Raw genomic sequence first — 112,860 nt, forward strand, 5'->3', positions numbered from 1 at the left:
TTTTAACGAGTGAAAGGTTCTTCTCATGAAATCCCTGATCCTCCTTTGCGCGGCGCTTGCCCTGACGGCTTGCGGACCAAGCGGCAAGAACCACCCGGTCTACAAGGAACTCAAGGCCAATCCGCCCACGTCGATCCCCGCGCGGCACCTGCCGAAGCTGCGCAGGGGCGTTGTCTCGTGCGATGTCTATAACGAAGGGCGGGCCGATCAGTACATGACCTGCTGGTGGCCGTCGTACTCCATCCCACCCGTTGCATATCTTTCGTTTTATGGCGGCGGACTGCTCCCTGCCCATCCGTCCCACATCATGTCACGCGGTGGTGAACCCGTAACCGACTATATGCCGTTCAACTGAGGGAGAGCGAAACCATGACCGTTACAAACCCGATCCTTCTTGGAGCCTATGCCACGATTGCCGTGGCGGGGGTGTCGCCGCAGGGCGTGCGGCCATGCTGAGGAGAACAGGGGTCGTTGTCGTGGTCCTTGCCCTGACGGCTTGCGGCCCCAGACCTGAGAACGACCCGATCTATCAGGCGCTCTTGGCCGATCCGCCCACGTCGATCCCCGCACGGCATATGCCAAAGCTGCGCAGGGGGAGTGTCGCCTGCGATGTTTATAACGAAGGCCGCCGCGATCGGTACATGACGTGCTGGTGGCCGGGGGGCAGGCCAACTCAGGTCGTGTCACTTACCTACTATCCACCCAATTCAATTCGCCCACCTGAACCATCGCAAATCTCCGTGCCGGGTGGACACGGTGTTACGTACTTTCGGCTGTGAAAGGAAATCGCATGACTGTTACAAGTGCCGCGAAACTCAATGCTTATGCAACCATTGCGAAGCAGACGTATTATGACTTTGCGCCGTACGATATCGAACCGACGCCAACTGTCGCCGGTTTGAATGGCAGCCTTTATACGGAAATCACTCAGATCGTGAATGGCCCGCTCGGCTTTCAGGCGCGGGCGTTCTTCAACGAGACCACGAATGAACTGGTCATCGCCTTTACCGGGACCGAAGGGGCGGACGATCTCGATGTCAAGGCGTGGCGATGCGCCACTTGATCGGGGTGGGGTGATCGGGGAAACTATCGTATAGGTTGTGTTTCCGGTGATTGCCGGTTGTTGTTTTAACGAGTGAAGGTTCTTCTCATGAAATCCCTGATCCTCCTTTGTGCGGCGCTTGCCCTGACGGCTTGCGGCCCCAGACCTGAGAACGACCCGATCTATCAGGCGCTCTTGGCCGATCCGCCCACGTTGATCCCCGCACGGCATATGCCAAAGCTGCGCGGCGGGCATGTCGCCTGCGATGTCTATAACGAAGGCCGCAGCGATCAGTACATGACGTGCTGGTGGCCGCAGGATGGGTTGAAACCTGTGCAATCGGCATACCTGACGTATTATCGACCAAGCGTGATCAGACCACCGACCCCTTCAATGATTTCTGTTCCCGGCGGAGCACCCGTAGTTGGGCGCGTACCAGTAAAATAGAGGTGAATAATGACCACTACAAATCCCGAAACCCTAAGTGCGCTGGCCACTATTGCGCAACTCACCTACTCAAGATTTTCAACGACAGGCCCCGTCGCGGGTGCGAATGGCAGCCTCTACACGGAAATCACTCAGATCGTGAATGGCCCGCTCGGCTTTCAGGCGCGGGCGTTTTTCAACGAGACCACGAATGAACTGGTCATCGCCTTTACCGGGACCGAAGGGGCGGACGATCTCGACGTCAAGGCGTGGCGATGTGCCGCTTGACGTGAGGCGGTTGCCCGGGCGATGATCCCGCATAGGTTGTGTTGCCGGTGATTGCCGGTTGTTGTTTTAACGAGTGAAGGTTCCTCTCATGAAATCCCTGATCCTCCTTTGCGCGGCGCTTGCCCTGACGGCTTGCGGACCTGGCCGCAAGAACCATCCGGTCTACAAGGAACTCAAGGCCAATCCTCCAACGTCGATCCCCGCGCGGCACCTGCCGAAACTGCGCAGGGGCGTTGTCTCGTGCGATGTCTATAACGAAGGGCGCGCGGATCAGTACATGACGTGCTGGTGGCCAGCACGTCTTTCAGTCCAGCCTCTCGCATATCTTTCGTTTTATGGCGGCGGGCTGCGCCCTCCCCATCCGTCCAACATCATGTCACGCGGTGGTGAACCCGTAACCGACTATATGCCGTTCAACTGAGGGAGAGCGAAACCATGACCGTTACAAACCCGATCCTTCTTGGAGCCTATGCCACGATTGCCGATTACGCCTATGACGAAACGGCTACAATTGCCGATGTGTCCGCCGGGTCCTTCGGGACCTACACCGAACTCGTCGCAGCGGATAAGGGGCTGGACCTCAAGGTTCCGTGGATGGACGATCCGACAGGCTTTCAGGCGCGGGCGTTCTTCAACGAGACCACGAATGAACTGGTCATCGCCTTCACCGGGACCGAAGGGGCGGACGATCTCGATGCATCGGAATTCCTGCCCGACTTCCTCGCCGATTTCTCGCTGGCCGTGGCGGGGGTGTCGCCGCAGGGCGTGCGGCCATGCTGAGGAGAACAGGGGTCGTTGTCGTGGTCCTTGCCCTGACGGCTTGCGGCCCCAGACCTGAGAACGACCCGATCTATCAGGCGCTCTTGGCCGATCCGCCCACGTCGATCCCCGCACGGCATATGCCAAAGCTGCGCGGCAGGCATGTCGCCTGCGATGTTTATAACGAAGGCCGCAGCGATCAGTACATGACCTGCTGGTGGCCGTCAGGGAAGCCTGTGAGCAGCGTTTACCTTACTTACTACGGCCCCAGTCTCCTTTTGCCGCCACATCCGTCGCGGATTTCCGTTCCCGGAGGGCGGGGGGTCAAAACCTTTCGAGTGAATTCCCTGTAGGAGAAAAATGATGACGATTGCCGACACGATGACACTGGATGCGCTGGCGCAGATCGCCCACCAAACATATCAACAACGATACAACCCGGATGGCAGCATAAACACCGGAAGTCTGAACGATCCCGTCGCGGGGTCGAATGGCAGCTTCTACACGGAAATCACTCAGATCGTGAATGGCCCGCTTGGTTTTCAGGCGCGGGCGTTTTTCAATGAGACCACGAATGAACTGGTCATCGCCTTCACCGGGACCGAAGGATTTCCCAATGATCCCGCAGAATTCCTGCCCGACTTCCTCGCCGATTTCTCGCTGGCCGTGGCGGGGGTGTCGCCGCAGGATCTGGCGGCGCAGGCCTTTATCAAGCAGGCCACAACACTTGCACAGCTCGAGGCCGGTCCGTTCGGCTCGTTCGACGTGACCTATGTGGGCCATTCCCTGGGCGGGTTTCTGGCGCAGACGGCCAGCGCCAGTGGCCCGGAGGGCGAGGTTGTCGTGTTCAACGCGCCCGGCGCGGGCGGGTTTCTGGGCCTGCCGGAAAATCATCCCTTCCCCGAGGACAATTTCACCTATGTCTATTCGGACCCGTCCGACTGGGGCGCGATGGGCGGCGCGATCCACAGTGCGGGCCGGCCTCTGTCGGACAATATCTATTACGTTCCGGGGGCCGAAGGCCACGATATCAGCACACCGGACGAAACGGGTCTGGCGGATGCGCTGGCGAACGGGGCCATCCCGCAACCGACCGACGGAAATATCTTCTGGCCCGTCGACGAGGCCCTGCAGCTTCTGGGCGTAAGCAGCCTGCTGGACCATTACGACAGCGGCGATGCGCCCGCCATTCACGGCACGTCCGGTCATGACGAGATCATCGGCACGTCAGGTGACGACGTGATATACGGCCTTGGCGGGAACGACACGCTGACGGGCGGGACGGCTGACGATTTCATCTTTGGCGGCGCGGGCGACGATGTGCTGTCGGGCAATGCGGGGGCCGATACGCTGGATGGCGGGGCTGGCGATGACTGGCTCAACGGCGGCTGGGGCTGGGATGAGCTGATCGGCGGCAGCGGCGCGGACCGGTTCTATCACCACGGGGTGGAAACCGGGTTCGGCACCGAGTGGATCCATGATTTCAGCGATACCGAGGGCGACAGGCTGGTGACAGGGGCCAGCGGCACGGCAGGTGATTTCACCGTGAGTTTCGCCTTGGCGGAGGGGCGCGGAAGTGGTGATATCGCCGAGGCCTTCATTCGCTACAAACCGACCGGACAGATTGCATGGGTGCTTGAGGACGGGGCCGGTCTGGACGAGATCCGGATCCAGACCGCTGACGGAGGGTTCGATCTTCTGGCGTGACATGGGGCCGCGGGCGGCGCATTGCGCCTTTGCCGGAGCAGGGGGGTTGCGCCGCGCGAAACATGGGCGTATACGCGCGCCACTTACACCGCAGGTACGGGCGGGCCGTTGGGGGAGACATCCCCATGGGTCCACCGGTTGAAGCATCCGCTTCTCTTCCCCGTGCCGAGGCTGAAACCGGAAAGGATAAAGACCATGGCTCTTCCTGAGTTCACCATGCGCCAGCTGCTGGAAGCTGGCGTTCACTTTGGCCACCAGACGCAGCGCTGGAACCCCCGCATGGGCGAGTTCATCTACGGTGCGCGCAACGGCATCCACATCATGGACCTGACGCAGACCGTCCCGCTGCTGGACGCCGCGCTGAACGCCGTGCGCGAAACCGCCGCCAAGGGCGGTCGTCTGCTGTTTGTCGGCACCAAGCGCCAGGCCTCGCAGCCGGTCGCGGATGCGGCCGAGAAATGCGCCCAGTATTACATGAACCACCGCTGGCTGGGTGGCACGCTGACCAACTGGAAAACCGTTTCGCAGTCGATCAAGCGTTTGCAGGAGATCGACGAAGTTCTGGGTGCGGGCGGTGAAGGCCTGACCAAGAAGGAACGTCTGGGCCTCGAGCGCGACCAGGAGAAGTTGCAGGCCAGCCTGGGCGGCATCCGTGAAATGGGCGGTCTGCCCGACATGCTGTTCGTCATCGACGTCAAGAAAGAAGCGCTGGCCGTGGCCGAAGCCAACAAGCTGGGCATCCCGGTCGTGGCCGTGGTCGATACCAACTGCTCGCCCGATGGTGTGGATTACATCATCCCCGGCAATGACGACGCCGCACGCGCCATTTCGCTGTATTGCGATCTGGTCAGCCGCGCCGCGCTGGACGGCACCGCGGCCCAGATGAACGCCGCCGGCGTCGACGTGGGCGCGCTGGCCGATGCGCCGGTCGAAGAGGTTGCTGCCGAAGCCGCCGAAGAGGCCCCGGCAGAAAGCTGAGCCGCTTTCACGAAACTGACATGAGAGGCGGGCAAGCCCGCCTCTGACCCATTCGATGATTCCCCAAGGAGAGCCAAGATGGCGATCACAGCTGCACAGGTAAAAGAACTGCGCGACAAAACCGGCGCAGGCATGATGGATGCAAAGAAAGCCCTGACCGAAAACGACGGCGACATGGACGCCGCCGTTGACTGGCTGCGCACCAAGGGTCTGGCCAAGGCCGCCAAGAAATCGGGCCGCACCGCCGCCGAAGGTCTGGTCGCCGTCAAGGTGGACGGTGGCAAGGGCGTGGCTGTCGAGGTGAACGCCGAGACCGACTTTGTCGCCAAGAACGCCGAGTTCCAGGAGATGGTCGGCAAGATCGCCGAAGCCGCCCTGGGCGCGGCTGACATCGACGCGCTGAACGCCGCCGATCTGGGCGGCAAGACCGTTGCCGACACCATCACCGACAAGATCGCCACCATCGGCGAAAACATGTCGCTGCGCCGCATGGCCTCGATCGAGGGGGATAGTGTCGTGTCCTATGTCCACAACGCCATGACCGATGGCATGGGCAAGATCGGCGTTCTGGTCGCGCTGAAAGGCGGCGACGAGGCGTTCGGCAAGCAGGTTGCCATGCATATCGCCGCAACCAACCCTGCCGCGCTGAACGAAGCCGAGCTGGATGCGTCGGTTGTCGATAAGGAACGCCAGGTTCAGATCGACATCGCCAAAGAGTCGGGTAAGCCGGACAACGTGATCGAGAAGATGATCGAAGGCCGCATGAAGAAATACATGGCGGAAGTGACCCTGCTGGGCCAGGCCTTTGTGATCAACCCCGATCTGACCGTCGAGGCCGCCGCCAAGGACGCCGGAGCCGAGATCACCGGCTATGTCCGTCTGGAAGTGGGCGAAGGCATCGAGAAGAAAGAAGAAGATTTCGCTGCCGAAGTGGCCAAGGCCGTTCAGGGCTAAGCGAACCCTTCATCGCAAAATTGCGGCGTCGTTCCTTGTGGGCGGCGCCGTTTTTCATTGCGGTTGGGGCAGGAGGGAAGGGCCTCTGTCGGGGCAAGAGGTCCGGCCGCCAGTCCGAAACAATAGAACCGGCGACCGGGGTCCGGCTGTGAAACCGGCAGGCTACAGAGCCCCGCAATACCGGAGATTTGACAGCCTGATGTTCCCTGGCTCAAAGCCACCACTCACGGAACGTTAACCATTTTGCGCGGAATTTTGCCGCTAAGAAAGTAGGATTTTCCTTACCAAACGATTAATTTTCGTTAAATTATTGGTTTTTCAATAATCTTTTAGGATTCAATAACAAACATCTGGTTCTGCAAGGCCGCCTTGAGAACCGCCTGCGCGGTTGTCTCGACCCGCAGCGCCTGCCGGGCGAGTCGCAAGTGCTTTTCGACGGTGGCCGGGGTCAGCCCCATCAGGAGGGCGATATCCTGTATGGTCTTGCCATCGCCGACCCATCCCAGAACCTCGGATTGCCGTTTGGTCAGTTTGCGCCCCGGTGAGGTATGGGGCAGGGTGAGAATGCGCAGGTGCACGATATTGTTGAGGGTCAGAATCTCTCTGCCGTGCCGTTCCCAGACCCGATCGACCTCGGCCTGATCGAGCCCGTTGCGGGCAGTCAGCGCAATCGCGCCCTTGCACCGCGGCGCCACCGATTTGAAACTGATGGAATAGCCCGCGCAGACGCCCTTGGAGCGATTGAATTCGAGAACCTTGCGCTGATCGTCCGAAAGCGTGCCCGCGGCGCCCCATTCCCGCAGGATCGTCCAGGAACAGGCGCCTTCGTTGTGCAAGGCCCATCGCAGCATCGGCGCGTGGAAATACAGGCCTTCGCCGATGAACACGTCGGTGTAGTCGCTGGAATGATTGGTCAGCAGCACGAAATCTTCCGGGTCGCCGAAAGACGTTTCGGTGCAATACCGGGTATAGCCGTACATGATCCGGTCGAACCCGAAATCGGCCATTTGCTGGATATGCCGCGTCCACAGCTCTTCGATGCTGCTGGCGTTGATCAGGGTGTTGATTTGGTCGCTTGAAATCATCCGCTGGCGTCAAGATGCTGTGCCATGGCCCGAAGCGCAAGCGCATAACCATGGGCGCCAAAGCCGCAGATCACGCCGACGGCGACCCTGGCGATATAGGACGTATGACGAAACTCTTCACGCGCGTGAACATTGGACAAATGCAATTCGATGGCGGGCAGATCGACCGAGGTCAGCGCATCCATCAGCGCCACCGATGTATGGGTATAGGCGCCGGCATTCAGAATGATCCCGTCATGCGTTCCGTGCGCGGCATGGATTGCGTCGATCAGTGCGCCTTCGGAGTTGCTTTGGACGAAGGTCAGGGCAACGCCCAGGGCGCTGGCGGTATCGCGGCACAGCGCTTCGATATCGGCCAGCGTTGTCGTGCCATAGACCTCGGGCTGGCGTCGTCCCAGCAGGTTCAGGTTCGGCCCGTTCAGGACGAGAATTGAGGTCATGGAGTTAAATTCCTTGTGCTATCCAGTTTAATAGCGCGTGAATATGGCGCGAGTCGAGTGGGAGTTGCGCAGTCCTTGCGATAGTCGCGCAAACGGATATGTCCGTGCCGGACATCAAAGATGTTGTGTTGAGCGTTGTTTGTAAAGCGATTTTGTCTTTTGCGGGTGCTGTTTCGGACTATTCTTTATTAACATAATACTGATTATGCGCCTTTTGCATATATCCAGGGGCACATTCTAAACTGGGTTGCGACAAATCCCCTATCTTGCTGAAAAGCAAGGAGAACGGACATGGCCCACACAGAGCTGGATTTGCGTGAGAGGCGCGCAATCGAAGACATGCTGAACGCGAAAGTCCCTGTTAGCAAGATCGCAGCCGAGATCGGCAGGTATCGCTCAACCGTGTATCGAGAGATCAAACGAAACTATTTCACGGACGACGAGCTGTCGTATCTGAACGGCTACTACGGGATGAATGCCCAGAGGTATGCCTCTGATCGCCGCGCAAGACGCCGCAAATTGATCCGCCTAGATAAACTACGCGCCCATGTGATTGACCGCCTTAAGACCGGCTGGACGCCGGAACAGATCGCTGGCCGCCTCGGATACGACGGTCAACCAGTTCGCGTCAGCCATGAAACGATCTATACTTATGTCTACAGCGCTGAAGGCCAATCTGAACAACTGGCGCGCCATCTACCTAGTCGTCGCAAGAAGCGCAGACCGCGATATGCCAGACGCCCCAGAGGCCAGGTATTCCCGCCGGATCGCTCGATCCATCAGCGCCCAGAACACGTGAAGTCGCGCGAAGCGTTTGGGGACTGGGAAGGCGATCTGATGATCTTTGAGCGCTCTCAGGGCAAAATGAACGTCGCCTCACTGGTTGAGCGCAAGACCCGCTACGCGGTTCTGTTCCGCAACAACGACCGCAGCTCGACACACTTCATGAACAAGCTGATGGATGTGATGGAGCCCCTGCCCCAGACCGCCCGCCGGTCCATCACCTTCGACCGAGGCTTTGAATTCCGCGAATGGCGCAAGCTGAAGACAGGCATCGGCACCGAAAGCTGGTTCTGCGACCCGCAGGCACCCTGGCAGAAAGGAGCGGTCGAAAATCTGAACAAACGTGCCCGTCGATACTTGCCACGTGATACCCAGCTCGCGGCGCTCTCAAATCGCTACATGAAGGCGATTTGCGAACGCCTGAACGGTACCCCTAGAAAGTGCCTCGGATGGCGAACCCCAACGGAAGCTTTCAGAGAAGAAATGATGAAACTGAGATAGGGAAAAACCGTCGCAACGAGTCTTGAGCCATCACAGAACCGTCCGCCCACCCGGTGTTTTCATCTGACGCTGAGGCCGTGCACCATGCGTGCGCCGGTTTCGAATATGGCGGTCTTGAGCCTGGTAAACCGTTCGCTGTGCTGTTCGACGGGGTTTACCGGCAACCCGGCTTCATCCCCTGACAGCAAAGCGCGGGCCGCTTCGCGACCGAACAATGTGCCGGGTGCGATCCCGCGGCCCGAGTAGCCGAAGATGGACATTCCCTGTGGCCCGAGGCGCAGGATTTTCGGCAAATGATCCGAGGTCATCGAAATCTTTCCGGCCCAGGAATGCGTGATCGTGACATTCGCCAGTTGCGGGAACAGCCGGATCAGCTTGCGGCGCGCCCATCCTTCTTGAATGTCGCTCTCGTCGCCCATGCCGCCCAGAATGATGCGCCCGGCGGCATCGCGGCGCAGGGAGGACATGATCAGCGCGCTGTCCCAGCACCCCTCGCCGCCTGGCAGGATCGTCCCGGCGATATTGTCGCCAAGCGGTTCGGTTGCGAGCTGGAAGAAATTTACCGTCGGTACCTGTGGGAGTGCCATCTGCTCGAGCGGCCGGTGATAGGCGTTCGTTGCGATCAGCAGCGCCTTGGCGCGCACCTTGGCCCCGGAGGACCGGACAACCCATTGCCCGCCATGCCGCATGGCCGACATCACGGGTGTCTGTTCGAAAATCCGCGCGCCCGCGGCTTCGGCGGCGCGGGCCAGGCCACGGGCATACGCCAGGGGCTGTATCGTTCCGGCGCGGGCGTCGTGCAATGCGCCATGGAACCCCTGCGCCCCGGTTCTCTGCGCGGTTTCGGCGCTGTCGATCAAGCTGACGGGCGCTCCCCGCGCGGCCAGTTGATCGTAGCGTTTTTTCAGGTCCGCAGCGCCCTTGGACGCATGCGCCAGATGCAAGGTGCCGTTGCGGCGCGGCTCGCACTGGATGTCGTGGGTATCAATCAGGTTGAACACCAGTTCGGGCGCGGCGCCGAGCGCGCTGTTCAGGCGTTCGCCGGCATCCTGCCCAAGCGTGGCACAGACGGCGTCGGGGGGCAGCCAGAGCCCTGCATTCACAAGCCCGACGTTGCGGCCCGATCCGCCATGGCCGATGGTTTCCGCCTCGAGCAGGATGACATCTGCGCCCTGCCCTGCGGCTTCGAGGGCGGCGGAGAGGCCGGTGAAGCCGCCGCCGAGAATCACCAGATCGGCGCTGAATTCGCCTTGCAGGGTGCGCGCGGTGAAGATTTCGGCGGCGCTGTCGCGCCAAAGGGAGCCGAGGCCGCTCATGAGACGGCCCCGGCATGTCTCGGGGGTGAAGTGTGCTGGCTCATGCTGACGGTATTCTGAAACGGTTCAGGCACGTTACCGCGCCTGACGCCAAAGGCAACACCCGGCGTGCCCGCTCTTCAGAAGAACGCCTGAAGGCCGGTTTGCGCACGGCCCAGAATCAGCGCGTGAACGTCATGCGTGCCCTCGTAGGTGTTCACGGTTTCGAGGTTCATCATATGGCGAATGACTTGAAATTCCTCGGAAATTCCGTTCCCGCCATGCATGTCGCGGGCCATGCGGGCGATGTCCAGCGCCTTGCCGCAATTGTTGCGTTTGATCAGCGAGATCATTTCCGGCGCGGCGCTGGCGTCGTCCATCAGGCGGCCCACCCGGAGCGCGGCCTGAAGGCCGAGCGCGATTTCGGTCTGCATGTCGGCGAGTTTCTTTTGAAACAGCTGGGTTTGGGCCAGGGGGCGGCGGAACTGGTGGCGGTCGAGGCCGTATTGGCGGGCGGCGTGCCAGCAGGTTTCGGCGGCGCCCATGACGCCCCAGGCGATGCCGTAGCGCGCCCGGTTAAGACATCCGAAAGGCCCTTTCAGCCCTTCCACGTTGGGCAGAAGCGCGTCTTCGCCGACTTCGACGTTATCCATCACGATTTCGCCGGTGATCGAGGCGCGAAGGCTTTGTTTTCCCTGGATTTTCGGGGCGCTCAGGCCCTTCATGCCCTTGTCCAGGACGAAGCCGCGAATCTTGCCGTCATGGGCTTCGGACCTGGCCCAGACCACGAAGACATCGGCGATCGGGCTGTTAGAAATCCACATCTTGGAGCCGTTGAGGCGATAGCCGCCGTCGATCTTTTCGGCGCGGGTCTTCATGCCCGCCGGGTCGCTGCCTGCATCGGGTTCGGTCAGGCCAAAGCAGCCGATCAGCTCGCCTTTTGCCAATCCATTCAAATACTTACGGCGTTGTTCCTCACTGCCGTAGGCGTAGATGGGGTACATGACGAGGGAGGATTGGACGCTCATCATGGAGCGGTAGCCCGAATCGACGCGTTCGATTTCGCGCGCCACGAGGCCGTAGGAGACGTAACCCGCTGACAAACCACCATATTCTTCGGGGATGGTGGTGCCCAGAAGGCCCATTTCGCCCATTTCGCGGAAAATTTCGGGGTCGGTTTTTTCCTGGGCGTAGGCCTCGGTCACACGGGGTTGAAGATTTTCCTGCGCGAAGGTGCGGGCGCTTTGCGAAATCATACGCTCTTCTTCAAGCAGTTGATTTTCAAGCAAAAACGGGTCTTCCCAGTTGAACGATCCGAGGTCCGGCTTGTCCTTGGCCTTGAGGGCGGGGGTGTCGAGGCTCATTTTGCAGCGCTCCTTATGAGGAAATTGCGGGTTTCTTGCACCATACATTAACCTTCGGGTAAGAAATAACGCGAAAACTGCATTTATTCATGAGGTTTACGCATACATGGCCACCCTGCCCCGCCGCTTCCTGCCCTCGACCGGCGCGTTACGCGCGCTGGAGGCGCTGGACCGTCTGGGCAGCGCCACCGCCGCCGCGGACGATCTGAACCTGAGCCAGAGCGCGGTCAGCCGCCAGATACAGGCGCTGGAGGACCAGACCGGCGTGACGCTGGTGATCCGCGAAGGGCGGCGCATGGTGCTGACGCCTGAGGCCGCCGATTACGCCGCCGAAATCCGCGCGGCGCTGAACAAGATCACGCAGGCGACGCTGAAGCTGAGCGTGAACCCGTCGGGCGGCAGTCTGGACCTTGCGATCCTGCCGACCTTCGGGATGCGCTGGCTGGTGCCGCGCCTGGCCGAGTTCGCGCGCCTGCACCCGGAGGTGACGATCAACCTGTCCACGCGGCTGAAACCGTTCAGCTTTGGCGCGGAACCCTTTGATGCGGCAATACATTTCGGCGCGGCGGACTGGCCGGGAACGCAGGCGCTGCGCCTGAAGGCCGAGGCCGTGATAGCGGTGTGTGCGCCGGGCCTGATTGCCGGGAAAGCGCCGCGCGGGCCGCAGGACCTGATGGCCCTGCCGCTGCTCCATATCGAGACCCGTCCCGAGGCATGGCGGGCGTGGTTCGCGGCGCACGGGATCGAAACCGGCCCGGTGACGGGCACGATCTATGACCAGTTCGCGACCATTACGCAGGCGGCGCTGCACGGGCTGGGCGTGGCGCTGCTGCCCGATTACCTCGCGGAACAGGACCTTGCCACCGGGCGGCTGGTGCGCGCCTGGGGCGGGCCGACGACCAGCCCCGGCGCCTATCATCTGGTCTGGCCGGTGGAGAAATCGCGCGATGCGGCCCTGAAAAAGTTCCGCGAGTGGCTGGCGACGCAGGTCGAGGACGAAGACGCCCTGCCCCGCTGATCCATGAAATTTGCGCATGAGGCGATCATGCGGGGTGTGCATGATCGGGAAAACCGCGCGCCAGCGGGCGTTTTGTACGTTTTGTACGAAGTGTACGCGGGTTTTGTACGAAAATCGGGGGCTGTGCGGGAGTTTGCGTCCATGGTGGACGCAAACCGGGATTTTCGGGCGGAGCTGCCGGAGTTTTGAAAAAACTCCGGGCCGGAAAATTTTGAATTTTCCGGGGCCTCAGCCGAGGGCGTATCCGGCCCCGCGCACGGTGCGCAGCGGATCGTCGCCGCCGTGCTTGCACAGCGCCTTGCGCAGCCGTCCGATATGAACGTCCACCGTCCGGGTGTCGACATAGATGTCGCGCCCCCAGACCCGGTCGAGCAATTGTTCGCGCGACCAGACCCGCCCCGGTTTTTCCATGAAGGTCGAAAGCAGGCGGAATTCCGTCGGGCCGAGTTTCAGTTCTCTGGAGTCGCGGGTCACGCGGTGGGTTTCGGCATCGAGGATGATGTCCTCGTATTCCAGCCGCTGGCCCACCACCGAGGGCCGCGTGCGGCGCAGTTGCGCGCGGATGCGGGCCATCAGTTCGATCACCGAATAGGGTTTGATCACGTAATCGTCGGCCCCGGTTTCGAGGCCACGCACGCGATCCACCTCTTCGGAACGGGCCGAGAGCATGATGATCGGAACGCTGCGGGTATCCGAGCGCGTCTTGAGCTGCCGGCAGACCTCGATCCCCGAGACATTGGGCAGCATCCAGTCGAGAACGATCAGGTCGGGCGCGGCTTCGTCCACCAGCAACAGGGCCTCTTCGCCGTTCTCGGCAGCGGTGACGCTGAACCCGTCGGCTTCGAGGTTGTAGCGCAGCACCTCGCGCTGCGCCGGTTCGTCCTCGACCAGAAGAACGGAAGGCTGATCAGTGGCCATGGCGTTACGTGTCCTTTGCTCAGGCGTCCGGCGCCACACTGGCGTCATGCGAGGTCCGGTCGCGCTTGGGGCGCGGCTCGTCCGGCATTTCGCCGGTGACCAGGTAGATCACCTGTTCGGCGATCGAGGTGACGTGATCGCCCATGCGTTCGGTGTTCTTGGCGATGAAATGCAGGTGCATGCAGGGCGTGATGCTGCGCGGGTCTTCCATCATGAAGGTCAGGAATTCGCGGAACAGCGCATTATACATCTGATCGACATCATGGTCCCGCTGGACGACATCATTGGCGAGATCGGGATCGCGCTGAATGTAGGAATCGAGCGCGTCGCGCAGCATCAGTTCGACCTCGCGCGCCATGCGCCGCAGCGCCGCCGTGGCGCCGTTGATCGGCGACATCTGCGACAGGACGGTGGTGCGTTTCGCCATGTTCTTGGCGTAGTCGCCGATCCGTTCGAGATTGCCCGCGATCTTCATCACGCTGAGGATCAGGCGCAGGTCGATGGCGGTGGGCGCGCGCAGGGCGATCAGGCGCGCGGTTTCCTCGTTGATCTGCTCTTCGAGCGCGTCGATGGCGCGGTCACCGGCGCGGACCTTTTCGGCCAGTTCCTCGTCGCGGGTTTCCAGCGAGGTCGCCGCATCGAGGATGGCCTTTTCGACAAGGCCGCCCATCTTCATGATATGGGCCTGGATGCCTTCGAGGTCGCGATCGAAGGATGAAACGATATGCTGATCGGACATTTGGGTCACTCCTTAGCCGATACGGCCGGTGATGTAGCTTTCGGTGCGCTCATCTTTGGGGTTGGTGAAGATCTGTTCGGTGTCGTCGAATTCCACGAGGCTGCCGAGGTGGAAGAACGCGGTTTTCTGGCTGACGCGGGCGGCCTGCTGCATCGAGTGGGTGACGATGACGACCGAGTAGTTCTGGCGCAGCTCGTCGATCAGTTCCTCGACCTGGGCCGTGGCGATGGGATCGAGCGCCGAGCAGGGTTCGTCCATCAGCAGAACCTCGGGTTCGGTGGCCACGGCGCGGGCGATGCACAGGCGCTGTTGCTGGCCGCCCGAGAGCCCGGTGCCGGGGGCATCGAGCCGGTCCTTGACCTCGTCCCAGATGGCGCCGCGGCGCAGGGCCTTTTCGACGATCTCGTCGAGGTCGGCCCTGGAATTGGCCAGACCGTGGATGCGCGGGCCATAGGCGATGTTGTCGTAGATCGACTTGGGGAACGGGTTGGGTTTCTGGAACACCATGCCGACCTTGGCGCGCAGTTGCACGGGATCGACCTTCTTGTCGTAGATGTCTTCGCCGTCGAGCAGGATGTCGCCCTCGACGCGGCAGACGTCGATGGTGTCGTTCATCCGGTTCAGGCAGCGCAGGAAGGTGGACTTGCCGCAGCCGGACGGCCCGATGAAGGCGGTCACGGTGTTGTCGGCGATATCGACATCCACGTCCTTGATGGCATGGGTGTCGCCATAATAGACCTGCACCTTGCGGGCGGAGAATTTGATTGTCTGGTCGGTCACGCGGTTCTCCGGGGTTGGGGCGTCGTACATGGGAGGGGTCCCTTTGGCTTACCAGCGGCGCTCGAAGCGGCGGCGCAGGATGATGGCAATGATATTCATGGTCAGGAGGAAGGCCAGCAGGATGATGATCCCGCCCCAGGCTTTCTCGTAGAAGCTGGCGTCGGCGCGGGCGGCCCAAGTGTAGATCTGGGCGGGCATGGCGGAGTTGGCCTCGGTGAAGCCGGCCATGATGCCGTCGGGATAGCCGCGCGCGACGAAGCCCACCATGCCGATCAGCAGGAGCGGCGCGGTTTCGCCGAGCGCCTGCGCGAGGCCGATGATGGTGCCGGTCAGGATGCCGGGCATGGCCATCGGCAGGACGTGGTGGAACACCGCCTGCATTTTCGACGCCCCCACTCCGAGCGCCGCGTCGCGGATCGAGGGCGGCACGGATTTGAGCGAGGCGCGCGTCGAGATGATGATCGTCGGCAGGGTCATCAGCGTGAGCACCAGCCCGCCCACCAGCGGCGCGGATTGCGGCATGTGCATGAACTGGATGAACACCGCCAGGCCGAGGATGCCGAACACGATGGAGGGCACGGCGGCGAGGTTCGAGATGTTCACCTCGATCAGGTCGGTGAAGCGGTTTTGCGGTGCGAACTCTTCTAGGTAGATCGAGGCGGCCACGCCGATGGGCAGCGACAGGAACAGCACCACCAGCATCATGAAGAACGATCCCACGACCGAAGCGCCGAGCCCCGCGCCGCCGGGGTTGTCCACGCCCGCGTCGGTGCCGGTGATGAAGGTCCAGTTGATCGCCCCCTTGATGATCCCGGCCTCTTGCAGGGCGTCCACCAGATCGAGGTCGGTGGCCATCAGGAAGCGGCTGTTTTCGAGGCTGTCGCGGGTGATCCGGCCATTGAGATAGCCATCGACGCGCGAGGAGGCCGGAAGCTGGAACGAGACGGTCTCGCCCACCTGGTCGGGATTGTTGGCGTAGAAGGTCCGCAGGTCGCCGCCGATCTTGCCGAGAAGGCGTTCGATGGCCGCGTTGTCGACCTCGACCTCAAGGCCACTTTCGTCGAGTTGCGATTTCAGCGCGTCGATGAAGACGGTCTGATAGGCCTTGGTCTTGAACAGTTCGCTTTCGGCGGCTTCCACCTGTGCGGCGGTCATGGTGAAATCGACATCGACCACGGTGCGGGTGAAGGCGGGTGCGCCCGAGCGCACGATGGAGACGGCCAGCACGGCAAGGAAGAACAGCCCCACGAGGATCGCGGCGATCCCGTAGCCCTTGAAGCGGGCTTCGGAGCGGTTGCGGCGGGTGGTTCTGGCGTCCTGCACATGGAGCGAGCCCTTGCGCGGCGCGCCCGAAGTGTTGAGCGTTGCGTCGGTCATTCGTACTGCTCCCGGTATTTGCGCACGATGTAGAGGGCGAAAACGTTGAGGCCCAGGGTGATCACGAACAGGGTCATGCCGAGGGCGAAGGCGACCAGCGCCTCGGGCGAGGCGAAATCGGCGTCGCCGGTCAGCTGGCTGACGATCTTGGCGGTGACGGTGGTCATGGCCTCGAACGGGTTGAGCGAGAGTTTCGCGGCAGCCCCTGCCCCCAGCACCACGATCATGGTTTCGCCGATGGCGCGGCTGGCGGCCAGGAGGATCGCGCCGACGATGCCCGGCAGGGCGGCGGGCAGGATCACCTGTTTGATGGTTTCCGACCGGGTCGCGCCCAGCCCGTAGGAGCCGTCACGCATGGCCTGCGGCACGGCATTGATGATGTCATCGGACAGCGAACTGACAAAGGGGATCAGCATGATGCCCATCACCAGACCGGCGGTCATCACGGCGGTGCCCGACTGCATCCAGCCCAGCCCGTCGCGCCCGAAGACCGACACGAGCAGCGGGCCGACCGTCAGCAAGGCGAAAAGGCCGTAGACGATGGTCGGGATACCCGCCAGCACCTCGAGCATCGGCTTGGCGACGGAGCGGACACGGGGGCTTGCGTATTCCGAAAGATATATGGCGGAGAAAAGCCCCACCGGCACGGCCACCGCAAGCGCCACGATGGAGATGTAGAACGTGCCCCAGAGCAGCGGCAGGACGCCGAGGTCGGAGCTGCCGCCGCGGCCCGAGAAACTGGGCGCCCAGTTGAGGCCGGTGAAGAAATCCCAGGCCGGGTAGAGGCGGAAGAACTCGATCGTGTTGAACACGAGGCTGAGAATGATGCCCACGGTCGTCAGGATGGCGATGGAGGCGGCGCCGATGAGGATGGCGCGAATGCCCTGCTCGACCGTGTTGCGCGCGCGGAAATCGGAATGCGCCTCCCGGAGACCCCGGAAGGCCCCGGCGAAGGCCAGCACGATCACGGCGATGGACATCCACAGCGTGCCGGTGGCGTTCATCACGCGGTAGCGCTGTGCGGCGTTCAGGACAGGCTGGGTCACCGTGGAGGTGACGATCTGGCCCGCGTCCTTGAGGCGTTGGGTGACATCGGTGATATCGGCGCGCATGTCGCTTGCGAAATCCCGCGTCATGGTGCCTTCGGCGACGGCGTTGTCCAGCCCTTCGGCGGTGCGGCGCACTTCGGCCATGACCAGCCCGCGCGAGGCGTTATCGGCCACGGTGCGATCCGGGATCATCCCGCTGACGGTGGAATTGATGTAGACCGGTTGCACCAGCAGCCAGACGATCAGCAGGAGGAACGCCGGGACAGCCGCCTTCATGGCGACGTTCCAGCCGTAATAGGACGGCAAGGAGTGCAGGTGACGCGTATTGCCCCCGGCGCTTGCCAGGGCGCGTTGCCGGCCCAGGAAATAGCCGGCGGCGGCGACCGCCAGGACGATCATGATGAGCCAGAACAGTGGCATATGCCCCTCGCAGGTTGTTTTGAAAAGGTCCAAAAAGGAAACGGGGGCGGCGGAATATGCCGCCCCCTGCCTGTAACCGCTTTCGATTACATGCCTTCGCCCATGGTCACTTCGTCAGCGACGGCTTTCTGGGTGTCGGCCAGTTCGGGGTCGGCGACGAGGCCGTAGTTCGACAGCGGGCCGCCGGGGCCTGCGATTTCGTCGGCCACGAAGAACTGAGCGTATTCCTTGAGGCCGGGGATCACGCCGATATGGGCCTTCTTCACGTAGAAGAACAGCGGGCGCGAGACCGGGTATTCGCCCGAGGCGATGGTTTCGGTCGAGGGCGACACGCCGCCCATGGTGGCCACTTTCAGCTTGTCGGTGTTGTTCTCGTAGAACGCCAGGCCGAACACGCCGATGCCGTTGGTGTTGGCGTCGATCCGGGCCAGGGTTTCGGTGTAGTCGCCGTCGATATCGACCGACTTGCCGTCCTGGCGCACGTCGAGGCAGGCGTCTTCGGCGGAGTCTTCGTCCATGCCGCTGTCCATCATCGCCTGCATGGCGCCGGTGTCTTCGCAGCCCTTGAGCAGAACCTTGTCTTCAAAGACTTCGCGGGTGCCGTGCTTGGTGCCGGGGATGAACATGGCGATTTCGGCGTCGGGCAGCTCGCCGTTGAACTCGGCCCAGGTGTTGTGGGGGTTCTTGACCAGTGCGCCGTCTTTCAGGACGGTGGCGCCGATGGCGTTGAAGATGTCCGACGGCTGGAAGGCGGTGTAGGCCGGGCCCGCCTGCTGGCTGGCAAAGACGATGCCGTCATAGCCGATGCGCACTTCGATGATGTCGGTGACGCCGTTTTCGGCGCAGGCTTCGATTTCCTTTTCGCGGATGGCGCGCGAGGCGTTGGCCACGTCGATGGTGTTCTCGCCGACGCCTTCGCAGAAGCGCTTGAGGCCGGCCGACGAGCCGCCCGATTCGACAACCGGGGTCGGGAAGTCGGTGTTGTCGCCGAAGAGTTCGGCCACGATCGAGGCGTAAGGCAGCACGGTCGACGAGCCGGCGACCTGTACGTTGTCGCGCGCGGCAGCGGCGGTGGCCGAGACGGCGGCAATGGCGAGCGTCGAGGCGGTCATCTTGATATAGGACATGGATAGCTCCTGATTGGTGTGTCCGGTTCGGAGGCCCCAGGCGGTACCTCTTGGCGCGGTGCTATCGGTGGGTGACGACGCTTTTGTTAAAGATTTGTAACAGTTTCATGACAGCCGCCGGATTATGCCCAAATTATGGCATCGTGGCCGGGTGCGGCCATGCGGGCGGCGCGCAGGGGCCGTCAAACGGCGCGCAGACGGGTCACAGGGGCAGAATCACCCTGAATTCGGCGCCCTGGCCGGGGGCGGATTCGATTCTGAGGCGGCCCCGGTGGCGGTTGACGATATGCTTGACGATCGCCAGCCCCAGCCCCGTGCCGCCCTGCTCGCGCGAGCGGTGGGTGTCGATGCGGTAGAACCGCTCGGTCAGGCGCGGGATGTGGATCTGGTCGATTCCCGGCCCGGTGTCGCAGACGCTGAGAATCGCCGCCGGGCCGCGCAGTTGCGGGGCGCGCTCGGTGGTGCTGAGCGACAGGGTGACGGTGCCGTTTCTGCCGCCGTACTTGATGGCGTTCTCGGTCAGGTTGGTGACGACCTGAATCAGCTGGTCGCGGTCGCCGGGCACGATGACCGGGGTGTCGTCCATGTCGGTTCGCAGGGTCACATCCGAGGTTTTGGCCACCGCGCGCAGCGAATGCAGCACGCTTTCGACGATCTGTTTGAGGTCCACCTTGTCGGTGGGGCGCACGCGTTCCTCGGCCTCGACCCGGCTGAGCGACAGGAGGTCGCGCACGAGGCGCTCCATGCGCTGCGCCTCGGCCATCATGATCGACAGGAAGCGCTCGCTGGCCGCCGCATCGGCTTTGGCGGGGCCTTGCAGGGTTTCGATGAACCCCATCAGGGCGGTGAGCGGCGTGCGCAACTCATGGCTGACATTGGCGACGAAATCGCGGCGCATCTGCCCGGCCTGTTCGAGATGGGTGACATCCTCGAAACAGACCAGCGCCCCCTGTCCCAGATCGGTTTCCACCTTGGAGACGCTGACCACGAAACTGGTGTCCTGCGCGCCGTCGCTGCCGAGATAGCGGGTCTTGCGCGGTTTGGCGTCGCGCAGGGTGCCTTCGATGGCATCCAGCACGGTGGGCTGGCGCAGGGCGGTGATGAAATGCCGCCCCACGATCTGCTGCCCCAGAAGGGCCAGCGCCTGTGCGTTGGCCCCCAGAATCCGCTCGCCCCGCCCGATCAGGAGGGCGGGCAGCGGAATGGCCTGCAACAGGGTCGATATCTTGCCTTCGGTCATGACCCGCAGACGGGTATCAGACCATCGCGGTAGCGGCGCATGTTCTGCTGGTAATGCAGGGCCGAGGCGCGCAGCCCCTCGATGGCCGCGTCATCGAGGCTGCGCACCACACGGCCCGGTGCGCCCATCACGAGGCTGCCATCGGGGATCTCCTTGCCTTCGGTCACCAGAGCCCCCGCGCCGATCAGGCAGTTCCGGCCGATCACCGCGCCGTTCAGGACCGTCGCGCCCATACCGATCAGGGTGTTGTCGCCGATGGTGCAGCCATGCAGCATCGCCTTGTGCCCGATGGTGCAGCCCGCGCCGACGGTCAGCGGAAAGCCGATATCGGTGTGCATCACGCAGTTTTCCTGCACGTTGCTGCCCGGCCCGATCACGATTTCCTCGTTGTCGCCGCGCAGGGTGCTGCCGAACCAGACCGAGGCCGCCCGCTCCAGCACGATCCGCCCGATCAGGTTGGCGTCGGGCGCGATCCATGTGTCGTCGGCGATCTGGGGGGCATGGCCGTCAAGCGAATATAGGGTCATAATGTGGTTTCCTCGAATTCCGTATGAAGCTGTTTGACATGGGCGTTGAGGCCCGGCTGTTGAATGCGCTTGAGACGCGCCGCCTGAACCACGGTCTTCAGCCGCTCGAAGGTGACGTCGAGATCGTCGTTGATCAGCACGTAATCGTACTCGGCCCAGTGGCTGATCTCGTCCCAGCTTTTGCGCATGCGCCTGGCGATCACCTCGTCGCTGTCCTGCCCGCGTTTCACAAGACGGCGGTGCAATTCGCGGATCGAGGGCGGGAGGATGAAGATCGACAGCGTATGCTGGCCCAGGGCCGAGTTCTGGATCTGCTGCGCGCCCTGCCAGTCGATGTCGAACAGCACGTCATCGCCGCCGTCGATGGCCGTTTGCACCGGGTCGCGCGGCGAGCCGTAGAAATTGCCGAACACATGGGCATGTTCCAGCATGTCGCCATTGGCCACCTGGCGCTGAAACTCGGGCTCGGACATGAAATGATAGTCCTTGCCGTCCACCTCGCCCTCGCGCGGGGTGCGGGTGGTGGCGGAGACCGAAAAGCTCAGGCTCGGGTCCCAGTCGCGCAATTGCCGCGTCAGCGTCGATTTGCCCGCGCCCGAGGGCGAGCTGAGAATGATCAAAAGGCCGCGGCGGTTGCTCATCTGTCCCAGTTCCTTGTCTTCATCTTTCCCCAAATACTCTCGGGGGTCCGGGGGTGAAACCCCCGGCTGCGCCACGTCGGGGCCTATTCCACGTTCTGAACCTGTTCGCGCATCTGGTCGATCACCGCCTTCAGGTCCAGCCCGATGGCCGTGAGCCCGGTATGTTGCGACTTGGCGCAGAGCGTGTTGGCCTCGCGGTTGAATTCCTGCGACAGGAAATCCAGCTTGCGCCCGATGGGCACGCCCTGCGACAGCAGATCGCGCGCGGCATCGACATGGGCGCGCAGGCGGTCGAGCTCTTCGGTGATGTCGGATTTCACCGCGATCAGCGCCAGTTCCTGCGCGACACGGGGTTCATCGACCGGGTCGGCATTGTCCGTCACGCGCGCCAGTTGCGCGCGCAGCGTTTCGGCCATTTGCCCCTGCCGGGCCTGTACGGCCCCGGCGGCCTGCTCGACCAGGTCCGCGATCTGGTCGAGTTGCCCGGACAGGATGGAGCGCAGCGCCGCGCCCTCGCTGGCGCGCATCTCCAGAAAGCCGGCGAGCAGCGTCTCGAAATCCTTGAGCAGCGCATCGCGCAGCGGCGCGGTATCCTGATCACCGCCGCCCGCGTCGAGCACGCCGCGCATGGCCAGCAGGTCGGCGGGCGTGGAGGGGGCCAGCGTGACGCCGGTCTGCATGGCGCGGGTTTCGACATGGGCCATGGCGGTCAGGATATCGTCGAGCAGGGCGTCGTTGACGGTAAGCTGGCCGGATTGATCCTCGGCATGGACGCGCAGCGACAGGTTCACGTTGCCCCGCGTCAGCGCCTTGCCGAGCCGGGCGCGCAGCGCGGCTTCGAGCCCGTCGATCCAGTCGGGAACGCGCAGGCGCAAATCCAGCCCCTTGCCGTTGACGCTGCGCAAATCCCATGTCCAGCCATGGGCCTGATGGGTTCCGGTGGCCGAAGCGAAGGCCGTCATAGAGTTGAGCACGGGTAGTCCTCCGGCACGGTTGCGGGTTTGTCCTAGCCACTCTGCCCCGGCGAGGCAAGCATTGCCATACCGGGCGGCAGGGCGCCGGACGGTTAACCATTTGGTTGGAATTTTAGACAAATTCATATGGAACCGTGGCAAATTGAAACGAGGAGCGGATGATCTCCGCCCGAATGAGCGATGTTCGTCACATGGATAACAGGTGAGCAGATGATCACGGATCTGACCGGAGCGCCGGGTTTGGCGCGACACGCACAGGGCCTGCGGGCCCGCGATATCGAGGCCTTTCGCCGGTATTGGAGCAGGATGCGCAAGGCGGGCGATGTGCCGCGCCGGACGGATATCGACCCGCGCGGGATCGCGCCGGTTCTGTCCGAGGCCTTTGTCGCGGAACGGATCGCGCCGGGACTGGCGCGGCTGCGGATCGCGGGCAACCATCTGAACGACCTGATGGGCATGGAGGTGCGCGGCATGCCGCTGAGCAGTTTCCTGCGCCCCGGCGACCGCGACAGGCTGGCCGAGTGTCTGGCCGATCTGTTCGACAGGCCCGCGACGCTGGATCTGGATCTGGTGGCCGAACGGCGGATGGGCTCTGCGCCGTTGACCGGGCGGCTGGTGCTGATGCCGTTGCGCAGCGATCTGGGCGATATCTCGCGCGCCCTGGGGTGTCTGGTGACCGAGGGGCCGTGCGGGCATGCGCCGCGCCGCTTTGCGATCAGCCGCAGCCGGGTCACCGGGATAGATACGGGCGCCTCCGCCGATCCGGAGCGCCCTGCCCCTGCCCCGCCGGTCACGCGCGCCCCGTTGATGGGCGAGCGACCTTACCTGCGGCTGGTGACGCAGGACTGAACGGGGGGCGCGAGGCGGTTAGGGCAGCGCCCGGCCCTGGTGGGGCGCATCGAAACATTTGTGTATCGCGCTGCACTCACACGAAGGAATGTCGCCAGAGATTTGTACGACATTGCCAAAGCGCCCTCCCGTGGGGAGGGTCGGGCGCGGCCCGGCCTTGCCGTCCGGGCCGGGTTTTTGCTGACGCGGTGCGGATGACTTTCCTGCGGTGCAGAAAAAAGGGGCCGCAAGGGCCCCTTTCCGTTTCCGGGTCGGTTGTCGTGGCGCCGGATCAGACCGCCTGTGCGGTCTGGCGGCTTTCGCGCAGGTTCGACAGTTCCTCGGCCACGAGGAAGGCCAGTTCCAGCGACTGGCTGGCGTTGAGGCGCGGATCGCAGGCCGTGTGGTAGCGATCCGAGAGGTTTTCCTCGCTGACCGCGCGCATTCCGCCGGTGCATTCGGTCACGTCCTGGCCGGTCATCTCGAAATGCACGCCGCCGGGAATCGTGCCCTCGGCGCGGTGGACGGCGAAGAATTCCTGCACCTCGCGCAGGACCGAGTCGAAAGGCCGGGTCTTGTAGCCGGTGGCCGACTTGATCGTGTTGCCGTGCATCGCGTCGCAGACCCAGACCACTTTGGCGCCTTCCTGTTCGACCGCGCGGATGAGGCGCGGCAGGTGATCGCCCACCTTGCCCGCGCCGAACCGTGCGATCAGGGTCAGGCGCCCGGCCTCGTTTTCCGGGTTGAGCGTGGCCATCAGGCGCTTGAGGTCGTCGGTTTCCATGCTGGGGCCGCATTTCAGGCCGATGGGGTTCAGCACCCCGCGGGCGAATTCCACATGCGCGCCGTCGGGCTGACGGGTGCGGTCGCCGATCCAGATCATGTGCCCCGACCCCGCCAGCCAGTTGCCCGAGGTGGAATCGAGCCGCGTCAGCGCCTCTTCGTATTCCAGCAGAAGGGCTTCGTGGCTGGTGTAGAAATCCACGGTGCCCAGTTCGTGCTGGGTTTCGGCGGTCATGCCCGCGGCGGCCATGAAATCCAGCGTGTCCTGAATCCGGTTGGCCATTTCGCGGTACTTGGCGGCCTTTTCGTCGTCGGTGAAGCCGAGCGTCCAGGAATGCACCCGGTGCACATCGGCAAACCCGCCCGTTGAAAAGGCGCGCAGCAGGTTCAGCGTGGCCGCGGCCTGCGTGTAGGCTTGCAGCATCTTGTTGGGATCGGGGATGCGGGCCTGTTCGGTGAAGGCCAGCTCGTTGATAATGTCGCCGCGGTAGCTGGGCAGTTCCACGCCATCGACCGTTTCGGTCGGCGCGCTGCGCGGTTTGGCGAACTGACCGGCCATGCGGCCGACCTTGACCACCGGCACCTTGGCGCCATAGGTCAGCACCATTGCCATTTGCAGCATCACCTTGAACGTGTCGCGGATCGCGTCCGCCGAGAACTGTTCGAAACTTTCCGCGCAATCGCCGCCCTGCAACAGGAACGCCTCGCCGCGCGAGGCGGCGCCGAGTTCACGCTTGAGGCGGCGCGCCTCACCGGCGAAGACAAGCGGCGGATAGTGCGACAGGCGGGCCTCGACCTCGGCCAGGGCGGCGGGATCGGTATAATCCGGCATCTGGACCCGCGGTTTCGCGCGCCAGTCGGACTTGTGCCATGTCGTCGTCATTGTTCGTCTCCGGTTTGAGGCTTCGGAACCTTTGCTATACAAAAGCAAGTATCGGGATACCATATATGATTTGACGCTCTTGACGCAAAGGCGCGGGTCTGACTTTTGTCAAATGACAGAATCACGCGCAACAGCCAGATGGGTCGGGGTGCGGAACAGCAAAGCCGGAGCGAATATGAAGCCTGCTACGCCAACAGTCGCCATAGACAGCCCGACGGCCTCGCGCCGGTTCGTTTTCGTGTTGCTGGACAACTTCACGCTGCTGAGTTTTGCCGCCGCGCTCGACAGTCTGCGCATCGCCAACCGGATGTCCGGCCAGGAGCTTTACACCTGGGCGCTGGCGGCCGATTCAGAGGACGGGAAAATCGCCTGTTCCGCCGGTGCGGTGTTTGAAACGGATATGGGGCTCGAAGAGCTGAACCGCGACGATACCGTCATCGTGTGCGGGGGCGCGGACGTGCAGGCCGCCACCACTAGGAAGATGCTGAACTGGCTGCGCCGCGAGGCCCGCCGGGGCGTCAAGATCGCCGGGCTGTGCACGGCGGCCTATACGCTGGCGCGCGCGGGGCTTCTGGATGGCAAGCGCGCCACGACCCATTGGGAGAACCACGACAGTTTCATCGAGGAGTTCGACGAGGTGGAACTGACCAAGTCGGTCTTCGTGGTGGACGGCAACCGGATGAGCACCGCGGGCGGGACATCCTCGATCGACCTGTTCCTGAAGCTGATCGCGGACGATCACGGCGAGAAACTGGCCAATTCGGTGGCCGATCAGCTGATCTATTCGTCGATCCGCACCGACCAGGACACCCAGCGGCTGAGCGTGCCCACCCGGATCGGCGTGCGCCATCCCAAGCTGAGCCAGGTGATCCAGATGATGGAGGCCAATATCGAGGAGCCGATCAGCCCGTCGGTCCTGGCCAAGGATGTGGGCATGTCCACCCGGCAGCTCGAACGGCTGTTCCGCCGCTACCTGAACCGCAGCCCCAAGCGGTATTACATGGAACTGCGCCTGCAAAAGGCGCGCAACCTGCTGATGCAGACCGACATGACGGTGATCAACGTGGCGCTGGCCTGCGGGTTCGCCAGCCCCTCGCATTTCTCGAAATGCTACCGGGCGCATTACAACACCACGCCTTACCGCGAGCGCGGCACGCAATCGAGCCGGTTGTCGGTCTGACCGGGTGCGCGGAGCGGGGGCGCTGCCCCCGCCGCGAGTTGTGCTGCCCGTTCGGAGTATTTCAGGAAAGATGAAGGCGGTGCGCTGCGCGGTCAGGCCAATGGGCAATGCCCCGTGCCGGGGGGTTAGTCCGGCGTCATGCGATAGAGCGCGCCCTGCCCCACGGACAGGAACCAGATCGCGCCATCGGGGCCTTCGCGGATGTCGCGCACGCGCAGGGTTTCGGGGGTGGCGATCTGGCGGACCTCGCGCAGCGGGTCGCCCGAAAGCTGCGCGATATGGTCGAATTTGAGACTGCCGACGAAGATATCGCCGCGCCAGTCGGGCCAGAGCGCACCGGAATAGATCATCATGCCCGAGGGGGCGATGGAGGGGTCCCAGTAATAGGCGGGCTGTTCCATGCCGGATTTCGACGTGCCCTCACCGATTTTCGCGCCGGAATAATGCGTGCCGTAGGAAATCACTGGCCAGCCGTAATTGGCGCCGGGGGCGATAAGGTTTACCTCGTCCCCGCCGCGCGCGCCGTGTTCCACCACCCAAAGCTGCCCCGAAAGGTCCAGCGCCGCGCCTTGCGGGTTGCGGTGGCCGTAGGACCAGATTTCGGGGCGGGCATCGGAGCGCTCGGCAAAGGGATTGCCGGGCGGCACCGTGCCATCGCGCGCGATGCGGAGGACCGAGCCGTTTTCACGGCTCAGGTCCTGGGCCGACGGGCGATCCCCGCGTTCGCCGACCGTGACAAAAAGAGCGCCGTCGGGGGCCTCGACCAGGCGCGAGCCGAAATGCCGCCCGCCGGAGGAGCCGGGGCGCATTTCCCAGATCACCTGCCAGTCGGTCAGGCCGCGGTTGTCGTCTGACAGGCGGGCGCGGGCCACGGCGGTGCCCGCGCCGTTGGCCTGCGGTTTGGCATGGGTGAAGAACAGGGTCCGGCTGCTGGCGAAGTCGCGCGGCACCAGAACGTCGAGCAGGCCGCCCTGCCCCTCTGCGGCGATCGGGCCGACGCCGGTGATCTCGTGCCGGTCGTCTCCGTCGAGGCGTAACAGGCGGCCGTCGCGTTCGGTTACCAGAACGCTGCCGTCGGGCAGGAAGCCGATGGACCAGGGGGCGTCGAAACCGTCGGCGACCGCCGCGATGCGTTGGGCCGTTGCCGGGGCGGCGGCAAGGGCGAGAAGGACAAGCGTGGCGATCAGGCGGATCATCGGCACCTCCTGCGGGGGGACGGCTATGGGGTCAGTCTATCACATGGGGTGCGTTGCCGTCCGGTCAACCGGCGCGGCGCCATTGCGGCGCGCGTTATGCTCTTGCGTTTCGCAAATGGCGGGATAGGGTCCGGTCTGGAGATAACCTTCTGCATGGGAGAGAGACGATGAAAAAATTCCTGATGGCCACTGCCGCCGCCGCGCTGACTGCGGGCGCTGCGAGCGCTGCTGACGACACCGTCAAGATCGGCATTCTGCTGGGCTTTACCGGGCCTCTGGAATCGCTGGCCCCGGCGATGGCCGGTGGCGCCGAGGTGGCGATTGCCGAGGTCAGCGACAGCGGCAAGCTGCTGGGCGGCATGACCGTCGAGCCGGTGCGCGCCGACGCCACCTGCATCGATGCGGGCGCGGCCACCGCCGCGGGCGAACGGCTGGTGACCTCGGACGGGGTGGCCGCGATCATGGGGGCGATGTGCTCGGGGGCGACGGGCGCGGTATTGTCCAACGTGGCGCTGCCGAACGGGATCGTCATGATTTCGCCTTCGGCAACCTCGCCCGCCCTGTCCTCGGCCGAGGATAACGGCCTGTTTTTCCGCACCGCGCCGTCGGATGCGCGTCAGGGCACGATCATGACCGAGGTCATCATGGAGCGCGGTATCCAGAGCGTCGCGCTGACCTATACCAACAACGATTACGGCAAGGGGCTGGCGGACAGCTTCCAGCAGGCATTCGAGGCGGCGGGTGGCGAGGTCACGCTGTCGACGCCGCATGAGGACGGCAAGGCCGACTATTCCGCCGAAGTCGGCGCGCTGGCTGCGGCCGGGGGCGATGCCCTGGTGGTGGCCGGGTATGTCGATCAGGGCGGATCGGGCGTGGTGCAGGCCGCGCTGGACACCGGCGCGTTCGACACGTTCGTGTTCCCCGACGGGATGGTCGGCGATGCGCTGATCGAGAATTTCGGCGATGCGATCGACGGCTCGTTCGGGCAGAATCCGGGCTCGGACAGCGAAGGCGCGAAAATCTACGAGGACATGGCCGAAGCGGCCGGTGTCGAGGGGGGATCGGTCTATTCCAAGGAGGCCTATGACGCCGCGGCGCTGATCCTGATGGCCATGCAGGCGGCTGGCTCGACCGATGCGAACGAGTTCAAGTCGCGGATCATGGACGTGGCCAATGCGCCGGGTGAAAAGATCCTGCCGGGCGAGTTGGGCAAGGCGCTGGACATTCTGGCCGAAGGCGGTGAGGTGGATTATGTCGGCGCGACCGATGTCGAACTGATCGGCCCCGGCGAAGCTGCCGGCGTGTTCCGCGAGATCGAGATCGAGAACGGCGAGATCGTTACGGTCCGCTATCGTTGAGGGTTTTCCCTACGTAAAGAAGAACAGCCCGAGGATGGACTCCTCGGGCTGTTTGCGTAAAAGGGCGGATCATGATGACAGACATGCGGACCGGGGGATGACGGGGCGATGATCGAGGTTCACGACCTGCACAAGCATTTCGGCGGATTTCATGCGGTTGATGGCGCGACGCTGTCGATTGCCGAAGGGTCGATCACCGGGCTGATCGGGCCGAACGGCGCGGGCAAGACGACGCTGTTCAACGTGATCGCCGGTGTGCTGCCGCCGACCTCGGGGCGGGTGAGCATGGCGGGCGAGGACATCACCGGGTTGCCGCCGCATGAGCTGTTTCACAAGGGGGTGTTGCGCACCTTTCAGATCGCGCATGAATTCGGGTCGATGACCTGCCGGGACAACCTGATGATGGTGCCGGGCGGACAATCGGGCGAAACCCTGTGGAACACGTGGTTCGGCCGCCGCCGCATCGCCGAGGAGGAACGCGCGCTGCGCGCCAAAGCCGACGAGGTGCTGGAGTTCCTAACCATCGAGCACCTGGCCGAGCAGCGCGCGGGCGAGGTTTCGGGCGGGCAGAAAAAGCTGCTGGAACTGGGCCGCACGATGATGGTGGATGCGCGGATCGTCTTTCTGGACGAGGTGGGCGCGGGCGTGAACCGCACGCTGCTGAACACCATCGGCGACGCGATCCTGCAACTGAACCGCGAGCGCAACTATACCTTCGTGGTGATCGAGCACGACATGGATTTCATCGAGCGTATCTGCGATCCGGTGATCTGCATGGCCGAGGGCAAGGTGCTGGCTGAGGGCACGCTGGCCGAGATCAAGGCCAACGAGCAGGTGATCGAGGCCTATCTGGGCACGGGGTTGAAAAACAAGGACATGGTGGGCGCATGAGCGGGATGGCCGCATCAGTGAACCGCGGCCCGGTTGCCGTATATGGCGGGGGCGTTTCCCCTGCCCGGACGACGGGATGTTCAAGGACGCAAGACGGGGGACGTCATGTCTGAGCCCTTTTTGATCGGCGAGGCGATGACCGGCGGCTATGGCAAGACCGGGCCGGATATTCTGCACGATTGCACGGTGGCGGTGGATCGCGGCGAGATCGCGGTGATCGTCGGGCCCAACGGTGCGGGCAAATCCACGGCGATGAAGGCCGTGTTCGGCATGCTGAGCCTGCGCAAGGGCGCGGTGCGGCTGGATGGGCAGGACATCACCGCGCTGTCGCCGCAGGAACGGGTGCGGCAGGGCATGGGATTCGTGCCACAGACGCATAATATCTTCACCTCGATGAGCGTGGAGGAGAATCTCGAGATGGGGGCCTTCATTCGCGAGGACGATTTCAGCGACACGATGGAGCAGGTTTATGACCTGTTTCCCATCCTGCGCGAAAAACGCCATCAGGCGGCAGGCGAGTTGAGCGGCGGGCAGCGTCAGCAGGTGGCCGTGGGCCGGGCGCTGATGACCAAGCCCAAGGTTCTGATGCTGGACGAACCCACGGCGGGCGTCAGCCCGATCGTGATGGACGAATTGTTCGACCGTATCCTTGAGATCGCCCGCACCGGGCTTCCGGTGCTGATGGTGGAACAGAACGCCCGGCAGGCGCTGGCGATTGCCGACAAGGGCTATGTTCTGGTGCAGGGCCGCAATGCGCATACCGGCAGCGGCAAGGAGTTGCTGGCCGATCCCGACGTGCGCCGCAGCTTTCTGGGGGGATGAGCATGCGGGTGTCCGGGATCGTGGGGGCCACAGTACTATTGGCCGGACTGGCCGGGCCCGTGGTGGCCGGGGGGCTGGACTGTATCGCCACCGAGCGTTGCCGGACGGATGGCGGCGGCTGTGCGCCGTCCCGCCTGAGTATCGAGCTGCGCACGCTTGGCGCGGCGAAGGCGCGGCTCTGGATCGACCGGCAAGGCCCCTACCCCGCGCGGATCGCACGCAGCGGCGGTATCACGCGGATCACACTTGAGAATTTCGGCGGCCGTCACGGGATGGACCTGCACGCCGATGGCGGGTTCCTCTATCGCGGCAACGGCGCCAAGGAATTCACCGGAACCTGCGAGGGAGAGTTGTAATGGACCTGCTGAACGCGTTTGTCGCGCTGTCCAATTTCGTGCTGGTCCCGGCGATTGCCTACGGCAGCCAGTTGGCGCTTGGTGCGCTTGGGGTCACGTTGATCTATGGCATCCTGCGGTTCTCCAACTTTGCCCATGGCGACACGATGGCCTTTGGCACCATGGTCACGATCCTGTTCACATGGTTGTTCCAGAGCTGGGGGCTGAGCCTTGGGCCGCTGCCCACCGCGCTTCTGGCGCTGCCCTTCGGTATTCTGGGCTGCGTGGCGCTGGTGCTGCTGACCGACCGGGCGGTGTACCGGTTCTATCGCGAGCAGAGGGCCAAGCCGGTGATCCTCGTGATCGTGTCCATCGGTGTGATGTTCATCATGAACGGGCTGGTGCGCTTCATCATCGGCCCCGGCGACCAGCGGTTCGCCGATGGCGAGCGCTTCATCATCTCGGCGCGGGATTTCAAGGAAATGACCGGGCTGCGCGAGGGGCTGGCGATCAAGACCACGCAGGGCCTGACGGTGGTCACGGCGGTGATCGTTGTGGCGCTGCTGTTCTGGTTCCTGAACCGCACGCGCACCGGAAAATCCATGCGCGCCTATTCGGACAACGAGGATCTGGCGCTGCTGTCGGGGATCAACCCGGACCGGGTGGTGATGGTCACATGGCTGATCGTGGCGGCGCTGGCCACCGTGGCGGGGGTGCTTTACGGGCTGGACAAGAGTTTCAAGCCCTTCACCTATTTCCAGCTTCTGCTGCCGGTCTTTGCCAGTGCCATCGTCGGCGGCCTCGGCAATCCGCTGGGGGCGATCGCGGGCGGGTTCATCATCGCCTTTTCCGAGGTCATGATCACCTATGCGTGGAAAAAGGTGCTGGGCTATACCCTGCCCGAGAGCCTTGAACCCGAGGGGCTCGTGCAGCTTCTGAGCACCGATTACAAATTCGCGGTCAGTTTCGTCATCCTGCTGATCGTGCTTCTGTTCCGCCCGACGGGCCTTTTCCGGGGGAAAGCGGTATGAGCGAGACAATGAGAAACACCGCGCTGTTCGCCGGGGTTGCGGCGCTGATCGTGGGGACGGGCCTGTTCCAGAGCTGGAACGCGGCGCTCCTGATCCTGAACATGGGGCTGATTTCGGCCATCATGGCCCTTGGCGTGAACCTGCAATGGGGGTTTGCCGGGCTGTTCAATGTGGGTGTCATGGGCTTCGTGGCGCTTGGCGGGCTGGCCACGGTGCTGGTGGCGATGCCGCCCACGACCGAGGCCTGGGCGGCGGGCGGCGGGCGCGTGTTGGGCGGGCTGCTCTGTGGCGCAGCGGTGATCGGGACCGCGATTCTGGCGCATCGTTTCATGGCCCCGTCCAGGCTGCGCGGGCTGGTGATGCTGGTGATCCTCGTGGGCGGTTTCTTTGCCTATCGCGCGGTGTTCGATCCCGGCGTCGAGGCGGTTGAGGCGGTCAACCCCGCCGGCACCGGATATCTGGGCGGGCTGGGCCTGCCGGTGTTGCTGGCATGGCCCGTGGGCGGGGTGCTGGCGGCGGGTGCGGCATGGATCATCGGCAAGGCGGCCCTGGGCCTGCGCAGCGATTACCTGGCCATCGCCACGCTGGGGATTGCCGAGATCATCCTTGCGGTGCTGAAAAACGAGGACTGGCTGAGCCGGGGTGTGAAGAACGTGAACGGCATCCCGCGCCCGGTGCCCTATGAGATCGATTTGCAGAACGATCCGGGCTTTGTGGAAAAGGTGCAGGGGCTGGGGCTCGATCCGGTCACGGCCTCGTCGCTTTATATCAAGCTGGGCTATGCGGCGCTGTTCACCGTGGTTCTGGTGCTGATCCTCGTGGCGGCGCAGCTGGCGCTGAAAAGCCCCTGGGGCCGGATGATGCGCGCCATTCGCGACAACGAGGTGGCGGCGCAGGCCATGGGCAAGGACGTGACCCGGCGGCATTTGCAGATCTTCATTCTGGGCAGCGCCGTCTGCGGCATCGCAGGGGCGATGATGACCACGCTGGACGGGCAGCTGATCCCGACCTCCTACCAGCCGCTGCGCTTTACCTTCCTGATCTGGGTGATGGTGATCGTTGGCGGCTCGGGCAACAATTTCGGGGCCGTGCTGGGCGGGTTCCTGATCTGGTTCCTCTGGGTGCAGGTGGAGCCGATGGGCCACTGGCTGATGCAGACGATCACCGCGCCGATGGCCGATGGCAGCGCCCTGAAGGAGCACCTGCTGGACAGCGCGGCGCATATGCGGCTGCTGACCATGGGGCTGATCCTGCTGCTGGTGCTGCGATTCAGCCCGCGCGGGCTGATCCCGGAGAAATAGGGACGGATCGGGGGCCAGCCCCCGACCCCCCGGAGTATTTCGGGAAAGATGAAGGAAACGCGGCCCTCTTGTCGTTGGGCAGCCTTCCGGGGTGCGGCGGGCGGTTTCAGGCGCGTTGGCTGCCGATCCGGGCGATGCCGAGCGTGTCGAGCACCCTGGCCTCGATATCGGCGGCGTTGAGGCCGGCGGTGGCATACATATCCGCCGGGCTGGCCTGATCTATGAAGATGTCGGGCAGCACCATGGAGCGGAATTTAAGCCCGTGATCGAAGACCCCGTGTTCGGCCAGAAGCTGTGCCACATGGCTGCCGAAGCCGCCGATGGCGCCTTCTTCGATGGTAATGAGCGCCTCGTGATTTGCCGCCAGATCGAGGATCAGCGCCTCGTCCAGGGGTTTGGCGAAACGGGCATCGGCCACGGTGGGCGTGATGCCGCGCGCGCGCAATCCTTCGGAGGCTTTCATCACCTCGCCCAGACGGGTGCCGAAGGACAGGAGCGCCACGCGCCCGCCCTGCTGGATCATGCGGCCCTTGCCGATCTCCAGCGGTTCGCCCCGTGCGGGCATTTCCACCCCCTCGCCCTCGCCCCGCGGATAGCGGAAGGCGATGGGCCCGTCATCATGCGCGACGGCGGTGGCGACCATGTGTTTCAGCTCGGCCTCGTCGGCGGCGGCCATGACGGTGAAGCCCGGCAGGTTCGCCAGATAGGCCACGTCGAACGCGCCCGCATGGGTGGGGCCGTCGGCCCCCACAAGCCCGGCGCGGTCGATGGCGAAACGCACCGGCAGGCGCTGGATGGCCACGTCATGCACGACCTGATCGTAGCCGCGTTGCAGGAAGGTGGAATAGAGCGCGCAGAACGGTTTCATGCCGCCCGCCGCCAGACCGGCGGCGAAGGTCACGGCGTGCTGCTCGGCGATGCCCACGTCAAAGCAGCGCGAGGGATAGCGTTTATCGAACAGATCCAGACCCGTGCCGTCGGGCATGGCCGCCGTGATGGCGCAGATCTTGTCGTCCTGCCCGGCGTGATCCAGCAGCGCCTCGGCAAAGACGCGGGTATAGCTGGGCGCGTTGGAGGGGGCTTTCTTCTGCTCGCCGGTGGCGACGTCGAATTTCGCCGTGGCATGGCCGCCATCGCGGCGCGATTCCGCCGGGGCGTAGCCCTTGCCCTTCTTTGTGATGATATGAATCAGGGTCGGCCCGGTGGCGCGGGCCTGCACGGTGCGCAGGACCGGCAGAAGCTGATCCATGTCATGCCCGTCGATGGGGCCGATATAGCTGAAGCCCAGTTCCTCGAACAGGGTGCCGCCCACGGTCATGCCCTTGAGCATATCCTTGGCGCGTCTTGCCCCCTCCTGAAATGGCGGGGGCAGGAGCGAGACGGCGCCCTTGGCAGCGGCCTTGAATTCCTGGAACGGCGCACCGGCATAGAGGCGGGACAGGTAGGACGACAGCGCGCCCACGGGCGGGGCAATGGACATTTCGTTGTCGTTCAGGATGACGATCATGCGCTTTTTCAGATGGCCCGCGTGGTTCAGCGCCTCGAAGGCCATGCCCGCCGACATGGCCCCGTCGCCGATCACGGCGATGGCGTCGCCATGGCCCGTGTCGCTGGCGCCGCCCAGATCGCGCGCCACGGCAAAGCCGAGCGCGGCGCTGATCGAGGTGGAGCTATGCGCCGCGCCGAAGGGATCGTAGGGCGATTCCGAGCGTTTGGTGAAGCCGGAGAGCCCGTCCTTCTGACGCAGGGTGCGCATCCGGTCGCGCCGTCCCGTCAGGATCTTGTGGGGATAGCACTGATGGCTGACATCCCAGATGATCTTGTCGCGCGGGGCGTCGAACACCGCATGCAATGCGACGGTCAGTTCTACGACACCGAGGCCCGCGCCCAGATGTCCGCCGGTTTCCGACACCGTCGCGATGGTGTCGGCGCGCAGTTCGTCCGCGAGCCGCCCCAGTTCAGCATCGGACATCCGTTTGAGGTCAGCGGGGCTGTTGACCTGATCCAGCAGGGGCGTTTCGGGTCGGGTGGACATGATGGCGCGCGCCCTCCTTGGGGCAATACTCAGCTATTGCGCGAGATAACGAAGCGGGCCAGCGCCCGCAAGGTCTCGGCTTGGTCACCATAAACAGATAAGGCCTCGCAGGCCTGCTCAACAAGGGTTTCGGCGCGGGCGCGTGCGGCATCGAGCCCCAGCAGCGACACGAATGTGGCCTTACCGGCGGTGGCATCCTTGCCCACGGCCTTGCCTGCCGTGGCGGCGTCGCCGACGGCGTCGATCACGTCGTCCTGTATCTGGAAGGCCAGCCCGAGCGCCTGCGCGTAGGATGCCAGCGGGGCACGATCGGCCTGCGCCATGCGCGGCCCGGCGCAGGCGGCCCATTCGATCAGGGCGCCGGTCTTGCCCGCCTGAAGATGGGTGATTTCCTCCAGTGTCAGGGGCTGGCTGGCGGTTTCGGCGGCGATGTCGAGCGCCTGCCCCAGCACCATCCCCTGCCCGCCCGCAGCGCGCGCAAGGCTGAGCGCCAGATCGGCACGGGCCGCGTCGGTTTGGGCACCGTCGGGATGGGAGGCCAGTTCAAAGGCCAGCGATTGCAGCGCATCCCCGGCCAGAACGGCGGTGGCCTGATCCCATTTGACATGCACGGTGGGCTGGCCCCGGCGCATGTCGTCATCGTCCATGCAGGGCAGATCGTCATGCACGAGGCTGTAGGCATGCATCGCCTCGATCGCGGCAGCGGGCCAGAGCGCGCGGGAGTCTGCCACGCCATGCAGACGCGCGCCTTCGATCACCAGCCGGGCGCGGATGCGCTTGCCGCCCGACACCGCATAGCGCATGGCCTGCGCCACCGGCCCGTCGCCAAACGGTGCCAGAACCTGATCGAGATGAGATTGCACGCGGGCGGCCTGATGCCCCGCAGTTTCGTCTTTCATCGGCGTCAGAGACCCTCGACCGGGGTGGTTCCGGTGGGCGTGCCATTGCCGTCCAGCGTGATCGCGGCGACCTTTTCCTCGGCCTCTTTCAGCTTGGTCTCGCAGCGTTTCTTCAACTCGGCCCCGCGTTCATAGAGCCTGATCGAATCCTCCAGCGCCACATCGCCGCGCTCGAGCTGGCCCACGACCTGCTCAAGTTCCTTCATGGCTTGCTCGAAAGACATTTCGTTTACGGGGGTGTCGGTCATCTGCGCGCCCTGTCAGCTTAAGGAATGTGCGCATACCTTATCCGCGCGGCCGGACGGGTTCAATTCGGTTGACGCTGTCACGGGGCTGCGGGATTGTGCGCGCATGACAGATGCAGATGCGACATCGCGATTACCGGACATGGAGGCCCTTTGGGCCCTGGCCGAGCGGTTCGAGGCGGCGCGCGCGGACGATCCGGCGCTGGCCGGGGCCGGGATGGACGATATGTTGCGTCTGGTGCCGGGGCAACGCGCCGTTTGCAGGGGCCATATTGACGGGCGGCCCTGTGTCTGGCGCATCTTTCTGGACGGGCACGACACTGCGGCGGCCCGTGAATGGGCCGAACTGCAACGCATCTGGCCCGAAATGAACAAGGGCCCGTTCCGCGTGGTCGAGCCGCTTTATTTCTCGCCCGAACACGGGATGATCGCGGTGCAGGAGATCGAGGGCAAGCCGCTGTTCAAACTGCTGTGGAAAGCCCCGCCGCGCAAACGCGCCCAGTGGCTGGACCCGGCAGCACAATGGCTGCGGCAATATACCGAAAGTTCGGAAAGCTGGCAGGAGGCGGGGCATATCGGCTGGTTGCAGCGGGCCGAACGGGCGGCGCGCAAGCAGCCATTCGAGGAATTGCGCAAGCTGGAAACAGCGATCCTGTCGGAACTCGGGCGTCTGGCGCTGCAAATCGACGGTATCGAGTGGCGCGTCGCGATCAGCCATGGCGATTTTCACCCCAACAACCTGATTGCGTGCGGCGGCACCCTGACCGGGATCGACACCGGCGGGTCGGCCAGAATGCCGATCTACAAGGATATCGCGCGGTTCCTGATGCATATGGGGCGGCGCGGCATGATCCCCTCGGGGCATATGTATCTGGGCGTGGATCGTGTGGGGCTGGAGACCTTTGCCGAGCGTTTTGCGATGAGCGGGACCGAACGGCTGGTCATCATGCCCTTCATGCTGGGAATCGAGGCGTTGCTGAGGGTGGAGACCCCTGCCCTGTCGGACTCGCGCATCCGGCGGGCGCGGCGGATGTCCGCCGCGTTGCTGGAGGATTTACGCGCCTTGTGAGGCTTCGGGACGTCAGCGCCCCTTGAACAGCCCGCCCAGTATCCCGCGCACGATGCGTTTGCCGGTGGTGCCCTTGAGTTCCTTCATCACGACACCGGCAATCGCCGCGCCGATGGACCCGGCCAGCCCGCCCTCCCCGGCACCTCCCGAGGTCGAGCGCCCGACCCGTTTGCCGGAATAACGGCGACCGGCGTTGAATTCGCGTTCGGCCATGGATTGCTCTTCGGCGGCTTTTTCGGCCTGTTCGGCCTTTTGCGCCGCTTCGGCGGCCCGGCGGGCCAGCATTTCATGGGCCGATTCGCGATCCAGAACGGTGTCATACTTGCCCGCCACGGGCGATGCGGCCATCACCGTGCGACGGGTCGCGTCGTCGATGGGCCCGAGTTTCGACGAGGGCGGGCGGATGAGGGTGCGTTCGACAATGCCGGGCACGCCCTTGTCTTCCAGCATCGAGGTCACGGCCTCGCCCACGCCGACATCGCGGATCGCGTCGGCGGTATCGAAGCGGGGGTTGGGGCGATAGGTTTCCGCGGCCCGTTTCAGCGCCCGACGGTCGCGCGCGGTAAAGGCGCGCAGCGCGTGCTGAACGCGGTTGCCGAGCTGGCCGAGGATATCCTCGGGCACGTCATCGGGGTTTTGCGTGATGAAATACACCCCGACGCCCTTGGAGCGGATGAGGCGGGCCACCTGTTCGACCTTTTCGACCAACGCGTCGGGCGCGTCGTCGAACAGCAAATGCGCCTCGTCGAAGAAGAACACCAGTTTCGGTTTGTCGGGATCGCCCACCTCGGGCAGTTCCTCGAACAGTTCCGACAGAAGCCACAGCAGGAAGGTCGCGTAAAGGCGCGGCGAGCCCATGAGCTGATCCGCCGCCAGAATATTGATCCGGCCCCGGCCATCGGCATCGGTGGTCATCGTGTCGGCCAGATCGAGCGCGGGTTCACCGAAGAAATCGGTGGCCCCCTGATTTTCCAGCACCAGAAGCTGGCGCTGGATCGCGCCCACCGATTGCGGCGAGACATTGCCATAGCGCAGTGACAATTCCTGCCGGTTCTCGCCCACCCAGACCAGAAGCGATTGCAGATCCTTGAGATCGAGAAGCGGCATGCCCTGTTCATCGGCCACGCGGAAGGCGATGTTCAGGATACCCTCCTGCGCTTCGGACAAATCCATCAGGCGGCTGAGCAGAAGCGGCCCCATTTCCGCCAGCGTGGTGCGCACCGGGTGGCCCTGCTGGCCGAACAGATCCCAGAACGTCACCGGGAAGGCCGCATAGCCGTAATCGTCAAAACCGATGGTCGCGGCGCGTTCGGTGAAGGATTCGTGTAGTTTGAAATCCGCACTGCCCGCCGCCGCCAGCCCCGAGAGGTCGCCCTTGACGTCGGACAGGAACACCGGAACCCCGGCAGCGGAAAAGCCTTCGGCCAGGATTTGCAGCGTGACGGTTTTGCCGGTGCCCGTCGCCCCGGCGATCAACCCGTGCCGGTTGGCGTATTTCAGCGTCAGCCCCTGCCTGTCGCCATAGTCCGCGCCGCCGCCGCCAACGAATACCTTGTTGTCCACGTCACTGCCCCCTGCCGGATTTATCACGCTGCGAACATACAACCTTAACCATTTGGTGCCAGTGTGAATCGCGTTGCCCGGCCCTTCATGTCCTCTTGGGGCGGGGCACGTCCTCCCTGTCTGAACTGGCCGCGCCTTCGGGCGCGGCATTTTTTAGGCGAAACTCTTTCAGTTAGCCTGTTGACGGATAGCGATAACTGTCTTAGCGTTCCGTCAATTACTAAGTCGGCCAGTCCGACAGGGAGATACTTAGGGAAAGAGACCGAAAGGTCTCTTTTCCGTTTTTATGGCGGTTCCTTGCTTTCAGGCGGCCTGCGTTCGAACCTTGAACATCCCATATAGTCACGCTGTACCGGGCGGCAATTCGGCATGGGAGGCCCAAAGCGGATTTCCGCCTTGCACCCCACCACGCAGTTCTGTTTTATCCTGACAGCCGCGCGGCATCGTGATAGATGCCCGCACAGTACAAATTGTCATTCCATGGGGATCATATGCCAAGACTTATTTCGACCCTGCCTCTGGTAGCTCTGCTCAGCCTCGGCACCGCCCTTCACGCTCAGGAAGAGACCGGCGGCAACGCTGCTGCGGAGACCGCGACCGAAGAGCAACCCGCAGCGGAGACTGCGACAGATCAGGGTACCGCGGCCGAGGATGCCGAAGGGACCGCCGATGACGGTGAAGAGACCACAGATGAGGGCGAAGAGGAAGCGGGCTCTGACGATGAGGCGCTGGACATGGGCCGTCAGCAACAGGACCCCACCTATATCAAGGAACAATATGGCGACTGGCAGTTGAAATGCTTCCGCAGCGAAGCCGAGGAAGACCCCTGCCAGATGTATCAGCTTCTGACTGAAGAGGCCGGCAATCCGGTGGCCGAGTTCAGCCTGTTCCGCCTGGCCGAAGGGGCGCAGGCCGTGGCCGGGGCGACCATCGTCGTGCCGCTTGGGACTTTGCTGACCGAAGAATTGCGCATCTCTGTCGATGGCGGACGCGCCAAGACCTATACCTATTCCTTCTGCTCAATGGTGGGCTGCTTTGCGCGGATCGGGCTGACCCAGGAAGATATCAATTCGTTCAAGGCGGGTGGCGTTGCAAACCTGCAAATCGTTCCGGCACAAGCCCCCGATCAGACGGTCAATATCAGGGCTTCTCTGGACGGGTTCACCGCCGCCTTCGACAATGTGACGGTTGTGCAAAACTGATCGGCGAGCAATCGGTTCGCCCTGACGGCGCTGCGTGGCATCCCCGCGCGGCGCCGTTTCCTTTTGAGCGTGCTACGACGAGACTTCAGGAAAATTTCCTGAGCGCCAGAACCGCGTTCAGCCCGCCAAAGGCAAACGCATTGGACAGGGCGACATCCACCTTCGCCTCGCGGGCGGTGTTGGGCACGACATCCAGCGCGCATTCGGGATCGGGTTCTTCATAGCCGATGGTCGGGGCGATCACCCCGTCGCGCACCGCCATGATACAGGCCAGCAATTCCACCGCGCCGGTGCCGCCGATCAGGTGGCCGTGCATGGATTTGGTCGAGGAAATCATGAGCCGGTCGGCATGGGCGCCGAACACATCGGCCACCGCCGCGCTTTCGGTCTTGTCGTTGGCCGCCGTTCCGGTGCCGTGGGCGTTGATATAACCCACATCCGTGGTGTTCATCCGGGCATCGGCCAGCGCGCCCTTGATCGCCCGCGCCGCGCCCTGTTTCGAGGGCATGACGATATCGGCGGCGTCCGAGGACATGGCATAGCCCGCGACCTCGGCCAGAATTTCGGCCCCGCGGCTGCGGGCGTGTTCGTATTCCTCGAAGACGAAAATCCCGGCCCCCTCGCCCTGTACCATGCCGTTGCGGTTGCCCGAGAACGGCCGGCAGGCATCGCGCGACATCACGCGCAGCCCTTCCCAGGCCTTGACCCCGCCAAAGCACAGCATGGATTCCGATCCGCCGGTGACCATCACCGGGGTCATGCCGCCATGCACCATCTGGAAGGCCTGCGCCATGGCGTGGTTGGACGAGGCACAGGCCGTCGAAACGGTGAAGCTGGGGCCCTTGAGATTGAACTCCATCGACACATGGCTGGCGGCGGCGTTGTTCATCAGCTTGGGCACGACAAAGGGATGCACCCGGTTCTTGCCGTCCTCATAGACCGTGCGGTAATTGTCATCCAACGTGGTCATCCCGCCGCCGGAATTGCCCAGCACGACCCCGGCGCGAGCGGCCAGTTCGCCCGAGAACACCAGCCCGGATTGCGAGATCGCCTCGCGGGCGGCGATCAGGGTGAACTGGGTGAACCTGTCGTAAAGCGCCAGTTGCTGGCGGTTGAAGCGCCCTTCGGGCTCGTAGTTGCGCACCTGCCCGCCGATCTTTATCGACAGGCGATCCACGTCACGAAATTCCAGCGGGCCGATGCCGCAACGCCCTTCGCGCATGGCGGCCAGCGTTTCGGGAACGGTATGGCCGAGGGCATTGATCGTGCCCGCCCCGGTAATGACGACGCGCTTCACGACTGTTCTTTCACCAGCGTCTCAATCCCGTCGATGATGGCCGCGACCGAGGATATGTCGAAATCGCTGGCCTGTGGTTCGTTGGCATTGAACGGCACCGAAATGTCGAATTCTTCCTCGATGGCGAAAATGCTTTCGACCAGCCCCAGGCTGTCGATTCCCAGATCCTCGAGCGTGCTGTCCATGGTCACGTCCGAGGGCTCCAGTACGGCCTGTTCGGCGATGATTGCGATCACACGATCCTTGATGCTGCTCATGACTGTGCTCTTTTCCGATCCTGTCGCGAAGGATTTAGTCACTCTGCACGGTGTTTGAAACAGTTTTCTTAAGTTCGGCCACATCCGCGAAAAGACGTTTGAGGCGGCGCAGGCCCTTGTAGACCTCCATCTGGCTGTCCATCTTCATCGCCGGATAGCCCAGCATCACCCGCCCCGCGGGAATATTGGCCAGCACCTTGGTGCCGCCGCCGGTAATCGCGTTGTCCCCGATGAACAGGTTATCGCCCACCCCGGTCTGACCGGCCAGAACCACGTTATTGCCGATCACGGTCGATCCGCCGATGCCCACCTGCCCGCACAGCAGGGTATCGTTGCCGACCACCACGTTATGGCCGACCTGCACGAGGTTATCCAGCTTGGTGCCATTGCCGATCCGGGTGTCGCGCACGGTGCCGCGGTCGATACAGGCGTTGCATCCGACCTCGGCGTCGTCGCCGATCCAGACGCTGCCGAGCGAATGAATGCGGGCGTAGGATTGTTTTTGCACATCGCCCTGATCGCCAAGCGTCTGGCGGGCGCGTTCGACGCCGGAGACCTCGGGCGTGACGAAAGAGAAGCCGTCGCCGCCGATCACGGCGCCGGGTTGTGCGACGAACCGGTCGCCGATCCGCACGCGCGCGCCGATCCGCACGCCTTCGCGCAGGAAACCGCCCTGCCCGATGCTTGTGCCGGCTCCGACAAAGCACTGCGGGCCGATTACTGTCCCGGCCCCGATGACGGCCCCTGCCCCGATGACAGCCAGTGGGCCAACGCTGACATTTTCGCCCAGTTCGGCATCCTCGGCGATCACCGCCGACGGGTGAATTCCGGTTGCCCAGCCTTGCCCCGGGTCCATCATCGCCGACAGGCCCGACAATGCGAACCGCGGGCGCGGCGAGATAATGGCCGCCTCGAGCCCGAGCGCCTTCCAGTCCGCCCCCTCCCACAGCATGGCCGCGCGGGCCTGCCCCTGCGAGAGTTGTTCGGCATATTCGGGCTTCATCGCCAGCGCCAGCTGGTCGGTCGCGGCTACGGCCGGTTCGGCCACGCTTTCGACAGTGATATCGGTCGCGCCGAAGGCCGTCGCCCCAAGCGCCTGTGCGATCTGCTCAATGGTGTAGGCCATGGCACCCTCCTTTGTCGGAGAGCGGTTTAGCCCTGAACCGCGCGCAGTGAAACCCCCGCTTTTTCAAGCGCGGTCCAAATCCGCGCATCACGCCCGTAAACATCGCGGCGATACTGCGTGGGCCCTTTCGCCGTGGTGAAGGCGGTGCGGTAAATGATGTGCACCGGCACCGCCTGTTTCAGAGGAACGCGGGTTTCGTTCCCGGTGTTCAGCACCGAGTGGAAAAACCCCTCGGGGTCGCTTTCCTGTCTGGCGAGCAGCGCATAGGCGAATTCGAAGGGTTTTTGCAGGCGGATACAGCCATGGCTGTAATCACGCTTTTCGTGGTCGAACAGGCTTTTGGACGGGGTGTCGTGCAGGTAGATGTTATATTGGTTGGGGAACATGAACTTGACGAGCCCCAACGCATTGCGCTGTGAGGGCGGCTGTTTGATCGCGTAGGGAAAATTCGACGCGTTATAGGCGTTGAAATTGATCGCCGAGCGGCTGACCTGACGCCCGCGGCGATCATACAGCCGCAAATGCCCGGCGGCGTTGCGGTTGCGCTTCATCATCGGCAGGTATTCCTTCACGGCGATCGAGCGCGGCACGTGCCACGTGGGATTGATCACCATGAATTCCATCTGGTCGGAAAATTCCGGGCTGCGGCGGTCACTCTGATTTTTGCCCACAACGGCGCGGGTTTCAAAGGTGACGTGATCGTTATCCAGGATGCGGGCGCTGAAATCCGTCAGATTGACCAGGATATGACGTTTACCCCTGGGCTGGTTCATCCAGCGCTCGCGTTCCATGGCGACGATCACGGATTTCAGACGGTCCTGCACCGAGGTGTTGACCTCGGCCATGGTTCCGGCCCCGGCGACGCCATCGGGCGTCAGCCCGTGCGCCAGTTGAAACTGCTGCACCGCTTGTAGCATCTGTTCGTCATAGGTTTGCGTGGCGCTGCGGCGCAGGAAACCCATGGCGATCAGACGGTTGCGCAAGGCCACGACCGCCGCACCGGACTGGCCGGGCTTGAGCGTTTCGGCGGGCACCCTGGCGCCCCAGCCGCCCCGCGCCAGCAGACGCTCGAGACGCAGCTTTTCCTTCATCAGGCGGGTGTATTCGTTGTTCTGGGGTGGCAGGGCACGAAAGAATCCGCCCGGATTGCTTTTCTGAAATCCGCTCAGGTAGGACACGCGCTCGCGATAAGGCACCTGGCGTTTGATGCCATTATCGACCCGGCCGGGCACCAGCATGCCGGTCTGCATTTCGCGGGCGAATTTCAGAAACGTCCGGCTCATCGCGACTTCGACAAGACCGAGTGCACGCAATGAATCGGCGGCCTTGAGCTGTTGCATCAATGCGTCGGCATCGTAACGTTCGGCGGGCAGGCCATGATCGTCCGCCGATGCGATCGCATCGAACAATGCGGCGCGGCGGCGGCGATCTTCTCCCGATCGGCCCGTCCAGAGCGGTTCGTAATTGTTGTCACGGTAAAACGCGGCGATATCGCGATCCTGCGCTGCGGCTTCGGCCACGGCCTGTTTGAATGCGGTTACCTGGGCCTGCGCCCCGCCGGCCCCGAGCAAAACCTGAAACAGCACCACCAGGGCGCCAAGAAAAACCATACGCAGCGCTGCGCTGTTGACCGACGTCATACGAAACTCCCGAAATCTGTTCGCGCTTCAAATTCCCCCAACCTGTTTTCCGGGCCGGCCGCGGATTGTCCAATCAAATTTGGGTCAGAACGAAATCCCGTCATCATTGCGGCCAATTCGCATCGCAAGCCGCGCAAATAGAGCACAGTCGGGCCGCTTTGCGCAAAATTTTGCCGAAAATGCTTGCCACAGACAATTTGAGCCAAAACGCACTTGGTCAGTGATTCCATATATGCCATAAGATCACTGCACTTGGGGAAAGTGACAACGCCCGCGAAGGCGGGCATCGAGCAAGCGACGGGACAGGCGCTATTCAAATGACGGACTATAGCTCTCAGAGCATGACGCGGCGCGCGGTGCTAAGCGCTTTTGCAGCCACCGCAGTGATCGCAACCCCTACCTATAGCAATGCAGCAGGTTTTCTTCGCGGGGCCGGTGATATCCGGCGGCTGCGCATGACATCGCCGCGCACCGGGGAACGTATCGACACGATCTATTGGATCGAAGGCAACTATATCCGCGATGCGGTCAACGAAATCACGCTGTTCATGCGGGATTGGCGCACCAATGACGTGATGAACATCGACACCCGCACCATCGACATCATGGCGGCGGCACATAACCTGATGGATGTGGACGAACCCTACATGCTGTTGTCGGGGTATCGCAGCCCGAAAACCAATGCGATGCTGCGCAGCCGCTCCAGCGGTGTGGCCAAGAATTCTCGCCACCTGCGCGGTCAGGCCGCCGATCTTCGCCTCAGTTCCCGCTCGGTCGGGCAAATATTCCAGGCCGCGTCATCCTGCCGTGGCGGCGGTGTCGGTCGGTACTCGGGATCGAACTTCGTTCACATGGATTGTGGCCCGGTCCGTACCTGGGGGCGCTGAGCCAAAGACAGTAACGGGCAACATCAAAAAACCGGCTGCATCGACAGCCGGTTTTTGGTTTTCAATGCTGCCCGATCAGCCCAGTTTGGCCAGCCGCGCCTCGCGCAGGCGGGCGAAATCGTCACCGGCGTGATAGCTCGAGCGTGTCAGCGGCGTGGCCGACACCATCAGGAACCCCTTGCCATAGGCCGCCTTTTCATAGGCCGCGAATTCATCGGGATGCACGAAACGATCCACCGCGTGGTGTTTGGGCGACGGTTGCAGGTACTGGCCGATGGTCAGAAAGTCGATATCGGCGGCGCGCATGTCGTCCATCACCTGATGCACCGATTGACGATTCTCGCCCAGCCCCACCATGATCCCCGATTTGGTGAACATGGTCGGGTCGATCTCTTTCACCCGTTGCAACAGGCGCAGCGAATGGAAATACCGCGCGCCGGGGCGCACCGACGGGTAAAGCGACGGCACGGTTTCGAGGTTGTGATTGAACACGTCCGGTTTGGCCGCGACGACGGTTTCCAGAACCGATGACTCGCAATGCAGGAAATCGGGCGTCAGGATCTCGATCGTGGTGCCGGGGCTGCGATGACGGATCGCGCGGATGGTCTGGGCGAAATGCTCGGCCCCGCCATCGTCGATATCGTCGCGGTCCACGCTGGTGATCACCACATGGTTCAGGCCCAGCTTTTGCACCGCGTCGGCCACGCGGCCCGGCTCGAACACGTCGAGCGCCTCGGGCCTGCCGGTGGCCACGTTGCAGAAGGTGCAGCCGCGCGTGCAAATTTCCCCCATGATCATCATCGTGGCGTGGCCCTGGCTCCAGCATTCGCCGGCATTGGGACAGCCCGCCTCTTCGCAGACGGTGACCAGGTTATGGTCGCGCATGATCTTGTGGGTTTCGCGATACCCCTTGCCCGTGGGTGCCTTGACACGAATCCAGTCGGGCTTCTTCGGCTGGGCGTTGTCCGGGCGGTGCGCTTTTTCCGGGTGGCGCTGATCCGGGATCTTGAGGTCTCGCACGAAATATTCCCCGCACATCATTCGGTAATTCTTTGTAACTATAGGTCATAGCGGTGGGGAGTACCAGTTCTACAACAACCGCATCGCGGCCACTCCGCAGCGGGGTTAACGAGTGCCCACCGCATTGCAAGGTGTCCTGGTGATTGCCGGTCCGTGCCTGTTCGGTGCGGGCCGGTTCCTTTTGCCGATGCGATGCTTGCGGGCCGCCACGAGTCGGGTATCGTCATGGCATACCCGGTTCACAGCAAGGCACAGCCCCAGCCATGACCTCCGACACAAACCACGACACACCCGCAGGTGCGGGTAAGCTGGACAAGACGCAGGAATTCCTCAAGCAGATCGTCTATGGCGGCAATGACGGGATCGTGACCACCTTTGCCATCGTCGCCGGATTCGCCGGGGCCGCCGCGGAGGGCGTGGCCCAGATCGGCGGTCTGGCGGTTCTGGTGTTCGGGCTGGCCAATCTGTTCGCCGATGCGGTCAGCATGGGATTGGGGGAATTCCTGTCGGCGCGGTCGCAAAACGACCTGTATCGCAGCAGGCACCAGACCGAGCTGCGCAAGATCACCGAGCACCCGGAGATCGAACAGGACCGTATGGCGCGCCTGTTACAGGACCGGGGGCTGTCGGTGACGGATTCGGATGCCGCGGCCAGCATTCTGTCGCGTCATCCACAGCTGATGGCCGACCTGACCATGACCTATACGCATGGCATGCAGGACCCGGATGACGACAATCCGGCGGTGAACGGCCTGTTCACCTTCGTGTCCTTTGTCTGTTTCGGGTCGGTCCCGCTATTGCCCTACTTCCTGTTCGACCCGACCCGCAGCACCCTGGTGATGTCCGTAATCGCAACGCTGCTGGCGCTGACCGCGCTTGGATTGCTGCGGTTCAGCGCCACGCGCGAGCGGTTGACCCGATCCGTCGGGGAAACGGTGCTGGTCGGCACCGTTTGTGCCGTCGTTGCATTTGTCGTGGGGTGGATCGTGGGGGGCTGAAAGGGGCTCAGCCGATCATCCCGCCCGCGTCGCCCAGATTCTGGTAGTGCCGCTTGAGCCGCTGAAGCGCGATCCGCAACACGATCTTGCCCGAGCGCGCCGACCAGCCCATGCGCTTTTCCGCGGTTTCCAGCCCTTCGAGAAAACAGCAGCAGCGCAGGGCCATGTCCCCCAGGCCCGGCCCCAGATCGCGCAATGCCCCGACGACGCGCATTCGTGCATCGGCCATGCGGATATCGTTTGGCAGGGCTGCGCAATCATCCGCAATATCGGTCAGGAAAACGTCCCAGCTGCCCCCACGCGCGGGCGCGGGCAGTTGCCCCAGTTCGAAATCTTCGCGCAGGCGTTCCCCCGCCCGTACCAGATCGTCCGACAGAAAAGGCCGACCATCGCGATCCTTGCGCCGGGCCAGCGCCACAAGCGGCGTTTCGGCCACCCCATAGCGTATACGCCGGGACGCGCCCGGTTTCTTGCCGGACGCCTTGGGGCAGGCATAGTCGAACGAGGTCTGCGCCTCGGCGAAACCGACCGCATGATTTTCACCTTCGGCCAGCATCCGGTTCAGGGCGGCACGGCCAGCCGCCGTGATCCGATAGCGCAGGATGCGCCCGGATGCATCGCAGACGATCCAGGCTTTCAACGCCATCGCCTCGGCCACCGCACGGTCGACGACAGCGGTACGCGACGCGTGCCCGTCGCGGGATTCGCGGACCACCACGGCCTTGTCCATTTCGGCGGACACGGCCAGAATCGCCCCTGTTTCGCACAGACGGCGCAGGATTCGGCTGGCTTCGGCGGTCAGTCGGGTTTCGGTCAGGGCGGCACAGCCGGCATCATCGCATGTCGTCGGGGTCACTCTTATCACCTCCTTGATCTGCGAACCGGTAAAGGCCTGATCCAGAACCTGCCGCCCAAGGCGGCGCAGCCCCTCGTCAACCAGAAGATCGTCCCGCCGTGACTCGCAGCTTCGGATTTGGCGCAGGACCGTCGACGCATGGCACCCCGCCCTGCGGGCCAGCGCCCGGATCGACGTGCCGCTTTCCGTATGCGCCAGATAGTGCCGTGCGGGTTCGGGCACCCAGGACGGCACATCTGCCAAATGGCCGGTCGCAACAGATCCGTGTGTCATGCCAAATCCCTTCCCCAGGTTTTGACAGGGCGTCGATTGAAAGCCTTGCCATCGGTTAACGATAAGACGCCGCAACCTAAGCGGGTATTTCTTACCAGTTCGTTAACTATAAATCGTTTGGCAACAATGACTTCCAAATCGTAAACAAATACTCAGACCAGCGTTCGCTGCTTTTCCACAGTGCGCAACGCCCGTTCGAGTTGTGCCACATATCTCCGGTCTCAGTTAATCGGAGTGATTCAATGCTGGATGTTCTTTCGGCCCTGCATGCCCTGCGCCGCCCTCGTCTTTTGATTCGTGCCGCCCGCATCGGACAAGGCGATTACCGCAGAACGGTCCATTTGCAGCGTCATCTGGGGATCGGCCCCCTGCCCTGTCCCGGCGCCGCCCTGATGCAACTGATGGAAATCGAGGCTGAAATGAACGCGCAAAGGAAAAGGCGCGCCGCGGGATATTCCGCGGCGCGCCATGTGGATATTCTGATCGCGATAATGGCAGAGGCCCGCATTCTGCGCGCCACCCACCCCGGGCAAAACGATGCTTAGCTGAAGGCGTCGGGCATCGATGCCTTTTTCTCGGCGATGTAGGTGGCCAGGGCCTCGCTGATGGACGGGTCCAGCGCGGGTTGCTGATAATTGGCCAGCATCTGGTGCATCTTGGCGTTTGCCAGTTGCATGGTGTCGCGCTCGCCCTCGTCCTGCCAGGTCTCGAACGGTTTATAATCCAGCACGTCCGAACGCCAGAACGCCTCCTTGAAGTTGGCCTGCGTGTGCGCGCACCCCAGATAGTGCCCGCCGGGGCCGACCTCGCGGATGGCGTCCATCGCCTGTCCGTTCTCGTCGGCGGCGACACCGGCAGCCAGTTTGTGCAACACGCCCAACTGATCGGCGTCCATCACGAATTTCTCGAAGCTGGCGACCAGCCCGCCTTCCAGCCAGCCACAGCTGTGCAGCATGAAGTTCACGCCGCCCAGAAGCACGGCATTGAGCGTGTTGGCGGTTTCATAAGCGGCCTGCGCATCAGGCAGTTTCGAGCCGCACAGGCTCCCGCCCGAGCGGAACGGCAGGCCCATCCGGCGTGCCAGTTGCCCCGCGCCATAGATGATCTGGCTGGCCTCGGGCGTGCCGAAGGTGGGGGCGCCGCTGTTCATGTCGATCGAACTGACGAAGGCGCCGAAGATTACCGGTGCCCCGGGGCGCACCAGCTGGCTGTAGGCGATTCCGGCCATCACTTCGGCCAGCACCTGCGTCAGTGTCCCGATCACCGAAACCGGCGCCATGGCGCCACCGACGATGAAGGGCGACACGATGCAGGCCTGATTGTTCTCGGCATAGACTTCGAGCGCGCCCATCATCACCTCGTCGAAGGTCATGGGCGAGTTCACGTTGATGAGCGAGGTCATCACCGTATTGTCGCGCACGAAATCCTTGCCGAACAGGATTTCGCACATCTCGACGCTGTCCTGGGCGCGGCTGGGATCGGTGACCGAGCCCATGAAGGGCTTGTCGCTCAGGGTCATGTGGGCATGCAGCATGTCGAGGTGGCGCTTGTTCACCGGGATATCGGTGGGCTCGCAGACGGTCCCGCCGGAATGGTGCAGCCATTTCGACATGTAGCCCAGTTTCACGAACCGTTCGAAATCGGCCATCGTGGCATAGCGGCGTCCGCCTTCCATGTCGCGCACGAAGGGCGGGCCGTAGATCGGCGCACAGACCAGCGTATTGCCCCCGATCTCGACATTGCGCTCGGGATTGCGGGCATGTTGGGTAAAGCGCGACGGCGCGGTCGAACACAGCTTGCGGGCCAGTCCGCGGGGGATATGCACGCGTTCCCCCTGCACATCGGCCCCCGCCTCGCGCCAGCGTTCCAGCGCCCTGGGGTTCTCGACGAAATTGACACCGACCTCTTCGAGGATGATCTCGGCATTGGTTTCGATGATCTCCAGTGCCTCGTCGTCCAGTATGTCGTAAAGCGGGATGTTGCGCTCGATATACTTGGCGGTTTCGATGCTGACGGCGGTGCGCTCGGCCCGGCGGGCGGCACCGCCGCCTCCACGTCCACGTCTGCGGCTTGCTGCTTCGGCCATTCTTGTCCTACCCCTGAACTCCTTGAGCGCCCAAAAGGCGCGGCTGATCCCATCCATACCGCAGCGCGACAGCCTGTCATCGGAGATTTGCGGCCTCTTGGGGTCTAAAGCGACATGTGAGCCGCTGAATCGCGACGCCTGCACGCCGGGTCTTGCGAAAATCGCACCTGCGTCCTATTGGCATGGCATGAGCCAGACATTGCATGACCGCCTTCTCATTATCGACTTCGGCAGCCAGGTAACGCAGCTGATCGCGCGCCGCCTGCGCGAGCTGAACGTCTATTGTGAAATCCACCCGTTCCAAAGCGTGACCGACACCTTTCTGGACGATTTCGCACCCAGGGCCGTGATCCTGTCCGGCGGTCCGGCCAGCGTCATCGACGAAGGATCGCCGCGCCCGCCGGTCAAAGTGTTCGAACTCGGGGTGCCGATCCTTGGTATCTGTTACGGGCAACAGGTGATGATGCACATGCTGGGCGGGCGGGTCGAGCGCGGCCATGGCACCGCCGAGTTCGGCCGCGCCTATGTCAGCCCGTCGACGGATCGAATCGACCTGTTGACCGGCTGGTTCCTGGAAGAGCGCGAACAGGTCTGGATGAGCCACGGCGATCACGTGAGCCAGATCGCACCGGGCTTCGAGGTCTACGGTACCTCGCCCAATGCGCCTTTCGCGATCACCGCCGATCTCGACCGTCAATTCTATGCCGTGCAGTTCCACCCCGAGGTGCACCACACACCCAACGGCAAGACCCTGTATGAAAACTTTGTCCGGCTGGCCGGGTTCAAGGGCGACTGGACGATGGCCGCCTACCGCGAAGAGGCCATTCGCCAGATTCGCGAACAGGTGGGCGACAAGCAGGTGATCTGCGGGCTGTCCGGCGGCGTGGACAGTTCCGTTGCCGCCGTGCTGATTCACGAGGCGATCGGCGATCAGCTGACCTGCGTTTTCGTCGATCACGGACTGTTGCGCCTGAACGAGGCTGACGAAGTGGTCACGATGTTCCGTGACCATTACAACATCCCGCTGATCCACGCCGATGAGGCCGATCTTTTTCTGGGTGAACTCGAAGGCGTAAGTGACCCGGAAGAAAAGAGAAAAACCATTGGCCGCCTCTTCATCGACGTGTTCCAGAAATACGCGGGCGAGATCGAGGGCGCCGAGTTTCTCGCCCAGGGCACGCTCTACCCCGATGTGATCGAATCGGTCAGTTTTTCGGGCGGGCCGTCGGTAACGATCAAGAGCCACCACAATGTGGGCGGCTTGCCGGAAAAGATGGGCCTGAAACTGGTCGAGCCGCTGCGCGAACTCTTCAAGGACGAGGTGCGCGCCCTGGGCCACGAACTGGGCCTGCCCGCCTCGTTCATCGGGCGTCACCCGTTTCCTGGGCCGGGCCTTGCGATCCGCTGCCCCGGCGAGATCACCCGCGACAAGCTGGAAATCCTGCGCAAGGCCGATGCCGTCTATATCGACCAGATTCGCAAGCACGGCCTGTATGACGATATCTGGCAGGCCTTCGTGGCCATCCTGCCGGTGCGCACCGTGGGCGTGATGGGCGACGGGCGGACCTATGATTATGCCTGTGCCTTGCGTGCGGTCACGTCGGTGGACGGTATGACCGCCGATTATTACCCGTTCAGCCACGATTTCCTTGGCGAAACGGCCACGCGCATCATCAACGAGGTGAAGGGGATCAATCGCGTCACCTATGACGTGACCTCGAAACCCCCCGGCACCATCGAGTGGGAGTGACCTCCCGACCGACAAATCCCGTCGCCTTCACCGATCCCGCGACCGTACTGCGCGCAGCGTTATGGATGCTGGGTGCGGTTGTGTCGTTCTCGGCCATGGCCGTGGGCGGGCGCTCGGTCAGTTTCGAACTCGATACGTTCGAGATCATGATGTTCCGCAGCATGATCGGGTTTGCTCTGGTGCTGATCGTGGCCGGGACCACCGGCAGATTGCGTACCGTGTCACGGCGCAAGCCGGGGCTGCACCTGTTGCGCAACGTGTTTCACTTTACCGGCCAGAATCTGTGGTTCTACGCGATCACGATCATTCCTCTTGCGCAGGTCTTTGCGCTTGAATTCACCTCGCCCCTGTGGGTGCTGATACTCTCGCCGCTGGTTCTGGGCGAGCGGATGACGCGCGTGCGGGTTCTGGCGGCCAGTCTGGGTTTCATCGGTATTCTCATCGTCGCCCGGCCCAGCCCTGAAACGGTGAATATCGGCACCTTGGCGGCGGCCTGTGCCGCGATCGGGTTCGCCGGGTCGATCATGGTCACAAAACGCCTGACGCGCACCGAATCCCTGACCTGCATCCTGTTCTGGATGACGCTGAGCCAGAGCCTGTTCGGCCTGATCTGCGCCGGGTTCGACGGAGATATCGCCCTGCCCTCGCTCTCGTCGCTGCCCTGGCTGGTGGTGATCGCCTGTGGCGGGCTGATGGCGCATTTCTGCCTGACGACGGCCCTGTCCATGGCGCCGGCCACGCTGGTCAGCCCGGTGGACTTCATCCGGCTGCCATTGATCGCGATCATCGGGCTGCTGGCGTATGACGAACCCGTCGATATTTTCGTGATCCTTGGCGCAGTGGTCATTTTCGGGGCGAACTACCTGAATATGTGGTCAGAAACGCGCCGCGGGGGTGACCCGGTCGCCCGGACAAGGTGAAATAAGGACTGTGACCCTGACGCACCTTATTTTTTCCGTTACGTCACTGACGTCGCGTCAAAGATTGACCGAAACCATAACCCATATAGCATGCCTCTCAATCTGAGGAGGAGCCAGTATGAAAAAGACAGCTTTCACCGCCGCTGCCCTTGCCGCAGCCACGGGCGCTGCACAGGCCGGCGGGATCGACCGGTCGGGGCAGTCCATCGACGTTCTGTTTCAGGACGGCAACTATGCTGAAATCAGCTTTGGCAGCGTCGCACCGGATGTATCGGGCACGGTCGCCGTTCCGGGCACCGGTGTGCTCAGTTCGAACAACATGACCAATACCTATTGGACATTCGGCGCCGCGATGAAGCACCAGATCAACGACAACCTGAGCTATGCGATCATCCTCGATCAGCCGTTCGGCGCGGACGTGACCTATGACCCGGCGGTGTATCCGGTCAGCGGATCGGAGGCCGAGTTGAAGTCGATGGCCCTGACCGGGCTGTTGCGCTACCGCATGGATAACGGGTTTGGCGTGCATGGCGGTTTGCGGATTCAGCGCGTCAGCGCAAAGGCCTCGATCCCGTCGGTTGCCGGGTATTCGGTCAACGGTCGGGACGATACCGGGCTGGGGTATGTGGCCGGGGTCTCCTACGAGCGGCCAGATATCGCGATGCGTATCGCACTGACCTACAACTCGCGCATCAAGACCGATCACCAGACCACGGAAAACGTTTTCACCCCCGGCCCGACTCCGCTCTATACCGTTACGGAAATCGAGACGCCGCAATCCGTGAACCTCAGCTTCCAGACCGGTATCGCCAAGGATACGCTGCTGTTCGGCGGTGTGCGTTGGGTGGACTGGTCGGATTTCACCATTGACCCGGTATTGTACCGTCAGGCGACGGGCACGCCTTTCCTGTCCTATAGCGATGACACGACCACCTATTCTCTGGGTGTCGGCCGCCGGTTGAGCGAAACCTGGTCGGCCTCACTGTCGCTGACCTACGAAGACGGCGATTCGACCACGCCGGTGTCAAACCTCGGCCCGACCAGCGGCAAGTTCGGCGTAACCGTCGGCGCGCGCTACCAGAACGACAACATCTCGGTCTCGACCGGTGTGAATTACACTTGGGTCGGTGATGCGACCACAACCATCGGGCCGCTGCGCACCAGCTTCAAGGACAACGACGCCGTCGGTTTCGGCGTCAAGGTCGGCTGGCACTACTGATCGCCAGCCGTTTCCGCTAAATCCGGCCCCGTCCGACCCATCGGGCGGGGCCTTTTCATATCTGCTGCTTTCGATTGACCTGCCCTGCCCCTCTGGCTACCACCATCGGGCAATGAAGGAGCGGCAATGATCTATACTTCGGCACAGGACTGGCGCGATGCCCCGGAGAAGCATGTTCTGTTCTACGGCATGTCGGGGCTCGGCAAGACCCATGTCTCGAACCTGCTGCGCGCGTCGGGTGACTGGTTTCACTATTCCATAGATTACCGTATCGGCACGCGCTACATGGGCGAGTTGATCGCCGACAACGCCAAGGCGCATGCCATGCAGGTGCCCTTCCTGCGCGATCTGCTGTTGTCGGATTCGATCTATATCGGCTCGAACATCACCTTCAACAATCTGACGCCGGTCTCGACCTATCTCGGCAAACCGGGCGATCCGTCCAGGGGCGGGTTGCCGATCGACGAATACCGCACCCGTCAGGAACAGTTCCGTCAGGCCGAGATTTCCGCGCTGATGGATACGGCCCATTTCGTCGAGCGCGCCCGGCGTCTTTACGGCTATCCGCATTTCATCTGCGATACGGGGGGCTCGATCTGTGAATGGGTCGATGGGGACGACCCGCAAGACCCGATCCTGACCGAGCTCAGCCAGCATTGCCTGATGGTCTATATCCAGGGCTCCGAGGCCCATACGCAGGCCCTGATCCGCCGGTTCGACCGCGCGCCCAAGCCGATGGCCTATCAGCCCGAATTCCTGGATACGGCATGGGAGGAGTATCTGGCCACGCATGATTGCACTGCCGATACGGTGGACCCCGATTCCTTCATTCGCTGGACCTATGCGCGCGCCCTGGCGCACCGGCAGCCCCGCTATGAGGCCATGGCGAAATGGGGCGTGACCGTCACCGCCGACGAAATCGCCGCAGTCCAGGACGAAGACGGCTTTACCGGGCTGATCGCCACCGCCCTTGAGCGCCGCAGCGCATAATCCTATCTGACATCAACCCCCGTGACCCAAGGATATCCCGCACATGCCTATCAAGATCCCCGCTGACCTGCCCGCCTATGACGTGCTCACGCGCGAAGGCGTCATGGTCATGGACGAGGATCAGGCCGCCCGTCAGGATATCCGCCCCCTGCGTATCGGGCTGCTGAACCTGATGCCGAAGAAAATCCAGACCGAGAACCAGTTCGCCCGTCTGATCGGTGCAACGCCCCTACAGATCGAACTGAGCCTCATCCGCATGACCGAACACCGCACCAAGAACACGGCGGCCGATCACATGCGCAGCTTTTACCGCCCGTTTTCCGAGGTTGCGGCCACCGATGAACGCTTTGACGGGCTGATCATCACCGGCGCGCCTATCGAACATCTGGATTTCGCCGACGTGACCTATTGGGACGAGTTGCAACAGATTTTCGAGTGGACACAAAGCCATGTGCATTCCACCTTCGGCGTCTGCTGGGGCGGCATGGCGATGATCAACCATTTCCACGGCGTGAAGAAGCACCTGCTGGATCACAAGGCGTTCGGCTGTTTCCGGCACCGCAACATGCTCCCGGCCTCGCCTTACCTGCGCGGGTTTTCGGACGATTGCGTGATTCCCGTCAGCCGCTGGACCGAAATGCGTCGTGACGAAATCGAGGCCGTGCCGGGCCTGCAAATCCTGTTGCACAGCGACGAGGTCGGCCCCTGTCTGGTGGAAGACCCGGAGCATTGCGCGCTCTATATCTTCAATCATCTCGAATACGACAGCGACACACTGAAACAGGAATACGATCGTGACGTGGCCAGCGGCACGCCGATCAACGTGCCGTGCAATTACTACCCAGGCGACGATCCCTCCTGCCCGCCGCAGAACCGCTGGCGCAGCCATGCGCACCTGCTTTATGGCAACTGGATCAACCAGATTTACCAGACGACGCCCTTCGATCTGAATCTCATTGGCCGTTGATATCCTGTCGGGTCTCGCGGCGCTGTCTCCATAGCATCGCGTTCCCGCATGACACGCGCCGCGCCGGATTGCGCCCTGCCCGCCAAGCGGCCATAGTACGCGCAAAACCAAGGAGAGGCCGATGGAACTGCCATTCGACGGCGAGATCAGCAGGTTCTATGAAAAGGACGCGCCCCAGGACATTCGCAACGCCATCAGGCGGGCGGACAAGGGCGATATCCTCGATTCGTCCTATCCCCACTCCGAACGCCTGCCGCGCAAGCATTACGAGAAGGATCTCGAGGCGCTGCAAATCGAACTGGTCAAGTTGCAGGCCTGGGCCAAGGCAAGCGGCGCGCGTATCGCCATCGTGTTCGAGGGGCGCGATGCCGCCGGCAAGGGCGGAACGATCAAACGCTTTCGCGAATATCTCAACCCGCGCGGTGCGCGGGTGGTCGCGCTGCCCAAGCCCTCGGATATCGAGGCCACACAATGGTACTTCCAGCGCTATATCGACCATCTGCCCGCCGGGGGCGAAATCGTGTTCTATGACCGAAGCTGGTACAATCGCGGTGTCGTGGAAAAGGTGTTCGGATTCTGCACCGACGAGCAGCGCGAACATTTCTTTGCTCAGGTTCCCGATTTCGAGCGCATGCTGGTCGATGAAGGTATTCACCTGTTCAAGTTCTGGCTCAATGTCGGACGGGCCGAACAATTGCACCGCTTTCTCAAACGCGAAGGCAGCCCCCTCAAGCAATGGAAACTCAGCCGGATCGATGTCGAAGGCCTGCGCAAATGGGATGCGTATTCGGCGGCCATTTCCGAAACGCTGGAACGCTCCCATACCGATCACGCGCCCTGGACGATCATCCGCTCCGACGACAAGCGCCGCGCCCGGATCGAGACGATCCGCCATGTGCTGAGCCAGATCGACTACCACCGCAAAGACACCAGGGCCGTCGGCAAACCCGATCCGGCGGTCTGCGGCGGCCCCGGCATCTGGGATGGGTAAGCGCGGCTATCATCACGGCAACCTGCGCCAGGCCCTCGTCGAAGCCGCCCTGCGCCTGATCGAGGCCAGGGGGCCGACCGGATTCACCCTGTCGGAAGCCGCCAAACAGGCCGGAGTGACCCCGGCGGCGGTCTATCGTCATTTCGCCGGACGCGACGATCTGATCGCCGAAGCCTCGCGTCAGGGCTACGCGATCTTTGCCGACGTGATGCAATATGCCTTTGAAAAGGGACAGCCCTCGGCACTGGCCAGTTTCGAGGCGACGGGACGCGCCTATCTGGCCTTTGCCCGGCAATATCCCGGCCATTACATCGCGATGTTCGAAAGCGGCATATCGGTCAACCGCACCCCGGAACTGGCGCACGAGGCCAGTCGCGCCCGCGCCATTCTCGAACGCGCCGCCGAGGCCCTCAGCCAGCATATTCCGCCGGGAAAACGCCCGCCCGCCGCCATGTTCAGCGCCCATATCTGGGCCATGTCGCATGGCGTGGTCGAACTGTTCGCGCGCAACTCTCCCGGCACGGCCTCGCCCTTTGCCCCCGAGGAATTGCTGGAATCCGGGATCGGGATCTACCTGCGCGGTCTCGGCCTGATCGCGCCGGACGAATAGATATCACTCGCCAGACAGGATCTCGCTCATGCGCGATTGGAGCAGGCGCGCGCCATAGGCTGACACATGATCCAGATCGGAATAGGCCGACCGCCCGTCGATGAACCAGCGATACATATCGCCATCGCGGAACGCATCGGACACCGATACGACCTCGACCCCATCGAGCCCTTCGAATTTGTCGAACTGTTCGCGCGCAAAGCTTTGCAAATCCTCGTGCCAGGCCACCGGCACACCGGACTTGGCCAGCGTCTGCTGCGCCTCGCTCGAACCCCCGCGCAGCATCATCGCTGCGAAAATCTCCTCATCGGGCGTAGCCAGCTGCTGCGGCACCTGCTCCAGAATGATGACCCGGACACCCAGATCCCGGTAATGGGATACGGTTCGCTCCAGAGCCGCCGCAAATATCGGACGCCCCGCCGCGCGGCCACCGGATTGGTGGGCCGGCTGGTCGTTCAGCAGGAAAACGTCCCCCTCACGACCATAGGTGCCCTTGGTGTAGAGCGACCAGCGCGCAACCAGAACCACGGTCGAGATGTCGTTGTCCGCGACAAACCGCGTCTGCGCCTCGGCCAAGTCGTGACAGGTACCCAAAGGGAAATTCCCGTTCAGGATGTACACCCCGATCAACGGCGGGCAGCCCCCTTTGATACCCGCCACCAGCCGGGCGCCGCTTTCCTGCGAGTATTGTTCGAATGCGGGCAGGATGGCGCGTGCATGGCTGTCGCCGAAAACGGCGATCGTATCGCTATCCTCGCGGCCTTTGAAGATCGTGCAGAAATTCCCGTCCGGGTCGATTGTATCGAGACAGCCGACAACCGAACTGCTGCGGGCCGTGCTGTCCAGCATCTCCTGAAAAAACGGTGTCATGCGCCCATCGAGCCGGCTGTTGGCCCAACCCAATTGCATGCCCCCCAGCCCGAACGCCACGAAGGCCGCGATCCCCGCCAGACTCGCACCGAACAAGGCCGGGCGACCCGGCAGCCATTTCCGCGGCCCGGCGCGGAACGGTTGCTCGATGAAACGCCAGCTCAGCGCCGCAAGGGCGAAACTGACCAGCGCCAGCCCCAGCATGACCCACAGGGCGGGCTCGTGCAGGCTGCGCAGACGGGCAAAGGCAAAGACCGGTTGATGCCACAGATAGGCCGAATAGCTGACCAACCCGATTGCCACGGGCAGTTTCGTCGATAAAAGCCGCGCCACCATCGTGCCCTGTTGCGCGAACAACAGCAGCAGCGCCGTACCCACAACCGGCATCAACGCATAGATGGACGGAAACGGCACGGCCCCGTCATAGAAGAACACCGCATAGAGGATCATGCCCAGCCCAAGCGCCGCCGCCGGACCGTTCGGCGCGACCAGGCGCTTGAACACGATGAAGGCACAGATCGACCCAGCGAACAGCTCCCACATGCGCGAGAAGGTGAAAAAGAAATTCTGGTCGGGATAGTTCCGCCAGCCCCACTCGCTCAGGCCCAGCGACAACGCCGCCAATACGGCAATCGCGATGATATGCTTCGAGTGGCGAAACGCCCCCAGCCCGGCCAGCAAGAGCGGGAAGAACAGGTAATACTGCTCCTCGACCGCCAGACTCCAGGTGTGCAAAAGCGGGCGCAGTTCGGCATCCACCGCGAAATACCCGACATTTTCCCAGAAATGGACATTCGAGATGAACAGGGCGGCAAAGGCCGTGCTGCGCAGGAAATCGTCGAAGGGCTCGGGCGGCATCCACATCCATGCAAACGGAATGCACAAGCCCATGACCACGAACAGGGCGGGCAGAATGCGCCGCGCGCGCCGTTCGTAAAACCGCAGGATCGAAAACCGACCTTCGTCCCGCTCGGCGATGATGATCGTGGTGATCAGATACCCCGAGATCACGAAGAAGACGTCCACCCCCACATAGCCGCCCGAAAACAGGCTCAGCCCCGCGTGGAACAGGATCACCGGCACAACGGCCACGGCCCGCAGGCCGTCAATCTCGCGTCTGTATTTCATGGTGCCAAATAGGTCAGGGAACAGAAAAAGCGCAACCCACGGGCTGCGCTTTTCGATGATACGTTGTCGCGTTGCTTAACGCTTCGAGAACTGGAAGCTCCGGCGCGCCTTGCGCTTGCCGTATTTCTTCCGTTCCACGACACGGCTGTCGCGCGTCAGGAAGCCCGCGGCCTTCAGCGGCGAACGCAGGGACGGATCGTACAGTTGCAGCGCCTTCGAGATGCCGTGCTTGACCGCACCGGCCTGACCCGACAGGCCGCCGCCCTTGACGGTCGCCATCACGTCGAACTGGTCTTCGACACCGGCCACGGTGAAGGGCTGGCGCAGGATCATCTGCAGAACCGGACGGGCGAAGTACTTGTTCAGTTCCTTGCCGTTCACTTCCACCTTGCCTGAACCGGGCTTGATCCAGACACGGGCCACCGCGTCTTTCCGCTTGCCGGTGGCATAAGAGCGGCCCAGTTCGTCACGGACCGGCTCGCGCGGGGTTTCGACTTCGATCTCGGCAACGGCGCCCTCGGCAACCGATTCCAGATCTTCGAGCGATTTGATTTCTTCAGCCATCAGTATGCCACCCGCGTGTTCTTCTTGTTCATGGATTTCACATCCAGCACTTCGGGGCTTTGCGCCTCGTGCGGATGTTCGGTGCCTGCATAGACGCGCAGGTTGGTCATCTGCTTGCGGGCCAGGCGGTTGCCGGGCAGCATGCGCTTGACGGCCTGCATGACGACGCGTTCGGGATGCGCGCCTTCCAGGATCTCGCCGGTGGTGCGCGATTTGATGCCGCCCGGATGGCCGGTGTGCCAGTAGTTGGGCTTTTCACGCTTGTTGCCGGTCAGCTGGACCTTGTCGGCATTGATGACGATGACGTTGTCACCCATGTCCATGTTCGGCGTGAAGGATGCCTTGTGCTTGCCGCGCAGGCGCATGGCGATGATCGAGGCAAGACGGCCCAGAACAACGCCCTCAGCGTCGATCAGGATCCATTTCTTGTCGATATCTGCCGGAGTTGCAGAGAATGTTTTCATTGCAGGGAAATCCCTTGTTGACGTGCCGGACCGGTCCTCGGACCCGCCCCTTTGTTCGATGGCGCGGTTATAAACACTGCGCGGCACAGGTCAAGCGCGACAATTCCAATTAAATCGTTTGTTTTCAATGTCTTAAAATTACGGTATTAAAATACCCCAATTCAAATCCATCTTCTGCCCAAAAACATCCGCAGGGACGTCTTATCGCATAGCCGGCGACGGGGGCAGGCAGCCCCCTGCCCACGCCCGACTTATCCGGGCGGGATCGAATAGGTCAGGCTGGCGCGCGCCACCGGGGCCTCGACCCCCTGGGAGAACAACAGCACTTCGCCCACCGCCAGCACCCGGCCCAGTTTCAGCAACCGGCATTCGGCGATCAGATCCGCGCCCGCGGCGGGTTTGCGCATGAAATCTATGCTGCAATTCGTGGTCACCGCCAGCGCCCTGGGGCCGATCATCGCCAGGATCGCCAGATAGACCGACACATCGGCCAGTGCGAACATCGTCGGCCCCGATACGGTGCCGCCCGGCCGCAAATGTCGCTCTTCGGTGACCAGCCGCACACGAATGCGGTTTTCGCCGACATCTTCGATGGCGAAATCGCCCGCCACCTGCGGAAATTCCGCCACCAGAAACTCCGCCAGCTGGTCTTGTGTCATTTTCAGGCTCATGCGCTTCCCTCCCCGCCCCTTCATGCCTAAACTTGTCCACAACATCAGGAGGAGGTTCAAGATGGCAATTCTCGAACGCAGCGACCGTGGCGCGGTTGCACGGCTGACGCTCAATCACCCCGAAAAGCTGAATGCGCTCAGCGATGCGATGCTGGCCGCCTTGCAGGCCGAGTTCGACAGTCTCGCCACCGACGAGTCCATCCGTGTGGTCATTATCGCCGGCACGGGCAAGGCGTTCTGCGCAGGCCACGACCTCAAGGAAATGACCCAGGGCCGTCAGGCCGAGGATGGCGGGCGTGCCTATTTCGCCGATCTGTTCGCCCGCTGCGCCAAGGTCATGACGGCCATTCGCACGCTGCCCCAGCCGGTGATCGCACAACCCCACGGCATCGCCACCGCCGCCGGGTGTCAGCTTGTGGCGTCCTGCGACATGGCCGTCGCCGCCGAGGGCACGCGCTTTGGGGTGAATGGCGTTAATATCGGCCTGTTCTGTTCGACGCCGATGGTCGCCCTGTCGCGCAACATCCCGCGCAAACAGGCGTTCGAGATGCTGACCACCGGGGACTTCATCGACACGACCCGCGCGCTGGAGTTGGGGTTGATCAACCGCACGGTCCCGCATGAGCAACTGGAGGCCGAAACCGACGCCCTGGCCGATAAGGTCGCGGCCAAGCTGGGCGCCGCCGTGCGCATCGGCAAACGCGCCTTTTACGATCAGATCGAAATGCCGCTTGATCAGGCTTATGCCTATACAGGCGAGGTGATGGTCGAAAACATGCTGTATCGGGACACCGCCGAAGGCATTGCCGCTTTTCTTGAAAAACGGGCGCCGGAATGGGATCAGGGATGAGCGAACCGGCATCAATAGCTGCCGATCCGACTTATTGTTCCTGTGATTGAAACAAATCAGACACCGCTCCAACGTCGAAATTCCAGGTGCACGATATGGCGCTTTGGGGATTTCCAATCGTTAACAGCCTGTTACCCCTATTGTTTCCAAAAAAGAAACACACCGTTTCACTGCACGTAGTTTTTTTGTGACGTATTTCTGCCATTTTTGGCGTGGGGTTGGTGTAGGTGACATTCGAGGGAATCGGATAAGCGTTTTTGATCAGCAAAGCATTATGGCTTATGCCAACCCCACGATTGCCAATAAAACAAGGGGTTTGGGTTTGCGGTGACATGATCACCGCCCGCGCGATTTTCCGACGTCAAAATTTGTCCACATTTGCCTTGTTTTCGCCACACCCCTCTTTTCATGGCCGGCAGGTGGGCACACCAAACCCGTGAAAACCGGCACGCGCCTCACGGGCGGCCCGGCGCGGACCCTGCACTGCCGCCCCTCCTGAACCCTTCCCAAACGCTGCGCGATCCCCTACATCGCAGGCCATGAGCAACACACTTCATATCGTCGGCGGCGGCATGGCCGGGTCCGAGGCCGCCTGGCAGGCGGCGCAGATGGGCGTTCCCGTGGTGATCCACGAAATGCGCCCCAAGGTCGAAACCTTCGCCCACCGCACCGGCGACCTGGCCGAGATGGTCTGTTCCAACTCGTTCCGCTCGGACGATGACGAACAGAACGCCGTCGGCCTGTTGCATTGGGAAATGCGCGCCGCGAACGGGCTGATCATGGCCATGGCCGACCGCCACCGCCTGCCCGCGGGCGGGGCGCTGGCCGTGGATCGCGACCCGTTCGCCCGGTCCGTCACCAGACAGCTGCGCGATCATCCCCTGATCACCGTCGAAGAGGGCGAGATCACCGCCCTCCCCGATGACGGACACTGGATTTTCGCCACCGGCCCGCTGACCAGCCAGAGGCTGGGACAGGCCATCGCGCAGGAAACCGGAACCGATGCGCTGGCCTTTTTCGACGCCATCGCGCCCATCGTCTATTTCGACAGTATCGACATGTCACAGGCATGGATGCAGTCGCGCTATGACAAGGGCGAAACCGAGGAAGAGCGCACCGCCTATCTCAACTGCCCGATGACTCGCGACCAGTACGAGGCTTTCATCGACGCGCTTCTGGCCGCCGACAAGACCGAGTTTCACGAGGGCGAAACCGCCGGGTATTTCGACGGGTGCCTGCCGATCGAGGTAATGGCCGAACGCGGGCGCGAAACCCTGCGCCACGGCCCGATGAAACCCGTCGGCCTGACCAACCCGCACCAGCCCGATGTCAAACCCTGGGCCGTGGTGCAACTGCGCCGCGACAACGCCCTGGGGACGCTCTATAACATCGTCGGCTTCCAGACCAAGATGAAGTATGGTGCGCAAACTTCTGTTTTCAAAATGATTCCGGGGCTTGAGAATGCCAGTTTCGCGCGCCTTGGCGGGATTCACCGCAACACCTTCCTGAACTCACCGACACTGCTGGATGACCGGATGCGCCTGAAATCACGGCCTCATATCCGCTTTGCCGGGCAGATCACCGGGGTTGAGGGATATGTCGAATCCGCCGCGATGGGCCTTCTGGCGGGGCGTCTGGCCGCGTCGGAAATCCTCGGGCAACCGCTGCCCCCACCGCCGCAAGACAGCGCCATGGGGGCCCTGATCCATCACATCACCGGCGGCGCCGAGGCCAGGACGTTCCAGCCGATGAACGTCAATTTCGGTTTGTTCCGGCCTGTCGAGGGGCTCAAGGGCGGGCGCCGGGGCCGCAAGGATCGCTACAAGGCCTATACCGACCGCGCCAAAGCCGCCTGGAGGGGCTGGCTGGAACAGGCCGCTCCGGCGCCGGCTCAGGGCTGATGTTGTCGGGATGAGACACATGAACAGCATCCCCCTAGGCCCTGTAATCAAATGACTTTCAGAACCCGCTTCGCCCCATCCCCGACTGGCCCTTTGCATCTGGGTCATGCCTATTCCGCGTTTCTGGCGCATGACATGGCACAGGCGGCAGGCGGGGTGTTCCTGTTGCGGATCGACGATCTGGACCGGTCCCGCTCGCGCCCCGAATGGGAGGAGCAGATTTATGACGACCTGCACTGGCTCGGTTTGACATGGCCAACCCCTGTTTTGCGCCAGTCCGAGCGCCTGCCCCGGTATCGGGAGGCGCTTGAAATCCTGTGGGATCAGGGGCTTCTCTACCCATGCGCATGTAGCCGTGCCGATATCCGCGCCGCTGCCTCGGCCCCGCAAGAAGGCGCGCCGCTGCACGGCCCTGACGGGGTGGTCTATCCGGGCACCTGCCGCCCCGCCACCCCGCCCACCGGCCCGATGCCCGACAAACCGCTGCGGCTCGACATGGCCCGCGCGCTGGCGCGTCTGAACGGGCCGGTTGCGTTCACCGAAACCGGCAGCGGCCCGGATGGCGAAACCGGCCAGATCACCCCGCAGGATATGGGTGCCACCGTGGGCGACGTGGCGCTGGCCCGGCCCGGCATGGGGGCCTCCTATCACCTGTCCGTCGTGCTGGACGATGCCGATCAGCAGGTCAGTCACGTGATCCGTGGCCAGGATCTGTTCAGCGCCACGCAGATTCATGTCGTCCTGCAACGCCTTCTGGGCCTGCCGACGCCGATCTATCACCACCACCGCCTGATCCGCGACGATACCGGCAAGCGACTGGCCAAGCGCGACGACGCCCGCGCCATCGCCACCTACCGCGCCGAAGGGCGCAGCCCGCAGGATATTCGTGACATGGTAGACCTTTAGGCGGCGAACCTCACGTTAGCGACGTGACCCACAGGATCGTTGCATCCTCGTCGCTCACCGACACCACGTTATGCCCCATCGTCGCGTCGTAATAGGCGCTGTCGCCCCGGCGCATCTCGATCGGCTCGTAGAATTCCGTATACAGCCGGATCACCCCGGTCAGCACATACAGGAATTCCTCGCCGTCATGACGTACCCAGCCATCGAATTCCTCGACGCTGCGCGCCCGGATACGGGCGCGATAGGGCATCATGCGTTTCTTGGTCAGGGTTTCGGCCAGCAATTCATGCTCATAGGTGGCGGTGGCCTGCTGCTGCCCCTCGCCCGCCCGTGTCATCGACATCCGCCCGCTGATCTGCTCGCGCTGCGGCGGGGTGAACAGTTGTGGCACGGAAATCTCCAGCCCCACCGCCAGCTTTTTCAGCGCGTCATAGGTGGGCGACATCTGCCCGTTCTCGATCTTCGACAGGGTCGAGCGCGCCAGCCCCGCCTGACTGGCCGCCTGTTCCAGCGTCCAGCCCCGCGCCTTGCGCAGCTCACGCACCCGTTCGCCAAGGTTCAACGGCTCCGCCGTTTCGTCGCGGCCAGTCTCGCGGGCCACGCGGATCAGGTTCTGAGGTGTCGTTCGCTGCATAAGCCGTTCCTATAAGAGCACTCAGCCCCACTTGCAACTGAGGGACGCGCGGCCTAATCCCTGCCTATGCTCGCCGAAACCCATACCGTCCCGCATCCACCCTGCCCCGCGCCGTTCAATCTGGCGGCCCATGTGCTGGCCCATGCCGACGATACCCCCGACAAGGTGGCGCTGGCCATCCTGCGGCTCTCCGGCGCCGAACGCTGGAGCTATGCGCGCCTCAAACAGGCGGTGCTGGGCACCGGCACGGGATTGTTGCAAACCGGGCTGAAACCGGGCGACCGGGTGCTGATGCGGCTTGGTAATACCGTTGAATTTCCCATTGCCTATCTGGGGGCCATCGCCGTGGGGCTGGTGCCCGTGCCCACCTCGTCGCAACTGACCGCGCCGGAGGTGGCCGGAATGATCGCCACGCTGAATCCGGCGGTCATCCTGCTTGGCCCCGGCATCGCCTACCCGGAAACCGATGTGCCCATCATCGACCAGCCCGCGCTGGAGGAGATGCGCGACCTGCCCCCGGCCGAATGGGACATGGGCGATCCCGACCGCATGGCCTATATCATCTACACCTCCGGCACGTCGGGCGTGCCGCGCGCTGTGTGCCATGCCCATCGCGCCATCTGGGCGCGCCAGATGATGATCGGCGGCTGGAGCGGTCTGAATGCCGACGACCGTCTGTTGCACGCCGGTGCGTTCAACTGGGCCTATACGCTCGGCACCGGGCTGATGGACCCCTGGACCGTGGGCGCCACCGCTCTGATCCCCGAACCGGGTATTGCGCCCGCGCAACTGCCACTGCTGCTGAAACGCCATGACGCGACGATCTTTGCCGCCGCGCCGGGCGTCTTTCGCAAGATGCTTGGCCCCGACGCAACGCTGTCGCTGCCCAAACTGCGCCACGGGCTGGCCGCGGGCGAGAAACTGTCGGACAACATCCGCCATCATTGGGAGGACGCGACCGGCACCGCCATACACGAAGCCTATGGCATGTCCGAATGCTCCACCTTCATTTCGGCCAGCCCCGACCACCCGGCCAGCCCCGGCACTCTGGGCCGCCCGCAACCGGGCCGCCATGTCGCCATTGTCGGCCCCGACGGTCCCGTCGAGATCGGGCAGGAAGGCACCATCGCCATTCACCGCAGCGATCCGGGCCTGATGCTGGGCTATCTGAACGCACCCGAGGATACTGCCGCTCGGTTTCAGGGCGACTGGTTCCTGACCGGCGATCAGGGCATGATGGACGATAGCGGCGACATCGCCTATCTGGGCCGCGCCGACGACATGATGAACGCGGGGGGCTTTCGCGTCTCGCCGCTCGAAGTCGAAACCGTCCTCAATCGCTACCCGGACATCACCCAGGCCGCCGTCACCGATATCGAGGTCAAACAGGACACCCGCCTGATCATGGCCTTCTACACCGCGCCCAACCCGGTGGACGCCGACGCCCTGAACGCCTATGTGCAGGAGAACCTCGCCGCCTACAAGCGCCCGCGTGGCTATTTCCATGTGGAAAGCCTGCCCACCGGCGCGAACGGCAAACTGCTGCGGCGGGAATTGCGTCCGATTTACGAGGCCCTGAATGGTCAAGCTTGATATCATCTCCGATCCGATCTGCCCTTGGTGCTATATCGGCAAGACCTTGCTGGATGCCGCCCTCAGGGATCGCCCAAACCACCCGTTCACGATCCACTGGCATCCGTTTCAGCTCAACCCCGACATGCCGCGCCAAGGCATGGACCGCCGCGCCTATCTCGAAGCCAAGTTCGGCGGCAAGGACGCCGCGGTGCAGGCTTATCTGCCAGTGGTGGAAAAGGCTGCCGAGGCCGGTCTGGACATTGATTTCGAAGCGATCAAACGCACCCCGAATACGCTCGACGCCCATCGACTGATCCACTGGGCGGGTATCGAGGACCGCCAGACCGCCATGGCCATGGCGCTGTTTCGGGCCTATTTTCAGGACGGGCGCGACATCGGCGATCACGATGTTCTGGCCGATCTGGCCGACGGTCTGGAAATGGACGCCGCCGTGGTGCGTCGCCTGCTGGCCTCGGACGCGGATGAGAACGCCATTCGCACCAGCGATGCGCAGTTTCGCGAAATGGGTATCTCCTCGGTGCCCACCTTCATCGTCAATGGCCAGCACGCCGTGCCCGGCGCACAGCCGCCCGACCTGTGGCTCAAGGTGATCGACGAGATCACCGCGCAGCTCGACCAAGCGGCGGGCGAAAGCTGATCATGAAAGGCACCAAGGCCATAACGCTGATTGGGCTGCTGCTGGCGCTGATCGGCGGCGGCACGGTGTTCTTCCACCATGTCGAAGGCTGGAGCTGGTTGGACAGCTACTTTTTCACCGTCGTCACCCTGTCCACCGTCGGCTATGGCGAACTGGTTCCGGCCACGCCGATGGGCAAGATCGGCACGACGGTCTTTATCGGCCTCGGCCTCGGCATATTTGCCATCGCGATCCAGCAATTCGGCAAGTTCGCCGTCAGTAAACACGAAATGCGCGCAAGGTTGCGAACCACGCATGACGAACATCGCAAATGGCCCGGCGAAGACGGCCAGCATGGCAAGGCCGATTCTGAAAGTCCGGGGCAATGACCGGGCAATCCCGGCTGGGCCGGGTGGAATTCGTGGCGATGATGGCGATGCTGGTGGCAACGATCGCCTTCTCCATCGATTCCATGCTGCCCGCCCTGCCCCAGATCGGCGCGGAACTGACACCGCAGGCGCTGAACCGCGCGCAGCTGGTGGTGACATCCTTCATCCTGGGCCTCGGCATGGGCACCCTGTTCACCGGGCCGCTGTCGGACAGTTTCGGGCGCAAGCGGGTCGTCCTGACCGGCGCGGGCGTCTATATCTTCGGCGCCGCACTGGCATGGGCCGCTCCGACGCTGGAGTTGATGATCGCCGCGCGGATCGTTCAGGGCCTCGGGGCTGCGGCGGCGCGCATCGTCGCTCTGGCCATCGTGCGCGACCTGTATTCAGGCCGCGACATGGCCCGGCTGATGAGCTTTGTCATGATGGTGTTCACCCTTGTTCCGGCAATTTCGCCGCTGGCGGGCAGCGTGGTGATTGACCTTGCCGGGTGGCGCATGATCTTCGTGTCCTTCATCGTTTTCGCCCTGGCCAGCAACCTGTGGCTGGCGCTGCGGCTCGACGAACCCCTGCCGCCACAGGCGCGCCGCCCCTTCCGCCGCGCCGCCATGGCGCTCGCCCTGCGCGAGGTGCTGTCGCATCGCACCGTGCGCCTGTCGATCGCGGTGCAGATGCTGTGCATGACGACGCTGTTCTGTTCGATTTCGATGATCCAGCAGGTTTTCGAGGCCTTCTTCGATCGCGCCGACAGCTTTCCCGTCTGGTTCTTCATGATGGCCATGATTGCCGGGCTGTTCAGCCTGTTCAATGCGCGGGTCGTGATGCGCCTTGGCATGCGGCGCATGGTGGCCGCTGCGCTGTCGGTGCAGATCGTCCTGACCGGGGGCATGGTGCTGGCGTTCTGGTTCGGCCTGCTGCCGCCCGCTTGGCAGTTCCCCCTCTATATCGCGTGGCAGACCAGCGTCTTTGCCCATGCGGCGCTGACCCTTGGCAATATCAACGCGCTGGCGATGGAACCGCTCGGTCATATCGCGGGCATGGGCGCAAGTGTGATCGCGGCCATCGCCACCGTGGGGTCGGTGGTGCTGACCGTGCCCGTGGGGCTGATGTTCAATGGCACGCCGATGCCGCTCTTCGTGGCGGTCCTGATCGCGGTCGCGGTCGCCCGAGCTTTGATGACCCGTCTGGCCCACTCCGAGGAATACGCCGTCTGATCTGAAAACTTTTTCAGTATACTGTCGCATACCATCTTTCCCGTACCAGCGGATTGCGCTATGACGCGGGCAAGTCCCGAGTCTTCGCCCCACCGCGCCGACACCGGCCGGGGGACCGGCGAAGGCCCAACCAAGACCCTACCGCCTGCCCGCCCGCATGACTCCGGGGTGTGCAGACCAGTCCAAAACCTGATCGAAAGGGATCACAGATGGCCAATACTTCCAATCCCGACATCATCTACACCAAGGTCGACGAAGCGCCCGAACTCGCCAGCGCCTCGCTCCTGCCGATCATTCAGCGCTTTGCCGCTGCGGCGGGCGTCTCGGTGGGCACCAAAAATATCTCGCTCGCGGGCCGCATCCTGGCCGCCTTCCCGGAATCGCTGACCGAGGATCAGCGCATTTCCGACGATCTGGCCGAACTGGGCGAACTGGTCAAAACCCCCGACGCCAACGTGATCAAACTGCCCAACATTTCCGCCTCGGTGCCCCAACTGGTGGCCGCCGTGAAGGAATTGCAGGATCAGGGCTTTGCCATCCCCGATTACCCTTATGAGCCCTCAAGTGACGCCGAAAAGGACGCCCGTGCGCGCTACGATGCGATCAAGGGCTCGGCGGTAAACCCCGTCCTGCGCGAAGGCAACTCCGACCGCCGCGCCGCCGCCGCGGTCAAGAAATTCGCCCAGAACAACCCCCACCGCATGGGCGACTGGAGCGCTGACAGCAAAACCCGCGTGGCCTCGATGTCGGGCGGCGATTTCTTCTCCAACGAAACCTCGGCAACGCTCGACAAGGCCGCGACCGCAAAGATCGTCCTGACCGCCGCCGACGGCTCGGAAACCGTGCTCAAGGACGGCGTCAGCTATCCCGCAGGCACCGTCGTCGATGCCACCTACATGAGTGCACAGGCGCTCGACGCCTTCCTTGCCGACGAGATCGAGAAAACCAAGGACGAGGGCGTGCTGTTCTCGCTGCACATGAAGGCCACGATGATGAAGGTCTCCGACCCGATCATCTTCGGCCACGCCGTCCGGGAATGGCTCAAGCCCGTCTTCGAGAAATACGGCGACCAGATGAAGGACCTGGGCGTGAACCCCAATTCCGGCCTCGGCGACCTGCTGGAGCGTGTCAAGGATCAGCCCGAGATACTCAAGGCCATCGAAGAAGTCCGCGCCACCCGCCCGCCGATGTACATGGTCGACAGCGACAACGGCATCACCAACCTGCATGTGCCCTCGGACGTGATCATCGACGCCTCGATGCCCGCCCTGATCCGCGCCGGCGGCAAGGGCTGGGGCCCGGACGGCAAGGAACACGATGCCGTTTGCGTCATCCCCGACGACAGCTATGCGCCGGTCTATGACGAGGCCATCAAGTTCTTCAAAGCCAATGGCAAGCTGAACCCGGCCACCGCCGGAACCGTTCAGAACATCGGCCTGATGGCGCAGAAGGCCGAGGAATACGGCAGCCACCCGACCACCTTTGAAATCCCCGCCGACGGCACCGTGAAAATGGTTCTGGATGACGGCACCACCCTGCACGAGCACAGTGTGCAGGCGGGCGATATCTGGCGCTCGGCTTCGGCCCGCAAGGCCCCGATCGAGGATTGGGTGAATCTCGCCATCGAACGGCAGAAGGCCACCGGCTATCGCGCGATCTTCTGGCTGGATCAGGCCCGCGCCCACGATGCGGAACTGATCAAATACGTGAAACCCATCCTCGAAGCCAAGGGCGTGGCGGACAAGTTCGAAATCATGTCGCCCCGCGACGCCACCCGCGCCAGCTTTGAGACCATCACCAGGGGCGAAAACACCATCGCCATCACCGGCAACGTGCTGCGCGACTACCTGACCGACCTGTTCCCGATCCTCGAACTGGCCACCTCGGCCAAGATGCTGTCGATCGTGAAACTGATGAACGGCGGCGGGTTGTTCGAAACCGGCGCAGGCGGCTCGGCCCCCAAGCACGTTCAGCAGCTTCAGGCCGAAAACCACCTGCGGTGGGACAGCCTCGGAGAATTCTGCGCACTTGGCGAAAGTTTCAAGTTCCTGGCCGAGGCCAAGGGCAATGCCCGCGCCAAGGTGCTTGGCGAAACCGTCGAAACCGCGACACAGGGCATTCTGGACAATGGCCGCTCGCCCTCGCGCAAGGTGGGCGAACCCGACAACCGCGACAGCCATTACTGGTTCGCCCGCTACTGGGCCGAAGCCCTGGCCGCCCAGGGCGACGATGCCGATCTGGCACAGGAATTCGCCCCCGTCGCCAAGGCCCTCGCCGAGAACGAGGCGAAAATCACCGGTGAACTGGCTGCCGCACAGGGCAAACCCGCCGATATCGGCGGCTATTACCACCCCGACGCCGATAAACTGGCCGCGGTCATGCGCCCGAGCGCCACGCTCAACGCCATCATCGACTGAGCGAAACAATCAGGGCCGGTTCCACCGGCCGGCCCTGCCCCTGTCCGGCACGGGAAACCGGAAACTTAAAAAGTTTCCGGACCGAATTTTTTGCAGGAATTCGCCCTTCCGTGACCGCAGCCATGCGCCCACAGCGATTTCAGTCGAAATGAAACGTCGGCTCCGCTTTATTTAAGCGGTGTCCGGCCGCTGTTCCGGACCAGATACAACAATGTCTCTTGCGGATCGTATGTGCGCGGTTCATACCGCAGGCCGGTCACGATGCAGCCTGCCGGCTCCACCCGTTTCGACGCATCCTGACGCCACCAGCCATGTTCGCGTGGATTGTCGTAATACAGGTGGATGGCTACGACATAGGCATCATCCAGAAGTTTCTTCGCGCGCGCGGCACGCGATTGGGCATTGTCCGCAAGGCACTCGATCTCATAGGTCACGTCAAGAATGGCTGCCGGGCGCCCTCTCGGGACAGTGTTGTAACTCCCCTTCACGCCACGAAGATAGCTGTCATCCTGAAACGTAAAGGTCGAAGTGGCGGCACCTTCGGGAAAGAACGGCTCTTCAGGGGCGGACGTGGTACAGGCCGAAACGGCGAATGCCGTACCAAAAAGAATGCTATATTTCCACATACCAGCTTTCTACCAGTTACCGGAGCGGCATTGACGCTCGGATCAGTTCCGGGCAACGCAGTCCATTCATGTCGAATTCGATCGCCCGTCAGTTAGACCATCTAACGGCGCGCGTCCATCCCCCTGCCCGACATCGTTTTCCCGCCTGACAGCGCGTCGAACGGTGCCCATTTCCCGAATTGCACAGACTCCGAAAACCGCGTAGCACGGCCCCATATCCCAAACGCCGGAGCCGCGCATGACCAAGGTCTATCTTCTGCTGATTGTCGCCATCGCCGCCGAAACCATCGGCACCACCGCGCTTCAGGCCAGCCAGCAATTCACCCGGTTCTGGCCCTCGCTTCTGGCGATGGTCGGCTATGGCATCGCGATCTACCTTCTGGCCCTGACGCTGAAATATATCCCCGTGGGCATCGCCTATGCGTTCTGGGCGGGGCTGGGGATCGTGTTCGTCGCGATGATTGGCTTTGTCGTGTTCGGCCAGAAACTCGACCTGCCCGCCATCGTCGGCACCGGCATGATCCTTGGCGGTATCGTGTTGATTCAGCTGTTCTCCAACACCGCCCACCACTGACGCCGCGTCACACCTGGCCGAACTGCGCTTCCTGCCTGGCGCTCCAGCGCACGCTTAATTCGAACCCGTCTTCGGTCTGGCGTTCCTCTTCGACCAGCCCGCGCTCGTAAAGCCATGCGCGCTTGCGCCCCGCGTCGAACCCAAGGCGCAGCACGCTGACATGGGTGGCCTCGGTCACGCCCGCGGTGATCGCCTCGATCAGCGCGTCCATCCCCTCGCCGGTCACCGCCGACAGCGCCTGCACGTTGTCGCTGCGCGCAGCGCGGGTCAGCACCGCCTGCCGGGCCTCGTCATCCAGCCGGTCGATCTTGTTCCATACCTCGATCTGCGGCGTGGTTTCGCGCACGCCCAGACTGTCCAGAATGGCGCGCACATCGGCGGCCTGTTCCGCGGTCTCGGGATGCGAGATATCGCGCACATGCACGATCAGATCGGCGGCCAGCACCTCTTCCAGCGTGGCGCGGAAGGCCGCGACCAGTTCAGTGGGCAGATCGCTGATGAACCCCACCGTGTCCGACAGGATCACCTCGGGCCCGCCGCCGGGCAACTCGATGCGCCGCATCGTCGGGTCCAGCGTGGCGAACAGCATGTCCCTGGCCATCACCTCGGCCCCGGTCAGGCGGTTGAACAGCGTCGATTTGCCCGCGTTCGTATAGCCCACCAGCGCCACGATGGGGAACGGCACCTTGGCGCGCGACGCGCGGTGCAGCTCGCGCGTTTTCACCACCTTCTCCAACTGCCGCCGCAGGCGCACGAGTTGCTCGTCGATGGCGCGCCGGTCGGCCTCGATCTGGGTCTCGCCCGGACCGCCGACAAAGCCAAGCCCGCCGCGCTGCCGCTCAAGGTGGGTCCAGGCCCGCACCAGCCGCGTGCGCTGATAGCTCAGCGCCGCCATCTCCACCTGCAACACGCCCTCGCGGGTCGCGGCGCGATCGCTGAAAATCTCAAGGATCAGCCCGGTGCGGTCCAACAGCTTGACGCCCCAGGCCCGCTCCAGATTGCGCTGCTGCACGGGGCTGACCGGGCCATCGACCAGAACCAGCTCGATCTCGTCCGCCTCGATCCGGGTTTTCAGCTCTTCCAGCTTGCCCTTGCCGAACAGCATTCCGGGATGCGGCCTTGGCAGGCGCACCACATCGGCGCCGCACACCTCAAGCCCCGGCAGGGCCTCGGCCAGCGAAACGGCCTCTTCCAGGGCCAGTGCCGGATCGCGCCCCGATCCCGCCGAGAGGATATCGGGGTGCAATACCCATGCGCGTGTGTCTGCGTGGTCTGTGGTCTGCGTCAAGACGCGTCGTCACCCTCGTACAGGCTGACGGGCTGCGATGGCATGATCGTGGACACCGCGTGCTTGTAAACCAGTTGCGACTGCCCGTCGCGGCGCAGCAGGATACAGAAGTTATCGAACCACGTGATAACGCCCTGTAGTTTCACACCGTTGATCAGAAAAATCGTGACCGGGATCTTGGTCTTGCGTACCTGATTCAGAAATGCGTCCTGAAGATTTTGTCGATCAGATGCCATAGTCCATCAAAGCCTTTGTTCTTGCGCGCGCCACGGACTGGCGCGATGTATCCGTCTGCCTGAGTATGGAGTGCGTGATCACGAGTTTCCAGCCCAAAAATCAAATCGCTGCACGCCGATCCGGCAGGGATGCGCTCAATCCCGCCACAGCCCCGGATTGAACAGCGCAATGATCGCCAGCATCTCGAGACGTCCCAGCACCATCGCCCCGCAGATCACCATCTTCGCAGGGCTGCTCAGCGTCAGCAGTTCGATGGGGGTTTCCGCCGCGACGGTGATCAGCGGTCCGGTGGTCGACAGCGCCGCCACCGCCAGAACCACCGAGGATTCGAAACTCTGCCCCAGCCCGGCCAGCACCATGATGATCATCGACAGCGACATCGCGAACAGCATGAAGAAAATCCAGGCGATGAACGCCCCCTGCCGCCGGATGCGCCGCGTTCCGGGCCCCGAGCGCCCCACCGACGAGGGAAACACCATGCGCTCCATCTCGCGATGCGAATTCAGATAGAGCACATAGACCCGCAACAGCTTGACCCCGCCCGCCGTGGTCGCCACACCGCCCCCGATCAGAGACAGGCCCAGCAGGATCATCCCCGGCGTGCTCAGGCCCGACCAGTCCTGCGCGACATCCCATGAGGCGCTTTCGAATCCGGTGGTCGACAGGAACGACAGGGTCGTGAACAATCCTCCCCACAGCGCACCTGCCGCCAGCGACAGGTTTTCCACCTCGTCCACGTCGAAGGCCGCGATCCAGTGCCGCGCGAACAGCAGCAACGGCACCCCGAACACCAGAATCATGCCCAGCCGGAACTCGGGATCGTGATGCAGGCCCGGTCGCGCCGTGGTGACGGTGTCCGACGAAAAGGTCAGCCGCGACAGCGCGAACAGAAAGAACAGGAAAATCACCGCCTCGCCGCCGAATCCCGATCCGGCATGCTCGACTCCGCCGACCGCGGAAATCCCGCTGGTGGCTAGCGTCGACATGGCATGCACCACCGCCACCAGGGGCCGGTCACCCCCGATAACCAGCAAGAGCCACAGCGCGGCGGTCAAGCCGATATAGATCGGGGCCAGTTGCCGGGTGACCTGAGACAGCCGCTTGGCGGAACTGGCGCGCTCGAAGCGCACCGTTTCGGTGCCGAACTGTCCCGGCTCGCCGCTGGCCGTCACCTCGAACCCGCCAAGGTTCAGCGGCGCCAGCACCGCCGAGGCCGCAATCCACATCAGCAATCCGCCGAACCAGCCGACCATGCCGCGCCACAGATGCAAACTGTCGGTCAGCCGCCCCGCATCGGCGAACATCGTCGCCCCCGTCGTGGTCAGCGACGACACCATTTCGAAATAGGAATTGAGGAAACTGGTGGTGGCCAGCCCCTCGTAAAACGGCACGGCCAGGAACAGCGGCAGCACGGTAAAGGCCAGGAACAGCGACAACAGATCGTTCAGATCGCTGTTCAGGCGGCGCGGGTGATTCGACATCGCCAGCCCGATCAGCGCCACCAGCGCCAGCCCCAGGATACTGGAATAGGTAAAGGCCCGCGCGACGCTGAAATCGCCCTGCGCCAGCGCGTGCAGCCCCGGCAACAGCATCGCGGCAGCCGCAATCCCCGACAGGATCAGGATCAGCGGAAAGGACAGCAGCCGGGCAATCATGGGTCAGAAAAAATCAATCGAAACCTGAAGCAACTGTTCGACCTTCGCCACATCGTCGGACATCGCGAACAGGACGATCACATCGCCCGCGTCGATGCGCAGGCCGCCTGTCGGTTTGTGAATCTTCGATCCCTTCTGAATACCCCCCACCAGCACCCCTTCGGGAAAGTCGATCTCGCGGATGGTCGATCCCGCGATCCCCGAGGTCGACATGACCTCGGCCTCGATCACTTCGGCCTCGGCATCGCCGATGGAATAGACCGACCGCACCCGCCCGTGCCGGATATGGCGCAGGATCGAACTGACCGTGGTGGCGCGCGGGTTGATATAGGCGTCGATGCCCAACGGCTCCATCAGCGGAATCAGCGTCGGATCGTTGATCAGCGCAATGGCAAAGGGGCAGCCCTCGGCCTTGGCGCGCACCGCGGCCAGCATATTGGTCTTGTCGTCGTCGGTGACGGTCAGCGTGGCGTCCGCCCGCGCGATCCCGGCCTCGCTCAACAATGCCGAATCCAGCCCGTCGCCGTGCAGAACGATGGTCCGTTCCAGCGCGTCGGCGGCGCGTTCGGCATTGTGACGGTCGCGCTCGATGACCTTGGTGCGGGTGCGCGTGCCGCGCTCTTCGCAGGCCTGCGCCACCGCAAGACCGATATTGCCGCCCCCCACGATGACCAGGCGTTCCTGATTGTTCTGGGTCTTGCCGAAAACATCCAGCGTGCGCGGGATGTCTTCGAGCGGGGCAAAGATATACGCCTCGTCGCCCTCGAACAGCTGATCCCCCGCCTCGGGCGCAAACAGCCGCCCTTCGCGGCGGATCGCCAGAACCACCACCCGAAGGGTCGAGAAAAGATCGCTCAACTGCCGCAGCGGCGTGTTGAGAACCGGGCAATCCTCCTCCAGCCGCAACCCCATCAGTTGCGCCTTGTCCGCAAGGAACATCTCGGTATCGAACGCCGCAGGCGAGGCGAGCCGGCGCATCGCGGCCTCGGCGACCTCGCGTTCGGGGCTGATCACCACGTCGATCGGCATGTGATCACGCCGGTAAAGATCGGAATAAATCGCCGTCAGATAGGACTGGCTGCGCAGCCGCGCGATCTTGCGCTCCACCGAGAACACCGAATGCGCCACCTGACAGGTCACCATGTTGACCTCGTCGGAATAGGTGGCCGCGATGATCATGTCCGCATCGCGCGCCCCGGCCCGGTCCAGAACATCGGGATAGCTGGCAAAGCCCGCGATCCCCTGAACATCCAGCGTATCGGTGGCCCGGCGCACCAGATCCGGATTGTTGTCCACAACAGTGACATCGTTGCGCTCACCGGACAAATGGCGGGCGATCTGCCACCCGACCTGGCCCGCACCGCAGATGATGACCTTCATGTTTCATGCCTCACCCTGTCTGGACCCTGTGCATGACAGAAGGGGTATGCAGGGTCAATTGCTTTGTCCGCATCCCCAAACCGCGCTATCATCGGCGTATGACTCGCTCTTGCCTCCTTCTGTTCACGCTCGCGCTGTCCGTGCTTTCGGCCTGCGCGCCACCTCCGCTCTGGTATCGCTCCGGTATCAGCCCCACCCGGCTTTCGCAGGATCTGACCGCCTGCCGCGTCGCCGCGTTCGAAACCGTCCCCACCGAGATCAGGAGCCACTACATCCCTGCCGAGTATATCTCGCAGCCCGTCTGCTCCCCGTCCGGGCATTGCTATTGGCGGCGCGTGCTGGTCCGCCCGGCGCAATACGAGCGCTATGACGTCAACGCCGGTCTGCGTGAAGATGTCGTTCAGGCCTGCATGGCCGACAAGGGCTATACACAGGTCCGCCTGCCCGCCTGCCAGAGCGAGGGCGGCCAGAAGATCACCGTCAACACCGCCGCGCCGCTTCCGCCCCTGACCGATCAAAGCTGCGCCGTGCGGTTGAAATCGGGCGAGTGGCGGATCGTCACACCCTCGGAGGACTGACCGCAGGCAAGTGGTGCCGCCGTTCAGCCGGCGGCGGCCTCTTCGCCATCGGATTTGCTCGCGCGGCCTGTCTTGGCGCCCGTGACCACGCCCAGCGACTTCAGCTTGCGATGCAGCGCGCTGCGCTCCATGCCCACGAATTCCGCCGTGCGGCTGATATTGCCGCCGAACCGGTTGATCTGCGTCATCAGGTATTCCCGCTCGAACGCCTCGCGCGCCTCGCGCAGCGGCATGGTGGCCACCGCCCCCGACAGCACCACGCGCCCGTCTTCCGCCGGCACCTCGGTCTCGCCGGGGATTTCCGTCGCACGGATTTCCCCCGACGGATCGCCCAGGATCAGCACCCGCTCGATCACGTTGCGCAACTGGCGCACATTGCCCGGCCAGCTCATGGTTTGCAGCAGCGCCGCCGCCTCCTCGCCCAGTTCGCGCAGTGGCAGGCCCTGCGTGCCGTTCAGGAGCGCGATGAAATGCCGGGCCAGATCGGGAATATCCTCGCGCCGCTCCTCAAGGCTCGGCACCGTGATCGGCACCACATTCAGGCGATGATACAATTCCCGGCGGAACCGGTCCGCGGCGATCTCGGCCTCCAGATCGCGGCTGGTCGAGGAAATCACCCGCAGATCCACCTCGACCTTGTCGCTTCCGCCCACGCGCAGAAATGTCTGGTCCACCAGAACCCGCAGGATTTTCGACTGCGTGCCAAGCGGCATGTCGGCGACCTCGTCGAAATAGATCACCCCGCCATTGGCCTCTTCCAGCAGCCCGGTTTCCAGCCCGCGCTCCTCGCTTTCGCGCCCGAACAGCACCTCTTCCATGCGGTCCGGCTCGATCGAGGCGCAGCTGACGCAGACAAAGGGCGCATCGGCCCGCCCCGAATTGCCGTGGATATAGCGCGCCGCCAGTTCCTTGCCCGATCCCGCCGGGCCGGTCAGCATCACGCGCCCGTTCGACTTGGTGACTTTCTCAAGCTGCCCCATCAGCGTGCGGAAGGCCGCGCTCGCGCCCAGCATGTCGGCGCTCTCGGTCTCGCGCCGCCTGAGGTCCTGGTTCTCGCGCCGCAACCGGCTGGTTTCCATGCCGCGCCGGATCACCACCAGAAGCTGGTCGATATTGAACGGCTTCTCGATGAAGTCATAGGCGCCCTGCTTGATCGCCGCGACGGCGATCTCGATATTGCCGTGCCCGGAAATGATCACCACCGGAATCTCGGGATGATCGCGCTTGACCGCCTTCAGGATGTCGATCCCGTCCATCTGGCTGTCCTTCAGCCAGATATCCAGAATCAGAAGCGCGGGAACCTCTTCGGCGATTGCCGTCATGCATTCCTCGGAATTGCCCGCCAGCCGCGTGCCGAATCCTTCGTCTTCCAGGATATCCCCGATCAGTTCGCGAATATCGCGCTCATCGTCGACAATCAGAATATCGCTCATACTGTCCTCATACCGCCTGTTGTTCCACAGTTGCCACATCCTGACCCTCGGCCAGAAGCGGCAGGCGCACCACGGCCATTGCCCCGCGATGCGCGCCTTCGGCGAAAGCCGGCGCATCTTCCAGCGCCAGCGTTCCGCCATGTTCCTCGATGATCTTCTTCACGATGGGCAGGCCCAGCCCGGTGCCCTTTTCCCGCGTCGTCACGTAAGGCTCGAACAACCGGGACCGGTCTTCCGGCAGACCGATGCCGTTATCGGAGATCCGCAACACCGCCTGCCCGTCCTCGATTGCGCTGGAAATGCGAATCTGCGGCACATGGCCCTCGGGCGCGCCCGCCTCGTTCAGGCTCTCGATGGCCTCGCCCGCATTCTTGATCAGGTTGGTCAGCGCCTGACTGATCATCGTCGCATCCACGCTTGCGCGCAGCGGATCGTCGCACAGATCCAGCGCAAAGCGCACATCGGGCTGGCCCGCCTCCTGCAACAACGCCGCCTCGCGCAGCAATTGCGTCAGGGTCTCCGGTTTGGCCTCGGGTTCGGGCATACGCGCGAATTTCGAAAACTCGTCCACGATCCGGCGCAAATCGTCGGTCTGGCGGATCACCACATCGGTCAGTTGCTCCAGCGACTCCGCCTGATCGGGCTCCAGCACCCGGCCGAATTTGCGCTTGATCCGTTCCGCCGACAGCTTGATCGGCGTCAGCGGGTTCTTGATCTCATGTGCGATGCGCCGCGCCACGTCGCCCCAGGCCGCCATGCGCTGCGCCGCGACCAGATCGGTCACATCGTCGAAGGCCACCACATAGCCCTCGCGCTTGCCCGCCTCGCTGCGCCGGGTCGACATGCGCACCAGCAGGTTTTCCACGCGCCCGCCCCGGCTGACCTTGATTTCCTCCTGCACGAAGCCGCCCGCGCTGGCGCGCAGCTTGTCGAACAGCGCCCCGAACTCGGGAACCGCCACGCTCAGATCGAGGCTGGCCTGATCCTCGTGCCAGTCCAGCAACCGCTCGGCAGCCTTGTTGACGAAAGCCACCCGCCCCTTGGCGTCCAGCCCCACAACCCCCGACGAAACCGACCCGAGCACCGAATCGAACAGCCTGCGGCGGCGTTCGATCTGCCGTGTATTGGCCAGCAGCGTGTCGCGCTGGTGCTTCAGTTGCACCGTCATCTGGTTGAAATAGGTGCTCAGTTGCGCGATCTCGTCATCGCCCTCTTCCTCGCGCACCTGCACATCCAGATCGCCATCGCCCACGCGCTGCGCGGCGCTGGTCAACCGGCCCACCGGGCGCGACAGCCGTTCGGCAAACCACATGCCCAGCCACACGGCGGCCAGAATGAGGATCACCGCGAATCCGACATAGACCAGCCCGAACTCGAACAGCACCCTGCCCCGTTCGCTTTCGCGCTGTTCGTAAAAGCGGGCGGTTTCCTGCGTTTCGTCCAGCAGGTTCAGGATCGCCCCGTCCACGTTGCGGCTGACATACAGATACCGGTCGGGAATCGATTCCAGCGGCATCAGCGCGCGGAATTCGTTGTTGTCCCAGTCACGGATCACGACGATCCCCTGCTGGACCGAGCGCCTGATCTGCTCCTCGGTCGGTTCCTCATAGTCGAACAGGTAGGATCGTTCGCCGCGCGCACGGATATCCCCCGTGCCGTCGATCACATAGGCCTCGCGCAGCCCGCGCTGAATCTCGCGCTGCCCCTGGGACAGGATCTGGCGCAATTCACCATCGTCCATGAACACCACGGCGCGTTTCGTGGCATTGATGACCGAGGCCAGCACCCGCGCATCCGCCACCAGATCGCGGCGGTGTTCCTCTTCATAGGCCTGCGCGGCGGCCACCGAACTGTCCACCACGCCGCCGACCCGTTCGGAAAACCACGCCTCGAGCCCCATATTGACCGACAGCGTCGCGAATATCGCCACCGCAATCGTCGGCAACAGCGCCATCAGCGCGAAAACGCCGGTCAGGCGCAGGTGCAGCCGCGACCCCGCCGAGCGTTTGCGCCGCGCCGCGACCATCCGTGCCACCCGCTGCATCACCAGCGCGGCGACCATGATCACGTAGACCAGGTCCGACAACAGAACGATGCGCAGCACATCCGAGGACGCGCCCTTGTCCAGCGGCCCCATCACCAGATAGGTCACCACCGCCAGGACCGGCCCCAGAACGACAAGGCCAAAGGTCGCCAGCGTTTGCAGGCGCTTCATGCGCCGCAGGCGGTTGACCCGTTCCCACGTCCATTTGCGTGTCTGCTCTGCCACGCACGACCCCCACCAAGTTGTGCGCCGGGCATGGCGCACCGCAACATCTACGGCACCTACAGGCGATCCGCCCGAAATACCACAAGCATGTTGCAGTTTTACATCAACTTGCGGCGGCGTGTCACGCTAATTTCAAGGTCCTTGATCTTCTTGCGCAAGGTATTGCGATTGATCCCTAAAAGATCCGCGCATTTCGCCTGATTGCCGCCGGTGGCGTCCAGCGCGATCTCGATCAGCGGCAGTTCCACCTCACGCAGGATTCGCGCATAAAGGCCCGGCGGCGGCAGCATGTTGCCGTGCAGGTCGAAATAATGCTGCAAATGCCGCCCGACCGAGGCCGACAGGCTTTCGCCCTGGGTCTGCCCCAGCACCGGCTGCGCCGCCGGCTGATTCCCCAGCACCACCTCGATTTCGGCGCGCGTGATCTCTTCGGCGCGCGCGGTCAGCGCGATCCGGCGCACCGCGTTCTCCAGCTGCCGCACGTTCCCCGGCCAGCTATAGGCGCGCATCAGCTCCATCGCCTCGTCCGACAGCACCCGATGCGGCATCCCCTCGCGTTCCACCCGCCCGAGGAAATGCTCGGCCAGCAGCGGGATGTCATCGACCCGCTCGCGCAGGCTCGGCACCTCGATCACCGCGCCCGACAGCCGGTAATACAGATCCTCGCGCAGCCCGCCCTTTTCCAGACGATCCGACAGCCGCGCCTGGCTGGTCGCCATGAAGCGCGGCGCATGATCGCCCGGCGCATCCATCATCCGCACCACCCGGCCCTGCGCGTCGTCGTCCAGATCGGCCACCTCGTCCAGCACGATCGTGCCGCCCCGCGCCCGCGCCATCACCCGCGAGGGCCCTTCCAGATCGGTCAGGTCCGACGGCGAAACCGTCACGAACGGCAAGGTCCGGCGATCCGAAAAATCATGCACCGCCCGCGCGATCAGCGACTTGCCGGTGCCCGATTCCCCGGTGATCAGCACCGGCAGGTCGGTGTTCATGATCCGCGCCACCACCCGATAAAGCGCCTGCATCGCCGGGGTGCGCCCGATCAGCGGCAACTCGTCCGGGCGCTCGTCCTCGACCGGCACGGCAGGCCGGCGCGACCGGGTTTCCAGCGCCCGCGCCGTGCGCTTCATCAGGTCGGGCAGGTCGAACGGCTTGGGCAGGTAATCGAACGCCTCCGCCTCTTCGGCCTGAATGGCGGTCATGATGGTGTTCTGCGCCGAGATCACGATCACCGGCAGGTCGGGCCGGTCCTGCGAAATCTTCGGCAGCATCTCAAGGCCGTTGCCATCGGGCATCATCACGTCGGTGATCACCGCATCGCCACGGCCCTCGCCCACCCACCGCATCAGCGTGGTCAGCGAACTGGTCGCATGCACCTTGCAGCCCGCCCGCGTCAGCGCCTGTGTCAGAACCGTGCGGATCGTGCGGTCGTCATCGGCAACCAGTACAGTACCATCCATCAGCCTTGCTCCTTGGTGGTTTCAGCCATGTTTTCGGGCGCGCGCGGCAACGAGATGCGGAACACCGTCCGCCCCGGCGCCGAACTGACCGAAATCCAGCCGTCATGATCGGATATGATCTTCGCCGCCAGCGCCAGACCCAGCCCCGTGCCGTTCTCGCGCCCCGACACGAAGGGGTCGAAAATGTCGTCCGCGATCTCGGGCGGCAGGCCGGGGCCATCGTCGATCACCTCGATCTGAAGCGGCAGCGACTTGCCCTTGCCCCCGCCCAGCCGGACGCGCAGCGATTGTTCGTAATAGGTATGCAGGCGGATCACCCCGCCGCCCTTGCCCGCCGCCTCCGAGGCGTTCTTCAGAAGGTTCTGAATCACCTGCAACAACTGGTCCGCATCGCCAAGCGCCAGCGGCAGCGACGGGTCGTAATCCTCGATGATCGTCATGTCGGCGGCAAAGCCCAGAATGGCCGACCGCCGCGCACGGTCCAGAACGTCATGCACATTCACCGCGCCGAGTTTGGGCTTGGTCACATTGCCGAACTGCTCGACCTGCTCCAGCAACCCCACGATCCGGCGGCTTTCGCTGACGATCAGATCGGTCAGTTCCAGATCTTCCTGTTTCAGGTTCATCGACAAAAGCTGCGCCGCCCCGGTGATCCCGGCCAGCGGGTTCTTGATCTCATGCGCCAGCATTTCCGCCATGCCAATGGCCGACTTGGCCGCCGATTTCACCGACTGGCCCTGCGTCACCCGCCCGGCCAGTTCGCGCGGCGAAATCAGCAACAGCATATGCCCCGGCTGTCCCGCCATCGGCGCGATCTGCAAATTGCAATGCAGCGGCGCCCGGTCGCCCGTGCCCACATCCACATCGTTGACGAACAGCGGCGCATCGTTGTGCCGCGCCCGCTCGAACGCTTCTTCCAGCGGGGCATCGACCATCAGCTTGTCCCAGACAGGCGTACCCGCCACCGCCTTGGCCGAGGTCATCAGAAACCCCTCGCCCGCCGGGTTCACCTGAACGATCCGGTCCCGCTCGTCCAGCAACAGCGCCGGCACCGGCAGCGATGTCCACAGCGCGTCATCGGGCCCGATCATGCCGCCACCCTCTCGCCATCGCGCAGCGCGCGCGGAATCAGGCGCAGCACCTCACCTGCATCCCGGCTGGTCAGCACCTGCTTGCGCAGCGCCGCGCCCGTGCCCGCATCGTCCAGATACCAGCCCAGATGCTTGCGCGCGACGCGATTGCCCAGCTCCGCCCCGTAAAAGCGCAGCATTTCTTCGTAATGACCACAGACCATATCCGCCAACTCCTCGCCCTGCGGCACCTGCGGCGCATCCGCGCCCCACAGGTCCGCCGCCACCTGCGCCAACAGCCACGGCCGCCCCTGCGCCCCGCGCCCGATCATCACCCCGTCGGCCCCCGACAGGCGCAGCGCCTCGCGCGCACTGGCCGCGCCGGTGATGTCGCCATTGGCGATCACAGGAACGTCCACCGCATCCTTGATGCGCGCAATCGCCGCCCAATCGGCACGGCCTTTGTAGAACTGGCACCGCGTGCGCCCGTGAATCGTGATCATGCGAATCCCGGCCTCTTCGGCCCGTCGCGCCAGATCGGGCGCGTTCAGCATCCGCTCATCCCAACCCAGCCGGGTTTTCAGCGTCACAGGAATGCCCACCGCCCCGACCACCGCCTCGATCAGCCTCAGTGCGTGGTCCAGATCCTTCATCAGCGCCGAGCCGCTCGCCCCCGCGCCGCTGGCGCTGGTCACCTTCTTGGCGGGGCATCCCATGTTGATGTCGATGATCCGCGCGCCGTTGGCTTCCACCTGCCGCGCCGCCTCGGCCATCCAATGCGCCTCGCGCCCGGCCAGTTGCACCGCCGTATTCTCCAGCCCGAACCCCAGTTCGGCCCGTTCGCGCACCCCCGGCTTGGCCTGCACCATTTCCTGGCTTGCGACCATTTCACTCACCACCAGCCCGGCGCCGAAGCGCGCCACCAGATTGCGAAACGGCAAATCGGTGATTCCCGCCAGCGGGGCCAGAAAAACAGGAGGCGTCAGAGACCTGTCGGTCAGGATCGATGTCACTTGATTAATCCTTGTGCAGTGATGCCGTTCTATCCAGTAAGAGGGTTTTAGGCAATATTTGCAGGGGCTTTTCCAGTACACACAAAAGCGTGATGCCTATTTTTTGTGCAACCGTTCCCGGCATTGCGCTTGGCCGGGGCTGCGCGTAATCAATTCCCATGACCAATGCCGCCATCATCGTCGCCGCAGGCCGCGGCAGCCGCGCCGGGGGCGACCAGCCCAAGCAATGGCAGCCGCTCGCCGGGCGGCGGGTGATCGACTGGACCGTCGCCGCCTTTCGCGCCACGCCCGGACTCGACCGGATCGTGGTAGTCCTGCATCCCGACGATCTCGATCTCTTCACGCCGCCCGATGGGGTCGAGGTCACGACAGGCGGTGCGACCCGCGCCCAATCCGTGCGCAACGGTCTCGAATACCTGGCCGCGACGGCGGGCGATGCGTCCATCATGTATGCACTCATTCACGATGTGGCCCGATGTTGTACGAAACCCGCGTACATTTCGTACGTTTTGTACGAAATTCAATCCCAAGACACCCGCGCCGCCGCGCCCGCCCTGCCGGTGACCGATGCGCTCTGGCGCGGGGTGGACGGGATCGTGACCGGCACACAGGACCGCACCGGCCTGTTCCGCGCGCAGACACCGCAAGCCTTTGTTTTTGATGATATTCTTGAGGCCCATCGCAAACATCGGGGCGACGCTGCCGACGATGTCGAGGTGGCCCGCGCCGCCGGTATCCCGGTACGGATCATCGACGGCAGTGAGAGCAACCTCAAGATCACCCACCCGGACGATTTCGAACGCGCCCGAAAAATACTGGTAAATCAAATGGATATACGCGTCGGCAACGGCTATGACGTGCATCGTTTCGGCGATGGCGACCATGTCACCCTCTGCGGAGTCCGCATTCCCCATACCCGCGGCCTTCAGGGCCATTCGGACGCAGATGTTGGGATGCACACGATCACGGACGCAATATACGGTGCGCTCGCCATGGGCGACATCGGCCAGCACTTCCCCCCTTCCGATCCCCAATGGAAAGGCGCCGCAAGTGATATCTTCCTGCGTCACGCGGTCGGTTTGGCGCAGAAAAATGGCTTTGAAATCAACAATATAGACCTCACCCTGATCTGCGAACACCCCAAGATCGGCCCCCATGCACAGCCCATGCGGCAGGCCCTCTCCGACATCACAGGCCTCTCCATCGACCGGATTTCCGTCAAGGCCACCACCTCCGAACGGCTCGGCTTCACCGGCCGCGAAGAAGGCATCGCCGCACAGGCCACAGCAACACTGGTGAAAACATGAGCGTAACCCATTTGATTGTAACGTTTTTTTGTGTCGGCCACCTGCGCCCGGCCCCCGGCACATGGGGCTCGGCAGCCGCCATTCCCGTGGCCTGGGCCCTGCATGTCATCGGCGGCCCCTGGCTGTTGCTGGCCGGGATCGTCTTGGCATTCGCATCCGGATGGTGGGCTACGCATTTGGAAACAAAAGGAAAACAGGATCACGACCCTTCCGAGATCGTGATCGACGAGGTCGCCGGACAATGGCTGGCCTTCCTGCCCGTGTCCATCGGCGCCGCCCATGTCGGCGCATCCCTCACCGCCCTTTATCCCGGCTGGATCGCCGCCTTCGTCCTGTTCCGCCTGTTCGACATCTGGAAACCCGGCCCCGTCGGCTGGGCCGACCGTCGCGGGGATTCGCTTGGCGTGATGTTGGATGATATGATTGCCGGGCTGTTTGCCGCGCTTGGCGTCATGGCCCTGGCGGCACTTTCACATGGAGTTTTAATGCGTTGATTGCAAATGATATTCTTGATCTGGCGCGCAAGCTGAAGCTGCGCATAGCCACCGCCGAATCCTGCACCGGCGGTATGGTCGCCGTCGCGCTGACAGACATTCCGGGGTCATCCGACGTCATGGATCGCGGCTTTGTTACCTATTCCAACGCGGCCAAGGTCGAGATGCTGGGCGTGTCCACCGACACGCTGATCGCCCACGGCGCCGTGTCCGAACAGGTCGCTGGTGAAATGGCCGAAGGCGCCCTGTCACGTTCGGGCGCGGATCTGAGCGTGGCGATCACCGGCATCGCGGGCCCCGGCGGGTCGGAACACAAACCCGAGGGCCGGGTTTGTTTCGGTTTGGCCCGCAAGGGATTGAAAACATTCACGGAAACCAAAGAATTCGGCGCACCGGGGCGGTCCGAGGTGCGGCGGATATCACGCGATCATGCGCTTGAACTGCTCCACCGCTCCCTGTCGTGATCGATTTAACCGCAATTCATTTCAATAGCTTACGATCCGATTCTCATGCGCCGCGACGCATCAACGCCGTGAACGCCTTCAGATCGTCCCCCTGAATCGCTGCCCACAAGTCATCGGCCTTGCTGCCAAGACACTCACGCCCCTTTTCCATCAGCTTATCCAGACGAACATCCAAGGGCAATGGATCGGTCAGGTCGTTATACGCTTCGAGCATCGAGCCGTCCGACAGATGCACCACAAGCTCCGCCGCTGTTTCCGACACGCTTTCATCCGCGATCACAGTGACCCGCGACATGCAATCGCGATGCGTTTCGTCCAGGGGAAAACACGCCGCCATATCGGAATTTCCGAACGATTTCATGCCGTTACGCAGCAAGAGTGCCGCCAGGAACGTATAGCTGAACTTGGCTTCAAGGTAATCCACCGGCGCGGGTTTGTTGCAAACGCTCATCCAGCGGGGATTGGTGCGCAGCTCGATCTTGCGGACGCGCCCTGTCAGGTCTGACTGATCGCCCAGAACGGATTTCATCGCCTCGATCATCGCGTGCGTTCCATGACAGCACGGGTGGAACTTATGCGTGACATCCGGGAACAGCCAGGCCTGCCCGAGAGTGTCGAACGCGCTCAGGTCGTTTTCCCCATGATGCGTATTGCCGAACCCCTGCGCCCCGTCTGCGGCCTCTTGTGACCCATCGAGCCCATGACGCGCCAGAAGAACGGACTCGACCCCATGCGCCGCCGCCATCCCTGCATTCATGGGCTTCATCGCGGTTCCGAACTGTTGTTTCAAACCAGCCGCCATGCCCGCCACAATCCGTAACGGTGCTGCCGCTGTAACATCCGACGTGGACACTGCCGCCGCCACGGCCGCACCAAAGGCGCCAGCAGTGGCCGTCTGGTGAAATCCCGCCTGATAATGGCTGCGACCCAGCCAGACACCAACACGGGTGGCCACCTCGGCCCCGATCAGGGCCGCCTGCACCAGCTGCTGCAAATCACCGTTTTCGGCCTCGGCCATGGCAAGAGCGGCAGGGAAAACCACTGTGCTGACATGACCAATATGCGCAAAATGCGTGTCGTCGAAATCCAGTGTATGGCTGATCGTGCCATTAACCAGCGCAGCCAGACGCGGGGCGGTCCGGGCCAATCTCTGCCCTTCACCGAAGAAAAGCGATGAGGAACCTTCCCCACCGGTGTCGTTGGCATAGCCCAAGATGGAACCGGTGATCGCTTCCTGCTCTGCTGCAAGTCCGACGACAGCCCAATCCAACAGGCATAGCCGCATGACATCCAGAGCCTCTTTCGGGCATTTGCCCGACTGGCGATGTGCATCCACAAAGACGGCTAAGCGATCAATTACGTTGGTCATGACAGTTCCAATCCTTCGCGCTGCGGCATGTCGTCACCGTTGGTCATACAGCGGGCGACGAGATGGTTCCAATAGCTTGAGGATATGGCTGCGATGCATTTACCGACCAGGGTATCGCCAGACCTCAGCCGCGCCGCGCCTGTTTCCCGCCCCAAACCGTTTTCTGTACGCCGGTCAGATACCGCCCCTCATGCGCCGTATAAATCCTGCGCGCGGGATTCGAACGCCTTGACGATGCGTTGCATCGCCTCGAAGAAAAACAACCCTGCGGCCTTTTGCAACAGAAGGTTGCGGAATTCGAAATCAACGTCGAACTGCACGTCGCACCCGTCTTGCGTATCCGTGAACCTCCAGTTGGAAATCAGATATTTGAATGGCCCATCCAGATACTCGGTTTCGATTTTCCTGTCTTCCGGCCATAAGACGACGCGGCTCCCGAATCGTTCGCGAAACACCTTGAAACTAACCACGAGGTCTGCCTCCATGACCTCTGAGCCATCGGTCTGCGGTGTTACCCGGCGCACACGTGCCGCCGATGTCCAGGGCAGGAATTCGGGATAGCTGCCGACATCGGCCACCAGATCGTACATCTGCTGAGCGCTGTAAGGCAGGTGGCGGGTTTCGGCATGTGACGGCATTCGGTTGCGCGCCCCGGATTGATTGTGGACAGGTCGGGGCTTTTTCTTAGACTGGTCCGGGAAATTCAAGAGGAAGTCATGCGGGCAAACAGCCACAGTAGCAATCCGGGGCATTTGAACCCGGTCGTCCGGCCATGAACCTTCGCTGGCTGTTCCGGATGACACGGTGGGCGCAATCCCCGCCGAGCGAGAAGCGGATCAGGTTTTTCTTCGCGATACTGGCGATTTGCCTGACCCTGCTCGCGATCGAACATTTCATTGGCTGGCCCGACATCCTGACACCTAACAGCACGCGCGGCCGCATGTGGCAGACCAACTAGGACAGCATTGCAGCATGTGCCAAACAAACGAATAAATGGCGCACCTGATAGGATTCGAACCTATGGCCTCTGCCTTCGGAGGGCAGCGCTCTATCCAGCTGAGCTACAGGTGCGTGCGGACCCGGCTATAGGCCAAAGCGCGCGGCCCTGCAATCGGAAATCCTTGGGTAAGGATCGGACTTGCACCTGTGATGCAAATACGGCGTTATGGCTCCGCTGTTGGAATTCCGGAGACTGCCATGCACACTGCTCCACTTTGGTTGTTGATCACCCTGCAAGCAGCCGTTTCGGCGGCCAGTCTTGTGGTCGAGATCGTGGCGGGCCGGATGATGGCGCCATATGTGGGCATGTCTCTCTATACATGGACGGCCATCATAGCCATCGTGCTGGCGGGGTTTTCCGCCGGGCACTGGTGGGGCGGTCGCGTCGCCGAACGCCCGGCCTCGCGCGCCATGGTGTTGACCGGCTGGGCGTTGCTGGCGGCGGCCCTGACCACGGCCATCGCCGGTGGGCTGCTGCGGCTGAGTGCCGGTCCGGTTCTGGATACGCTCGAACATCCTGTTTGGGGCATTACCGTTTTATGCGCCGTGGCCTTTTTTGCCCCGTCCTTTTTTGCCGGTGTGCCGGCACCGGTGCTTGCGCAGATCGCGGTAAACGGGACAGACAGATCAGGCCGTGCGCTTGGCGCCATGTTCGCATCCGGCGCGATTGGCGCGATTGCGGGCACGTTGCTGGCGGGGTTCGTCTTTATCTCTTGGCTGGGCAGTGCGCTGACCATCAGTGTGGTCGCCATATGCTATGTGTTGGCGGCGCTGATCTGTTTCGGGCTCGCCCGGCAATTGCGTTCAAGCGGCATTCTGGCCGCCTCGGGCATTGTCCTTGTGCTATCGGGCAGCGCCGCCCTGCTATCCAGCCCCTGCGATCATGAAAGCCGGTATTTCTGCATCAGGACAGAGGATATATCGGCCGATCCCGGCAGCCCCGTGAACCTGATGGTGATCGACCACCTGGCCCATGGGATCAGCGCGCGCGACGTGCCGCGCATCATGTTCACCGATCATGCCGCGATGCTGGACGGGATTGCCCGAATGCGGATGGGGGAACGCCCGTTTTCGGCGTTCTTCGTCGGCGGTGGCACCTATTCCGTTCCGCGTGCATGGGCCGACAGAGGCTTCGGTCCCCTGACCGTGGCAGAAATCGACCCTGCCGTGACCCGAACCGCCGCGCGCGATTTCTGGTTCGACCCGGACAGCGCTACCGTCCTGCACGAGGACGCCCGCCGTGCCCTGCTGATCCGCCCGGACAGGCACTATGACGTGATCGTCGGCGATGCCTTTACCGATATCGCCGTGCCTTCACATCTGGTGACCCGGGAGTTCTTCCAACTGGTCCGGGACCGCCTGACATCGGGCGGCGTCTTCGTGATGAATGTGATCGATTTTCAGCACCGGCTCGAGGCCCTGGCCGCCATTCACTCTACCTTGTCCCGGGTTTTTCCCAATGTCGAAATCTGGACCGAACAACGCCCTCCGACCCCCGGCGAACGGCTCGTCTTCGTGTTGGTCGCCTCCGACAGCGCCAGCCCGGAGGACAGCCTGCTGTTGTCCGCCCCGGATACGAAACGCTTTGGTGTGCTGTCCGATCGTTTCGTGCAAACCGTGCTGTCACCGAAAGGCGCGCCCGTCCTGACCGACGATTATGCCCCTATCGACCGGCTGCTTGGACCGGGCTGACGGCTGACGCGCAATGTCTCAGCCGAACAGGTCGTGCGCCAGTTCCAGCGCGTCGATCAGGGCGTCGACCTCGGCCTGGGTGTTATACATTCCGAACGATGCACGGCAGGTGGCCGTTACCCCCAGATGATCCATCAGCGGCCCCGCGCAATGATGCCCCGCGCGCACCGCAACGCCCTTCTTGTCAAGGATCGTGCTGATGTCATGGGCATGGGCCGCCCCTTCCATGGTGAACGAGAAAATCGCCGCCTTGTCGGGTGTCGTGCCCTGCACATTCAGCCAGTTCAGTCCGGTCAGGCGCTTTTGGGCATAGCGGCTGAGGGAGTCTTCGTGGGCAGCAATCGCTTCCATGCCGATGCCCATCATGTAGTCCAGCGCCACACCAAGCCCGATGGTCTGCACGATGCCCGGTGTCCCGGCCTCGAACTTCATCGGCGGGTCGTTATAGACGACCTCATCCTTGCTGACTTCGCGGATCATGTCGCCACCGCCCATGAACGGGCGCATCTCGGCAAGTCGCTCCTTGCGGGCGAAAATCGCTCCCGAGCCGGAAGGACCATAGAGTTTGTGACCCGTGATCGCATAGAAATCACAGCCGATCTCGTCGACATTCACCGGCATATGCACGGCGGCCTGAGATCCATCCACAAGCACCGGAACGCCCCTTTCACGGGCAGCATCGCAGATCGCTTTGACATCCACCCTGGTGCCCAGAACATTCGACAGATGCGTGATCGCCACCAGCCGGGTTCTGGGACCGATGGCGTCGATCACCTTTTGCGGGTCGAGCGCGCCGGTGGCATCCACATCGACCCATTTCAGGCGCACCCCCTGCCGCTCGCGCAGGAAATGCCAGGGCACGATGTTGGCATGATGCTCCATTACCGACAGGACGATTTCATCGCCCGCCTCCATCCGGGGCATGGCCCAGCCATAGGCGACCATGTTGATGCCTTCGGTCGTGCCGGAATTCAGAACGATCTGATCCTCGTCGGCAACCCCGAGAAAGCGCGCAATGGTGCCGCGCACGGCCTCATATTTTTCTGTCGCCATATTGCTCAGGTAATGCAGCCCGCGATGCACATTGGCATATTCGTGGGAATAGGCCCGGGTGATCGCGTCGATCACCACCTGCGGCTTTTGCGCCGAGGCCCCGTTGTCCAGATAGACCAGAGGCTTGCCATTGACCTCGCGGCTCAGGATCGGGAAATCGGCCCGGATCTTTTCGACATCCAGCATCAGGACACCCCCATGAACAGGCCCGATACGAGCCCAAAGAAAATCGACAGCCCGACCGTCACACCCAACAGCGATACGATCAGAACGCCAGCCGCCTTGAACATGTTTTCAAACTCATGCGCAACATCCAGAAGGGAAACGACAGCCCAGACCCACCAGACGACCATGGCCAGGACCATCAGGGAACTGAGCATCGGCAGCGCCATTCCCAAAACCACAATGCCGGCCATCAAGACAAAGGTTACTGCCTGCAACCATGTCATCACCGCCAACACATCACGCAGATGACCTGTGCCCCCCATCATGCGCCCGACCCAACACAAGACGAACACTGACAGCACCGCGCGGCCCCATTGCAGCAATGCCAGAATCAACGGTGCGCTGTGCGCGGGCGATTGGCGCATGAGTTCACTGAACTGATCCTCGCCCACGGCAGCGACCTGCATCAGCGCCGCAAAGATCAGCGATGTGACCACCGACACCAGCGACAGCGCCAGCCACAGCCCCTGTACGGGCAAATTCAGGGATATGATCCGTGCCCCGGCAGCTTTTGGCGCTTTGAGCGTCAGCAGGAACAGCGATTTCAGCATCGAGAGCGTCATGATGTTCCCCATCCCGCCTCTCGCAGGTTCGACAGCCAGAACCACAGGAACACCGCGATCCAGACAAGCCCGACCAGTTGCAATCCCGGCCCCGGCCCGATGAATCCGGCCACAAGGCCGTGCAACAGGATGAGGGGGCTGGAGGCCAGAAAGGCCCAGAACAACGCCAGACGGCTGGAATAGCCCCCGCCTGCCCCGCCAAAGACGCGCTGTACCAGGTGACTGAAAAACGCGAGCGCATAGAGTACCAGCGGCATCATGAAGACCCACGCCAGCAACGCCCCGCCCAAAAGCATGTTCAGTTCCTGACCGCTCAGATGTGCCTCGCGTGCAAGACGCGGCCACTGGCCGATGAACACCACGACACACCCCGCCATGACGATGGCAAGCGCACGGCCTTCGTGCGGTGGCATCGCCAGCAGCCGCCGCATAACGGCCCGCGGCCGCCTGTAGGTGGCCGCGATATCCGTTGTAACCGGCATCAGCCGCGCCGGCGTTCCAGCCAGCCTTCCAGCCGGCCCACGATGGTCTCGCGCAGCGTTTCGTCCTCGATCTCCTCGACCGCCTCGGCCAGAAAGGCCAGCGTCATCAGGTCGGTGGCAATATCCTTGGGAACGCCCCGCGCCCGCAGGTAAAACAGACCGTCCTCGTCGATCGCCCCCGAGGTCGAGCCATGCGAACAGGCCACGTCATCGGCATAGATTTCCAGTTCCGGCTTGGCGTCGAATTCGCTGTCGTCATCCAGCAGCAAGGACTGGCTGATCTGATAGCCATCGGTTTTCTGGGCGCCCGGTTTCACGAGGATCTTGCCCTGAAACACGCCCCGCGCTCCGTTGCGCAGCACTTTCTTGAAAACCTGGCGGCTTTCGCAATTCACCGCATCATGCGTGACGAACACCGTATCGTCATGATGGAAATCCCCGTCGCCCACACAGGCCCCGGCCACATGCGCCACGGCATTGTCGCCGGTCAGTTCCACCACGCATTCGTTGCGCGTCAGCACGCCATTGGCCGTCAGCGTAAAGGTCTTGAACGCGCTTTCCTCGCCCAGACGGGCAAAGATATGCGTGGCCGCCCGGCGCTCGTGGTCGCGGCCTTGCGTGCGCACATGATGGAACGCCGCCCCATCGGCCACTTCGACCTCCATCACCTTGTTGAACCGTGCCGCTGCCGGGCCGTTTTCCAGAATCGTCAGGTCCGCACCTTTGTCGAGCTTTACAAGGTGGTGGAGAATCGCATCGGAAGCCTCTGATTCATGGTGATAAATCAGGTTGATCGGCTTGCTGGCCCTGCCGGTGACATGGATCACCACGCCATCGCTGGCCAATGCCGTATTCAGCGCGGCCAAGGGGCGTGCCACAGGGTCCTGTCCGCGTTCTTCCAGAACGCCATACAGGTCCTTGGCCCAGTGAATATCCGTTGCGGCAACTTCGGCCAGACGTTCGATCCTCACACCTTCGAGGGCCAGGTCGTCGCTGGCCTCGGCGTCGAAAACCCCGTCGACAAAGACGATTTTCAGACGGTCGACCTCTTTGAAAACCTGGGTTTCGTCCGATTCGAACACCGCCGCCGAAGGTGTTTCCGCCTGCACCAGCGTTTCGGGATTCGTGAATTTCCAGTACTCGTCGCGCCGATGAGGCAATCCCATGTCGCGGACCCGCGCCAAAGCCGCGTCACGGGCCGCTTCGGCCCATGACGCCCCCGCCGCAGGCCGGTCAGCTGCCGACAGCCGCGCCTCGGTCGCGTCCAGTTTCACCTGTGGCAAAGCCATTACGCCACCTCCTCGACCAGATCGGCATACCCGTTCTTCTCGACTTCCAGCGCCAGTTCGGGGCCGCCCGTCTTGACGATCCGGCCATTGGCCATGATGTGCACCACGTCGGGTTTGATGTGATCCAGAAGGCGCTGATAATGGGTGATCACCAGAAAGCCGCGCCCCTCTTGGCGCAGCGCGTTCACACCGTCGGCAACCAGCTTCATCGCGTCCACGTCGAGCCCCGAGTCGGTTTCGTCCAGAATGCACATCTTGGGTTCCAGAAGCGCCATCTGAAGGATTTCGTTGCGCTTCTTTTCACCGCCCGAGAATCCCACATTCACTGGCCGCTTGAGCATATCGCTGTCGATCTGTAGCGCCTTGGCCTTTTCACGCACCAGCTTGAGGAAATCAGCCGCGCTCATCTCCTCCTGCCCCTTGGCCTTGCGTTGCGCATTCAGTGCGGTGCGCATGAAGGTCATGTTGCCGACGCCGGGAATTTCCACCGGATACTGGAACGCCAGGAAAAGACCCGCCGCCGCGCGCTCTTCCGGTTCCATATCAAGGATGTCTTCCCCATCCAGAGTGGCGCTGCCCTCGGTTACCTCGTAACCGTCGCGCCCCGACAGGACATAGCTGAGCGTCGACTTGCCCGATCCGTTGGGCCCCATGATCGCATGCACCTTGCCTGTCTCGACAGTCAGGTCCACACCTTTGAGAATCGTCTTTTCCTCGTCTTCAAGATCGACATGCAGATTCTTGATTTCCAGCATCTTTTTCAGCTCCTCGCTTATGTTCCGTGGCGGCTCAGGGCCGCGTCATCATCTCGATTATCGTCAACAGCCGGTCCGCAGGCACCGCCATCGGCGCAACATCGAACTCGGCCATCCGTCCGGCCATCACAGGCCGGCCCAGAAACTCCTCTATCCGGTGATAGTGTTTGCGCCGCGCATAGTCGTCGACGAACACCCTTACCGGCTTTTGCGTGCGAAAGGCCGTGGCCATCGCACAACCGGCGCGAAACCGGCCATCCACCAGCACCACGTCTGGCTGGCGGAACTCGGGCAAATCCCAAACCTCAAGCGGATAGCGCGCATAGCGCTGCCATTCACGGTCGGTTTCGGGATAGCCCCACTCCTTGGTCGGCCCCAGATCCGACCAGATAATATCCACTACGGTCCCGTCGGCGGGCGGGTTCTGCGCCAGCCAATCGCGCATCATCTGCGCCCAGTCCCTATCGCTTTCGACCGAGAACACCGATTTTCCCGGCATTTGGGCCGCCATCACCGTCGATCCGCCGGACCCGTATTCAAGGATCACCTGCGCCGCCTCATAGGCCGCGCGCAATCTTCGTGCCTCTGCCTCGGGCAGGGTCAGTTCGGGGCGCGATATGGTGGCTGCCTGATCCATTTCAGGCCAGCACGACCGCCGTGCCACTGGCCGAAACCATCAACATCGAATCGCCGACGACCTCGTAATCCAGATCGACCCCCAGAACCGCATCGGCCCCGAGTGCCGCGGCACGCTGTTCCAGCTCGTTCAGGGCGGTGTCGCGGGCATCCTGCAACTTGGATTCATAGGCGCCCGAGCGCCCGCCCACCACATCGGTGATCTGGGCAAAGAAATCACGGAACACATTGGCCCCCATGATGGCCTCGCCCACCACGATCCCGCGGTATTCGGCGACCTTGCGGCCCTCGATATTTTGCGTTGTCGTGACGATCATGACCGCCCCCTTGTCAGCGGATCGGGCGGGTCTTAGCCCACCGACCCTTCCAGCGAGATGGCAACCAGTTGCTGTGCCTCCATGGCGAATTCCATAGGCAGCGCCTGCAACACGTCCTTGCAGAACCCGTTCACCACCAGCGCGACGGCCTCTTCCTCGTCCATGCCGCGCTGACGGCAATAGAACAGCTGATCGTCATCCACCTTCGAGGTGGTCGCCTCGTGCTCCACGCGCGACGAGTTGTTCTTGACCTCGATATAAGGCACTGTATGCGCCCCGCATTTATCGCCGATAAGCAAGCTGTCGCACTGGGTATAATTGCGGCTGTTCTTGGCCTTGGGATGCATGCTGACCAGGCCGCGATAGGTATTCTGCGCCTGCCCGGCACTGATCCCCTTGGACACGATCCGCGAACGGGTGTTCTTGCCCAGATGGATCATCTTCGTGCCGGTATCGGCCTGTTGCCAGTTGTTGGTGATGGCGATCGAGTAGAATTCGCCCTGGCTGTTGTCCCCGCGCAGAATGCAGGACGGGTATTTCCAGGTCACGGCGCTGCCGGTTTCCACCTGCGTCCACATCACCTTGGCCCGGTCGCCACGGCAATCGGCGCGCTTGGTCACGAAGTTGTAGATACCGCCCTTGCCCTCTTCGTTGCCGGGGAACCAGTTTTGCACCGTGGAATATTTCACCTCGGCGTCTTCCTCGACGATGATCTCGACCACGGCGGCATGAAGCTGCGATTCATCGCGCTGCGGTGCGGTACACCCTTCCAGGTAGCTGACATAGGACCCCTTGTCGGCAATGATCAGTGTGCGTTCGAACTGGCCGGTATTTTCCGCGTTGATGCGGAAATAGGTGCTCAGTTCCATCGGGCAGCGCACACCGGGCGGCACGTACACGAACGACCCGTCCGAAAACACCGCCGAATTCAGCGTGGCGTAAAAGTTGTCGCTGACCGGAACGACCGAACCGAGGTATTTCTTGACCAGTTCGGGGTGTTTCTGGATCGCCTCGGAGATCGAGCAGAAGATCACCCCGGCCTTTGCCAGTTCCTTCTGAAAGGTCGTGCCAACCGAAACCGAGTCGAACACCGCGTCCACGGCCACCTTGCGGCCCTCGGCGGGGGCGTCTTCGGCGCCTTCGACCCCGGCCAGAATCATCTGTTCCTTCAGCGGAATCCCCAGCTTTTCGTAGGTTTCCAGAAGCTTGGGGTCCACCTCGTCCAGCGACTTGGGCTTTTCCGCCATGCTTTTGGGGCGGGCATAGTAATACTGTTCCTGGAAATTCACCTCGGGGTAGTCCAGCATCGCCCAGTCGGGTTCCTTCATTTGCAGCCAGCGCTCATAGGCCTGCAAACGCCATTCGGTCATCCACTCGGGTTCTTCGTTCTTTTCCGAGATCAGCTTGACGATATCGGCGGTCAGGCCCTTGGGCGCGTAATCCATCTCGATATCGGTTTCCCAGCCGTACTTGTACGTGCCGGCCATCTCGCGGACGGCATCCACCGTTTCCTGATCGACGCCTTCTTTGACCTGTGTATCGTCCAGTGCCGCCATATCGGCCCCTCCTTGATCTCGTTTCGCTACGCCGTTCGGGCGCAGTGTTTATTCCAGTGCTTCAGCCATGCCTCGGCAAAGCGCGTCACATCGTCCTGCGTCGTGTCTGGCCCAAGCGAGACCCGGATCGCCGATCCGGCCTCGTCCTCGCTGAACCCCATGGCCTGCAATACACCGCTGGCCCGGACCTTGCCACTCGAACAGGCAGATCCAGCGGAAATGGCGAAGCCGGCAAGGTCCATCGTCATGACCTGCGTTTCCCCTTTCCAGCCGGGCGTGATAAAGCACGACGTGTTGGGAAGACGCGACGCATCTTTCCCGACAAAAATAGTCCCGTTTGCCTCGGCTGCAATGGCATTTTCTAGAATCTTTCTAAATTCTGCCACACGATCCCAGATTCCACCGGCCAAATCCCGCGCAGCCGCCTCGGCGGCAGCCCCGAATCCGGCAATCCCGATGACGTTTTCGGTTCCCGAACGACGCCCCATTTCTTGCCCGCCGCCCTTGATCAGCGCCTCCAGATCGGTGCCGCGCCTCACGACCAGCGCGCCGATACCTTTTGGTCCGCCCATCTTGTGCGCGGAAATCAGCGCCATGCGGCAGCCCGACCAGTTGAATGCCACCGGCAGTTTCCCAAACGCCTGTGTCATGTCGCTGACCTCAAGCCCCTCGGGAAGATCCTGCACGATACCGGTTTCCGAATTGGCCTTTTGTAAGACCGAACGCGCCGGATCGTCCACGCTCACACGGCCCTGTGGATCAACCGGCAAATCCGCGTCGATCCATGCCTTGACCGCATCATGTTCCACCGCCGCGCCATGCAATCCGCGACCGGCACAGGCCAACGCCGCCGCCTCGGTTGCACCCGAGGTGAAAATGACGTCCGCGCCCTCGGCCCCGAACGCCGCGGCCACCTGCCCGCGGGCCCGTTCGATCAGGCCCTTTGCCGCGCGCCCCTCGGCATGTACGCTGGACGGGTTGCCCACCAGATCCATCGCCGCGATCATCGCCGCGCGCGCCTCTGGCCGCAGCGGTGCCGTGGCGTTGTAGTCCAGATATACCCTGCCCATTACCAAGCCAGCGTCTTGTCCAGGGGCAGGTTCCGGTGGCAAACCGGCTCCGAACGCAGCGTGCCGTCACGTGAATGTCGGACCGTCACCGCCATGATCTTGTGTCGCGGGAACGTCATTCCTCGTCCACCACCGAAAACAATGTCGGCACCGCCGGGCACGGCGCCAGCGTATTGCTCACCACATCGCTCAGCCGGGTCTGGTGCAGGAACACATAGACCTGGGCGCTCAGCGATTCCCACAGCCGGTTGGTCATCGACTGGGCCCGCGATCCGCTCGCCGCGCCCGACGCTCCGGCCCCTTTCTGCAAGGCGCTCACCGTCTCATCGACCGCCGCCAGCACGTCCACCACGCGGATTTCCGATGCGGGGCGCGCAAGGCGATATCCCCCACCCGGACCGCGCACCGACGCCACAAGATCGGCCCGGCGCAGCTTGACGAACAACTGCTCCAGATAGGGCAGCGAAATATCCTGACGTTTCGCGATTTCGCCCAACGTCACCAGCGTATCACTGTCCTGCAATGCGATATCGACCAGCGCGACCATCGCATAACGACCCTTGGTGCTCAGCTTCATGGCCGATTCTCCCGCGAATAGATTGACGCGAGGCCATGCAACCCTTATCTCGCTTGCATCCTCCGGCCCCGGCAGGAAATTTAGAAACGTTCTAAGGTGCTTGACCGATTTCGTCAAGAAAGTCGCGCACCAACATACGGAGAATGAGGCTCTATGCCAGAGGTTATCTTTCCCGGCCCCGAAGGCCGTCTTGAAGGACGCTATCACCCGCAACGCGAAAAGGACGCCCCGATCGCGATCGTATTGCATCCGCACCCGCAGTTCGGGGGCACGATGAACAACAAGGTGGTCTATAACCTCCACTACGCATTCTACAACATGGGCTTCACCGTTCTGCGCTTCAACTTCCGCGGTGTCGGGCGCAGCCAGGGGGAATACGATCAGGGCGTGGGCGAGCTCAGCGATGCGGCCTCGGCGCTCGACTACCTGCAATCCATGAACAACAATTCCAAGCATTGCTGGGTCGCGGGCTTTTCCTTCGGCGCATGGATCGGCATGCAACTCCTGATGCGCCGCCCGGAAATCACCGGTTTCGTTTCAGTTTCGCCGCCTGCGAACATGTACGATTTCTCGTTCCTTGCCCCCTGTCCCTCGTCCGGGTTGATCATCAACGGCACCGCCGACCGTGTGGCGCCCCCTGCGGACACCACCACGCTGGTCAACAAGCTGCACGAGCAGCAGGGCATCACCATCACCCACGAAGAGCTCGAAGGCGCGGATCATTTCTTCAAGGAGCCGCACATGGACACGATGATCGACACGGTCACCGGGTACGTGAAGCGACGCCTGACAGAAAACACCCGCTGATCCGATGGGCGTTACCGAGGATCTCGCCGACGAACTGGCGCTGGATGTGCTGAAATACATCGATGCCACCGGCGACGAACAGATCGTCGCGGATATGGTCAAGGTGCTGGGGGCCACGTCCCAGACCGCAGAAGAGGCATTCCTGACCTCGCTGCGGGTGCGCCGCGCCAACGTCAAGGCACGCAAGCTGTTGCTGGACCGCGCCAAGGCATTCAAGGAAGACACCAAAGCCAAGGCAGAGCAGGCCCCGAAAGAATGAGCGATGTGTCGCGTCTCGACGCGCAGATGGCCTTTCTGACCGAGGCCTGCCGCCTGAAATCCGTGATCCGCGCCAACACGCTTTGCGACGGGTCACGCTATGAAAACTCGGCGGAACACAGCTGGCACCTGGCGCTGTATGCGCTGATTCTGGGCGAACATGCACCTGACGGGGTCGATCCTGCGCGCGTGATCAGAATGCTGATCCTGCATGATCTGGTGGAAATCGACGCGGGCGATACACCGATCTATGCGCAGGCCGACCGTGCCGCTGTCGCCGCCGCCGAGCAGGCCGCCGCCGACCGCATTTTCGGTCTTTTGCCAGCGGATCAGGCTGCGGACCTTCGCGCTCTTTGGGACGAATTCGAAACGGCGCAAAGCCCCGATGCCAGATTCGCCAAGGCGCTGGACCGGTTCCAGCCGCCCAATCAGAATCTGGCGTCAGATGGCATCAGCTGGCGCGACCATAACGCCACACTGGACAAGGTCGAAACCCGTGTCGGCACGCCCATCACCCGAGGGGCCCCGGCCCTGTGGGATTGGATCGCCCCGAAAATCCGCGACTGGTTCGCCCGCAACGGCTGAGATTACGGCCTGATCAGCGGCACCTGCGGCGCGGTATCCTCCGGAAGCAGCCCCGACAATCGCGGATCGGGTGCGATCTCGATCTCGCGGGCATAGGGCGTGAACCCGCTGCGCCGATAGAATTCCAGCGCCGCCGGATGATCCAGTGTGCAGGTATGAACGTGAAACCGCGCAATACCTTCTGCCCAGGCAAGCCGGATCGCGCGGTTCATCAGCCAGCGCCCGGCACCGCCGCCAACCGCCTGCGGCACCAATCCGAAATAGGCCAGTTCGCAATCGTCATGCTGGCGAAAATCCAGTTCCAGCAGGCCGACCTCCTCCGTGCCATCCCTGACCACGTAAACATGCACCCGCTCGTCGCTCAGAATCGCGCGTAATTCACCCCGATCCATCACCAGCCGCCCGAACCAAAGCCACGGCGCGCCGACCTTGCGGAAAAGATCCAGATACCAGTCGGGATCGGGCGCGGTCACGCGCACCAGGTCCAGCGGAAGATCGGCCTCTGGCCGCTGCGCCGCCTGCCCGCTCATTTCAAGATGCGTCACGACCGAGGCCGTGTGCCCCGCCGGAACCGCATGCACCCCGTCCTCAAGCATTCTTCTTCGCCTTCTTCTTTTCCGCCACGACCTTTTCGGCCAGATCGCGCGCGATCGCGAACGCGCCCTTGATCTTGTCGCTGTCCTTGCGCCAGTCGCGGCGCACCACGATCTTGTTGTCACGCACCTTGGCCAGCCCGTTCTGCGCGGTGATGAATTCGACCAGCCCCTGTGGCGAGGCGAATTTATCGTTGTGGAACTGGATCGTCGCCCCTTTCGGCCCGCCGTCCAGCTTGGCGATCCCGGCCTTCTTGCACATGGCCTTGATCCGAACGACCAGCATCAGGGTATTGACCTCCTTGGGCAGCTTGCCGAAACGGTCGATCAACTCGGCGGCAAAGCCTTCCAGTTCGACCTTGCTGTGCAGGCCGGACAGACGACGATAGAGGCCAAGGCGCACATCCAGATCGGGCACGTACTCCTCGGGGATCAGCACGGGTACACCCAGATTGATCTGCGGCGCCCACTGGCCATCCTCTTCGGTCAGGCCTTCCAGCTCGCCCGCCTTGATCCTGGCAATCGCGTCTTCCAGCATCGACTGGTAGAGTTCGTACCCGACGTCGCGCATCTGGCCCGACTGTTCCTCGCCCAGCAGGTTGCCCGCCCCGCGAATGTCCAGATCCTGGCTGGCCAGCGTGAAGCCCGCCCCCAAGGTATCGAGCGATCCCAGAACCCGCAGCCGCTTTTCCGCCGCCGGGGTCAGGCGCATGCGCGGTTTGGTCGTCAGATAGGCATAGGCGCGGGTTTTCGCCCGCCCCACCCGGCCCCGGATCTGATAAAGCTGGCTGAGGCCGAACATATCCGCGCGGTGCACGATCATCGTGTTCGCCGTCGGAATATCGAGCCCCGATTCGACAATCGTGGTGGCCAGCAGCACATCGTATTTGCCATCGTAAAAGGCGTTCATGCGGTCATCCAGCTCGCGCGCGGCCATCTGGCCATGCGCCACCACATAGGACACCTCGGGCACCTGCTCTTTCAGGAACTCCTCGATCTCGCGCAGATCGCTGATGCGCGGCACCACATAGAAACTCTGCCCGCCGCGATAATGTTCGCGCAACAAGGCCTCGCGGATGGTGACCGCGTCGAATTCGCTGACATAGGTCCGGATCGACAGGCGATCGACCGGCGGTGTGCCGATGATCGACAGATCGCGCACCCCGGACAGCGACAATTGCAAGGTGCGCGGAATCGGTGTCGCGGTCAGCGTCAGGACGTGAACGTCGCTGCGCAATTGCTTCAGCCGTTCCTTGTGCCCCACGCCGAACCGTTGTTCCTCGTCGATCACCAGCAGGCCGAGGTTCTTGAAGCGGATGCCCTTGGCCAGCAGCGCATGGGTTCCCACGACGATATCCACCTCGCCCCTGGCCAGCCCCTCGCGGGTCAGGCTGGCGTCTTTCTGGGTCACGAAACGCGACAGGGGCCGCACATTGACGGGAAAGCCACGAAACCGCTCGGCGAAACTCTGGTAGTGCTGGCGCGCCAGCAGCGTTGTGGGCGCGATCACCGCCACCTGCATGCCCGCCATCGCCGCGACAAAGGCCGCGCGCATCGCCACCTCGGTCTTGCCAAAGCCCACATCGCCGCAAATCAGCCGGTCCATCGGGCGGCCCGCATCGAGATCATTCAGAACGTCCTCGATCGCGCGCAACTGATCGTCGGTTTCGGTATAGGGGAAGCGGGCGGAAAACTCCTCCCAGGCGTGGTGCTCGGGTTCCAGCACCGGGGCCTTGCGCAACTCGCGCTCGGCGGCGATGCGGATCAGCCGGTCGGCCATCTCGCGGATACGTTCCTTGAGCTTGGCCTTCTTGGCCTGCCACGCCCCGCCGCCAAGCTTGTCCAGCAGCCCCTCGTCATGGCCGTACTTGCTCAGCAGTTCGATATTCTCGACCGGCAGGTACAGCTTGGAGCCTTCGGCATATTCCAGCAGCAGGCACTCATGGGCCGCCCCCGCCGCGCTGACCACTTCCAGCCCCTGATAGCGGCCGACGCCATGATCCACATGCACCACCAGATCGCCGGGCGACAGCGCCTGCGCCTCGGTCAGGAAATTCTCGGCCCGACGGCGTTTCCTGGGCGACCGGATCAGGCGATCCCCCAGAACATCCTGCTCGGCAATCACCGTCAGGTTCGGCGCCTCGAACCCGTGTTCCAGAGGCCAGACCGCCAGATGCAGCCCCCGTGATCCGATGCGCGTCGCGTCCCCCACCGTGACGGGGCCTATCAGCCCCTCATCTTCCAGTAGCCCCTCAAGACGCTCTCGTGCGCCTTCGGAATAGCTGGCCAGCAACACCGGCCCTTCGGCCATGCGCGCCTCGATATGGTCTTTCAGAGCCCCGAACAGGCTCAGGTTTTCGTTCTGCCGCTCGGGGGCAAAGTTCCGCCCGATCCGCCCGCCCGCGTCGATCACACCCGGCCCGGTGGCCTGCGGCAATGCGGAAAACTGCAATACCCGGCACGCGGAAACCGCATCCTGCCACGCGCCATCGTCCAGATACAGCAACCCCGGCGCGACGGGTTTGTAAACGGTGTCCTCACGGCTTTTCTGCTTCAGGGCGTGCAGGCGCGCCTCGTATTGATCGGCGATGCTGTCCCACCGCGCCAGCCGTGCCGGGGTCACCTGATCGTCCAGCGTTACGGTCGCTCCGGGCAGGTAGTCGAACAGCGTTTCCAACCGCTCGTGAAAAAACGGCAACCAATGTTCGATACCGGCATGCTTGCGCCCCGCGCTCACAGCTTCGTACAGCGGATCGTCGGTGCCCGCCGCGCCGAACTCGATCCGGTAATTCTGCCGGAACCGGGTGATCGCGGCCTCATCCAGGATCACCTCGCTGACCGGGGCCAGTTCGATCTGATCCAGCTTTTCGGTCGTGCGTTGCGTGGCCGGATCGAACCTGCGGATACCGTCCAGAACGTCCCCGAACAGATCCAGCCGCACCGGGCCGCTTTCGCCCGGCGGGTAGATGTCGATGATGCCGCCACGCACCGCGTAATCTCCGGGCTCCATCACCGTGGGGGCCTGCGCAAACCCCATACGCACCAGAAACGCCTTCAGCGCCTCTTCGTCGATCTGATGATCAACGCGGGCGATGAACGCGGCCCCTTTCAGCACGTCGCGCGCCGGAACCCGCTGCGTGGCGGCGTTGAGCGTGGTCAGCAGCACGAACTGCCGGGGCATCCCGTGCACCAGCCCCGCCAGCGTGGCCATGCGCGCCGCCGAGATATCGGCATTGGGCGACATCCGGTCGTAAGGCAGGCAATCCCAGCCCGGAAAACGGATCACCGGCATGTCCGGGGCAAAAAAACGCAGCGCATCGGCCATCGCCGCCATGCGCTTGTCATCGCGTGCGATATGGACCACGGGTCCGCCCTGCCGGGCGACCTCGTCAAGGATCAGCCGCGCATCGAACCCCTCGGGCGCGCCGCCCACTGTGATATGGTCAGAACCGCTCATGCAAAGCCCGATACCCGCCCCCGGCGCAAGGTGCAACCGTGCCCTGCCTCAGCCGCCCAGCACACCCACGCTCATGTTCTGGAGCATGCCCCACATGGCCGTGACAAAGATCGAAATCATGCCGATAATCTGCGTGACGATCCGGTGGCGGTTCATCTGTTTGTAAAGCAATGCACCTTCAAGCGCCTGCATCCGGATTTTGCGGGCGCTCAGGAACGAGGCAAGCCCCACTAGGCTCATTGGAAACCCCATCAGGAACAATGCCTGCGAAATTTCCCTGCCATAGATGAACCCGGTCAGGGCCAGAACCGTCAGGACGAAACAGACGAAGCCGGCAATCAGAAGCCCTGATTCATGAACGATATAGAGAATCCTGTTGGTGTTGATCCGCACCATATCGTGCAGGTCGGTCACGCTCTGATCGGGCGCGTCTTTCTTGCGGGCGCGCAGCACCATGTCCCAGGGCACACCCAGCACCCAATGACTGGTCGAAGACCATAGCACCGCAAGCGCGATCCAGAACCAGAGGTTACTGAAACTGCGCATGTCGATAAGCTCGAAAACCGTTTCGTACCAATCCACTGCAAAGGGCCCTGACTTGCTTTTCGCCTCTCATAGCGCCGTGGCGCGTCAATTCCTACCCTTGAGATGTGCGAATTTCCATGCCACTGACATGGCGGAACGATTTTGAAGGCCCGCCATGAAAACCACCCAAGCCGCCTTTCCCGCCACCCGCCTGCGCCGCCCGCGCCGCACCCCCGCCATACGCGCCCTCGTGGCCGAGAATGCGCTGACCCCGGCCGACCTGATCTGGCCGGTCTTCGTGCGCGACGGCGAAGGCATCGAAGAGCCCGTCCCCTCCATGCCCGGCGTCGTCCGGCGCAGCGTCGACAAGGTGGTGGAGGCCGCAAAAGAGGCACAGGCGCTCGGCATTCCGGCCATCTGCCTGTTTCCCTATACCGGCAGCGCCAACCGCACGTCGGACTGCACCGAGGCGTGGAACCCCGACAACCTGTCCAACCGCGCCACGCGCGCCATCAAGGCCGCCGTGCCGGATCTGGCGATCATGACGGACGTGGCCCTCGATCCTTATTCGGATACCGGGCATGACGGCTTTGTCGTGGACGGTGAGATCATCAATGACGAAACGGTTGAGGCGCTGGTCAAACAGGCCCTCAGCCAGGCCGAGGCAGGCGTGGACATCATCGGGCCGTCGGACATGATGGACGGGCGCATCGGCGCGATCCGCACAGCATTGGAATCCGCAGGCCACCGCAACGTGATGCTGCTCAGCTATGCGGCGAAATACGCCAGCGCCTTTTACGGCCCCTTCCGCGATGCCGTGGGCGCATCCGGCGCGCTCAAGGGCGACAAGGCGACCTACCAGATGAACCCGGCCAATAGCGACGAGGCGATGCGCTGCGTGGCGCGCGACCTGTCGGAAGGCGCCGATATGGTGATGGTCAAGCCCGGCATGCCCTATCTGGACATCTGCCGCCGGGTCAAAGACGAATTCGCCGTGCCGACCTTTGCCTATCAGGTATCGGGCGAATACGCGATGATCCAGGCCGCCGCGCAAAATGGCTGGATCGACGGCGACCGCGCCATGATGGAAAGCCTGATGGGTTTCAAGCGCGCCGGTTGCGACGGGGTGCTGACCTATTTCGCGCCGCTGGCCGCCCGCGTGCTGAACGGTTGAGGAGGTCCGCGATGGCAAGCCCCTGCGCACCCGCGCAAAGACAGGTGACACGGCGGAAATCCGCCCGTATACTAAAAACAGACCGGCATGACAAAAAGCCGGCCCCAATGTCAGGAAACGAACAGGCAATATCATGAGCAATATTTCGCGACGCGGATTCACGCTTGGTGTGCTGGCGGGCACCCCTCTTCTGGCCGCTTGCGGCAACGGCGTGGGCACCAACAATGCACAAAAAATCGACGCGCGCGTCGATACCACATTGAATTATCTCTACTCGACCTACCCCAACACCCGCGATCTGGCCTCGAAATCCACCGGTATGCTGGTCATGCCGCTGGTGACCGAGGCAGGGTTCATGTTCGGCGGGGGCTATGGCCGCGGCGCCTTGCAGATCAATAACAGCACGGTCGATTATTATTCCGCCACCAAGGGCAGTGTCGGGCTCCAGATCGGCGCACAACAATTCGCGCATGTCCTGTTTTTCATGACCCAGGACGCGCTCAGCCGCTTCCGCCGTTCCTCGGGCTGGGTTGCCGGCGCAGATATCGAATACGTGTTCAACGACAAGGGTGAAAACCTGCGCGCCGACACCACGACCAGCACCGCACCGGTCGTCGCCGTGATCTTCGGACAGGCGGGCGCCATGGCGGGCGTGTCGCTGGAAGGCATGAAATACAACCGGATCATTCCCTGATCCATGGCTTGAGGGGGCCTTGCCCCCTCGCCGCTTCCGCGCTGCCCGTCAATGCAGCGTGAACTCTCCGACCACATTGCGCCACTCTCCGGGGGCGATCAGTTTTCGGTGATTGAAACGCACCGAATGAAGCGGACCGTCGATTTCCTCCTGCCAGAACTCCACGAACTCGAACAGCCGGGGATGATCTGGCGCAATATCGTAATCCTGCCAGATGAACGTGTTCAGCACATGCACGTAATCGGGCATGTGATAGAAAAATTCCGCCGTGGTCAGCCCATAGCCTTTCAGCATCATTTCGGTTTCGGACATCTCCATTGTTTGAGCTCCTGTTGCCTGTTTTTTCTCGTTGTTCTCAAATCATGCCACAAGAAAATTACTTTTCAATGAAAACAGTGTGTTAGCAGGCAGCGCAGAGGGCTGCCAAATGGCGGGGATGACAGCCATTGCACCCAATATCCGCCCTCTGATATAGTCTCCACAACAAGATATAGACCCCAGACACAGGACGGGCACCAACGTGAACGACACGCCGCAACCCCCTGAAAACGAAGACGAAACGCCGCCGGAGCGCCCTCAGTACGACGGGCCGACGATCTCGATCTCGGACGAGATGAAAACGTCCTACCTGGATTACGCCATGTCGGTGATCGTCAGCCGGGCGATTCCGGATCTGCGCGACGGGCTGAAACCGGTGCATCGGCGCATCCTCTATGCGATGCACGAAACCGGCAACACGCATGACAAGCCCTATCGCAAATCGGCGCGCCCCGTCGGGGATGTCATGGGTAAATATCACCCCCATGGCGACAGCGCGATTTACGATGCTCTCGTGCGGATGGCGCAGGATTTTTCGATGTCCCTGCCCCTGCTCGACGGTCAGGGCAACTTCGGCTCGATGGACGGCGACAATCCCGCCGCCATGCGCTATACCGAGGTGCGCATGGACAAACCGGCACAGGCGCTGCTGGCCGATATCGAAAAAGACACCGTCAATTTTCAGGACAATTACGACGGCAAGGATCTCGAACCCACGGTCCTGCCCGCGCGGTTTCCCAACATGCTGGTCAACGGGGCTGGCGGTATCGCCGTGGGCATGGCCACCAACATCCCGCCGCACAATCTGGGCGAGGTCTGCGATGCCACGCTGGCCCTGATCGACAACCCCGATCTCAGTTCCGAGGAACTGATCGACTACGTGCCCGGCCCCGACTTCCCCACCGGCGGCATCATGCTGGGCCGCTCCGGCGCGCGCAAAGCCTATCTCGAAGGGCGCGGCAGCGTCGTGATCCGGGCGAAAACCCGTGTCGAGGAAATCCGCAAGGATCGCTACGCCATCGTCATCGACGAAATCCCCTATCAGGTGAACAAGGCCGCGATGATCGAAAAGATCGCGGAAACCGTGCGCGAGAAACGCGTTGACGGGATCAGCCACGTTCAGGACGAATCCGACCGCCATGGCGTGCGTGTGGTCGTCGAACTGAAACGCGACGCCACCGCCGAGGTGGTGCTGAATCAGCTTTTCCGCTTCACCCCGATGCAAACGCATTTCGGCTGCAACATGCTGGCCCTGAATGGCGGCCGCCCCGAGCAACTGACCCTGCGCAAGTTCCTGACCTCCTTCATCGCCTTCCGCGAAGAGGTGGTCGCCCGGCGCACCGCGTTCGAGTTGCGCAAGGCGCGCGACCGCAGCCATATCCTGTGCGGTCTGGCCGTGGCCGTCAGCAATGTCGATGAAGTCGTCGCCACCATCCGCGCCTCAGCCGATGCCGCCGAAGCGCGCGAAAAACTGATGACGCGCCGCTGGCCTGCGGGCGATATCCTCGAATATATCGCGCTGATCGACGATCCCACGCACAAGGCCAATGACGACGGCACCTACAACCTGTCCGAAACGCAGGCCCGCGCCATTCTTGAATTGCGCCTCCAACGCCTGACCCAGCTGGGCGTCAAGGAAGTCACCGACGAACTCCAGGAACTGGCGGGCAAGATCAAGGAATACCTTGCCATTCTCGCCAGCCGCGAGCGCATCATGGGCATCATCGCCGATGAACTGCGCGAGGTGAAAGACCAGTTCGCCGTGCCCCGCCGCACCGAGATCGTCGACTGGTCGGGCGATATGGACGATGAAGACCTGATCGAACGCGAGGACATGGTCGTGACGGTTACCCAGGGCGGTTATATCAAGCGCACCGCACTGGCCGATTTCCGCGCGCAGAAGCGCGGCGGCAAGGGCCTGTCGGGCATGGCCACGAAAGAAGAGGATGTGGTTACCACCCTCTTCGTGGCCAACACCCATACGCAGCTTCTGTTCTTCACCACCGACGGGATGGTCTACAAGCTCAAGACATGGCGCCTGCCGCTTGGCGGACGCACCTCCAAGGGCAAGGCGATTGTCAATATCCTGCCCATCCCGCAGGGCGTGTCGATTGCCGCGATCATGCCGGTGGACCGCCCCGAAAAGGAATGGGACGACCTGCAAATCGTCTTTGCCACCACGGCAGGCGATGTGCGCCGCAACGCGCTGTCGGATTTCACCAACGTGAAACGCAACGGCAAGATCGCCATGGACCTGCCCGAAGGCGTCGAAATGGTCAATGCGCGCATCTGCACCGAGGATGACGACGTGATGCTGGTCACCGACTCGGGCCGCGCCATCCGCTTCCCCACAACCGAAGTAAGGGTCTTCAAGGGCCGCAAATCCACCGGCGTGCGCGGCATTCGCCTGCAAGGCGACGACCGGGTCGTGTCGATGTCGGTCATCGGCCATTTCGACGCCACGGCAGACGAGCGCGCCGCCTATCTGAAAATGCGCCGCGCCCTGGCCGGGGCCCCCGATGACGGCGAAGATGCGGATGCGCCCGCAGGCGATTTGCCCGCCGAACGGTTCGAGGAAATGCAGGCGGCTGAAAACCTGATCCTGACCATCACCGCCAATGGCTCCGGCAAGCTCAGCTCCAGCCACGATTATCCCGTGCGCGGACGTGGCGGCATGGGCGTGCAGGCCATGGACAAGGCGATGCGTGGCGGGACGCTGGTGGCCTCTTTCCCGGTTTCTCTGGAAGATCAGATCATGCTGGCCACATCGCGCGGACAGTCGATCCGCGTGCCGATCGACGGTATTTCCTTCCGCTCCCGCAGCGCCGGCGGGGTCAAGGTGTTCGACACCCGCAAAGGCGAAGAGGTCGTCAGCGTCGCTTGGATCGCCGATCAGGGCGAGGACGACGAGACCGATCTCGATACCGTCGAAACCGGCGATACGACCGAAGGCTGACGCCCTCCCATAGTCCACACTGAAATATCGGCACAAAAAAAACGCCCCGCAGGTTTTCTGCGGGGCGTTTTACTGTCCAGCCTGAGCCATGTCTCAGATGTTGCTGGCCGTATTGCCGAACCCGACCACATTGCCCAGCAATCCCAAAATCGTCCGAACGGCGTTGACCGGCGATTCCGTTGCCAGGATGGTATCGCCCGGATGGATATTGAACTGACGCGCAGCGAACAAACCGTCTGCACTGGTCAGATCAAGCGTGAAAACCACCTGTTGCATGTCGGGCCCGTCCATGCCCGGTTTCAGATCTCCGGCCTTGTAATCCCGCAGGATCAGCACGCCCTTGGGATTGGCGCGATTGGCCTCAAGGCCCCCCATGGCCGACAGGGCCTCCATCACGCTCATGGTTTCCTTTTCGAAATAAAGCAATTGCTGGCTTCCGGCAGCGCCCAGCACGTTGAAACTGCGTTCGTCCTCGACGATGGTGATCTGATCGCCGCCACGCACCCTGACATTGCTGTCCGCATCGGCCAGCAAATCACGCGCGAGAATGTCATAGGTCTTGCCGCCGCGTTGCAGACGCACCAACGGGTTGCGCAATTCGTCCTTGATGCCGCCACTCTGCGCGATCACGCTCAGAATACCCGTATTCCGCGATTCGAGGCCGACACGTCCGGGGGCCCCGACACCGCCGACCACATCGACCGAGTTGTTGCGCCCCTCGATAACCGCAAGCTGCACCTGTGCCGACGATGCGATCGCTTCCAATCGTTCCTGCAAACGATCACGCGCCGCATCCTGCGTCAGTCCACGAACCGTAACATCGCCCACATAGGGCATGAAAATCTTGCCCGAGGACGATACGGTCATCGGCGGCATTTCGGTCAGTTTGGTGCCGTCGCCCGCCA

The 112,860-nt window shown here is 62.9% G+C and carries 111 protein-coding genes and 1 tRNA gene (1 of these 112 only partly in view); 52 read left to right on the plus strand and 60 right to left on the minus strand.

What is annotated here, in order from left to right; genetic code table 11:
* Positions 1-25 precede the first annotated feature (25 nt).
* From BUB53_RS00265 to tsf, 9 genes are all read left to right on the plus strand, one after another.
* Entirely contained in the window at positions 26-355 is a 330-nt protein-coding gene (locus BUB53_RS00265; protein WP_073031395.1) for a hypothetical protein, read from the plus strand.
* Between the two features lie 435 nt (positions 356-790).
* A complete protein-coding gene (locus BUB53_RS00270; protein ID WP_073031397.1) occupies positions 791-1,063 on the plus strand; it encodes a hypothetical protein in 273 nt (90 codons plus the stop codon).
* Positions 1,064-1,150: 87 nt separating this feature from the next.
* Positions 1,151-1,489, plus strand: a complete 339-nt coding sequence (locus tag BUB53_RS22345) for a hypothetical protein (RefSeq protein WP_143163096.1) — start codon at positions 1,151-1,153, stop codon at positions 1,487-1,489.
* A gap of 9 nt (positions 1,490-1,498) precedes the next feature.
* Entirely contained in the window at positions 1,499-1,756 is a 258-nt protein-coding gene (locus BUB53_RS22350; protein ID WP_143163097.1) for a hypothetical protein, read from the plus strand.
* 88 nt (positions 1,757-1,844) lie between these two features.
* A complete protein-coding gene (locus BUB53_RS00275; protein WP_073031398.1) occupies positions 1,845-2,177 on the plus strand; it encodes a hypothetical protein in 333 nt (110 codons plus the stop codon).
* A gap of 14 nt (positions 2,178-2,191) precedes the next feature.
* Positions 2,192-2,536 carry a hypothetical protein gene (locus BUB53_RS00280; protein WP_073031400.1) on the plus strand — a complete coding sequence of 115 codons (345 nt, stop codon included), beginning with the start codon at positions 2,192-2,194 and terminating at the stop codon, positions 2,534-2,536.
* Between the two features lie 342 nt (positions 2,537-2,878).
* Positions 2,879-4,222: a calcium-binding protein gene (locus tag BUB53_RS00285; RefSeq protein ID WP_073031402.1), complete on the plus strand. Its 1,344-nt coding sequence runs from the start codon at positions 2,879-2,881 to the stop codon at positions 4,220-4,222.
* A 195-nt stretch (positions 4,223-4,417) separates the two neighbouring features.
* A complete protein-coding gene (gene rpsB / locus BUB53_RS00290) occupies positions 4,418-5,200 on the plus strand; it encodes a 30S ribosomal protein S2 (RefSeq protein ID WP_073031403.1) in 783 nt (260 codons plus the stop codon).
* Positions 5,201-5,278: 78 nt separating this feature from the next.
* Positions 5,279-6,154 carry a translation elongation factor Ts gene (tsf, locus tag BUB53_RS00295; RefSeq protein WP_073031404.1) on the plus strand — a complete coding sequence of 292 codons (876 nt, stop codon included), beginning with the start codon at positions 5,279-5,281 and terminating at the stop codon, positions 6,152-6,154.
* A gap of 329 nt (positions 6,155-6,483) precedes the next feature.
* Here the strand turns inward: tsf and BUB53_RS00300 are convergent, their stop codons facing one another.
* Positions 6,484-7,239, minus strand: a complete 756-nt coding sequence (locus BUB53_RS00300) for a LuxR family transcriptional regulator (protein ID WP_073031405.1) — start codon at positions 7,237-7,239, stop codon at positions 6,484-6,486.
* Positions 7,236-7,679 (minus strand): type II 3-dehydroquinate dehydratase, encoded by a 444-nt coding sequence (aroQ, locus tag BUB53_RS00305; RefSeq protein WP_073031406.1) that lies wholly within the window; start codon positions 7,677-7,679, stop codon positions 7,236-7,238. The genes BUB53_RS00300 and aroQ overlap by 4 nt, the downstream gene beginning before the upstream one ends.
* A 291-nt stretch (positions 7,680-7,970) precedes the next feature.
* On the opposite strand from aroQ, the gene BUB53_RS00310 reads away from it, so the two are divergent.
* Positions 7,971-8,963, plus strand: coding sequence for an IS30 family transposase (locus BUB53_RS00310; RefSeq protein WP_073031407.1), 993 nt, complete (start codon positions 7,971-7,973; stop codon positions 8,961-8,963).
* A gap of 59 nt (positions 8,964-9,022) precedes the next feature.
* Here the strand turns inward: BUB53_RS00310 and BUB53_RS00315 are convergent, their stop codons facing one another.
* Positions 9,023-10,279 (minus strand): NAD(P)/FAD-dependent oxidoreductase, encoded by a 1,257-nt coding sequence (locus BUB53_RS00315; protein WP_073031408.1) that lies wholly within the window; start codon positions 10,277-10,279, stop codon positions 9,023-9,025.
* A gap of 119 nt (positions 10,280-10,398) precedes the next feature.
* A complete protein-coding gene (locus BUB53_RS00320; protein WP_073031409.1) occupies positions 10,399-11,622 on the minus strand; it encodes an acyl-CoA dehydrogenase in 1,224 nt (407 codons plus the stop codon).
* A gap of 106 nt (positions 11,623-11,728) precedes the next feature.
* Between BUB53_RS00320 and BUB53_RS00325 the strand changes: the two genes are divergently transcribed.
* On the plus strand, positions 11,729-12,640 hold the full coding sequence (locus BUB53_RS00325) for a LysR substrate-binding domain-containing protein (RefSeq protein WP_073031410.1): 912 nt from the start codon (positions 11,729-11,731) through the stop codon (positions 12,638-12,640).
* Positions 12,641-12,868: 228 nt separating this feature from the next.
* Here BUB53_RS00325 and phoB read toward each other — a convergent pair whose 3' ends face one another.
* The 10 genes from phoB to BUB53_RS00380 all read right to left on the minus strand — a co-directional run bounded on the left by phoB (position 12,869) and on the right by BUB53_RS00380 (position 22,432).
* Positions 12,869-13,558, minus strand: coding sequence for a phosphate regulon transcriptional regulator PhoB (gene phoB / locus BUB53_RS00335; RefSeq protein ID WP_073031413.1), 690 nt, complete (start codon positions 13,556-13,558; stop codon positions 12,869-12,871).
* Positions 13,559-13,577: 19 nt separating this feature from the next.
* Positions 13,578-14,297 (minus strand): phosphate signaling complex protein PhoU, encoded by a 720-nt coding sequence (gene phoU / locus BUB53_RS00340; protein WP_073031414.1) that lies wholly within the window; start codon positions 14,295-14,297, stop codon positions 13,578-13,580.
* A gap of 12 nt (positions 14,298-14,309) precedes the next feature.
* Complete coding sequence (pstB, locus tag BUB53_RS00345) at positions 14,310-15,107, minus strand: phosphate ABC transporter ATP-binding protein PstB (RefSeq protein ID WP_073031416.1); 798 nt, start codon at positions 15,105-15,107, stop codon at positions 14,310-14,312.
* Positions 15,108-15,125: 18 nt separating this feature from the next.
* Positions 15,126-16,454, minus strand: coding sequence for a phosphate ABC transporter permease PstA (gene pstA, locus BUB53_RS00350; protein ID WP_073031442.1), 1,329 nt, complete (start codon positions 16,452-16,454; stop codon positions 15,126-15,128).
* On the minus strand, positions 16,451-17,923 hold the full coding sequence (gene pstC, locus BUB53_RS00355) for a phosphate ABC transporter permease subunit PstC (RefSeq protein WP_073031444.1): 1,473 nt from the start codon (positions 17,921-17,923) through the stop codon (positions 16,451-16,453). The genes pstA and pstC overlap by 4 nt, the downstream gene beginning before the upstream one ends.
* 86 nt (positions 17,924-18,009) lie before the next feature.
* Entirely contained in the window at positions 18,010-19,050 is a 1,041-nt protein-coding gene (locus BUB53_RS00360; protein ID WP_073031446.1) for a substrate-binding domain-containing protein, read from the minus strand.
* A 202-nt stretch (positions 19,051-19,252) separates the two neighbouring features.
* On the minus strand, positions 19,253-20,290 hold the full coding sequence (locus BUB53_RS00365; RefSeq protein ID WP_073031448.1) for an ATP-binding protein: 1,038 nt from the start codon (positions 20,288-20,290) through the stop codon (positions 19,253-19,255).
* Positions 20,287-20,817, minus strand: a complete 531-nt coding sequence (locus tag BUB53_RS00370; RefSeq protein ID WP_073031449.1) for a gamma carbonic anhydrase family protein — start codon at positions 20,815-20,817, stop codon at positions 20,287-20,289. Before BUB53_RS00370 ends, BUB53_RS00365 begins: the two co-directional genes overlap by 4 nt.
* On the minus strand, positions 20,814-21,458 hold the full coding sequence (gmk, locus tag BUB53_RS00375; RefSeq protein ID WP_073031451.1) for a guanylate kinase: 645 nt from the start codon (positions 21,456-21,458) through the stop codon (positions 20,814-20,816). Before gmk ends, BUB53_RS00370 begins: the two co-directional genes overlap by 4 nt.
* 83 nt (positions 21,459-21,541) lie before the next feature.
* Positions 21,542-22,432, minus strand: a complete 891-nt coding sequence (locus tag BUB53_RS00380) for a YicC/YloC family endoribonuclease (protein ID WP_229709466.1) — start codon at positions 22,430-22,432, stop codon at positions 21,542-21,544.
* Between the two features lie 210 nt (positions 22,433-22,642).
* Between BUB53_RS00380 and BUB53_RS00385 the strand changes: the two genes are divergently transcribed.
* Positions 22,643-23,281, plus strand: a complete 639-nt coding sequence (locus BUB53_RS00385; protein WP_143163098.1) for a PAS domain-containing protein — start codon at positions 22,643-22,645, stop codon at positions 23,279-23,281.
* A gap of 271 nt (positions 23,282-23,552) precedes the next feature.
* On the opposite strand, the gene BUB53_RS00390 is transcribed toward BUB53_RS00385, so the two are convergent.
* Positions 23,553-24,926, minus strand: a complete 1,374-nt coding sequence (locus BUB53_RS00390) for a class II 3-deoxy-7-phosphoheptulonate synthase (RefSeq protein WP_073031465.1) — start codon at positions 24,924-24,926, stop codon at positions 23,553-23,555.
* A 175-nt stretch (positions 24,927-25,101) separates the two neighbouring features.
* Between BUB53_RS00390 and BUB53_RS00395 the strand changes: the two genes are divergently transcribed.
* Positions 25,102-26,106: a GlxA family transcriptional regulator gene (locus tag BUB53_RS00395; RefSeq protein WP_073031466.1), complete on the plus strand. Its 1,005-nt coding sequence runs from the start codon at positions 25,102-25,104 to the stop codon at positions 26,104-26,106.
* A 125-nt stretch (positions 26,107-26,231) separates the two neighbouring features.
* Here BUB53_RS00395 and BUB53_RS00400 read toward each other — a convergent pair whose 3' ends face one another.
* Complete coding sequence (locus BUB53_RS00400) at positions 26,232-27,302, minus strand: PQQ-dependent sugar dehydrogenase (RefSeq protein ID WP_073031468.1); 1,071 nt, start codon at positions 27,300-27,302, stop codon at positions 26,232-26,234.
* Positions 27,303-27,469: 167 nt separating this feature from the next.
* Between BUB53_RS00400 and BUB53_RS00405 the strand changes: the two genes are divergently transcribed.
* The 6 genes from BUB53_RS00405 to BUB53_RS00430 all read left to right on the plus strand — a co-directional run bounded on the left by BUB53_RS00405 (position 27,470) and on the right by BUB53_RS00430 (position 33,040).
* Positions 27,470-28,660 (plus strand): ABC transporter substrate-binding protein, encoded by a 1,191-nt coding sequence (locus BUB53_RS00405; RefSeq protein ID WP_073031470.1) that lies wholly within the window; start codon positions 27,470-27,472, stop codon positions 28,658-28,660.
* 108 nt (positions 28,661-28,768) lie between these two features.
* Positions 28,769-29,551, plus strand: coding sequence for an ABC transporter ATP-binding protein (locus tag BUB53_RS00410; RefSeq protein ID WP_073031472.1), 783 nt, complete (start codon positions 28,769-28,771; stop codon positions 29,549-29,551).
* Between the two features lie 105 nt (positions 29,552-29,656).
* Positions 29,657-30,373 carry an ABC transporter ATP-binding protein gene (locus BUB53_RS00415; RefSeq protein WP_073031480.1) on the plus strand — a complete coding sequence of 239 codons (717 nt, stop codon included), beginning with the start codon at positions 29,657-29,659 and terminating at the stop codon, positions 30,371-30,373.
* Positions 30,374-30,375: 2 nt separating this feature from the next.
* Entirely contained in the window at positions 30,376-30,729 is a 354-nt protein-coding gene (locus BUB53_RS00420) for a hypothetical protein (RefSeq protein WP_073031482.1), read from the plus strand.
* Positions 30,729-31,739, plus strand: a complete 1,011-nt coding sequence (locus BUB53_RS00425; RefSeq protein ID WP_073031483.1) for a branched-chain amino acid ABC transporter permease — start codon at positions 30,729-30,731, stop codon at positions 31,737-31,739. The genes BUB53_RS00420 and BUB53_RS00425 overlap by 1 nt, the downstream gene beginning before the upstream one ends.
* Positions 31,736-33,040, plus strand: coding sequence for a branched-chain amino acid ABC transporter permease (locus tag BUB53_RS00430; protein ID WP_073031486.1), 1,305 nt, complete (start codon positions 31,736-31,738; stop codon positions 33,038-33,040). Before BUB53_RS00425 ends, BUB53_RS00430 begins: the two co-directional genes overlap by 4 nt.
* A 106-nt stretch (positions 33,041-33,146) precedes the next feature.
* Here the strand turns inward: BUB53_RS00430 and dxs are convergent, their stop codons facing one another.
* The 3 genes from dxs to BUB53_RS00445 are packed head-to-tail and all read right to left on the minus strand — an operon-like array spanning position 33,147 to position 36,222.
* Positions 33,147-35,075 (minus strand): 1-deoxy-D-xylulose-5-phosphate synthase, encoded by a 1,929-nt coding sequence (dxs, locus tag BUB53_RS00435; RefSeq protein ID WP_073031488.1) that lies wholly within the window; start codon positions 35,073-35,075, stop codon positions 33,147-33,149.
* 29 nt (positions 35,076-35,104) lie between these two features.
* Positions 35,105-35,974 carry a polyprenyl synthetase family protein gene (locus BUB53_RS00440; RefSeq protein WP_073031490.1) on the minus strand — a complete coding sequence of 290 codons (870 nt, stop codon included), beginning with the start codon at positions 35,972-35,974 and terminating at the stop codon, positions 35,105-35,107.
* A 5-nt stretch (positions 35,975-35,979) separates the two neighbouring features.
* Positions 35,980-36,222 carry an exodeoxyribonuclease VII small subunit gene (locus tag BUB53_RS00445; RefSeq protein WP_073031492.1) on the minus strand — a complete coding sequence of 81 codons (243 nt, stop codon included), beginning with the start codon at positions 36,220-36,222 and terminating at the stop codon, positions 35,980-35,982.
* Positions 36,223-36,325: 103 nt separating this feature from the next.
* On the opposite strand from BUB53_RS00445, the gene BUB53_RS00450 reads away from it, so the two are divergent.
* A complete protein-coding gene (locus tag BUB53_RS00450) occupies positions 36,326-37,288 on the plus strand; it encodes a phosphotransferase (protein ID WP_073031494.1) in 963 nt (320 codons plus the stop codon).
* Between the two features lie 12 nt (positions 37,289-37,300).
* Here the strand turns inward: BUB53_RS00450 and BUB53_RS00455 are convergent, their stop codons facing one another.
* A complete protein-coding gene (locus tag BUB53_RS00455) occupies positions 37,301-38,851 on the minus strand; it encodes a helicase HerA-like domain-containing protein (protein ID WP_073031496.1) in 1,551 nt (516 codons plus the stop codon).
* Positions 38,852-39,342: 491 nt separating this feature from the next.
* Between BUB53_RS00455 and BUB53_RS00460 the strand changes: the two genes are divergently transcribed.
* A complete protein-coding gene (locus tag BUB53_RS00460; protein WP_073033644.1) occupies positions 39,343-40,053 on the plus strand; it encodes an invasion associated locus B family protein in 711 nt (236 codons plus the stop codon).
* An 85-nt stretch (positions 40,054-40,138) separates the two neighbouring features.
* On the opposite strand, the gene BUB53_RS00465 is transcribed toward BUB53_RS00460, so the two are convergent.
* From BUB53_RS00465 to BUB53_RS00480, 4 genes are read right to left on the minus strand one after another with little or no spacing between them, the layout of a single operon-like run.
* On the minus strand, positions 40,139-41,350 hold the full coding sequence (locus BUB53_RS00465) for a beta-ketoacyl-[acyl-carrier-protein] synthase family protein (protein WP_073031498.1): 1,212 nt from the start codon (positions 41,348-41,350) through the stop codon (positions 40,139-40,141).
* A complete protein-coding gene (locus BUB53_RS00470) occupies positions 41,347-41,607 on the minus strand; it encodes an acyl carrier protein (RefSeq protein WP_073031499.1) in 261 nt (86 codons plus the stop codon). Before BUB53_RS00470 ends, BUB53_RS00465 begins: the two co-directional genes overlap by 4 nt.
* 34 nt (positions 41,608-41,641) lie before the next feature.
* Complete coding sequence (gene lpxD, locus BUB53_RS00475) at positions 41,642-42,733, minus strand: UDP-3-O-(3-hydroxymyristoyl)glucosamine N-acyltransferase (RefSeq protein ID WP_073031501.1); 1,092 nt, start codon at positions 42,731-42,733, stop codon at positions 41,642-41,644.
* 26 nt (positions 42,734-42,759) lie between these two features.
* Positions 42,760-44,373: a L,D-transpeptidase family protein gene (locus BUB53_RS00480; RefSeq protein WP_073031502.1), complete on the minus strand. Its 1,614-nt coding sequence runs from the start codon at positions 44,371-44,373 to the stop codon at positions 42,760-42,762.
* Between the two features lie 317 nt (positions 44,374-44,690).
* Between BUB53_RS00480 and BUB53_RS00485 the strand changes: the two genes are divergently transcribed.
* Positions 44,691-45,260, plus strand: coding sequence for a YcbK family protein (locus BUB53_RS00485; RefSeq protein WP_073031504.1), 570 nt, complete (start codon positions 44,691-44,693; stop codon positions 45,258-45,260).
* A gap of 75 nt (positions 45,261-45,335) precedes the next feature.
* Here the strand turns inward: BUB53_RS00485 and lipA are convergent, their stop codons facing one another.
* Positions 45,336-46,280 carry a lipoyl synthase gene (lipA, locus tag BUB53_RS00490; RefSeq protein ID WP_073033645.1) on the minus strand — a complete coding sequence of 315 codons (945 nt, stop codon included), beginning with the start codon at positions 46,278-46,280 and terminating at the stop codon, positions 45,336-45,338.
* A gap of 263 nt (positions 46,281-46,543) precedes the next feature.
* On the opposite strand from lipA, the gene BUB53_RS00495 reads away from it, so the two are divergent.
* The gene (locus BUB53_RS00495) at positions 46,544-47,278 is read left to right on the plus strand and encodes a VIT1/CCC1 transporter family protein (RefSeq protein WP_073031506.1); all 735 of its coding nucleotides are present in this window, start codon (positions 46,544-46,546) and stop codon (positions 47,276-47,278) included.
* A 7-nt stretch (positions 47,279-47,285) separates the two neighbouring features.
* On the opposite strand, the gene BUB53_RS00500 is transcribed toward BUB53_RS00495, so the two are convergent.
* Positions 47,286-48,407 (minus strand): DUF6456 domain-containing protein, encoded by a 1,122-nt coding sequence (locus BUB53_RS00500; protein WP_073031508.1) that lies wholly within the window; start codon positions 48,405-48,407, stop codon positions 47,286-47,288.
* 242 nt (positions 48,408-48,649) lie between these two features.
* Here BUB53_RS00500 and BUB53_RS00505 point away from each other — a divergent pair, with 242 nt between their 5' ends.
* Positions 48,650-48,952: a DUF6477 family protein gene (locus BUB53_RS00505; RefSeq protein ID WP_073031509.1), complete on the plus strand. Its 303-nt coding sequence runs from the start codon at positions 48,650-48,652 to the stop codon at positions 48,950-48,952.
* On the opposite strand, the gene BUB53_RS00510 is transcribed toward BUB53_RS00505, so the two are convergent.
* Complete coding sequence (locus BUB53_RS00510) at positions 48,949-50,493, minus strand: trimethylamine methyltransferase family protein (RefSeq protein WP_073031511.1); 1,545 nt, start codon at positions 50,491-50,493, stop codon at positions 48,949-48,951. The two genes, BUB53_RS00505 and BUB53_RS00510, sit on opposite strands and share 4 nt — an antisense overlap.
* A 187-nt stretch (positions 50,494-50,680) precedes the next feature.
* On the opposite strand from BUB53_RS00510, the gene guaA reads away from it, so the two are divergent.
* The 7 genes from guaA to BUB53_RS00545 all read left to right on the plus strand — a co-directional run bounded on the left by guaA (position 50,681) and on the right by BUB53_RS00545 (position 57,940).
* Positions 50,681-52,243 carry a glutamine-hydrolyzing GMP synthase gene (gene guaA, locus BUB53_RS00515; RefSeq protein WP_073031513.1) on the plus strand — a complete coding sequence of 521 codons (1,563 nt, stop codon included), beginning with the start codon at positions 50,681-50,683 and terminating at the stop codon, positions 52,241-52,243.
* A 65-nt stretch (positions 52,244-52,308) separates the two neighbouring features.
* The gene (locus BUB53_RS00520) at positions 52,309-53,163 is read left to right on the plus strand and encodes a DMT family transporter (RefSeq protein WP_073031514.1); all 855 of its coding nucleotides are present in this window, start codon (positions 52,309-52,311) and stop codon (positions 53,161-53,163) included.
* Positions 53,164-53,281: 118 nt separating this feature from the next.
* On the plus strand, positions 53,282-54,382 hold the full coding sequence (locus BUB53_RS00525) for an OmpP1/FadL family transporter (RefSeq protein WP_073031516.1): 1,101 nt from the start codon (positions 53,282-53,284) through the stop codon (positions 54,380-54,382).
* Between the two features lie 126 nt (positions 54,383-54,508).
* Complete coding sequence (locus BUB53_RS00530; protein ID WP_073031517.1) at positions 54,509-55,372, plus strand: ATPase; 864 nt, start codon at positions 54,509-54,511, stop codon at positions 55,370-55,372.
* Positions 55,373-55,415: 43 nt separating this feature from the next.
* Positions 55,416-56,339, plus strand: a complete 924-nt coding sequence (gene metA / locus BUB53_RS00535) for a homoserine O-acetyltransferase MetA (RefSeq protein ID WP_073031519.1) — start codon at positions 55,416-55,418, stop codon at positions 56,337-56,339.
* Positions 56,340-56,460: 121 nt separating this feature from the next.
* Positions 56,461-57,330, plus strand: a complete 870-nt coding sequence (gene ppk2, locus BUB53_RS00540; RefSeq protein ID WP_073031520.1) for a polyphosphate kinase 2 — start codon at positions 56,461-56,463, stop codon at positions 57,328-57,330.
* Positions 57,323-57,940, plus strand: a complete 618-nt coding sequence (locus BUB53_RS00545) for a TetR/AcrR family transcriptional regulator (protein WP_073031528.1) — start codon at positions 57,323-57,325, stop codon at positions 57,938-57,940. The genes ppk2 and BUB53_RS00545 overlap by 8 nt, the downstream gene beginning before the upstream one ends.
* Positions 57,941-57,943: 3 nt before the next feature.
* On the opposite strand, the gene BUB53_RS00550 is transcribed toward BUB53_RS00545, so the two are convergent.
* The 4 genes from BUB53_RS00550 to BUB53_RS00565 all read right to left on the minus strand — a co-directional run bounded on the left by BUB53_RS00550 (position 57,944) and on the right by BUB53_RS00565 (position 61,637).
* The gene (locus BUB53_RS00550; protein WP_073031530.1) at positions 57,944-59,938 is read right to left on the minus strand and encodes an acyltransferase family protein; all 1,995 of its coding nucleotides are present in this window, start codon (positions 59,936-59,938) and stop codon (positions 57,944-57,946) included.
* A 75-nt stretch (positions 59,939-60,013) separates the two neighbouring features.
* Entirely contained in the window at positions 60,014-60,502 is a 489-nt protein-coding gene (rpsI, locus tag BUB53_RS00555; protein WP_073031531.1) for a 30S ribosomal protein S9, read from the minus strand.
* The gene (rplM, locus tag BUB53_RS00560) at positions 60,502-60,966 is read right to left on the minus strand and encodes a 50S ribosomal protein L13 (RefSeq protein ID WP_073031533.1); all 465 of its coding nucleotides are present in this window, start codon (positions 60,964-60,966) and stop codon (positions 60,502-60,504) included. The genes rpsI and rplM overlap by 1 nt, the downstream gene beginning before the upstream one ends.
* Positions 60,967-61,217: 251 nt before the next feature.
* Complete coding sequence (locus BUB53_RS00565; RefSeq protein ID WP_073031535.1) at positions 61,218-61,637, minus strand: PaaI family thioesterase; 420 nt, start codon at positions 61,635-61,637, stop codon at positions 61,218-61,220.
* A gap of 61 nt (positions 61,638-61,698) precedes the next feature.
* Here BUB53_RS00565 and BUB53_RS00570 point away from each other — a divergent pair, with 61 nt between their 5' ends.
* The 3 genes from BUB53_RS00570 to gluQRS all read left to right on the plus strand — a co-directional run bounded on the left by BUB53_RS00570 (position 61,699) and on the right by gluQRS (position 65,294).
* Entirely contained in the window at positions 61,699-62,487 is a 789-nt protein-coding gene (locus BUB53_RS00570; protein ID WP_073031536.1) for an enoyl-CoA hydratase, read from the plus strand.
* Positions 62,488-63,026: 539 nt separating this feature from the next.
* The gene (gene trmFO / locus BUB53_RS00575) at positions 63,027-64,388 is read left to right on the plus strand and encodes a methylenetetrahydrofolate--tRNA-(uracil(54)-C(5))-methyltransferase (FADH(2)-oxidizing) TrmFO (RefSeq protein WP_073031538.1); all 1,362 of its coding nucleotides are present in this window, start codon (positions 63,027-63,029) and stop codon (positions 64,386-64,388) included.
* Positions 64,389-64,439: 51 nt separating this feature from the next.
* Positions 64,440-65,294: a tRNA glutamyl-Q(34) synthetase GluQRS gene (gene gluQRS, locus BUB53_RS00580; protein WP_073031539.1), complete on the plus strand. Its 855-nt coding sequence runs from the start codon at positions 64,440-64,442 to the stop codon at positions 65,292-65,294.
* A 10-nt stretch (positions 65,295-65,304) separates the two neighbouring features.
* Here gluQRS and BUB53_RS00585 read toward each other — a convergent pair whose 3' ends face one another.
* Positions 65,305-65,928: a helix-turn-helix domain-containing protein gene (locus tag BUB53_RS00585; RefSeq protein ID WP_073031541.1), complete on the minus strand. Its 624-nt coding sequence runs from the start codon at positions 65,926-65,928 to the stop codon at positions 65,305-65,307.
* Positions 65,929-65,994: 66 nt separating this feature from the next.
* Between BUB53_RS00585 and BUB53_RS00590 the strand changes: the two genes are divergently transcribed.
* From BUB53_RS00590 to BUB53_RS00610, 5 genes are all read left to right on the plus strand, one after another.
* Complete coding sequence (locus BUB53_RS00590; protein WP_073031542.1) at positions 65,995-67,521, plus strand: class I adenylate-forming enzyme family protein; 1,527 nt, start codon at positions 65,995-65,997, stop codon at positions 67,519-67,521.
* Positions 67,508-68,161: a DsbA family oxidoreductase gene (locus BUB53_RS00595; RefSeq protein ID WP_073031544.1), complete on the plus strand. Its 654-nt coding sequence runs from the start codon at positions 67,508-67,510 to the stop codon at positions 68,159-68,161. Before BUB53_RS00590 ends, BUB53_RS00595 begins: the two co-directional genes overlap by 14 nt.
* Before the next feature lie 2 nt (positions 68,162-68,163).
* On the plus strand, positions 68,164-68,529 hold the full coding sequence (locus BUB53_RS00600) for a potassium channel family protein (RefSeq protein WP_084728761.1): 366 nt from the start codon (positions 68,164-68,166) through the stop codon (positions 68,527-68,529).
* Positions 68,526-69,740, plus strand: a complete 1,215-nt coding sequence (locus BUB53_RS00605) for an MFS transporter (RefSeq protein WP_073031546.1) — start codon at positions 68,526-68,528, stop codon at positions 69,738-69,740. Before BUB53_RS00600 ends, BUB53_RS00605 begins: the two co-directional genes overlap by 4 nt.
* A gap of 209 nt (positions 69,741-69,949) precedes the next feature.
* Positions 69,950-72,157 (plus strand): NADP-dependent isocitrate dehydrogenase, encoded by a 2,208-nt coding sequence (locus BUB53_RS00610; RefSeq protein WP_073031548.1) that lies wholly within the window; start codon positions 69,950-69,952, stop codon positions 72,155-72,157.
* Positions 72,158-72,324: 167 nt separating this feature from the next.
* Here the strand turns inward: BUB53_RS00610 and BUB53_RS00615 are convergent, their stop codons facing one another.
* Positions 72,325-72,783 carry a hypothetical protein gene (locus tag BUB53_RS00615; RefSeq protein ID WP_073031550.1) on the minus strand — a complete coding sequence of 153 codons (459 nt, stop codon included), beginning with the start codon at positions 72,781-72,783 and terminating at the stop codon, positions 72,325-72,327.
* 238 nt (positions 72,784-73,021) lie between these two features.
* Here BUB53_RS00615 and BUB53_RS00620 point away from each other — a divergent pair, with 238 nt between their 5' ends.
* Positions 73,022-73,357: a DMT family transporter gene (locus tag BUB53_RS00620; RefSeq protein WP_073031552.1), complete on the plus strand. Its 336-nt coding sequence runs from the start codon at positions 73,022-73,024 to the stop codon at positions 73,355-73,357.
* 7 nt (positions 73,358-73,364) lie between these two features.
* Here the strand turns inward: BUB53_RS00620 and hflX are convergent, their stop codons facing one another.
* From hflX to trkA, 4 genes are all read right to left on the minus strand, one after another.
* Positions 73,365-74,645: a GTPase HflX gene (gene hflX, locus BUB53_RS00625; protein ID WP_073031554.1), complete on the minus strand. Its 1,281-nt coding sequence runs from the start codon at positions 74,643-74,645 to the stop codon at positions 73,365-73,367.
* On the minus strand, positions 74,642-74,881 hold the full coding sequence (hfq, locus tag BUB53_RS00630; protein ID WP_073031556.1) for an RNA chaperone Hfq: 240 nt from the start codon (positions 74,879-74,881) through the stop codon (positions 74,642-74,644). The genes hflX and hfq overlap by 4 nt, the downstream gene beginning before the upstream one ends.
* Before the next feature lie 135 nt (positions 74,882-75,016).
* The gene (locus tag BUB53_RS00635) at positions 75,017-76,537 is read right to left on the minus strand and encodes a TrkH family potassium uptake protein (RefSeq protein ID WP_073031558.1); all 1,521 of its coding nucleotides are present in this window, start codon (positions 76,535-76,537) and stop codon (positions 75,017-75,019) included.
* Positions 76,538-76,540: 3 nt separating this feature from the next.
* Positions 76,541-77,917 carry a Trk system potassium transporter TrkA gene (gene trkA / locus BUB53_RS00640; RefSeq protein ID WP_073031560.1) on the minus strand — a complete coding sequence of 459 codons (1,377 nt, stop codon included), beginning with the start codon at positions 77,915-77,917 and terminating at the stop codon, positions 76,541-76,543.
* Between the two features lie 98 nt (positions 77,918-78,015).
* On the opposite strand from trkA, the gene BUB53_RS00645 reads away from it, so the two are divergent.
* A complete protein-coding gene (locus tag BUB53_RS00645) occupies positions 78,016-78,495 on the plus strand; it encodes a hypothetical protein (RefSeq protein WP_073031562.1) in 480 nt (159 codons plus the stop codon).
* Between the two features lie 23 nt (positions 78,496-78,518).
* Here BUB53_RS00645 and ntrX read toward each other — a convergent pair whose 3' ends face one another.
* The 5 genes from ntrX to dusB form a co-directional block, all read right to left on the minus strand.
* Positions 78,519-79,928, minus strand: coding sequence for a nitrogen assimilation response regulator NtrX (ntrX, locus tag BUB53_RS00650; protein WP_073031564.1), 1,410 nt, complete (start codon positions 79,926-79,928; stop codon positions 78,519-78,521).
* Between the two features lie 7 nt (positions 79,929-79,935).
* The gene (locus tag BUB53_RS00655) at positions 79,936-82,143 is read right to left on the minus strand and encodes a sensor histidine kinase NtrY-like (protein WP_073031566.1); all 2,208 of its coding nucleotides are present in this window, start codon (positions 82,141-82,143) and stop codon (positions 79,936-79,938) included.
* 152 nt (positions 82,144-82,295) lie between these two features.
* On the minus strand, positions 82,296-83,657 hold the full coding sequence (locus BUB53_RS00660) for a response regulator (protein ID WP_073031568.1): 1,362 nt from the start codon (positions 83,655-83,657) through the stop codon (positions 82,296-82,298).
* A complete protein-coding gene (locus BUB53_RS00665) occupies positions 83,657-84,748 on the minus strand; it encodes a two-component system sensor histidine kinase NtrB (RefSeq protein WP_073031570.1) in 1,092 nt (363 codons plus the stop codon). The genes BUB53_RS00660 and BUB53_RS00665 overlap by 1 nt, the downstream gene beginning before the upstream one ends.
* Positions 84,745-85,740, minus strand: coding sequence for a tRNA dihydrouridine synthase DusB (gene dusB, locus BUB53_RS00670; RefSeq protein ID WP_084728763.1), 996 nt, complete (start codon positions 85,738-85,740; stop codon positions 84,745-84,747). The genes BUB53_RS00665 and dusB overlap by 4 nt, the downstream gene beginning before the upstream one ends.
* Positions 85,741-85,898: 158 nt before the next feature.
* On the opposite strand from dusB, the gene BUB53_RS00675 reads away from it, so the two are divergent.
* Genes BUB53_RS00675 through BUB53_RS00685 form a run of 3 tightly spaced genes read left to right on the plus strand, consistent with a single transcriptional unit; the run spans position 85,899 to position 88,005 of the window.
* Positions 85,899-87,047 carry a bifunctional 2-C-methyl-D-erythritol 4-phosphate cytidylyltransferase/2-C-methyl-D-erythritol 2,4-cyclodiphosphate synthase gene (locus tag BUB53_RS00675; protein ID WP_073031579.1) on the plus strand — a complete coding sequence of 383 codons (1,149 nt, stop codon included), beginning with the start codon at positions 85,899-85,901 and terminating at the stop codon, positions 87,045-87,047.
* Positions 87,044-87,541 (plus strand): phosphatidylglycerophosphatase A family protein, encoded by a 498-nt coding sequence (locus BUB53_RS00680; protein ID WP_073031581.1) that lies wholly within the window; start codon positions 87,044-87,046, stop codon positions 87,539-87,541. Before BUB53_RS00675 ends, BUB53_RS00680 begins: the two co-directional genes overlap by 4 nt.
* Complete coding sequence (locus tag BUB53_RS00685; RefSeq protein WP_073031583.1) at positions 87,538-88,005, plus strand: CinA family protein; 468 nt, start codon at positions 87,538-87,540, stop codon at positions 88,003-88,005. Before BUB53_RS00680 ends, BUB53_RS00685 begins: the two co-directional genes overlap by 4 nt.
* Positions 88,006-88,048: 43 nt before the next feature.
* Here the strand turns inward: BUB53_RS00685 and BUB53_RS00690 are convergent, their stop codons facing one another.
* Together BUB53_RS00690 and BUB53_RS00695 are read right to left on the minus strand one after the other, a co-directional pair.
* Positions 88,049-89,374 carry an MmgE/PrpD family protein gene (locus BUB53_RS00690; protein ID WP_073031585.1) on the minus strand — a complete coding sequence of 442 codons (1,326 nt, stop codon included), beginning with the start codon at positions 89,372-89,374 and terminating at the stop codon, positions 88,049-88,051.
* Positions 89,375-89,562: 188 nt separating this feature from the next.
* Positions 89,563-90,012 carry a type II toxin-antitoxin system RatA family toxin gene (locus BUB53_RS00695; RefSeq protein WP_073031587.1) on the minus strand — a complete coding sequence of 150 codons (450 nt, stop codon included), beginning with the start codon at positions 90,010-90,012 and terminating at the stop codon, positions 89,563-89,565.
* Positions 90,013-90,146: 134 nt separating this feature from the next.
* Here BUB53_RS00695 and BUB53_RS00700 point away from each other — a divergent pair, with 134 nt between their 5' ends.
* Positions 90,147-90,332 (plus strand): hypothetical protein, encoded by a 186-nt coding sequence (locus BUB53_RS00700; protein ID WP_073031589.1) that lies wholly within the window; start codon positions 90,147-90,149, stop codon positions 90,330-90,332.
* Positions 90,333-90,368: 36 nt separating this feature from the next.
* Here BUB53_RS00700 and BUB53_RS00705 read toward each other — a convergent pair.
* Positions 90,369-90,445 (minus strand) — tRNA-Arg (locus BUB53_RS00705).
* Positions 90,446-90,571: 126 nt separating this feature from the next.
* Between BUB53_RS00705 and BUB53_RS00710 the strand changes: the two genes are divergently transcribed.
* Complete coding sequence (locus tag BUB53_RS00710) at positions 90,572-92,065, plus strand: fused MFS/spermidine synthase (RefSeq protein ID WP_073031591.1); 1,494 nt, start codon at positions 90,572-90,574, stop codon at positions 92,063-92,065.
* An 18-nt stretch (positions 92,066-92,083) separates the two neighbouring features.
* Here BUB53_RS00710 and BUB53_RS00715 read toward each other — a convergent pair whose 3' ends face one another.
* From BUB53_RS00715 to iscR, 10 genes are all read right to left on the minus strand, one after another.
* Positions 92,084-93,304, minus strand: coding sequence for a cysteine desulfurase (locus BUB53_RS00715; protein WP_073031594.1), 1,221 nt, complete (start codon positions 93,302-93,304; stop codon positions 92,084-92,086).
* Positions 93,304-93,906 carry a YIP1 family protein gene (locus BUB53_RS00720; RefSeq protein WP_159437750.1) on the minus strand — a complete coding sequence of 201 codons (603 nt, stop codon included), beginning with the start codon at positions 93,904-93,906 and terminating at the stop codon, positions 93,304-93,306. Before BUB53_RS00720 ends, BUB53_RS00715 begins: the two co-directional genes overlap by 1 nt.
* Positions 93,903-94,388 carry a YIP1 family protein gene (locus BUB53_RS00725; RefSeq protein ID WP_073031597.1) on the minus strand — a complete coding sequence of 162 codons (486 nt, stop codon included), beginning with the start codon at positions 94,386-94,388 and terminating at the stop codon, positions 93,903-93,905. Before BUB53_RS00725 ends, BUB53_RS00720 begins: the two co-directional genes overlap by 4 nt.
* Positions 94,388-95,677 (minus strand): Fe-S cluster assembly protein SufD, encoded by a 1,290-nt coding sequence (gene sufD / locus BUB53_RS00730; RefSeq protein WP_073031599.1) that lies wholly within the window; start codon positions 95,675-95,677, stop codon positions 94,388-94,390. The genes BUB53_RS00725 and sufD overlap by 1 nt, the downstream gene beginning before the upstream one ends.
* On the minus strand, positions 95,677-96,432 hold the full coding sequence (gene sufC / locus BUB53_RS00735) for a Fe-S cluster assembly ATPase SufC (RefSeq protein ID WP_073031601.1): 756 nt from the start codon (positions 96,430-96,432) through the stop codon (positions 95,677-95,679). The genes sufD and sufC overlap by 1 nt, the downstream gene beginning before the upstream one ends.
* A 34-nt stretch (positions 96,433-96,466) precedes the next feature.
* On the minus strand, positions 96,467-97,069 hold the full coding sequence (locus tag BUB53_RS00740) for a hypothetical protein (RefSeq protein WP_073031603.1): 603 nt from the start codon (positions 97,067-97,069) through the stop codon (positions 96,467-96,469).
* A gap of 1 nt (position 97,070) precedes the next feature.
* The gene (locus tag BUB53_RS00745) at positions 97,071-97,385 is read right to left on the minus strand and encodes a heavy metal-binding domain-containing protein (RefSeq protein ID WP_073031604.1); all 315 of its coding nucleotides are present in this window, start codon (positions 97,383-97,385) and stop codon (positions 97,071-97,073) included.
* A 32-nt stretch (positions 97,386-97,417) separates the two neighbouring features.
* A complete protein-coding gene (gene sufB, locus BUB53_RS00750) occupies positions 97,418-98,941 on the minus strand; it encodes a Fe-S cluster assembly protein SufB (RefSeq protein WP_073031607.1) in 1,524 nt (507 codons plus the stop codon).
* 26 nt (positions 98,942-98,967) lie between these two features.
* A complete protein-coding gene (locus tag BUB53_RS00755; protein WP_073031609.1) occupies positions 98,968-100,011 on the minus strand; it encodes a cysteine desulfurase family protein in 1,044 nt (347 codons plus the stop codon).
* A 115-nt stretch (positions 100,012-100,126) separates the two neighbouring features.
* The gene (iscR, locus tag BUB53_RS00760) at positions 100,127-100,588 is read right to left on the minus strand and encodes a Fe-S cluster assembly transcriptional regulator IscR (RefSeq protein ID WP_073031611.1); all 462 of its coding nucleotides are present in this window, start codon (positions 100,586-100,588) and stop codon (positions 100,127-100,129) included.
* Positions 100,589-100,741: 153 nt separating this feature from the next.
* Between iscR and BUB53_RS00765 the strand changes: the two genes are divergently transcribed.
* From BUB53_RS00765 to BUB53_RS00775, 3 genes are read left to right on the plus strand one after another with little or no spacing between them, the layout of a single operon-like run.
* Positions 100,742-101,395 (plus strand): alpha/beta hydrolase, encoded by a 654-nt coding sequence (locus tag BUB53_RS00765; protein ID WP_073031613.1) that lies wholly within the window; start codon positions 100,742-100,744, stop codon positions 101,393-101,395.
* A gap of 4 nt (positions 101,396-101,399) precedes the next feature.
* Positions 101,400-101,654 (plus strand): hypothetical protein, encoded by a 255-nt coding sequence (locus tag BUB53_RS00770; RefSeq protein ID WP_073031615.1) that lies wholly within the window; start codon positions 101,400-101,402, stop codon positions 101,652-101,654.
* The gene (locus BUB53_RS00775; protein ID WP_073031617.1) at positions 101,651-102,238 is read left to right on the plus strand and encodes an HD domain-containing protein; all 588 of its coding nucleotides are present in this window, start codon (positions 101,651-101,653) and stop codon (positions 102,236-102,238) included. The genes BUB53_RS00770 and BUB53_RS00775 overlap by 4 nt, the downstream gene beginning before the upstream one ends.
* Positions 102,239-102,240: 2 nt before the next feature.
* Here the strand turns inward: BUB53_RS00775 and BUB53_RS00780 are convergent, their stop codons facing one another.
* From BUB53_RS00780 to BUB53_RS00790, 3 genes are read right to left on the minus strand one after another with little or no spacing between them, the layout of a single operon-like run.
* A complete protein-coding gene (locus BUB53_RS00780; RefSeq protein ID WP_073031619.1) occupies positions 102,241-102,834 on the minus strand; it encodes a GNAT family N-acetyltransferase in 594 nt (197 codons plus the stop codon).
* Complete coding sequence (gene mfd / locus BUB53_RS00785) at positions 102,827-106,288, minus strand: transcription-repair coupling factor (RefSeq protein ID WP_073031621.1); 3,462 nt, start codon at positions 106,286-106,288, stop codon at positions 102,827-102,829. Before mfd ends, BUB53_RS00780 begins: the two co-directional genes overlap by 8 nt.
* 48 nt (positions 106,289-106,336) lie before the next feature.
* Complete coding sequence (locus tag BUB53_RS00790) at positions 106,337-106,870, minus strand: component of SufBCD complex (protein ID WP_143163100.1); 534 nt, start codon at positions 106,868-106,870, stop codon at positions 106,337-106,339.
* A gap of 118 nt (positions 106,871-106,988) precedes the next feature.
* On the opposite strand from BUB53_RS00790, the gene hemB reads away from it, so the two are divergent.
* Both hemB and BUB53_RS00800 read left to right on the plus strand, forming a co-directional pair.
* The gene (hemB, locus tag BUB53_RS00795; protein WP_073031623.1) at positions 106,989-107,987 is read left to right on the plus strand and encodes a porphobilinogen synthase; all 999 of its coding nucleotides are present in this window, start codon (positions 106,989-106,991) and stop codon (positions 107,985-107,987) included.
* A gap of 133 nt (positions 107,988-108,120) precedes the next feature.
* Entirely contained in the window at positions 108,121-108,681 is a 561-nt protein-coding gene (locus BUB53_RS00800) for a lipid-binding SYLF domain-containing protein (protein ID WP_073031626.1), read from the plus strand.
* A 48-nt stretch (positions 108,682-108,729) separates the two neighbouring features.
* On the opposite strand, the gene BUB53_RS00805 is transcribed toward BUB53_RS00800, so the two are convergent.
* The gene (locus tag BUB53_RS00805) at positions 108,730-108,999 is read right to left on the minus strand and encodes an usg protein (protein WP_073031635.1); all 270 of its coding nucleotides are present in this window, start codon (positions 108,997-108,999) and stop codon (positions 108,730-108,732) included.
* 202 nt (positions 109,000-109,201) lie between these two features.
* On the opposite strand from BUB53_RS00805, the gene gyrA reads away from it, so the two are divergent.
* Positions 109,202-111,955, plus strand: a complete 2,754-nt coding sequence (gene gyrA, locus BUB53_RS00810; RefSeq protein WP_073031637.1) for a DNA gyrase subunit A — start codon at positions 109,202-109,204, stop codon at positions 111,953-111,955.
* A gap of 93 nt (positions 111,956-112,048) precedes the next feature.
* Here gyrA and BUB53_RS00815 read toward each other — a convergent pair whose 3' ends face one another.
* A protein-coding gene (locus BUB53_RS00815) for a polysaccharide biosynthesis/export family protein (RefSeq protein ID WP_229709464.1) crosses the window boundary here: on the minus strand, positions 112,049-112,860 show its 3' portion. 205 nt of this gene lie beyond the right edge of the window; the window shows 812 of its 1,017 coding nt (coding positions 206-1,017); the start codon falls outside the window, past its right edge; it ends in the stop codon at positions 112,049-112,051.

Origin of the sequence: Roseovarius pacificus (genome assembly GCF_900142665.1) — a bacterium.
Lineage (GTDB): Bacteria > Pseudomonadota > Alphaproteobacteria > Rhodobacterales > Rhodobacteraceae > Roseovarius > Roseovarius pacificus.

Bases quoted from the DNA above. Each gene is read 5' to 3' on its own strand.
- BUB53_RS00805 (WP_073031635.1), bottom strand. From the start codon at position 108,999: ATGGAGATGTCCGAAACCGAAATGATGCTGAAAGGCTATGGGCTGACC.
- BUB53_RS00765 (WP_073031613.1), top strand. From the start codon at position 100,742: ATGCCAGAGGTTATCTTTCCCGGCCCCGAAGGCCGTCTTGAAGGACGC.
- BUB53_RS00745 (WP_073031604.1), bottom strand. From the start codon at position 97,385: ATGATCGTCACGACAACGCAAAATATCGAGGGCCGCAAGGTCGCCGAA.
- BUB53_RS00720 (WP_159437750.1), bottom strand. From the start codon at position 93,906: ATGACGCTCTCGATGCTGAAATCGCTGTTCCTGCTGACGCTCAAAGCG.
- BUB53_RS00800 (WP_073031626.1), top strand. From the start codon at position 108,121: ATGAGCAATATTTCGCGACGCGGATTCACGCTTGGTGTGCTGGCGGGC.
- rpsB (WP_073031403.1), top strand. From the start codon at position 4,418: ATGGCTCTTCCTGAGTTCACCATGCGCCAGCTGCTGGAAGCTGGCGTT.
- BUB53_RS22350 (WP_143163097.1), top strand. From the start codon at position 1,499: ATGACCACTACAAATCCCGAAACCCTAAGTGCGCTGGCCACTATTGCG.
- phoB (WP_073031413.1), bottom strand. From the start codon at position 13,558: ATGGCCACTGATCAGCCTTCCGTTCTTCTGGTCGAGGACGAACCGGCG.
- BUB53_RS00675 (WP_073031579.1), top strand. From the start codon at position 85,899: ATGACCAATGCCGCCATCATCGTCGCCGCAGGCCGCGGCAGCCGCGCC.
- BUB53_RS00545 (WP_073031528.1), top strand. From the start codon at position 57,323: ATGGGTAAGCGCGGCTATCATCACGGCAACCTGCGCCAGGCCCTCGTC.
- tsf (WP_073031404.1), top strand. From the start codon at position 5,279: ATGGCGATCACAGCTGCACAGGTAAAAGAACTGCGCGACAAAACCGGC.
- BUB53_RS00505 (WP_073031509.1), top strand. From the start codon at position 48,650: ATGCTGGATGTTCTTTCGGCCCTGCATGCCCTGCGCCGCCCTCGTCTT.
- BUB53_RS00690 (WP_073031585.1), bottom strand. From the start codon at position 89,374: ATGACCAACGTAATTGATCGCTTAGCCGTCTTTGTGGATGCACATCGC.
- BUB53_RS00615 (WP_073031550.1), bottom strand. From the start codon at position 72,783: ATGTGGAAATATAGCATTCTTTTTGGTACGGCATTCGCCGTTTCGGCC.
- rpsI (WP_073031531.1), bottom strand. From the start codon at position 60,502: ATGGCTGAAGAAATCAAATCGCTCGAAGATCTGGAATCGGTTGCCGAG.
- BUB53_RS00570 (WP_073031536.1), top strand. From the start codon at position 61,699: ATGGCAATTCTCGAACGCAGCGACCGTGGCGCGGTTGCACGGCTGACG.
- BUB53_RS00520 (WP_073031514.1), top strand. From the start codon at position 52,309: ATGCTGGGTGCGGTTGTGTCGTTCTCGGCCATGGCCGTGGGCGGGCGC.
- BUB53_RS00680 (WP_073031581.1), top strand. From the start codon at position 87,044: ATGAGCGTAACCCATTTGATTGTAACGTTTTTTTGTGTCGGCCACCTG.
- BUB53_RS00770 (WP_073031615.1), top strand. From the start codon at position 101,400: ATGGGCGTTACCGAGGATCTCGCCGACGAACTGGCGCTGGATGTGCTG.
- BUB53_RS00460 (WP_073033644.1), top strand. From the start codon at position 39,343: ATGCCAAGACTTATTTCGACCCTGCCTCTGGTAGCTCTGCTCAGCCTC.
- BUB53_RS00425 (WP_073031483.1), top strand. From the start codon at position 30,729: ATGGACCTGCTGAACGCGTTTGTCGCGCTGTCCAATTTCGTGCTGGTC.
- pstA (WP_073031442.1), bottom strand. From the start codon at position 16,454: ATGACCGACGCAACGCTCAACACTTCGGGCGCGCCGCGCAAGGGCTCG.
- BUB53_RS00610 (WP_073031548.1), top strand. From the start codon at position 69,950: ATGGCCAATACTTCCAATCCCGACATCATCTACACCAAGGTCGACGAA.
- BUB53_RS00450 (WP_073031494.1), top strand. From the start codon at position 36,326: ATGACAGATGCAGATGCGACATCGCGATTACCGGACATGGAGGCCCTT.
- trmFO (WP_073031538.1), top strand. From the start codon at position 63,027: ATGAGCAACACACTTCATATCGTCGGCGGCGGCATGGCCGGGTCCGAG.
- hfq (WP_073031556.1), bottom strand. From the start codon at position 74,881: ATGGCATCTGATCGACAAAATCTTCAGGACGCATTTCTGAATCAGGTA.
- BUB53_RS00445 (WP_073031492.1), bottom strand. From the start codon at position 36,222: ATGACCGACACCCCCGTAAACGAAATGTCTTTCGAGCAAGCCATGAAG.
- BUB53_RS00485 (WP_073031504.1), top strand. From the start codon at position 44,691: ATGACGGACTATAGCTCTCAGAGCATGACGCGGCGCGCGGTGCTAAGC.
- BUB53_RS00360 (WP_073031446.1), bottom strand. From the start codon at position 19,050: ATGTCCTATATCAAGATGACCGCCTCGACGCTCGCCATTGCCGCCGTC.
- BUB53_RS00320 (WP_073031409.1), bottom strand. From the start codon at position 11,622: ATGAGCCTCGACACCCCCGCCCTCAAGGCCAAGGACAAGCCGGACCTC.
- BUB53_RS00500 (WP_073031508.1), bottom strand. From the start codon at position 48,407: ATGACACACGGATCTGTTGCGACCGGCCATTTGGCAGATGTGCCGTCC.
- BUB53_RS00780 (WP_073031619.1), bottom strand. From the start codon at position 102,834: ATGCTTGAGGACGGGGTGCATGCGGTTCCGGCGGGGCACACGGCCTCG.
- BUB53_RS00590 (WP_073031542.1), top strand. From the start codon at position 65,995: ATGCTCGCCGAAACCCATACCGTCCCGCATCCACCCTGCCCCGCGCCG.
- BUB53_RS00715 (WP_073031594.1), bottom strand. From the start codon at position 93,304: ATGCTGGATGTCGAAAAGATCCGGGCCGATTTCCCGATCCTGAGCCGC.
- trkA (WP_073031560.1), bottom strand. From the start codon at position 77,917: ATGAAGGTCATCATCTGCGGTGCGGGCCAGGTCGGGTGGCAGATCGCC.
- BUB53_RS00645 (WP_073031562.1), top strand. From the start codon at position 78,016: ATGACTCGCTCTTGCCTCCTTCTGTTCACGCTCGCGCTGTCCGTGCTT.
- BUB53_RS00310 (WP_073031407.1), top strand. From the start codon at position 7,971: ATGGCCCACACAGAGCTGGATTTGCGTGAGAGGCGCGCAATCGAAGAC.
- aroQ (WP_073031406.1), bottom strand. From the start codon at position 7,679: ATGACCTCAATTCTCGTCCTGAACGGGCCGAACCTGAACCTGCTGGGA.
- BUB53_RS00725 (WP_073031597.1), bottom strand. From the start codon at position 94,388: ATGCCGGTTACAACGGATATCGCGGCCACCTACAGGCGGCCGCGGGCC.
- BUB53_RS00400 (WP_073031468.1), bottom strand. From the start codon at position 27,302: ATGATCCGCCTGATCGCCACGCTTGTCCTTCTCGCCCTTGCCGCCGCC.
- guaA (WP_073031513.1), top strand. From the start codon at position 50,681: ATGAGCCAGACATTGCATGACCGCCTTCTCATTATCGACTTCGGCAGC.
- BUB53_RS00655 (WP_073031566.1), bottom strand. From the start codon at position 82,143: ATGAAGCGCCTGCAAACGCTGGCGACCTTTGGCCTTGTCGTTCTGGGG.
- BUB53_RS00775 (WP_073031617.1), top strand. From the start codon at position 101,651: ATGAGCGATGTGTCGCGTCTCGACGCGCAGATGGCCTTTCTGACCGAG.
- BUB53_RS00635 (WP_073031558.1), bottom strand. From the start codon at position 76,537: ATGATTGCCCGGCTGCTGTCCTTTCCGCTGATCCTGATCCTGTCGGGG.
- BUB53_RS00270 (WP_073031397.1), top strand. From the start codon at position 791: ATGACTGTTACAAGTGCCGCGAAACTCAATGCTTATGCAACCATTGCG.
- phoU (WP_073031414.1), bottom strand. From the start codon at position 14,297: ATGTCCGATCAGCATATCGTTTCATCCTTCGATCGCGACCTCGAAGGC.
- BUB53_RS00440 (WP_073031490.1), bottom strand. From the start codon at position 35,974: ATGAAAGACGAAACTGCGGGGCATCAGGCCGCCCGCGTGCAATCTCAT.
- gluQRS (WP_073031539.1), top strand. From the start codon at position 64,440: ATGACTTTCAGAACCCGCTTCGCCCCATCCCCGACTGGCCCTTTGCAT.
- BUB53_RS22345 (WP_143163096.1), top strand. From the start codon at position 1,151: ATGAAATCCCTGATCCTCCTTTGTGCGGCGCTTGCCCTGACGGCTTGC.
- dxs (WP_073031488.1), bottom strand. From the start codon at position 35,075: ATGTCCACCCGACCCGAAACGCCCCTGCTGGATCAGGTCAACAGCCCC.
- BUB53_RS00370 (WP_073031449.1), bottom strand. From the start codon at position 20,817: ATGACCCTATATTCGCTTGACGGCCATGCCCCCCAGATCGCCGACGAC.
- BUB53_RS00410 (WP_073031472.1), top strand. From the start codon at position 28,769: ATGATCGAGGTTCACGACCTGCACAAGCATTTCGGCGGATTTCATGCG.
- BUB53_RS00415 (WP_073031480.1), top strand. From the start codon at position 29,657: ATGTCTGAGCCCTTTTTGATCGGCGAGGCGATGACCGGCGGCTATGGC.
- pstC (WP_073031444.1), bottom strand. From the start codon at position 17,923: ATGCCACTGTTCTGGCTCATCATGATCGTCCTGGCGGTCGCCGCCGCC.
- BUB53_RS00620 (WP_073031552.1), top strand. From the start codon at position 73,022: ATGACCAAGGTCTATCTTCTGCTGATTGTCGCCATCGCCGCCGAAACC.
- BUB53_RS00405 (WP_073031470.1), top strand. From the start codon at position 27,470: ATGAAAAAATTCCTGATGGCCACTGCCGCCGCCGCGCTGACTGCGGGC.
- pstB (WP_073031416.1), bottom strand. From the start codon at position 15,107: ATGTACGACGCCCCAACCCCGGAGAACCGCGTGACCGACCAGACAATC.
- BUB53_RS00755 (WP_073031609.1), bottom strand. From the start codon at position 100,011: ATGGGCAGGGTATATCTGGACTACAACGCCACGGCACCGCTGCGGCCA.
- BUB53_RS00565 (WP_073031535.1), bottom strand. From the start codon at position 61,637: ATGAGCCTGAAAATGACACAAGACCAGCTGGCGGAGTTTCTGGTGGCG.
- BUB53_RS00470 (WP_073031499.1), bottom strand. From the start codon at position 41,607: ATGAGCAGCATCAAGGATCGTGTGATCGCAATCATCGCCGAACAGGCC.
- metA (WP_073031519.1), top strand. From the start codon at position 55,416: ATGCCTATCAAGATCCCCGCTGACCTGCCCGCCTATGACGTGCTCACG.
- BUB53_RS00660 (WP_073031568.1), bottom strand. From the start codon at position 83,657: ATGGATGGTACTGTACTGGTTGCCGATGACGACCGCACGATCCGCACG.
- ppk2 (WP_073031520.1), top strand. From the start codon at position 56,461: ATGGAACTGCCATTCGACGGCGAGATCAGCAGGTTCTATGAAAAGGAC.
- BUB53_RS00665 (WP_073031570.1), bottom strand. From the start codon at position 84,748: ATGATCGGGCCCGATGACGCGCTGTGGACATCGCTGCCGGTGCCGGCG.
- iscR (WP_073031611.1), bottom strand. From the start codon at position 100,588: ATGAAGCTGAGCACCAAGGGTCGTTATGCGATGGTCGCGCTGGTCGAT.
- hemB (WP_073031623.1), top strand. From the start codon at position 106,989: ATGAAAACCACCCAAGCCGCCTTTCCCGCCACCCGCCTGCGCCGCCCG.
- BUB53_RS00285 (WP_073031402.1), top strand. From the start codon at position 2,879: ATGACGATTGCCGACACGATGACACTGGATGCGCTGGCGCAGATCGCC.
- BUB53_RS00275 (WP_073031398.1), top strand. From the start codon at position 1,845: ATGAAATCCCTGATCCTCCTTTGCGCGGCGCTTGCCCTGACGGCTTGC.
- BUB53_RS00420 (WP_073031482.1), top strand. From the start codon at position 30,376: ATGCGGGTGTCCGGGATCGTGGGGGCCACAGTACTATTGGCCGGACTG.
- ntrX (WP_073031564.1), bottom strand. From the start codon at position 79,928: ATGAGCGATATTCTGATTGTCGACGATGAGCGCGATATTCGCGAACTG.
- BUB53_RS00430 (WP_073031486.1), top strand. From the start codon at position 31,736: ATGAGCGAGACAATGAGAAACACCGCGCTGTTCGCCGGGGTTGCGGCG.
- BUB53_RS00510 (WP_073031511.1), bottom strand. From the start codon at position 50,493: ATGGCCGAAGCAGCAAGCCGCAGACGTGGACGTGGAGGCGGCGGTGCC.
- BUB53_RS00700 (WP_073031589.1), top strand. From the start codon at position 90,147: ATGAACCTTCGCTGGCTGTTCCGGATGACACGGTGGGCGCAATCCCCG.
- BUB53_RS00710 (WP_073031591.1), top strand. From the start codon at position 90,572: ATGCACACTGCTCCACTTTGGTTGTTGATCACCCTGCAAGCAGCCGTT.
- sufB (WP_073031607.1), bottom strand. From the start codon at position 98,941: ATGGCGGCACTGGACGATACACAGGTCAAAGAAGGCGTCGATCAGGAA.
- BUB53_RS00395 (WP_073031466.1), top strand. From the start codon at position 25,102: ATGAAGCCTGCTACGCCAACAGTCGCCATAGACAGCCCGACGGCCTCG.
- BUB53_RS00315 (WP_073031408.1), bottom strand. From the start codon at position 10,279: ATGAGCGGCCTCGGCTCCCTTTGGCGCGACAGCGCCGCCGAAATCTTC.
- sufD (WP_073031599.1), bottom strand. From the start codon at position 95,677: ATGGCTTTGCCACAGGTGAAACTGGACGCGACCGAGGCGCGGCTGTCG.
- BUB53_RS00695 (WP_073031587.1), bottom strand. From the start codon at position 90,012: ATGCCGTCACATGCCGAAACCCGCCACCTGCCTTACAGCGCTCAGCAG.
- BUB53_RS00585 (WP_073031541.1), bottom strand. From the start codon at position 65,928: ATGCAGCGAACGACACCTCAGAACCTGATCCGCGTGGCCCGCGAGACT.
- BUB53_RS00550 (WP_073031530.1), bottom strand. From the start codon at position 59,938: ATGAAATACAGACGCGAGATTGACGGCCTGCGGGCCGTGGCCGTTGTG.
- BUB53_RS00365 (WP_073031448.1), bottom strand. From the start codon at position 20,290: ATGACCGAAGGCAAGATATCGACCCTGTTGCAGGCCATTCCGCTGCCC.
- BUB53_RS00530 (WP_073031517.1), top strand. From the start codon at position 54,509: ATGATCTATACTTCGGCACAGGACTGGCGCGATGCCCCGGAGAAGCAT.
- rplM (WP_073031533.1), bottom strand. From the start codon at position 60,966: ATGAAAACATTCTCTGCAACTCCGGCAGATATCGACAAGAAATGGATC.
- BUB53_RS00390 (WP_073031465.1), bottom strand. From the start codon at position 24,926: ATGACGACGACATGGCACAAGTCCGACTGGCGCGCGAAACCGCGGGTC.
- BUB53_RS00385 (WP_143163098.1), top strand. From the start codon at position 22,643: ATGATCACGGATCTGACCGGAGCGCCGGGTTTGGCGCGACACGCACAG.
- BUB53_RS00495 (WP_073031506.1), top strand. From the start codon at position 46,544: ATGACCTCCGACACAAACCACGACACACCCGCAGGTGCGGGTAAGCTG.
- BUB53_RS00525 (WP_073031516.1), top strand. From the start codon at position 53,282: ATGAAAAAGACAGCTTTCACCGCCGCTGCCCTTGCCGCAGCCACGGGC.
- BUB53_RS00595 (WP_073031544.1), top strand. From the start codon at position 67,508: ATGGTCAAGCTTGATATCATCTCCGATCCGATCTGCCCTTGGTGCTAT.
- mfd (WP_073031621.1), bottom strand. From the start codon at position 106,288: ATGAGCGGTTCTGACCATATCACAGTGGGCGGCGCGCCCGAGGGGTTC.
- BUB53_RS00280 (WP_073031400.1), top strand. From the start codon at position 2,192: ATGACCGTTACAAACCCGATCCTTCTTGGAGCCTATGCCACGATTGCC.
- sufC (WP_073031601.1), bottom strand. From the start codon at position 96,432: ATGCTGGAAATCAAGAATCTGCATGTCGATCTTGAAGACGAGGAAAAG.
- BUB53_RS00600 (WP_084728761.1), top strand. From the start codon at position 68,164: ATGAAAGGCACCAAGGCCATAACGCTGATTGGGCTGCTGCTGGCGCTG.
- lpxD (WP_073031501.1), bottom strand. From the start codon at position 42,733: ATGGCCTACACCATTGAGCAGATCGCACAGGCGCTTGGGGCGACGGCC.
- BUB53_RS00605 (WP_073031546.1), top strand. From the start codon at position 68,526: ATGACCGGGCAATCCCGGCTGGGCCGGGTGGAATTCGTGGCGATGATG.
- BUB53_RS00325 (WP_073031410.1), top strand. From the start codon at position 11,729: ATGGCCACCCTGCCCCGCCGCTTCCTGCCCTCGACCGGCGCGTTACGC.
- BUB53_RS00740 (WP_073031603.1), bottom strand. From the start codon at position 97,069: ATGGATCAGGCAGCCACCATATCGCGCCCCGAACTGACCCTGCCCGAG.
- gmk (WP_073031451.1), bottom strand. From the start codon at position 21,458: ATGAGCAACCGCCGCGGCCTTTTGATCATTCTCAGCTCGCCCTCGGGC.
- BUB53_RS00480 (WP_073031502.1), bottom strand. From the start codon at position 44,373: ATGACGTCGGTCAACAGCGCAGCGCTGCGTATGGTTTTTCTTGGCGCC.
- BUB53_RS00265 (WP_073031395.1), top strand. From the start codon at position 26: ATGAAATCCCTGATCCTCCTTTGCGCGGCGCTTGCCCTGACGGCTTGC.
- BUB53_RS00300 (WP_073031405.1), bottom strand. From the start codon at position 7,239: ATGATTTCAAGCGACCAAATCAACACCCTGATCAACGCCAGCAGCATC.